The sequence below is a fragment of the Streptomyces sp. MspMP-M5 genome (assembly GCF_000373585.1).
In the GTDB taxonomy this organism is placed as follows: domain Bacteria; phylum Actinomycetota; class Actinomycetes; order Streptomycetales; family Streptomycetaceae; genus Streptomyces.
In genome coordinates this window covers 57,672-172,287 of sequence record NZ_KB891940.1, presented here as the reverse complement: position 1 = coordinate 172,287, position 114,616 = coordinate 57,672, and the positions used below count along the sequence as shown (strand labels likewise).

The following is a 114,616-nucleotide window of genomic DNA, read 5'->3' as shown; positions in this document are numbered from 1 at the left end:
CGGCCCGGGCGAGCGAGGCGCCGACGCAGAAGTGTCGGCCGACGCTGAAGGTCAGTTGCGGTGAGTCCCCGGAGCGGGTGACGTCGAAGTGGGCGGGGCAGCGGAAGGCGGACGGGTCGTGGTTGGCGACCTCCAGCGCGGTGATGATGCTGGAGCCGCGCGGGATGGTGACACCGCCGACCTCGATGTCGTCGGTGACGTACCGCAGCATCGACAGCGAGGTGCCCACCACCTGGCAGCGCAGCAGTTCCTCGACCGCACCGGGCAGCAGTCCCGGGTCCTGTGTGAGCTTGGCGAGCTGGTCGGGGTGGGACGTCAGCATGACCACCGCGCTGCACAGCTGGTTCGCGGTGGTCTCGTACCCGGCCAGCAGCAGCATCGTGGACCACCAGTGCAGCTCGGTGGCGTCCAGGCGGCCGTCCTCCTCGTCGTGGACCTCGATCAGTGCGCTGATCAAGTCGTCGCCCGGGTCGGCGCGTTTACGTGCGATGAGCTCCGTCATGTAGTCCCACGGAGGTGTCTGCTTCAGGGCGAACTGCTCACGCTCGTCCGCCGGCACGCCCAGCAGTTCGCAGATGACCTGGATGCTCAGCGGGAACGCGAAAGCCGTGGCGAAGTCCACGGGCCGGGGCCCAGCCTCCATCGCGTCGAGCAGCTCCTCGGCCAGTTCCTCGATCCGCGGCCGCAGCCCCTCCACCCGGGCCGGTGTGAACGCCTTGGAGATCAGGGACCGCATCCGGGTGTGTGCGGGCGGATCCATGGACACCTGGCTCTGGAATGCCTTGACCTTGCGGGTCGTCATTCTGGCGATGCCGGGCCGGTTCCGGTTCTTGCTGACCCGGGGGTCGGTCAGCAGCGCACGGATGTCCTGGTACCGGGTGACGAGCAGCGCCTCGTCACCGCTCGGCAGCACGACAGTGACGACGGGTTCGTCGTGGAGTCCCGTGAATTCCTTCGGCTGTTCGGAGGGGGACGGCCACGCGAACGGATACGTAAGGGTCCTGCCGGTCACGGGACGTCCTTCCGACGCGGGGATAAGCCGGCTTCACCCTGGGCCGCCGTCCTCGGGAGCCGGTCAAGTGCCGCTCGTACCCCCACCGCCGTACCCAGGGCACCAACTTCGCTGGACCGAGAGTCGACTAACGCACCCAATGGTGGATTGGTCCTCGCCGAGGAACCAGGAAAGGACCGTTGGCATGCCACATCGGACGCTCATCGTCGCCCGGCTGGAGCCCGTGCACCGGCAGCGGGTGGCAGAACTGTTCGCCAGTTCCGACACCACCGACCTCCCCCATGACGTAGGCGTCAGCCGTCGCACGCTCTTCGGCTTCCACGACCTGTACTTCCACCTGATCGAGGCGGACAAAGACATCCGCCCCGGGCTGGAAAGGGCGCGATCGACGAAGCAGTTCCAGGACCTCAACTCCGAACTGGCCCAGCTCGTGGTCCCGTACGACCCGGGCTGGCGCGAGCCGCGTGACGCGATGGCGCAGTCCTTCTACGAGTGGACGGCCGGAGGGGACTCGTGAGGGCCATCTGCCGGGCCGGCCTCGTTCCTTCCCTGCGCGTCCTGTCTCTGGTGCCTCCGGCCCGCCGCGCGGCACTCGGGTACATGGAGACCGATGCCCTCGGCGGGCCTGCGGAGCCCCTGTCCGGGACGGGGTCGTGATGGCCGGACGGAAGGCAGTCATCACCGGCCTCGGGGTCGTCTCGCCGGGTGCCCTGGGCGTCCGGGCCTACTGGGACCTGCTGACGGCGGGCCGCACCGCGACCCGGCCGATTTCCCTGTTCGACGCCTCCGGCTTCCGCTCCCGTGTCGCGGCCGAGTGCGACTTCGACCCAGTCGCCGCGGGGCTGGACGCCGACCGGGCCGCCCGGCTGGACCGGGTGACGCAATTCGCGCTGGTCTCGGCCCGTGAGGCGATGGCCGACAGCGGCCTCGTTCCAGGCGAGCTGCCTCCCGAGAGGGTCGGCGTCGTCGTGGGGAGCGCCGTCGGCTGCAGCACGCGGCTGGAGGAGAACTACCTCCGAGTGAGCGACCAAGGCCGCTCCTGGCAGGTCGACCAGCGCCAGGGCGTACCCGAGCTCTACGACTACCTCGTGCCCAGTTCGATCGCCGCCGAGGTGGCGTGGGAGCATGGCGCCCAGGGCCAGGTCGAGTGCGTGTCCACCGGCTGCACCTCGGGCCTGGACGCGGTGGGGAAAGCCGCACAGCTCATCGAGGACGGCGTCGCGGACGTCGTGATCGCGGGCGCCTCGGAGGCGCCCATCTCGCCGATCACCTCCGCCTGCTTCGACGCCATCAAAGCCACCACCGCCCGCAACGACGATCCGGAGCACGCCTCCCGCCCCTTCGACCGCAGCCGCGACGGGTTCGTGCTGGGGGAGGGCGCGGCCGTGCTGATCCTCGAGGAGGCGGGGGCCGCCCGGCGCCGGAACGCGCACGTGTACGGCAGCGTGCTCGGCTTCGCCCATCGCAGCAACGCGTACCACATGACCGGGCTGCGGCCGGACGGCCGGGAGCTCGGCGAGGCCATCCGCGTGGCGCTCGACCGGGCGCACGTGAACCCGGCCGATGTGGGCTACGTCAACGCCCACGGCTCCGGAACCCGGCAGAACGACCGGCACGAGACGGCGGCCTTCAAGCGCAGCCTGGGCGCACACGCCTACGAGGTGCCGGTGAGCTCCATCAAGTCCATGATCGGGCACTCCCTGGGCGCCATCGGCGCGTTGGAGGCCGCGGCGTGCGCGCTCGTCCTGGAGCACCAGGTGGTGCCGCCCACGGCCAACCTCACGGAGCCGGAGCCCGAGTGCGACCTGGACTACGTGCCGCGCGTGGCACGTGAGCACCGCACCGACGTGGTCCTCAGCGTCGGCAGCGGATTCGGCGGGTTCCAGAGCGCGCTGGTACTGGGCCGCCCCGGAACAGTGGAGGCTGCGTGATGCGACCCTGTGCAGTGACCGGGATCGGCGTGGTCGCGCCCAACGGCATCGGCCACGAGGCGTACTGGGAACAGCTGTTGAACGGAAAGACGGGCGTCGAGCCCGTCCCCGACGGCGTTGCCGGCGTGGTGACCGGCTTCGAAGCGGCGCAGTACATGCCCGCGCGGCTGGTCGTGCAGACCGACCGGTGGACGCAGTTCGGCCTCGCCGCGACCGCCCTGGCCGTGACGGACTCCGGCATCGATCTGGCCGCCGTCCCGGAGTACGAGATCGGAGTGGTCACCGGCAGCTCCTCCGGAGGCAACGAGTTCGGCCAGCGGGAGATCGGGAAGCTGTGGACCGGAGGCCCCGCCAAGGTCAGCGCCTACCAGTCCATCGCGTGGTTCTACGCGGCGACCACCGGTCAGGTGTCGATCCGTCACGGCGCGCGGGGCCCCTGCAGTGTCGTGGTGACCGAACAGGCGGCCGGGCTCGACGCGTTGGCCCAAGCGGAGCGACTGCTTCGGCAAGGCGCCCGGGTGGTGCTCACCGGCGGCACGGAGGCCCCGCTGTCCCCGTACGCCCTGGCCTGCCAGCGGGCCGACGGTCGGATCTCCCCCCACACGGACCCCGATCGGGCGTTCCGCCCCTTCGATCGGCACGCCGACGGGCATGCCCCAGGCGAGGGCGGGGCCATGTTCGTCGTCGAGGACAGCCCCGCACCGGGCCGCCGGCCCTACGGGTACCTCGTGGGCCACGCGGCGACCTTCGACCCCAGGCCCGGCAGCGGCGGCGAGCCGGGACTGCGCCGGGCGATCGAACTGGCCCTTGACCGTGCGGCGTTGACCCCTTCGGACATCGACGTGGTCTTCGCCGACGGTGCCGCCGTACCCGAACTCGACCAACGGGAGGCTGAGGCGATCGAGGCGGTCTTCGGCCCGTACGGCGTCCCCGTCACCGTGCCGAAGACCATGGTCGGCCGGCTGTACGCCGGAGGCGGCGCCCTCGACGTCGCCACCGCGCTGCTGGCTCTGCGCGACTCGGTGATCCCGCCGACGACCGCGGACCCCAACGTACCCGAGCACTACCGCATCGACCTCGTGCTGGACCAGCCGCGCCCCGCCGCCCTGCGGACCGTGCTGGTCCTGGCACGCGGCCGCGGGGGCCACAACTCGGCCGTCGTGCTCAGCCGCGAACCGCGATAAGTGGAGGAAACAATGCCAACGGACAGCGGAACCACCCCAACGACTGGGTTCACCTTCGACGACCTGCGGGGCGTGCTGCGGACAGCCGCGGGCGACCTCGATGCCATCGACGGCGACATCATCGATGTGCCGTTCGCGGAACTGGGCTTCGACTCGCTCGTCATGCTGGAGATCGCCGCGGTGCTCGGCTCCGAGCACCATCTGAGAGACCCCGACAGGGTGATCGAGATGGCGCGCACGCCCCGCGAGGTCATCGCCCTGGCCAACGACGCCTCCAGCGCGGGCCACGTCGACAACAGCGTCGTCATCGCGGCGCCCTACGACCTCGTCTGGGAGATGACCAACGACATACCGTCCTGGCCGGAGCTGTTCAGCGAGTACGCCTCGGCCGAAGTCCTCGGTCGTGACGGCGACACCGTCACCTTCCGGCTGACCAAGGTGCCCGACGAGAACGGCACGTCCTGGAGCTGGATCTCCGAGCGGCACATGGACAAGGAGAACGGCACCGTCCGCGCACACCGCGTGGAACGCGGTCCCTTCGCCTACATGGAGATCTTCTGGGAGTACCACACCACCCCGGAGGGCGTGCGCATGCGGTGGGTGCAGGACTTCCACCTGAACCCGGAGGCCCCGCTCGACGACGCGGCCATGGAAGAGCGGATGAACCGCAACACCGTCATCCAGATGGAGCGGATCAAGGAACTCGTCGAACAGCGTGCCAGGCGGCCCTGATTGAGCACCTTGCTGGCCCCTCTCGCCCTCCTCGCCAACGGCATCGCGGCGGGGATCATGACCGCGACCGTCATCGGCATCGCGCCGATGATGCTGAGTCTGCCCTACGAGCGGTACGTGCAGACGGTGCACTTCCTGCGGCCCCGCTTCGACCCCGTCATGCCGCTGGCCAACGGCCTGACCGTGCTGCTGGACCTGCTGCTCGCGATCACCGCCGGGGACGGCCTCGCCCGGGCGGGGTTCGCCACCGCGGCCGTGCTGCTGCTGTGCGTGATGGGCATCTCCCTCACCAAGAACGTCCCGGTCAACCGGTACGTCATGTCCCTCAGCCCCGCCGTGCAGCCCCCCGACTGGGCCGAGACCGATCCCCGGCGCAGGTGGCGGGCCTGGAACACCACCCGAACCGCACTCGCGCTGTTCGCCTTCGTGACCAACATCGTGGCCACCGTCCGGCTCGGCTGAGCCCCCACTGCTCCCCAGGAGGGGAAGACACACCATGCACATATCCCTGACCGGAAAGCGCGTCCTCGTCACCGGTGGAACGCGTGGCATCGGCGCCGCCATCACCCGCGCGTTCGCGCAGGCCGGAGCCAGCGTACTCACGTGTTCCCGCACCGGCGGCGAGGACGCCGACGCCCTCGCGCGCGAGCTTGCGGCCACGCCCGGCGACCATCACTTCGTGACGGCCGACGTCAGCAGGACCGAAGACGTCCAGCGCCTCGTCGATGCCTGCCGGGAACGCCTCGGAGGACTCGATGTCGTGGTCAACAACGCGGGCCGCATCACCCACGTCCCCATCGAGGACCTCGGCATGGACGGCTGGCGCGAGATCCTCGACACCAACCTCACCGCCGCCTACGACGTCGTCCACCGAGCCGTCGGACTGCTCGGCCCCGGCGCCTCGGTCATCAACGTCGGCTCGGGCTCGGCACTGGCGGGCATCCACCATCGCGCCCACTACACCGCGGCCAAGGCCGGACTGATCGGCCTGACCCGCTCGCTGGCCAAGGAGCTCGGCCCCCGTGGCGTCCGCGTCAACGTCCTGTCCCCGGGTGTGATCCAGACCGAGGCCGAGCTGTCCGAGGAGGTGCGCACCCGGTATCAGAAGATGACCTCTCTGGGGCGGTTGGGCACACCCGAGGAGCTCGCCCACGTGGTGGTATTCCTCGCCAGCGACCTGGCGTCCTACATGACCGGCGCCACCGTCAGTGTCGATGGGGGCATCTGAGATGGCGGAACCGCTCTACCGCGTCACCTTGCGGATGGCCATACAGCCCGGTATGGAGAAGGAGTTCGAGGAGGCATGGCTGGCCGGCGCGGCCCGCATAGCCGACAACCCGGGCAACACCGGCCAGGAACTGTCCCGCGGCGAGGGGGACGGCGCCTACCACATCGTGAGCGACTGGGTCAGCAAGGAGGCCTTTCTCGCCTACGAACGCAGCACCGGCCACCAAGAACACCGCAGATCCCTGGCGCCGTACCGCTCCGCGGGAGAGATGACGACCATGCGGATGCTGTACCGCCTCGCCGGCAAGGGCGGTGCCGAATGAAGGGGAGCGTGCGGGTTCTGCTCCACCTACGGGTCCCTCCCGGGGAGGAGAACCGCGTCGAGGACCTCTACCACCGCGTCAGCCGCGAGCTGGAGGGTACCCCTGGCCTGCTCCGCAACGAGCTGCTCCAGGGCCTCGCCGTGCCGGAGGAGTGGGCCGTGCTGAGCGAGTGGCGGGACACGGACGCCTTCCGTGCGTGGGAGAACGGGCCACACCACCGCGACGCGACGGCGCCGCTGCGGCCGTACCAGAACCGGGCGGCCGGATCGGTGTTCGGCCTGTACGAGGTCCGGGCGGAGTACTGACACCGGCCGACGGCCACAGGAGGTAAACGATGAGCGCTCCGCGCCGCATCGATGTGCACCATCACGCGATCGTGCCGAAGATCGCCGCACTCATGAGGGAGAACGGCGCCCGGTTCGAGCTGCCCTGGTCCCTGGAGAGCACCTTCGAGGTGATGGAGGCCCACGGCATCGAACGGGCCGTGGTGTCCAACCCGATCCCGGGGGACCTGTTCAGCGACGCCCGGCAGGCGGCCTCGTTCACCCGCCGGGCCAACGAGGCCGTCGCCGAACTGGCGGCCGACCACCCCGGCAGGTTCGGATTGCTCGCCGCTTTGCCCATGCCCTTCGTCGACGAGGCCCTCGCCCAGCTCGATTTCGTCTACGACGAACTCGCGGCCGACGGGGTTGTCCTGGTGCCGCACGCGGGATCCCACTACCTGGGCGACGAGCTGTTCGAACCGCTGCTCGCCGAGCTGGACCGCCGCCACGCCGTGGTGCTCGTGCACCCGATGACGCTGCCGGGCGGACCGGTCGAGGCGGCGCCCCCCGTACTGGCCGACTTCCTGCTCGACACCACGCGCGGCGCCATAGGTCTCATCAGGTCCGGCGCATTGGAGCGGTACCCGCACATCTCCTTCGTTCTGGCGCACGGCGGCGGCTTCCTGCCGTACGCGGCCGAGCGGATCGAGGTGCTCGGCGATGCCTTCTACGGCATCGAACCGGCCCGGCTGAGGGCCGCGTTGCGGCGCTTCTACTACGACACCGCCCTGGTGGGCGCCTCAGCGCTGACCTTGCTCCGGGCGGTCGCCGATCCAGAGCGGATCCTGTTCGGGACGGACTGGTGTGCCGCGCCGGCCGGGCCTGTCGCGTCGTGTGCCCAGGCGCTGGACACCCTGCCGGCGGACACCCGCCGGCTGATCGGACGTGACAACGCGCTACGCCTGTTCGGGGCGTCGTAAGGCGCGGACGACGCGGCCGTGCGGAAGGAGCCGACCGCGGGATGATTCGCGCGGACCCGCAGAGGCCCGGCATGCCGACCACAACGGTGTGCCGGGCCTTCGGCATGCGTCGTCCGCGCTCGGTGGGCCGGACGCAGGGGTCGCCAGAGCCACGTGGACTACCACGGCTGGACCGCCCCTCGAGGTGGGCGCCTGACGCTTCTCGTGTCGAGTTACTGCTCCGGGAGGACGGACATGCTGGCAGAAGTATTCGCTCGAAGCGGCAGAGCACTGCTGGAGGGTTTTCCCCCGGACGGCCGGGAGTACTGGGCCGCACGTTTCTGGGACCGCGCCGCAGCCGAGCAGCACGTGCAGTTGCGACCCGAGTTCCTGACCCAGAAGGAGACGATCGCCGACCTGCTGCGTACCCACGGGCAGGACGCCAAGTCCGTCGTCGAAGTCGCTTGCGGCACTGGCGAGTTCACCGATATGGCCGCGAAGCTGACGCCCGCTGCCGAGATCACCGCGATCGACATCTCCGCCGAGGGCCTGGCACGCACGGCACAGCGGGTGAAGCACGACAACCTCAGGCTGGTGGAGGGCGACTTCTGGGCCGACAACGACCTGGAACAGGCGGACCTGGTGCAGTGCCTGGACGCCATCCACCACCTCGGAGACCTCAGGCAGGTGCTGACCCGGCTCCGCTCCATGGTGAAGCCTGGCGGCATCTTCATCGGCAACCTGTGGACCGGCGACCACTTCCACGAGTTCCAGCGGAAGCGGTACGGCGTTGCGGCCCACCTGACGCGCACCGCCTCGTTCCTGGGCACGGCGTTGATCATCCGGGCATCGGCTGGTCGTCTCAAGACCGGCGCCTACCGTACCCAGCTCACCCCCAGCGACGAGGCCGTGGCCGTGCTGCGCTCGGTCTTCGACGAGGTGCTGGAGGTACGCAAGGAGCGGTACTTCATGGGCTTCGCATGCCGGGTCAACGCTGGGCCCCGCCCGTGAAGGTGCTGGTGACCGGAGGAGCCGGGTTCATCGGGCGCCGTGTCGTCGGGGCCTACACCAGGGCGGGACACGAGGTACGAGTCCTGGACGCGCTGCTGAGCGACACGCACCGGCAGCGCGTTCCCCCACCGCTGCCCGACGGCGTGGAGTTCGTCCTGGGGGACGTGCGCGACCGGGAAACCGTCGAGACCGCCTTGCACGGCGTCGACATGGTCAGCCACCACGCGGCCGTGATCGGACGGGGACGGGAGATCCTGGATGCTTCCCACCACGTCAGCTGCAACGACCTGGGAACGGCGAACCTGCTCGTCGCCATGGCCGAGGCCGGGACACGGCGGTTGGTGCTGGCCGGGTCGGTGGCGATCTACGGCGACAGCCGCTACGACTGCGCCGTACACGGCCGGGTGCTGCCACGTCGGCGCAGTCGCGAGGATCTGGACGCGGGGCGGTTTGAGCCGCGCTGCCCGGAATGCGGCACCGAGCTCGTGTCCAGCGCGGTGAGCGAGGACGACCCGCTCGACCCTCCCCGCAACATCTACGCGGTGACGAAACTCGCCCAGGAGTACCTGGTGGGCGTCTGGGCCAACGATACGGGGGGCCAGGCCGTCTCTTTGCGGTACCACAACGTATACGGGCCGGACATCCCCTATCAGAGCCCTTACTCAGGCGTGGCGGCGGTCTTCCGCAGTGCCGTCGCACGTGGAGAGGCACCCGTGGTCTACGAGGACGGCGGGCCGATGCGCGACTTCGTGCACGTCGAAGACGTCGCCGAGGCCAGCCTGGCCGCTGAGCGGTGGACGGGCAGCGGGCACCGGGCGTTCAACGTGGCCAGCGGCACCCCGCACACCATCGGCGACGTCGCCCACGCCCTCGCCAAGGCAGCGGGGGCCCCGATGCCTGTGGTCTCCGGGAGGTACCGGATCGGCGACGTCCGGCACATCGTGGCCTCGCCTGACCGGATCATCCGCGAGCTCGGGTGGCGGCCCCGGATCAGCTTCGAGGAGGGGATGGAGGAGTTCGCGACGGCTCCGATGAGCGGGCTGCCGTCCTGACGCTGTCGTGGCGGCCTCTTGACGGGCGGCCGGGGCGGCGCGGAAGCCGTCGAGTCCGGGAGCCGGGTACTGGCGGCCGGTCTGCGACCAGCCGGAGACGACGTCATGTGGTCTCCGGCTGCAGTACGAGCCAGACTCCCGTGCCCGGGCTCCGGTCCCTTCAGTCTCGGAATTCGGCGTCGAGCCGGCCCCTCCGGGCATCCCGCCGGCCCCGTCACCAGCCAGTGCGTCACACCGGAAGTTCCGCCCGGGCGGTCAGCGGCTCCCACCACTCTCGGTTGTCCCGGTACCAGGCCACCGTGTCGGCCAGCCCCTCGTCGAAGCCGGTCAGCGGCTCGTACCCCAGCTCGTCCCTGATCTTCGAGATGTCCAGGGAGTACCGCAGGTCGTGGCCCTTTCGGTCCGCGACGTGTCGGATTCGGTCCTGGCCCGCCCCGCAGGCCGCCAGCAGCCGCTCGGTCAGCTCCCGGTTGGACAGCTCGGTGCCGCCCCCGATGTGGTAGACCTCGCCCGGCCGGCCGCGGTGCAGCACCAGGTCGATGCCGCGACAGTGGTCGGAGACATGCAGCCAGTCGCGGACGTTGCGGCCGTCCCCGTACAGCGGCACGCTGCGGCCGTCCAGCAGGCGGGTGGCGAAGAGCGGGATCATCTTCTCCGGGAAGTGGTAACGCCCGTAGTTGTTGGAACAGCGCGTCACCGTCACGTCCAGGCCGTGGGTACGGTGGTAGGCCAGCGCCAAGAGGTCCGAGCTGGCCTTGGACGCGGCATACGGGGAGTTGGGCGACAGCGGTACGTCCTCAGTCCACGAGCCCTCGGCGATCGAGCCGTAGACCTCGTCGGTCGAGACATGGACGAACCGGCCCACCTTGTGCCGCAGCGCGGCGTCCAGCAATACCTGCGTGCCCAGCACATTGGTGGTCACGAACGGGGAGGCGTCCACAATCGAGCGGTCCACGTGCGATTCTGCGGCGAAGTGCACCACCGCGTCCTGACCGGCCATCACCTCGTCCACGGCCGCCGGGTCGCGGATGTCGCCGCGCACGAAGTCCAGGCCCTGGTGCTCGGCGACCGGCGCCAGATTCATCTCGTTGCCCGAGTACGTCAGGTTGTCCAGGACCGTGATCCGAGCGCCGGTGCCCGAGGGCAACTCACCGAGCAGAGCTGCCCTTACGAACTGCGACCCTATGAAGCCGGCTCCGCCGGTGACGAGTATCCGCATAAGGACAACATTTTAGGCGACCCAACCGTCGGACGGATACGGCGTCCTCCTGGCCGAATGTCCCACTGCTGTCGAAACACTTCATGGCGCGGCCCCTCCAATCGCACCCCAGCCATCCACGAGCACGGTTGCGGACTGTGGACCGTCGAGGGCCTTGACTTGAGGAGCGGAGGCACACCGATGCGCCAATATCGCGGAAACAGCTCGGCCACGCGGCAGACCTGGGATATTGACGTGCTCCAACGATGGGCGGGACTGGTCGACTCAGGAGTCGACCAGCAGTTCCTGGCCTGGTTCGAAAGCCGGGTGCACGCGACCTCGTGCTCGGTCGACCGAATCCCGCTCGGGCAGATGCGGTCCTGGCACCTGGACGCGTCGACCGGGAACATCGAGCACAGCAGCGGCCGATTCTTCACGATCGAGGGACTGCATACCCGCACGACGCACGGCACCGTTCCCGAGTGGAGCCAGCCGATCATCTGCCAGCCGGAGATCGGTCTCCTCGGACTTCTGGTCCGAAACCACAACGGCGCCCTGCAATGCCTGATACAGGCGAAGATGGAACCCGGCAACGCGAAGATGCTGCAGTTGTCGCCGACTGTTCAGGCAACTCGCAGCAACTACACACGGGCGCACAACGGCAGCGCCACCCGCTATCTCGAGTACTTCGTGGATCCGCAGAACAACACCGTCCTGGTCGATGTTCTGCAGTCCGAACAAGGTTCGTGGTTCCTGCGCAAGCGCAATCGCAACATGGTCGTCCTGGTCGAGGAGGACATCGCAGTCGACGACGGCTACCGATGGATAGACGTCCGCGATCTGCGGCGGCTCCTGAGGGTCGAGCAGCTGGTCAACATGGACACCCGCTCGGTGCTGTCGTGTCTGCCAGGCGAGGATCGCGACGAGCCCGACACCACACGCCTGCTCCGGTGGTTCACCGAGGTCAAGAGCAGGAACGAAGTCGCGACCCGACAGGTTCCCCTGCGAGGCATCGAGGGATGGCGATACGGGCGGGAGCGGATAACACACGATTCGGGGCTGTACTTCGACATCATTGGTGTCTCCGTCAGCGCCGCCGGCCGGGAGGTCCTCGAGTGGGACCAGCCGATGCTCTCTCCCCATGGGCAGGGCGTCGTGGCCTTCGTCGTCAAGAAGTTCGACGGTATCGCCCACCTCGCAGTGCAGGCCCGCTTTCAGGCCGGAGTACTGGATGCTGCGGAACTGGGACCGACCGTGCAGTGCACTCCCGCGAACTTTCCGCATCGCTCGCCGCGTTTCCTGGACTATGTTCTCGGCGCCAGTGCGGACCGCATCCTGTTCGACACCATCCTCACCGAGGAGGGTGGTCGCTTCTACCACTCCGAAAACCGGTACATGCTCGTCGAGGCCGGCGACGACTTTCCGGTGGCACTGCCGCCGGAGTTCTGCTGGGCAAGCGTCCACCAGCTTGAGGCCCTGCTGCGGCACAGCTACTACGTCAATGTCGAAGCCCGCAGCCTGCTGGCCTGCCTGCAGGCCGTAAGGTGCGGTGGATGACCGACGACGCCGAGCAGCCGCCACTACGCTTCGGCGTGCTCGGTTGCGCTGATATCGCCGTGCGCCGAACCATTCCGGCCATCCTCGCCACCCCCACCGCGCGGCTGGTCGCGCTGGCCTCCCGCACACCGGGCAAGGCCGAACACTATGCGGCCCATTTCGGGGAAACGGCTGCCTGTGACTATCACGACTTGCTCCGACGCGATGACATCGATGCCGTCTACGTTCCACTGCCGACCGGCCTGCACGCCGAATGGATCGAGTCTGCACTGGCCGCGGGCAAACACGTGCTGGCAGAAAAGCCGCTGACTACCAGTCACCCGGAAACTCTCGCCCTCACTGCCATGGCGACCCGGCTTGGACTCACCCTGCAGGAGAATCTCACCGCTGCCCGTCACCGGCTGCACGCGACCGTCTCCGAGCTGGTCGCGGCGGGAGAAATCGGTGAGTTGCGCGGTATCGAGGCGTGTTTCGGTATTCCGCCGCGGCCCGCAACAGATGTGCGATACGCCAGCGACCTGGGCGGCGGTGCGCTCTTGGATGTCGGTGTGTACCCGCTGTACGCAGCGACCCGATTCCTCGGCGCCGGGCTGACCGTCGTGGGTGCCTCGCAGAAGACGGATCCGGCGCGAGGTGTGGATGTCGCGGGACACGCTCTGCTCTCTTCACCATCCGGCCTCGCCGCTCACGTCACCTTCGGGTTCGAGCATGCCTATCGGTGCAGCTATCAGTTGTGGGGCAGCGAGGGCGTACTGTCGGTCGACCGCGCGTACACGCCGCCTCCGGCGTTCAGTCCGGTGATTCGGCTGGCGCGTGGGGATCGCGGGCGTGAAGTCGTCGTTCCTGCAGAAGACCAGTTCATGACGACGATCTCGGAATTCGTCGCACAGGCCCGGGGGTCGCAGATCCAGCGGTACGGCGAGACCGACTTTCTGGAACAGGCCCGGCTCGTCGACCACGTTCGTGACAGGGCACGGGTCATGGCGATCGAAGGACGGACGTGAGTATCAGGAGAGCGGTGGCCGTGCTGATGCTGATCGGGCGCCGGCGACCTCGTCGATGGATGTCTCGCTGAGACCGGCCTCAGCTCGACGGCATCGCGCCGACAAAGTCAGTCACTGCCTGCGACGTGCAGAGTCGGCTCGTCCGGGTTGGGCAGTGGCTCGGTGTCCACATGGCCCAGCCTGGGCTCCGGTGCCAGCGGGCTGAGATGGATCACGGCAAGCGCCGACTCGCTGCCGTGGTTGACCAGGCGGTGCCTTGCACCGATCGGCACCATGATCCCCTCGTCAGGGGCGAGATCGATGTCGGCACCGTCCACAGTCACGACCAGTTGCCCCCGGACCACGTAGAGGAACTCTTCGGAATACGGGTGGTAGTGCTCGGAGACATAATCGCCCGGTTCAAGCGTCACCGCTCCCATGAACCCCGACACCGAGCCGACGGTGCTCGGGCTCAGTCCAACTCTGATCTCACCTCCCCTGCGACGATTCGGCGGCACATCGCTGAATCGGACCTTCTCCACCGTGGCACGGTTGGTCTGTGACACCGCAGCTCCTCCCGGTCTCGTCGCACAGTCGACTCATCGTCGGACGACTCGGTCGAACACCGCTGGGAACGCACTGGGGACCTTGCCGACCAGCGGGACACCATCAGTTCCGGAGTCCGGCCGCGGAAGATGCTCGTGGACGGCGGCACAGATGGAGGCAGCAACGATGCGTGCGTTGTTCATCACGTGGCCCTGGGGCTCGCATCTGTATCCGATGACGCCCTTCGGGTGGGCGCTGCGTGCGGCAGGTCACGAGGTGGTCGTCGCCGCGCAGCCTTCATTCGCCTCGACGATCACCCAGGCCGGACTGGTCGCGCTCCCGGTGGGCAAGGACGTCGACGTCAAGGAACAACTCCGCAGAGCACATCGGCACGACTCCCTGGATCCCTCGGCGATCGAGCATCGGGGCGCGGCTGCCGTGCAGGCGGCAACCGACTGTGCGATCGCCATAGCCGAGGACACCTATCGCTTCGCGGCACACTGGCGCCCGGACTTCGTCGTCTACGAGCCGATGGCATACCTCGGTCCCGGTATCGCGCGAGACTTCGCCATCCCTGCGCTGCGCCTGCTCTGGGCGACCGACTTCCTCGCCTCGATCACAGACCCCGAGCGGAGCGAGGAGGACCTCCTCGGCGGGCTGACATCGCGGCGGGAGTTGCAGGAGGCCAACGCATTCGGTGACCTGACGCTGGACCCGTGCCCGCCGCAGCTGCAGGTAGCCGCCGACCTGCCCCGCCAGGGCATGCGGTACGTCCCCTACAACGGACCCGCTCAACTGCCACACCGTCTGCGTAAACCGGCACAGCGACCGCGTATCGTCGTCACCTGGGGCGGCTCGCTGCACCAACTCGGCTGGCAGCGGGCATTTCTGGCACCCCGCATCGTGGCGGCGCTGGCCGGTCGCGACATCGAGGTTGTCGTCGCGGTACTCGACGACCAGCGCGACAGCTTCACTTCCCTGCCCGACAATGTCATTCACGTCGGCCCTGTCGCCCTGCACCTGCTGCTGCCGAGCTGCGCAGCGATCATCCATCAAGGCGGTGCGGGCACCACCATGGCCGCAGTGAGCTACGGCGTCCCGCAACTCATCCTGGCCTGGGCGGCCGATGCCATCGTCAACGCCAGGCAGGTGGAGGCCACCGGGAGTGGACGCCGTTTGTGGCCCGACGACCTGGACGACGCCACCCTGGCCGACACACTCGACGAGTTCCTCGACAATCTGGCCGGGCATCAGGAGTGCGCGGACCGCTTGCACCAGGCCCACCTGGCGCTCCCCACACCGGCTGCGGTCACCACCCAGCTTGCGCACGACCTCCGGAACGCCACCGGCGCATGGACGAACTTCGGGAAGTGAACGGACCTTCTACCTTGATCGTGGACACCTGGATCGTGGGCACCTCGATACTTGGATCTTGAGTCCGGGGAGAGGAGTCCGGGGCGCGGAAAGCAGGCCCTTACGCCGCTCGTAGTCGGCGTCGCCGGGCCTTCGCCAATGCTGTACGCCTCCTCGGACACACTTACCGTGTCAAACGATGAGGAAACGGCAAGCCGCTCCCAGCCCTCTCGCAAGGACGTGCCCGTCACGGGGATCGGGGGATCATCAGGGATCCCTGAGAGGCTCGGGGACGCCTGCACCCGTTGAAATTGAGGGGGCTTCCTCCCCTCCCATGTGCGCATACGGTGCGCACGTGTGCACCGTATGCGCACCCAAAAGCCCCCTGAACCTACGTTTCCGCAGTTCAGAGGGCATTCCACAAGTGGAGCCTAGGGGAGTCGAACCCCTGACATCTGCCATGCAAAGACAGCGCTCTACCAACTGAGCTAAGGCCCCTTCGCCGAACAGGGTACCCGGTGTCGGGCTGCTTTCCCGACCGGGTATCGCCGCGCACCGTCGCTCTCCGTAGGATGCTTCGCGAGATTCGCGGCAGCGAAGCGCGATCGGGGATACAGGGGAGACGGCATGGATGCAGCACAGCAGGAAGCCACCGCGCGGGCCCGGGAGCTCCAGCGCAGTTGGTACGGGGAACCTCTGGGCGCGCTGTTCCGCCGTCTCATCGACGACCTCGGGCTGAACCAGGCCCGGCTGGCAGCGGTGCTCGGCCTGTCGGCGCCGATGCTGTCCCAGCTGATGAGCGGGCAGCGCGCGAAGATAGGCAACCCGGCCGTGGTGCAGCGGGTGCAGGCGCTCCAGGAGCTGGCCGGTCAGGTCGCGGACGGCAGGGTCAGCGCCGCCGAGGCGACCGACCGGATGGAGGAGATCAAGAAGACGGCGGGCGGTTCGGTACTGAACAACACCGCCCAGACCACGTCGTCGACGGGCGCCACCACCGTGCGCCGGGTGGTGCGGGAGATCCAGTCGCTGCTGCGGTCGGTCTCCGACGCCGGCGACATCATCGACGCGGCGAACAGCCTCACCGCCACCCATCCCGAACTGGCCGAGTTCCTCCGGGTCTACGGTGCCGGCCGTACCGCCGACGCGGTCGCCCACTACGAGGCGCACCAGAGCTAGAGCCCGTCGACTGGGCAAGCGCGGGCGGCCGCCGCGGAGTTGGCCGCAGGAGTCGGGATCCAGCAGCGGACGGGGCGCAATGGGTGAGATCTTCGCCGGTCGGTACGAGCTCGTGGACCCGATCGGTCGGGGCGGGGTGGGCGCCGTCTGGCGCGCCTGGGACCAGCGGCGCCGCCGCTATGTGGCGGCCAAGGTGCTCCAGCAGAGCGACGCGCACACCCTGTTGCGCTTCGTCCGGGAACAGGCGCTGCGGATCGACCATCCGCACGTCCTGGCCCCGGCGAGCTGGGCCGCGGACGACGACAAGGTGCTGTTCACCATGGACCTGGTGCACGGCGGTTCGCTGGCCCATCTGATCGGTGACTACGGCCCGTTGCCGCCGCGGATGGTGTGCACGCTGATGGACCAGCTGCTGGCCGGGCTGACCGCGGTGCACGCCGAGGGCGTGGTGCACCGGGACATCAAGCCGGCGAACCTCCTGCTGGAGGCCACCGGCACCGGCCGTCCGCACCTGCGGCTGTCCGACTTCGGCATCGCGATGCGCAAGGGCGAGCCGCGGCTGACCGAGGCCAACTACGTGGTGGGGACGCCGGGTTACTTCGCGCCGGAGCAGATGCTGGGTGCCGAACCGGACTTCCCGGCGGACCTGTTCGCGGCCGGGCTGGTCGCGCTCTGCCTGCTCACCGGCGCCAAGCCGGACACCGAGGCGCTGGTGCGGCGGTTCATGGACAGCGGCGGCATACCGAACGCGCCCGAGGACGTGCCGGAGCCGCTGTGGCAGGTGCTGGCGTCGCTGCTGCACCCGGATCCGGACGCCCGGTTCAGGACTGCGACGGGGGCGCGGAAGGCGCTGCTGGCGGCGGCCGAGCTGCTGCCGGAGGCGACGCTCGAGGACGAGGTCATCGAGGTCTTCGACCACATCGGGCCGCTGCCGGCCGGGTTCGGTCCGGACGGGCCGCTGCGCCCCGCGCCGGGCGCGGACACCACCGGCGGCACCACTGTGACCGACGCCGGGGCCGGGGAGAGCGGCGGCGCGTCCCCGTCGACCACCGGAAGCTTCCACCTCGCGCCGCCGGAGCCGTCCGTCCCGCCACCGCCGAGCACCCCGCCGCCGGCCCCACCGGCCGCCGCGCCGCCGCGGGCCACTCCGCCGCGCGGCACCGTCCCGGCCCCGCCGACCACGCCGCCCCGGACCCCGCCGCCGGCCCCGGCCGCGGCCCCCTCCCCCGCGCCGATGCCGCGCTACGAGCCGACGACGGCGGCCCGCCCGGAGGCGTCCGCGACCCGTCCGTACACCACCGGGCAGCCGCCGCTGACCGGACAGCGCCCGACCGGCGGGGCCGGGGTGCCGGCGGTGCCGCCGGCCGCGGCTGTACGGAGGCCGGGCCCGCCCCCGAAGGTCGCCGTTCCGGTCCTGGTCGTGGCGCTGGTGTGCATCGCGATCGGGGTGTGGGCGCTGCTCGCCGGCTGACCGGGCGTTCCGGGCGGCCGCCCCACCGGGCCGCCCGGCGCGCTCACCCCGCGCCGCTCCCGCCGCCCGCACGGCCCGGCCGCGGCCGCCGCCGGGGCAGGACGTACGCCATGCCCAGCCCGGCCAGCAGCAGAACGCCCAGCACGCCCACGGAGACCCCGGTGACCCGGAGCCCGGACCAGTGTCCGCCGCCCGCCGCACCGGTGGCGCCGGGGCCCGAACCGCCGTCGGACGCCTGGCCCGTGGTCACCGCGGCGCCGGCCTCCGGGCCGTCCTTCGCCCGGCCCAGGACGGCGACCCTCAGCACCACGCCGATCTGCGGCTTCTGCGCGATCTGGGCGGCGCGGGCGCCGAGCGAGACCGCGATGTAGAAGTCGCCGTTGACGTGGACGGGGATGACGTTGGGGTGGGTCTCGTAGCGGTTGGTCCAGGAGACCGGCACCGTTCCCATGCTCAGCTTGGCCGACCGCCCGGTGTAGGGCACCTGGGGGTTGAAGACGCCGGTGCCGCTGCCGACCGGTGCCCGGTACGGCGTGTAGACCTGGGTACTGCCGAACGCGACGGGGGAGGCTCCGTGCGACCGCGGTTCGTCGGCGAACTCCACGTCGTAGCGGAGCTGTTGGCCCCAGCCGACCGGCACCTTGTACCAGAGCGTCTGCGCGGGGAGGATCTGGTCGCGCCAGACGCCCGGGCCCAGCGGGCTGGCGTCGTTGAAGCCGGTGCCGCCGGTGACGGCCTTGGGCGGGGTGCTGGGCAGCGTGGCGTCCTTGCCGCCGGCTCCGTACTGCGGCGACGGCTGCGCGGGGGTGACGCCCTTCGCCAGCGGATGTTCCACGTGAAACGTCAGCTCCACCGGCCAGCGCGCGGCGTCCGAGCCGGTGCCCGCGTGACGCTCGACGACCAGCCAGTACCGGCCCGCCTTGTCGCAGGTCCCGGTGCCGTTCCGGGTCGGGATGCGGCTGACGCCCGAGGTCAGCGGTGTGGCGCCCGCCCGCTGGCCGAACAGCGCGGTGGACGAGGCGCAGCTGCTGTCCGTGCCGTACGCGATCTGGGTGCGCAGGGTGTCGCGGTAGTCGATGGTCGCGCCGGACGGCGGCACCATGGTTGCCGAGAAGTCGCCCACCGACTCCGCGTCGAGGTCGACGGCGTAGAACCGCTTCTCGTTGGGGCCGATGCTGTCGAGGTACTGCCCGGGGACGACGCCCGGGGCGCCCTGGCGGCCTTCGGTGCCGCGGACCGGTGTGCCCCGGAACCGGTAGCCGTCCGCTGCGGGTTGACCGGCGCGCTGCACCTGGCGGGTGAGCGACGCGGCGTCCGGGGCGTCGTCGTACCGGCCGGAGGAGTCGAGGACCGCCACCAGTCCGCTGCCCCCGGTGGCCGGTGCCGTCCGTGGCGCGGCCACGGCCGGGAGTGCCGCGGCGGCCGGGAGCACCGCGGCGGCCAGGACCACCAGCGCCCTTCCCCCTGCTCTCCACGTCGTCCGAGCGGGGCGTTTCCCCTGCGCCACCGTCCCCGTGCGTGGTGGTCGTGCCATGTCTCGTCCCCCTCGCGTCCGCCGGTCACGCCCGGACATCGACGTCACGGCCAGCGACTTTGCCGCTGCAACCCATCAATGTGCGATAGCAAACCAGGGGCCGCGTGCCCGCCCCCGGTACGCACGAAACCCCGGTCGCCCTTGGGGCAACCGGGGTCCATACGAACTGGGCTTGCTGTGCGTGTGGTCTCACACACCCGAACCTGCGGGCACGGAGTCGGTCGCCTCCGTCCACAGATCCTGCTCGGCGCGATCCGCCTGGATCTGGCGGTACACGAGGAGCCCGCCGATGGCGGCCAGTGCGACCAGGAGAAGCTTCTTCACCGCGCGACCTCGTCTTTCGTTGACGTAGGGGACCCTATGTCGGCCGATGATACACACCGGCCGATACCGATCGGTTATCTAGGCCGTACTCGGCAACACCCCGTCCGGAGGTGCCCGAAGGCCCCAACTCCCGCCCCTTCACAACGAATCACGACCGGCGGCGGTTCCCCGTCCGCCGAAAGTCCTCGGGCGGCAAAAGCATCGGCCCGGCCGGAGGATTCTCCGGCCGGGCCGACTGCGCGGTGCGGCTACCAGGACTTGAACCTGGGGCCTCTTCCTTATCAGGGAAGCGCTCTAACCGTCTGAGCTATAGCCGCTCGTTCGCTGCACCGAAAGATTAGCGCACTTCAGAGGCGTTCCCAAAATCGGTTCCCCAGGCCCTGGGAACGCCCTCTGCCGCCGCCCCTCACGGGGCGCTCACTCGTCCTCCGCGAGGGTCAGCTCCACCCCGCCGACGAAGCCCGCCGACAGGTTGTAGATGAAGGAGCCGAGGGTGGCCAGCGCGGTCGCCAGCACCACGTCGATCACCGCGATGACCGAGGTGAACAGCAGCACCCGCGGCAGCGAGAGGAACGACTGGAGATCGAAGCCACCGCCCTCGGCGGAGCCGGTCGCCTCGCTGATGGTCTTGCCGACGGTGGAGAAGACGCCCATCGCGTCCATCACCATCCACAGCACCGCCACCGCCACCACCGTGCAGATGCCCAGCGCGATGGACAGCAGGAAGCTCACCTTCATCACCGACCACGGATCGGTGCGTGCCACCCGGAGCCGGGCCTTGCGCGTCCGCGGGGCCGTGCTCGCGCCCGTACGCGGCTTGCGCACCGCCTGGGCGGCTCCGGCCCCGTCGCCGTCCGTGCGGTACGCCTGGGGCGGCTGGTAGGGCTGCTGTGCGCCGCCCTGCGGCTGGGGCTGGGGTTGCGGCTGTCGGGTGTTGCTCACGGTTCCCCCCTCATGGGCGCCCTCGTCCCGGGTGCCGTCGGACGCGACGGAGCCACGGGCGCTGCGCTCCTTCTCGGTTGCGGGATCCGCCGGGGAGTCCTGACCGACTCCCGCGTCTCCCGTCGCAGCGCCCGTGGCTCCACTCACGACCTACTCCTCGTGCTACTCCGCCGCGGGCTGCTCACCCTCGGCTGCGGTGGCCCCGGACTCCTCGGGCGCGTCGGTCTCCTCGGGCGCGTCCGGCCCGTCGACCTCCTCGGCCTCGCGGCCGGCCTCGGCGTTCCGCGCGATGCCGACGACGGCATCTCGCTTGCCCAGGTTGATCAGTTGGACGCCCATGGTGTCACGGCCGGTCTCCCGGACCTCGTTGACCCGCGTACGGATCACGCCACCGCCGAGCGTGATCGCGAGGATCTCGTCGGTCTCCTCGACGATCAGCGCGCCGACCAGCGAACCCCGGTCCTCGACGATCTTGGCGGCCTTGATGCCGAGGCCGCCGCGGCCCTGGACGCGGTACTCGTCGACCGCGGTGCGCTTGGCGTAGCCGCCGTCGGTCGCGGTGAAGACGTAGGTGTCCGCCCGGACCACGTTCAGCGAGAGGAGTTCGTCGCCCTCGCGGAAGCTCATGCCCTTCACACCGGAGGTGGCCCGGCCCATCGGGCGCAGCGCCTCGTCGGTCGCGGTGAAGCGGATCGACTGCGCCTTCCGGCTGATCAGCAGCAGGTCGTCGGACTCCGAGACCAGCTCGGCGCCGATCAGCTCGTCGTCGGAGCCGTCCTGCTGCTCGCGCAGGTTGATCGCGATCACACCGCCGGAGCGGGGCGAGTCGTAGTCCTTGAGCGGGGTCTTCTTGACCAGGCCGGCCTTGGTGGCGAGGACGAGGTACGGCGCCGCCTCGTAGTCGCGGATCGCCAGGATCTGCGCGATCTGCTCGTCCGGCTGGAAGGCCAGGAGGTTGGCCACGTGCTGGCCGCGGGCATCCCGTCCGGCGTCCGGGAGCTCGTACGCCTTGGCGCGGTAGACCCGGCCCTTGTTGGTGAAGAACAGCAGCCAGTGGTGGGTGGTGGAGACGAAGAAGTGGTCGACGATGTCGTCTTCCTTGAGCTTGGTGCCCCGTACGCCCTTGCCGCCGCGCTTCTGCGAGCGGTAGTCGTCGGTCTTCGTCCGCTTCACATAGCCGCCACGGGTGATGGTGACGACGATGTCCTCTTCGGCGATCAGGTCCTCGATGGACATGTCGCCCTCGAAGGGCACCAGCTTGCTGCGCCGGTCGTCGCCGAACTTCTCGACGATCGCGGCCAGTTCCTCGCTGATGATCTGGCGCTGCCGCTCGGGGGAGGCCAGGATCGCGTTGTACTCGCTGATCTTCCGCTGGAGCTCGTCGTGCTCGGCGGTGATCTTCTGGCGCTCCAGGGCGGCCAGCCGGCGGAGCTGCATCTCCAGGATCGCGTTGGCCTGGATCTCGTCGATCCGCAGCAGGCCCATCAGGCCCTCGCGGGCCACCTCGACCGTGTCGCTGCGCCGGATCAGCGCGATGACCTCGTCGATCGCGTCCAGGGCCTTGAGCAGACCGCGCAGGATGTGGGCGCGCTCCTCGGCCTTGCGCAGCCGGAACTTCGTCCGGCGGACGATGACCTCGACCTGGTGCGTGACCCAGTTGCGGATGAAGGCGTCGAGGGAGAGGGTGCGCGGCACGCCGTCGACCAGCGCGAGCATGTTCGCGCCGAAGTTGGTCTGCAGATCGGTGTGCTTGTAGAGGTTGTTGAGGACGACCTTGGCGACCGCGTCCCGCTTGAGGACGATGACCAGCCGCTGGCCGGTGCGCGAGGAGGTCTCGTCGCGGACGTCCGCGATGCCGCCGATCCTGCCGTCCTTGACGAGGTCGGCGATCTTCTGCGCGAGGTTGTCCGGGTTGACCTGATAGGGGAGTTCGGTGACCACCAGGCACTGGCGGTTCTGGATCTCCTCGACCTCGACGACCGCGCGCATCGTGATGGAGCCGCGGCCGGTGCGGTACGCCTCCTCGATGCCCTTGCGGCCCACCACCAGCGCGCCGGTGGGGAAGTCGGGGCCCTTGATCCGCTCGATCAGCGCGTCCAGCAGCTCCTCGCTGGACGCCTCGGGGTGCGCCAGCGCCCACTGCGCGCCCTCGGCGACCTCGCGGAGGTTGTGCGGCGGGATGTTGGTGGCCATGCCGACCGCGATACCGGCCGAGCCGTTGATCAGCAGGTTGGGGAAGCGGGCCGGCAGGACCGTCGGCTCCTGGTTGCGGCCGTCGTAGTTGTCCTGGAAGTCGACGGTCTCCTCGTCGATGTCCCGGAGCATCTCCATCGACAGCGGCGCCATCTTGCACTCGGTGTACCGCATGGCCGCGGCCGGGTCGTTGCCCGGGGAGCCGAAGTTGCCGTTGGAGTCGACCAGCGGCATCCGCATCGACCACGGCTGGGCCAGGCGGACCAGCGCGTCGTAGATGGAGGTGTCACCGTGCGGGTGGTAGGTGCCCATGACGTCGCCGACGACGCGGGCGCACTTGTAGAAGCCCTTCTCGGGGCGGTAGCCGCCGTCGTACATCGCGTAGAGCACGCGGCGGTGCACCGGCTTGAGGCCGTCGCGGACGTCGGGCAGCGCACGCGAGACGATGACGGACATCGCGTAGTCGAGGTAGGAGCGCTGCATCTCCGTTTCGAGCCCGACGGGCTCGACGCGCATTCCGACGCCTTCGATGGCGGCGGGCGCGCCCTCGGCGGTCACGCCGTCCGGGGTCACAGGGGGGTTCTCGTCGGCCATGGTGGTTCAAAGTCCTTTCGAGCTGCGGCTGTTGTGCGGGCCGACAGGGCTCAGATGTCGAGGAAGCGGACGTCCTTGGCGTTGCGCTGGATGAACGAGCGGCGCGCCTCGACGTCCTCGCCCATGAGGACGGAGAACAGGTCGTCCGCGCGGGCCGCGTCGTCCAGCGAGACCTGGCCGAGCACCCGGTGGTCGGCGTCCATGGTCGTCACGCGCAGCTCCTCGGCGTTCATCTCGCCGAGACCCTTGAACCGCTGGATGGAGTCCTCGCGGATCCGCTTGCCGTTCTGCTTGCCGCGCTCGATCAGCGCATCCCGCTCCGGGTCGGAGTAGGCGTACTCGAAGTCGTCCCGGCCCCACTTGATCTTGTACAGCGGGGGGCGGGAGAGGTAGACGTGGCCGGCCTCGACCAGCGGGCGCATGAAGCGGAAGAGGAAGGTCAGCAGCAGGGTGTTGATGTGCTGGCCGTCGACGTCGGCGTCCGCCATCAAGATGATCTTGTGGTAGCGGAGCTTCTCGATGTCGAAGTCCTCGTGCACGCCGGTGCCGAAGGCCGAGATCAGCGCCTGGACCTCGTTGTTCTGCAGGATCTTGTCGACCCGGGCCTTCTCGACGTTGAGGATCTTGCCGCGGATCGGGAGGATCGCCTGGTACTCCGGGTTGCGGCCGGACTTGGCCGAGCCGCCGGCGGAGTCACCCTCGACGATGAAGATCTCGCACTTGGTGGGGTCGTTGGACTGGCAGTCGCTCAGCTTGCCGGGCAGCGACGCCGTCTCCAGCAGGCCCTTGCGGCGGGTCAGGTCGCGCGCCTTGCGGGCCGCGACCCGGGCGGTGGCCGCCTGGATGCCCTTGCGGACGATGTCCGCGGCCTCGTTGGGGTTGCGGTCCAGCCAGTCGTTGAGGTGCTCGTGGACGACCTTCTGGACGAAGGTCTTGACCTCGGTGTTGCCCAGCTTGGTCTTGGTCTGGCCCTCGAACTGCGGCTCGGAGAGCTTGACCGAGATGATCGCGGTCAGACCCTCGCGGATGTCCTCGCCGGTGAGGTTGTCGTCCTTCTCGCGCAGCAGCTTCTTCTCGCGCGCGTAACGGTTGATCAGGCCCGTCAGCGCGGCGCGGAAGCCCTCCTCGTGGGTGCCGCCCTCGTGCGTGTGGATGATGTTCGCGAAGCTGTAGACACCCTCGCTGTACTGGGTGTTCCACTGCATCGCGAGGTCGAGGGAGAGCAGCCGCTCCTTGTCCTCGGCCTCGACGGAGACGACCGTCGGGTGGACCAGCTCCCCCTTGCGGGAGTTGAGGTACTTCACGAAGTCGACGATGCCGCCCTCGTAGTGGTACCGCACCGAGAGCGGGTTGCCCTCTTCGTCCACGTGGTCCGGGCGCTCGTCCTTGAGCGAGATGGTCAGGCCCTTGTTGAGGAAGGCCATCTCCTGGAAGCGCCGCGACAGCGTCTCGAAGCTGTAGGTGGTGGTCTCGAAGATCTCGCCGTCGGCCCAGAACGTGACCGAGGTGCCGTGCTTGTCGGTCGCCTCGTGCTTGGCCAGCGGGGCGGTGGGCACGCCCTGCTTGTACTCCTGGGTCCAGCGGTAGCCGTCCGTGTGGATCTCGACCGCGACGCGGGTCGACAGGGCGTTCACCACCGACACGCCCACGCCGTGCAGACCACCGGAGACCGCGTAGCCGCCGCCGCCGAACTTGCCGCCGGCGTGCAGGACGGTCAGCACGACCTCGACGGCCGGCTTGTTCTCGGACGGCACGATGCCGACGGGGATACCGCGGCCGTTGTCCACGACCCGGACCCCGCCGTCGGCCAGGATCGTCACGTCGATGGTGTCGGCGTGCCCGGCGAGCGCCTCGTCGACGGAGTTGTCGACGACCTCCTGCACCAGGTGGTGCAGACCGCGCTCGCCCGTGGAGCCGATGTACATACCAGGGCGCTTACGGACCGCGTCCAGGCCCTCGAGGACGGTGATCGCGCTGGCGTCGTACGACTTCTCCACCGAGGAATCGCCCACGGCGCCGGCCGAACCCCCCTCTTCGCTAGAAGCCATGTTGTTCTCGTTGAGGTCGCCGGAGTCGGCCACGAAGCGCCCTTTCTGGCACAGCACGAGCCCTTCCGCACCTGTTGCGATCTCCCCGCGAAAGACAGGTGGGAGCGGCTCGTCGTTCGACTTGTTCCGCGAGTGGGCGGGATTGCTACCAGTCTACCGGTAGCGCCGACACTCATGGGGGTTTGCAGGTGCCTGAGTCGTCATGTGCCGCCCTGAACTGACGTCCGCCGACTCCCCATATGCGAGACGGGGCCTCAGGACGCTCACGCGGGCACTCAGCGCTTCGGGATGTCAACCGGCGGCGACCATGAGCGGAGTCTCATACGTCACACGGGTTTACAGGGCTCGTACAGGAGTGCGCCGTTTCACGTGAAACGGCCCGTGACCGGCCAAGACAGCGCGAGGGGGCGGTGTTTCACGTGAAACACCGCCCCCTCCACAGCGCCGCCCCGCCGCGCGGGAGCGCTCAGCCGTAGGTGTCGCCGGGACCCTTGCTGCCCGGCGCGCGCAGCGGTCCGTACCGGCGGCCGGGGCCGCCCGGCCCCAGCACCTTGATCATTTTGACCGTGCCATGGCCCAGGTCCGCGTTGAGGCGGGCCACCAGCTGCGGGGCCAGCAGCCGCAGCTGCGTCGCCCAGGCCGTCGAGTCGCACTGGACCGTCAGCACACGGGCGTCCTCGTCGTACTTCTGCGGCTCGCAGTGCTGGGCCACCTCGGGCCCCACCATCTGCGGCCAGCGGCCCATCACCCCGCCGACCGCCGCCGGTGTCTCCCAGCCGCGCTCCGTGATCAGACGGTTGATCGCGGCGCCCAGCGGCAGCGGGTCCCGGCCGTCGGCCCGAGCACCCGAGCGCAGCCCTCCGCGCCGGGCCTGCTTCTTCTGCTGCGCGGCGGCGCCCCGGGCACGTGCCTGCTCCTTGGCGGCCACCAGCGCCTGACGGGCCAGGTCCACACCGGACAGCTCCGGGGTCCTCGGCCGCTCCGGCTGCGGTTCGCTCACCGCTCCACCCTTTCCACCGTGCCGCCGGAGACCGCGTACCGCGCTCCGGCCAGAACTCCCGGCACATCGTCGTCCACGGCCGCCGTCACCAGGACCTGCTCGCCCGGCGCCACCAGCTCCGCCAGCCGCTCCCGGCGCCGGGTGTCCAGCTCGGCAAAGACGTCGTCGAGGATCAGCACCGGCTCATTGCCCTCCGCGCGCAACAGCTCGTACGACGCCAGCCGCAGCGCCAGCGCGTACGACCAGGACTCGCCGTGGCTGGCGTAGCCCTTCGCCGGCAGCTGACCGAGCTTCAGCAGCAGATCGTCCCGGTGCGGCCCGACCAGCGTCACCCCGCGCTCGATCTCGTTCCGGCGGGCCTCGCCGAGCGCGGCGAGCAGCACGCCGTACAGCTCCTCGCGGTTGCCGGCGGCCGGCACCTCGCCCGCGGAGCCGCGGTACTCCAGCCCCAACGGCCCGCCGCCGGGCGCCAGTTGCTCGTATGCCTTGTCCGCCAGCGGCCGCAGCGCGGCGATCAGGTCGAACCGCTGGGCGAGGAGTTCGGCGCCGGCGCGGGCCAGGTGCTGGTCCCACACGTCCAGCGTCGACAGGTCGGCCCCCACGCTCGAATCCGCTCGCGCGGGAGGTGCCCCCCTCCGCCCACCGTGCCGCCGGGCCAGCGCCGCCGTCTTCAGCAGGGTGTTGCGCTGCTTGAGGACGCGGTCGTAGTCCGAGCGGACCCCGGCCATCCGGGGCGAGCGGGTGGTGATCAGCTCGTCCAGGAAGCGCCGGCGCTCGCCGGGGTCGCCCTTGACCAGCGCCAGGTCCTCCGGCGCGAACAGCACCGTCCGCACGATCCCCAGCACGTCACGCGGTCTGACCTGCGACGATCTATTGATCCTGGCGCGGTTCGCCTTGCCGGGGTTGAGCTCCAGCTCCACCAGCTGCTGCCGCTCGCCCTGGACGACCGCGGCCCGGACGATCGCGCGGTCCGCGCCCATCCGCACCAGCGGCGCGTCCGAGGAGACCCGGTGGCTGCCGAGCGTGGCGAGATACCCCACCGCCTCGACCAGATTCGTCTTGCCCTGCCCGTTGGGCCCCACGAACGCCGTGACGCCCGGGTCGAGCGGGACCTCGACCCGGGCGTACGAGCGGAAGTCGGCAAGCGACAGATGCGATACGTGCATGGCTACGCGCCGACCTCCCCGGCTGCTCCAGCTGGTTGTGCTTACTTCTTGTTCTCGACCGCGTGGCCGCCGAACTGGTTGCGCAGCGCGGCGATCATCTTCATCTGCGGGGAGTCGTCCTGGCGGGACGCGAAGCGGGCGAAGAGCGACGCCGTGATCGCCGGCAGCGGCACAGCGTTGTCGATCGCGGCCTCGACCGTCCAGCGGCCCTCGCCGGAGTCCTGGGCGTACCCGCGCAGCTTGTCCAGGTGCTCGTCCTCGTCGAGGGCGTTGACCGCGAGGTCCAGCAGCCAGGAACGGATGACCGTGCCCTCCTGCCAGGAGCGGAAGACCTCGCGCACGTCGGTGACCGAGTCGACCTTCTCCAGCAGCTCCCAGCCCTCGGCGTACGCCTGCATCATCGCGTACTCGATGCCGTTGTGGACCATCTTCGCGAAGTGGCCCGCGCCCACCTTGCCGGCGTGCACGGAGCCGAACTCGCCCTCGGGCTTGAGGGCGTCGAAGATCGGCTGCACCTTGGCGACATCGTCCTTGTCGCCGCCGTACATCAGCGCGTAGCCGTTCTCCAGGCCCCAGACGCCGCCGGAGACGCCGCAGTCCACGAAGCCGATGCCCTTGGCGGACAGTTCCGCGGCGTGCTTCTCGTCCTCGGTCCAGCGGGAGTTGCCGCCGTCCACGACGAGGTCACCGGGCGAGAGCAGCTCGGCCAGCTCGTCGATCGTCGACTGGGTGGCGCCGCCGGCCGGGACCATGACCCAGACCACCCGGGGGCCCTGGAGCCTGTCCACAAGCTCCTTGAGGCTGCCCACATCGGCCAGGTCGGGGTTGCGGTCGTATCCGATGACGGTGTGGCCGGCGCGGCGAATGCGCTCGCGCATGTTGCCGCCCATCTTGCCGAGACCGACGAGACCGAGCTCCATCAGAGACCCTCTTTGCACGTAGTCGTTGCTGTTCGTACCCGAGTCCGAGCCTACGCCCGAGGGCCCGTGCACAGCTGTGGGCTCAGCCGCTCATCGGGGCCCGTCAGCCGGTCGCCGCAAGAGCCCCGGCGACGGCCGGGGCCCGGTCGGTACGACAGCCGTCCGCCGGCGTCAGCCCGACAGGCGCACGGGCATGATCAGGTACTTGTAGGCGTCGTCGGCCTCGGCGTCCTTGGCCGGGCGGCCGCTGAGCAGCGCGGGCTTGGTCGAGGTCGTGAACGACAGCTGGGCCACCGGAGAGTCGATCGCCGACAGGCCCTCCAGCAGGAAGCCGGGGTTGAAGGCGATCGAGATGTCGTCGCCGTCCAGATCGGCGTCGACCCTCTCCACAGCCTGTGCATCGTCGCTGGAGCCGGCCTCCAGGATCAGCACGCCCTGCTCGAAGCTCAGCCGCACCGGGGTGTTCCGCTCGGCGACCAGCGCCACACGCTTGACGGCCTCGACGAACGGGGCGGTCTCGATCACGGCGACGGAGTTGAACTCGGTGGGGAAGAGCGTCCGGTACTTCGGCAGGTCGCCCTCGAGCAGACGGGTCGTGGTCCGCCGGCCGGCGCCCTCGAAACCGATCAGGCCCTCGCCCTGGCCGGAGCCGGACAGCGCCAGGGTGACGGTGTCGCCGCCACTCAGGGACTTGGCGGTGTCCAGCAGCGTCTTCGCGGGGACCAGGGCGACCGCGGAGGCGTCCGGGCTCTCCGGCTTCCACAGGAACTCGCGGACCGCGAAGCGGTAACGGTCGGTCGAGGCCAGGGTGACGGTGTCGCCCTCGATCTCGATCCGCACACCGGTGAGCACCGGGAGCGTGTCGTCACGGCCGGCGGCGATGGCCACCTGGGCGGCGGCCGCGGCGAAGACCTCGCCGGAGACGGTGCCGGTGGCGGTGGGCATCGCCGGCAGGGACGGGTACTCCTCCACAGGCAGGGTGTGGAGGGTGAAGCGGGAGGAGCCGCACACCACGGTCACGCGTACACCGTCGGTGGAAATCTCCACCGGGCGGTTGGGGAGGGCCCGGCAGATGTCGGCGAGCAGCCGGCCGGAGACGAGGACGGTGCCCTCTTCTTCCACCTCCGCGTCCACCGAGACCCGCGCGGAGACCTCGTAGTCGAAGCCGGAGAGGCTCAGTGCGCCTTCGTCGGCCTTCAGCAGCAGGCCCGCGAGGACGGGCACCGGCGGACGGGCCGGGAGGCTCTTGGCCGCCCAGGCCACTGCCTCCGCGAGTACATCGCGCTCCACCCGGATCTTCACCGGAAACCGCCTCCTGCTGTTGCTGGCTCTCGCCCTGCTGGCTCTTCGTCGTCGGCTGAGTTGCCGGAGACCAGTCTGACGCACGCCACCGACAGTCGGTGCGGCTCGGGGTCAAGTCGGGCCGACCGGAGCGGCGGGCTCCGGAGCCCGGTTGTGCACAGGGCCCGATTCCGAACGAGTTCCCCGGTAGATATCCGTGGTCGTAGTAGTAGGCCCTGTGGAAACCGTGGACAACTGACTTTGCGCAGGTCAACGCCGATTTTTTGTCCACCGCGCCTGTGGGTGGCAGCCGTGGATAAGCGGGCTCGGCTGTGGACCGGGCGAAGTTCTGCACACCCCATGCACAGGGCGGAGGCACTTCTCCCCAGTGCCGTCCCCAGGTTTACCCACGTTCCCCACAGCCCAACCCACCACCTTGGTGTGACCGCTTTCACTCGGCGCGGTGAGGGGCGGTGTCGCGTTGCCGAACAGTGGACAGCGGTGTGGAGAAGCCGGCGATCACTGGGGACAACGGCCTCCAGCCTGTGGGCGGCCGGTGGACAAGTCGTCGACTCGCCTGTGGATGGATCTTTTGTCCACAGGCTGTGGATTGCGGTTGGCCACAAATCCACACGCGGTTGACCTCGTCCGATGGTCCGTCAGCACACCGGCCTGTGGATCTCACAGGGATAACTTTCCCCTCCCCAGGTTGTGGACGGAAGATTCTTGCCCAATCTGTGGAGAGAGGCCGTGACCTCGCCGGGAATCGAACAGAGCCGACGCTCTCCACAGGTTCGGGACGGCGGTGGACGGCGCCCACGCCCCCGCGACCGGCCGCCGCACCGGCCCGGAAAGCCGCTCCGCCCGGCCTGCGCCGGACCCGTCGACGTGCCGCAGGGCGGTTCCGGGAGCGCTCCGCGGCCGAGAACGACTCAGGGCGCCCCGGGAGCGGGTCCCGGGGCGCCCTGATGGCGACGGCGGCCGGCGGCGGGCCGCCTCAGCCGTTCTTGATGCGGTTGGTCAGCTCGGTGACCTGGTTGTAGATGGAGCGCCGCTCGGCCATCAGCGCGCGGATCTTGCGGTCGGCGTGCATCACCGTCGTGTGGTCGCGGCCACCGAACTGCGCGCCGATCTTCGGCAGCGAGAGATCGGTGAGCTCCCGGCACAGGTACATCGCGATCTGGCGGGCCGTCACCAGCACCCGGCTGCGCGAGGAGCCGCACAGGTCGTCCACGGTCAGCCCGAAGTAGTCGGCGGTCGAGGCCATGATCGCGGTCGCGGTGATCTCCGGCGCGGTGTCCTCACCGCCGGGGATCAGGTCCTTCAGCACGATCTCGGTGAGCCCGAGGTCCACCGGCTGCCGGTTGAGCGAGGCGAACGCGGTGACCCGGATCAGCGCGCCCTCCAGCTCGCGGATGTTGCGCGAGATCCGGGACGCGATGAACTCCAGCACCTCCGGCGGCGCGTTCAGCTGCTCCTGCACCGCCTTCTTGCGGAGGATCGCGATCCGGGTCTCCAGCTCCGGCGGCTGGACGTCCGTGATCAGCCCCCACTCGAAGCGGTTGCGCAGCCGGTCCTCCAGGGTGACCAGCTGCTTGGGCGGCCGGTCGCTGGAGAGCACGATCTGCTTGTTGGCGTTGTGCAGGGTGTTGAAGGTGTGGAAGAACTCCTCCTGCGTCGACTCCTTGCTCGCCAGGAACTGGATGTCGTCGACGAGCAGGATGTCCATGTCCCGATAGCGCTTGCGGAACGCGTCCGCCTTGCCGTCGCGGATGGAGTTGATGAACTCGTTGGTGAACTCCTCCGAGCTCACGTACCGCACCCGGGTGCCGGGATAGAGACTGCGGGCGTAGTGCCCGATGGCATGCAGCAGGTGGGTCTTGCCCAGGCCCGACTCCCCGTAGATGAAGAGGGGGTTGTACGCCTTGGCCGGCGCCTCGGCGACCGCCACCGCCGCGGCGTGCGCGAAGCGGTTGGAGGCACCGATGACGAAGGTGTCGAAGAGGTACTTCGGGTTCAGTCGCGCGGTCGGTTCGCCGGGGCCGGTCGCCGGCGCGGGCTGCGCGGCGAGCGGGCCGGGGGCGCCGCTGGGCGGTGGCGGCGGCGAACCGGGACCGCCCGGACGGCCGCCGGGACCGGGGGGCGGCAGGTCCGGGAGCTCACGGCGCTGCTGCTCATACGGGGAGCGCGGGCCGTCCGAGGGCCGCGGCCCGCTGCGGTCGGGCCCCTGTGCCCGGTAGTCGTTCTGGTGCTGCTGGAGATGCGGGGGCGGCGAGGAGCCGTAGGGCTCGCGCCACTGTTCCGTGGTCGTCTCGCGGTCGGGGTAGCCGCCGAGCTGCTGTTGCTGCCAGCCGCCGTACTCCTCGCGCGGGCCGACCGCGTCGGTGCGGGAGTGCTGCGGCCAGGCGCCGGGCTCGTGGCGCGGTTGCGGGTAGTCGGGGTAGGCGGGGCGGACGCTGGGCAGGTCGTCGCCCTGGTGCCCGTAACCCTGGCGGGAGTCGTGCCGCCCGTCGTAGCCGTCGTACGCGTCGTGCTGCGGCGGCTGGTGCTGCTGGTGCTGGGGGTGCTGCTGCGGGGGTGCGGGCGGCTGGGCCGCGGGCTCCTCGGAGGAGTCGTCGACGGTGATCGCGATCCGGATCGGCCGTCCGCACTCATGGCTGAGCGCCTCCCCGATCAGCGGCGCGAGCCGGCCCTCGAGCACGCCCTTGGCGAACTCGTTGGGGACGGCGAGCAGCGCGGTGTCCGCGACCAGCGCCAGGGGCTGGGTGCGCTTGAGCCAGTCCTGGTCCTTGGGCTTGAGGCCGTCGGCGTCGGCCCGCAAGAGGTGATCGAGTACGCGTGGCCACACTGCGGCAAGATCGGCAGGTACATCAGCCACAGGGCACGCTCTCTCACAGTCCCACGAATGTGTGATTCTCAGGACGGGCGGGAAGGAAATGGAGTTCAGCCACGGTAGTCAGGGCGGGCCTGGGGATTCAAGTTGTTGTCCACAGGCTGTGCATAGTGTGTCCTGGCAGGGGCTCTCCGCACCGTCCGGGAGCTGGTTTGACCGGATGGCGTAGCCCCGCGTACCGTGACCAGGTCGAGTTGTCGATGGCTGCTGCCGCCTGCCTCCGATGGGCAAAGATCGCGCTCTCGTGGTCGTGTAGCGGTGCACTCGGGCGTGGCGAGCTACTCGTGGGCGCACGGTGACAGCCAGTCGACGCCCCACACATCTGTCTTTCCGAGACAGCAAGATTTCTGGAGCCCCCGAGTGAGCAAGCGCACCTTCCAGCCGAACAACCGCCGTCGCGCGAAGACCCACGGCTTCCGTCTGCGCATGCGGACCCGTGCCGGCCGCGCGATTCTCGCGTCGCGCCGCAGCAAGGGTCGCGCCCGCCTGTCGGCCTGAGCAGCCCGACCTAGGTCCATGACGTGCTGCCTACCGAAAATCGGCTGAGGCGGCGCGAGGACTTCGCGACCGCGGTACGCCGGGGACGCAGGGCTGGTCGCCCGCTCCTTGTCGTGCATTGTCGTAGCGGTGCAACGGACCCGCACGCAGCGGGGGAAAGTGTTCCCCCGGCGCGTGCGGGTTTCGTCGTGAGCAAGGCGGTTGGCGCCGCGGTCGTCCGCAACAAGGTCAAGCGGAGACTGCGCCATCTCGTGCGCGATCGGCTGGACCGGCTGCCCGCCGGTAGCCTGGTTGTCGTACGGGCCCTGCCCGGCGCGGGCACGGCGGAGTACGACCAGCTGGCCCGCGACCTGGACGCCGCCTTGGCGCGGCTGCTGGGAGGGGCGCCGAAAGGCTGCAATCCCACCGGGGCGGTGACCGACGGCGGGTGCGCCGCCGGCCCCGGGAAACCCGGACGGGACCCGGGAGGGAGCGCACAGTGAAGTACCCGCTGCTGCTTTTGATCAAGATCTACCAGTGGACCATCAGCCCCTTGCTGGGCCCGGTCTGCAAGTACTACCCGTCGTGTTCGCACTATGGCTACACGGCCATCGACCGGCACGGCGCAGTGAAGGGGACTGCGCTTACCGCCTGGCGCATCCTGCGGTGCAATCCGTGGTCGCTCGGTGGCGTCGACCACGTCCCTCCCCGGAAGCGTCCGGTTTGGCATCAGCGGCTGAGGAGCCGCCTGGGCGGGCCCACCGTCCCTGAGCCTGTCGCCCAGCCCGAGACTCAGCCCAACGCCCAAGGAGCCTGATTCGTGGACACGATCCTCAGTCCCCTTTATTACGCAGTGTCCTGGATCATCGTCCAGTTCCACTCGTTCTACAGCTTGATCTTCGATCCGAACAGTGGCGCGGCGTGGGGCCTGGCCATCGTCTCGCTGGTGGTGCTGATCCGCATCTGCCTGATCCCGCTCTTTGTGAAGCAGATCAAGTCGACGCGGAACATGCAGGCGCTCCAGCCGAAGATGAAGGCGATCCAGGAGCGCTACAAGAGCGACAAGCAGCGCCAGTCCGAAGAGATGATGAAGCTCTACAAGGAGTCGGGCACCAACCCGCTCTCGAGCTGTCTCCCGATCCTGGCGCAGTCCCCGTTCTTCATCTCCCTGTACCAGGTCCTCAGCCACATCGCGCAGAACAAGACCGTCGGCTTCATCGACCCGACGCTGCTGGCGAGCGCGCAGAAGGCGCACATCTTCGGTGCCCCGCTCGCGGCGAAGTTCATGGACACCGCGGCGAAGATCCAGAGCCTGGGCGCCTCGGTGACCGATGTCCGCGTGGTCACGGTCATCATGATCATCCTGATGTCGGCGTCGCAGTTCTACACCCAGCGCCAGCTGATGACGAAGAACGTCGACCTGACGGTGAAGACGCCGTTCATGCAGCAGCAGAAGATGCTGATGTACGTCTTCCCGGTCATGTTCGCCGTCTTCGGCATCAACTTCCCCGTCGGTGTCCTCGTGTACTGGCTGACCACCAACGTGTGGACCATGGGTCAGCAGATGTACGTGATCCGCCGTAACCCCACCCCGGGCAGCAAGGCGTACACCGAGCGTCAGGAGCGGCTGCGCGCCCAGGGCAAGATCGTCGAAAGCCCCGCCGAGGTCGCGGCGAAGAAGGCCGCCGAGGAGGCGCGCCAGAACCGCCAGCAGCCCAAGCGGCAGACGAAGGCCAAGCGACAGTCCGGCGCTCCCGCGCCGGCCGGGGCCGCGCAGAACCGCACCCGGGCGAGTTCATCGGCGTCGAAGAGCACCGACGAGCAGGAAGCCAAGGGCAAGGGTGGTACGCCCGCCAAGGACGGCGACGCCTCAGGATCCCGTAACACCAAGTCCGGGCAGCGCAAGGGCCAGCAGCGCCCCAAGCACCCGTCCAAGAAGTAAGAAGGAGTCCTTACGTGACGGACACGACCCCTGGCACCAAGGGCGCCGACACCCTGTCCCGCCTGGAGCAGGAAGGCGAGATCGCGGCCGACTACCTCGAAGGTCTGCTGGACATCGCGGACCTCGACGGTGACATCGACATGGACGTGGAGGCGGACCGCGCCTCGGTGTCGATCATCGGTGACTCGGACAGCCGTGATCTGCAGAAGCTGGTCGGCCGGGACGGTGAGGTGCTGGAGGCGCTCCAGGAGCTGACGCGACTGGCGGTGCACCGCGAGACCGGTGACCGCAGTCGTCTGATGCTGGACGTCGCCGGCTTCCGGGCGCAGAAGCGCGAGGAGCTTGCGAAGGTCGGCGCGAGCGCGGCGGAGGAAGCCAAGAGCACCGGTCAGCCGGTGAAGCTCGACCCGATGACGCCGTTCGAGCGCAAGGTCGTGCACGACGCGGTGGCCGCGGCCGGGCTCCGGAGCGAGTCCGAGGGCGAGGAGCCGCAGCGCCGCGTGGTGGTCCTCCCGGCCTGACGCTTCGCGCTCGGTTTTTCTTTGGCCCCGTCTGCTCGCAGGCGGGGCCAAAACTTGTCAGCCTTCTGTGTTATCCCCGGTCGTAACGCCGGGTTCCCGGCAGGAAAAGCAGTCCAGAGGAAGGGCGGTTCCCGTGACGGAGGCATCAGCGGAGCTCCCTCCCGCGCCGAAAGCGGCGCAGGAGGTTTTCGGCGAGCGCTTTGCGGAGGCCGTGCGGTACGGCGAACTGCTCGCCGACGTGGGCGTGAAGCGCGGGCTGATCGGGCCGCGCGAGGTGCCGCGGCTGTGGGAGCGGCACCTGCTGAACTGCGCGGTGCTCTCCGAGGTGGTCCCGGAGGGCGTCTCGGTGTGCGACGTGGGGTCGGGCGCTGGGCTGCCCGGCATTCCGCTGGCGCTGGTGCGCCCGGATCTCAAGATCACGCTGCTGGAGCCGCTGCTGCGGCGGACGAACTTCCTCCAGGAGGTCGTCGAGCTGCTCGGGCTGGATCACGTCACGGTCGTGCGGGGGCGTGCGGAAGAGGTCATGGGCAAGCTTCCGCAGGTGCATGTGGTGACCGCGCGGGCCGTCGCGCCGCTCGATCGGCTGGCCGGTTGGGGAGTGCCGCTGCTGCGTCCCTACGGAGAGATGCTGGCGCTCAAGGGAGACACCGCGGAGGAGGAGCTCAAGGCGGCCAGGGCCGCGCTGAGCAAGCTCGGCGTGGTGGACACGTCGGTCCTGCATGTTGGCGAGGGCGTGGTGGATCCGCCGTCGACCGTGGTGCGTGTCGAGGTGGGCGAGAGCCCCGGTGGGGTGCGCTTTGCCGCGAAGCGGGCGAAAGCGGCGCGCACCAGCCGGCCGTCGAGGGGGCGCCGACGCTGACCGCCCTGCGGGAGAATTCCGGCCTGTTTCTCTAGGGCGGGCAAAAAGGTCCGCTGAAGAGCGGATAGGGCGAATTCCGCAGGCGCTACAAAAAGCCACAAGACGGAGTGTCGCGGCTTAATCGGACGCGGCGCTGGCATCGTGTTTCACGTGAAACGTCGTTCTCTGCTGCAAGGGATCATCAGCCGCGGTCGTGCGGCTGCCGAGCCGCACGACAGGAAACCCACACGGGTCACGAAAGTATCCACAGAAGCGGGTTCATCCACAGGAGAACGGACCTCACTGGTTCGCGATGCCGAAAGCATGGCAGGCTCTCACCATTGTGAGCCTGATGTCGAGGAGAGTGAATCCTTGCGGTCCGACGCCAACATCGCGGGACCGATGACCGATCCGGTCCCCGGTCCCCGCAACGAGTCGTTCGGGGACGACGTTTCACGTGAAACGCCCCCCCTGATGGACAACACACCGGTAGGTCGCGCAGCGCAGCTGGCGGTAGGCGCGATGGGCCGCGCAGGCGAGGGGCTGCCCCGTCCTGAGGAGACCCGGGTCATCGTGGTCGCCAATCAGAAGGGCGGGGTCGGTAAGACCACCACCACCGTGAACCTCGCGGCTTCGCTGGCCCTGCACGGAGCCCGGGTGCTGGTGATCGACCTCGACCCGCAGGGCAATGCGTCGACGGCCCTGGGGATCGACCATCACGCCGAAGTGCCGTCCATCTATGACGTGCTGGTCGAGAGCAAGCCACTCGCCGACGTCGTGCAGCCGGTGGTGGAGGTGGAGGGGCTCTTCTGCGCCCCCGCCACCATTGACCTGGCCGGTGCCGAGATCGAGCTGGTCTCGCTGGTGGCACGCGAAAGCCGGCTGGACCGCGCCATCCAGGCGTATGAACAGCCGCTGGACTACATCCTCATCGACTGCCCGCCCTCGCTCGGCCTGCTGACCGTCAATGCGCTGGTCGCCGGCGCCGAAGTGCTGATTCCGATCCAGTGCGAGTACTACGCGCTGGAGGGCCTGGGGCAGTTGCTGCGGAACGTCGAGCTGGTGCGTGGGCATCTCAACACCAAGCTCCATGTCTCGACGATCCTGCTCACCATGTACGACGGACGTACCCGCCTGGCCTCGCAGGTCGCCGATGAGGTGCGCAGCCACTTCGGCAAGGAAGTGCTCCGGACGAGCATCCCCCGCTCGGTACGCATCTCGGAGGCACCCAGCTATGGCCAGACGGTGCTCACCTATGACCCGGGATCCAGTGGCGCGCTCTCGTATCTCGAAGCGGCCAGAGAGATTGCGCTGCGGGGGGTTTCGCAGTCCGGGGAGCAGGGCCTGAGTGTGAACTACCAAGCACAGCACAGCATCTCGGAGGGGACTCAGTGAGTGAACGACGTAGAGGGCTGGGCCGCGGGCTCGGTGCGCTGATCCCCGCGGCACCGCAGGGCACGGATCCGTCCGCGCCGGCGGTGGGAAGGGGGTCGACGTCGCCGTCGTCCGTACCGGTTCTGGCTCCTGACCGAGGAGTGGCGGCCGCCAAGGTGGCTTCGCTGCCGACACCCGGTGTTTCACGTGAAACACCGGGCGAGGCGGAGAGCACGGGTGGTGTCCCGGCAGAGGTGGCCGGTGCGCACTTCGCCGAGGTGCCGCTGGACGCGGTCCGGCCGAACCCGCGGCAGCCGCGAGAGGTCTTCGACGAGGACGCCCTCGCCGAACTGGTCACGTCCATCAAGGAGGTGGGCCTGCTCCAGCCGGTGGTGGTTCGCCAGACGGCACCGGAGCGCTATGAGCTCATCATGGGTGAGCGGCGCTGGCGGGCCTGCCGAGAAGCCGGCCTGGAGAAGATCCCCGCGATTGTGCGGGCCACGGAAGACGAGCGACTGCTGCTCGACGCGCTTCTGGAGAATCTGCACCGGGCGCAGCTGAACCCGCTGGAAGAGGCCGCTGCCTACGACCAGTTGCTGCAGGACTTCAAGTGCACGCACGACGAGCTGGCCGACCGGATCGGGCGTTCGCGTCCCCAGGTCACCAACACACTGCGGCTGCTGAAGCTCTCGCCGTCCGTACAGAAGCGGGTCGCGGCGGGGGTGCTCTCCGCCGGGCATGCCCGGGCGCTGCTCTCTGTGGAAGACCATGAGGAGCAGGACAACCTGGCGCGCCGGATCGTGGCGGAGGGGCTGTCGGTCCGTTCGGTCGAAGAGATCGTGACGCTCATGGGGGCCGGCCCCAAGAGTGCCGGCACGGCGAAGAAGCCCCGGGCGGGCGCTCGGGTCTCCCCCGCGCTCACCGGTCTCGCCTCCCGTCTGTCCGACCGATTCGAAACCCGGGTGAAGGTCGATCTTGGCCAGAAGAAGGGAAAGATCGTCGTCGAGTTCGCCTCGATGGAAGACCTGGAGCGGATTCTGGGAACCCTGGCTCCGGGTGAGGGCCCCGTCCTGGGAAAGAAGCCCGACGAGGACAGCGACGAAGAACGGTGAGCTGACGTTTGCGGCTCGTGGGCGGGGCGTGTTCTGGAACAGATACCGGAACACGCCCCGCCCTTTGCTTTCTGGCAGTACCCGTGCCCGTAACGGGTGGATACGATGCGATCGGGTATGGCACGCATCCACGCGGAGACCTCATATCGAGGAGAGGGCCATGCGATCAGTGAGCCGCACCGGACTGCTGGCAGCAGGCTTCGGGCTTGCAGCCCTCGGAGGATTCGTTGGTGGTCTGCTCAGGGAGCAGGCGGCGCTGAGGGCGCTGCGCGGTGCGGCAGGCGAGGGAAGCGAGGACCTGGTTCCATGGGCCGTCGGCTCGTACCGCTCACACTGGACAACCTTCCAGATCTCCCCAAGCGCTGCCGCTCCTGCGTGTTCTGGGAGCTCGACCCCGTCAGTGGCGAAACCGCGGTAAAAGCGGGGCGTCCCGAGCTGGAGAAGGAAGCCTGGATCTCGGCGGTCCTGCTGGAGTGGGGATCCTGTGGGCGCGTTGTCTATGTCGACGATGTGCCGGCCGGCTTCGTCATGTACGCCCCGCCTGCGTATGTCCCGCGCTCGACGGCTTTTCCCACCAGCCCGGTGTCGCCGGATGCGGTGCAGTTGCTGACGGCGTGGCTGACTCCTGGTTTCCAGGGGCAGGGGCTGGGCCGGGTGATGGTCCAGACAGTGGCGAAGGATCTCATCCAGCGCGGCTTCAAGGCCATCGAGGCGTTCGGCGATGCCCGCTGGACCGAGCCGGCGTGTGTGCTGCCCGCCGAGCACCTTCTGGCGGTGGGCTTCAAGACAGTCCGCCCGCATCCACGTTTTCCGCGGCTGCGCCTTGAACTGCGGACCACGATCTCGTGGAAGGAAGACGTGGAGCTTGCGCTGGACCGTCTGCTGGGAGCCGTTCAGAAGGAGCCCGCGCTCCGGCCGTTGTGAGACGGACCGCCGCCATGTTTCACGTGAAACATGGCCGAGTGTTTCACGTGAAACAGGCCCGCCCCCACGAAGGGAGCGGGCCATGTTTCACGTGAAACGTGACGGCGTGCCTCAGGCGAGGAAGTCCGAGAGGTCCTTCTCGATGCCGGCCTTCGGCTTGGCACCGACGATGGTCTTCACGACCTCGCCGCCCATGTAGACGTTCATGGTCGGGATCGACATGACGCCGTACTTGGCGGTGGTAGCGGGGTTCTCGTCGGTGTTCAGCTTCGCAATGACGATCTCGTCATGCTCGGCGGCAATGGCCTCCAGGGACGGGGCAATCTGACGGCACGGGCCGCACCAGGTGGCCCAGAAGTCCACGAGGACGGGCTTGTCGCTCTTGAGGACGACCTCTTCGAAATTGGCGTCCGTGACGGTCACCGTGGCGCCGGCCATGGCAATCTCCTTATTGGGGTGGGTCAGAGTGGGAAAGCTCGGGTGTGCGGGTCAGGCGGAAGGGGTCTTCTCCGGCTCGGCCGTGGCCTCGCCGTCCGAGAGAGCCGCGAGGAACCGCTCGGCGTCGAGGGCGGCGGAGCAGCCCGTGCCGGCGGCGGTGATCGCCTGACGGTAGGTGTGGTCGACGACGTCGCCGGCGGCGAAGACGCCTGACAGGTTCGTCCGGGTGCTGGGCGCATCGACCTTGAGGTAACCCTCGTCGTCGAGGTTCAGCTGGCCCTTGAACAGCTCGGTCCGCGGGTCGTGGCCGATCGCGATGAAGAGGCCGGTGACCGGAAGCTCGGAGGTCTCGCCCGTCTTGACGTTGCGCAGCGTCAGGCCGGAGAGCTTGTTCTCGCCGTGGATCTCGGCGACCTCGCTGTCCCACACGAACTTGATCTTCGGGTCGGCGAAGGCACGCTCCTGCATCGCCTTGCTGGCGCGCAGGGTGTCGCGGCGGTGGACGATCGTCACGGACTTGGCGAAGCGCGAGAGGAAGGTGGCCTCCTCCATCGCGGTGTCGCCACCGCCGATCACTGCGATGTCCTGGTCCTTGAAGAAGAACCCGTCACAGGTCGCGCACCAGGAGACGCCACGGCCGGACAGTTCGTCCTCGCGCGGGAGGCCGAGCTTGCGGTGCTGGGAGCCGGTGGCGACGATGACCGTCTTGGCGCGGTGCACGGCGCCCGTGGTGTCGGTGACGGTCTTGATCTCCTCGCTGAGGTCGACCGAGAGGATGTCGTCCGGCACCAGCTCGGCGCCGAAGCGCTCGGCCTGGGCGCGCATGTTGTCCATCAGGTCCGGACCCATGATGCCGTCGCGGAAGCCGGGGAAGTTCTCCACATCGGTGGTGTTCATCAGCGCACCGCCGGCGGTGACGGCGCCTTCGAAGACGAGCGGCTTCAGGGACGCGCGGGCGGTGTAGAGCGCTGCGGTGTAGCCCGCGGGCCCGGAGCCGATGATGATCACGTTGCGGACGTCGCTCACGGGTGTCTTCCTTGTCTCTGCCGACGGCTTGCTGGGGTCTCGGAACTCTCACCCCACCCAACGGATCCTAAGGGGCGAGCATTCCCGGAGTGCCACAGCGGACCTGTCGCCGTTCAGTCTCGCGGGTACGAGTGGGTCAGCAGGACCTTCCCGGGAGCCGGCGGAGTAGCCGAGGCACACGAGGCAGTGACGACGTAGGCGGAGACGCTCTTGGGGTCGGACGGGTGCGGCAGCACGACCAGGAATGTGTCCTTGCCCTCATAGGTACGGTGGCTGGAGACCAGCGGCGTCTCGGTGCGGCCGATGCCCTGACGCACACACGACGGGACGGCGTCAGGCTTGCCCCGCAGCGGAGTCTCGGGAGAGCTGCGCGTGCCGATCTCCGGAATGTGGTGCGTCTTCTTTGTGGCCAGCAACTTGTGGACGTCTGCTCCAAGCGTCGCGGCGGTCAGGCGCGAGGAGGTGCCCCCGCTCGCGGCAGGGCCGCTCTCCGGCTTTGTGGCCTGAACGCCACTGGTGCCGGAGTTCTGGAGGAGCAGACCGCCCACTGCGAGCACCGCCGCAGCGGCCGCCGTGCCGAGAAGGACCCGGGGCCACCGTCGTGACCGGGACGGGCGGCCGCCCGGCGCCTGATGGCCCGGTCCGGAAGCGCCACGGGCCCGCCCCGCCGGCGAGGCGGAAGCCGCACGGTGCGGCGGCTGGACTCTGGTTTCACGTGAAACAGAGGTTGGCGCGGTCGATGTTTCACGTGAAACAGCAGCGGGGCTCGGCGATGTGTCACGTGAAACCGAGCCGAGGGAGGGCGATGTTTCACGTGAAACGAGCGGCTCGCCCTCGGCGGCAGTGGAGTCCAGCAGGGCCTCGGCGGCAAGGGCCGCATCGATGCGTTCCGCGACGTCGGCGGGCATCCGCGTCGTGCCGGGGAGCGTACCGAGAAGCCCGCGGATTTCTTCCAGGGACGCACGAACGTCTTCGCACAGCGCGCATCCGGCCAGATGATTCCGCAGATCCGCGATACGTGAGGGGGAGAGCAGCCCGTCCGTGAGATCGGAGATCTCGGAAACCTCCGGGTGCTCGCCTGCGCCGGTCGTCGACGTCACGCTCGCCCACCTCCGCCCTTCACGGCACCTGTGCCCTTCGGTCCTGCCGTCGGTGGGACGGATGTCCCCTGCGCCGGGTTCCTTCCCCCGCTCGTGGGATTGCTACCCCCGCCGTCGCCGCGCAGATGGGTGACCAAGGGCAGGAGGCGAGCTCGTCCGCGTGAGCACCGGCTTTTCACCGTGCCGGTCGGGACGTCGAGGATGTCGGCGGCCTCCGCGACGGAATATCCCTGCATATCGACGAGCACGAGCGCGGCTCGCTGTTCCTCGGGCAAGGTGCGCAGCGCCCTGAGCAGTTCCCGGTGCAGGTCCTCGCGCTCGGCCGGGAGCGCTGCGGACTCCTCGGGATCGAGAAGCTGCTCCAGGCGCTCGGTCTCGGCGACCGGGGAGGTGCGTCGTGAGGCGGCCTTGCGGGCGCGGTCCAGACAGGCATTGACCGTGATGCGGTGCAGCCAGGTCGTCACGGCGGACTGGCCGCGGAAGGAGTGTGCGGCGCGGTAGGCGGAGACCAGTGCGTCCTGCACGGCGTCGGCGGCTTCTTCGCGATCGCCGAGGGTGCGTAAGGCCACCGCCCACAGCCGGTCACGGTGACGACGGACGATCTCCCCGAACGCGTCGGGGTCGCCCTTTACGTGCAGGGCGAGGAGATCAGCGTCGGTTGGTGTCGAAGCCTTGTCGCTGTCGGTGGACACGGGCCCCCCGGCCGTAGCTGCCTGATCTCGGTCCCATTGAAGCCCGCCGGGTGAGGAAAGTAAATGCTGGGAAAGCCACCTCGCGGACCGTGAACGATCTCGGTAGATCAATGGGCGTGGCACGCGTACCGACCGATGGTCGGTCGTCCTCGTGCCACGCCCTCCCGGACGGCAGCGTGCTCAGCTGGTGAAGGAGACCTCCGTTACGCCCTGCTTGTAGCCGGCGCCGCTGTAGGTGTCCGCCGGCGACTCGGGCATCGCAGTGATCCACACGACGACATAGCGTGCCTTCGCCGGTGTCTTCAGCGTGACCTTGGCGGTGCTCCCCGACGTCTTGGCCGTACCGAGCTCACGCATGGAGCTCAGCGGCGCGGACGGGGACATGGAGTCAGCGGCGTAGAGCGTCACCGTCGTGTGGTCGCCTACGTAGTGCAGGCCGATGGAGGCGCTGCTTATCTGCTGCTCCGAACCGAGGTCGTAGACCAGCCCGACGCCCTTCTTGAAGGCCGGGTTCAGGTCGGGGCCCTCGCGGTAGCTCTTGCTGCGCCAGTACGTCGCGGGGTCGCCGTCGTAGGTGGCCCGCGCCTGGTCGGGGTGCTGCGGCTGGCCGTCCGGGTAGTACTCGTCGGCGTTCACGATCTTGAGCGCCTTACCCTCGGACTTCTTGGCGTTGCCACCGGAGGGCTGCGAGTTCTGGGTGCCGTCGTGGTCGTTCTCCCACTTCAGCAGGGTGTCGGCCAGCTGCCAGCTGCCCAGGCCCAGCGCCGCGATCAGCAGCGCGGAGACGGACCACTTCAGCGCCTTGCCGGTGCGGCTCTGGAGCGGGGGCGGCGGCGCGGGGACGGGCTGCGTCGCCTTGACCGACTGGGCGTAGGAGCCCTGCTGGAAGCCCGTCCGCTGATACGGCGGCGGGGTGGAGAAGGCCGTCTCCGGTGGACGGATGCGCGGGATGGCGGCGACCGCCTTGGCCAGTTCCTCCGGCGTGGTGCACGGCGGCTCCTGGCGGGAGGCGGTGGCCCCGTCGTTGACCAGGGCTCGCATGGCGAGCTCGGAGAGGCCACGATGCACGCCCGCGCGGACCTGGTCGGGTGCGATCAGCCCGACGCCCTTGGGTAGGCCGGTGAGGCCGTAGGCGTCGTTCTCGTACGGCCAGCGCTGGGTGAGGGCGGCGTACAGCAGTGCGCCGATCGCCTCGGTGTCCGTGCGCTGCGGGTGGTCGCAGGTGATGCCGCGGAGCGCCGCCATGACCGCGAGGCCGCGGATGCGGTACTGACCGGACTCCGTGCGCAGCACCGAGCTGGGGGTGAGCCGCAGATGGGACAGGCCCTCGCGGTGGGCGGCGGCCATGGCCTGGGAGACCTGGCTGACGAGCTGGTAGGCGTCGTGGGGCTCGAGCGGACCGTTGGCGAGGACCGTGGCCAGCTCGGTGGCGTCCGGCAGCCATTCGTGGACGACGTAGACCAGGTCGTTGTCCTCGACGGCGTCGAGGACCTGGACGAAGCGGGGATCGCCGAGGAGCGCCGAGGCGCGGGCGGCCGAGAGCACCGGGCGGGCACGGGGGTGGTCGGCGGGCAGGACGTGGACGCCGACGGCCCGGCGGAGCTTTTCGTCGACCGCGCGCCAGCTGCTGAATCCGTCCAGACGGGTGACGCACTCCTCAAGTCGGTAACGTCTGGCGAGCTTATGGCCGCTGTGGAGTTCCGGAGGCTTGGGATCGGTTGCCTCGGCACCGTTGCCTTCGGTGCGTGCGGCGTCCTTTTCCTTGCCGGATACCTTCTCGGCCTCCGCACCGTCGTCCGTGGCCCGCCCCGCCTTGGCGGTCAGCGGCTCCTCGCCGCTCGTGTCGGCCACGTCGACGGCAGCCGTGCTCCGTTCCGCCACCGTCGTTCCTGCCTCCCCATCCGTTGCAGGCTCAATGAGCCAAGACAATTGTGCCCACAGTCCGCCACTATGCACGACACACGGTGGCAGTCGATGGTTGTGCCCGATCAGCGTCCCAGCTTGGACCTGACCATGCCGACCAGCGCGTTCAGCTCCTCGATCCGCATCTTTCGGGCGGCGAGGTAGAAGACGGCCAGAAGTGCGGCGGCGCCGCCGATGAGCGCCGCGAGCGAGCCGACGAACCCGGTGCCGAGAGCCCGCATCAGGACGAACACCAGGCCGCCGGAGATGATCGTGGCCGGGATGCTGGCGCCGGCCAGTCGCGCGTAGGTCCGCACCACGTGCGCGGTGTCCAGGTCGCCGCCCATCCGCTTGCTCAGGCGGCGCCAGGCGACGCCGACGCCGATGACGTAGGCGAGGCCGTAGGACGCCGCCATGCCCACCACGGCCCACTGGGCGGGCAGGACGAGGAAGCAGAGGGCGGAGGCCGCGGCGTTGACGCCGGCGACGATCACCGTGTTGTAGAAGGGGGTGCGGGTGTCCTCGTACGCGTAGAAGGCGCGCAGGACGACGTACTGCACCGAGAACGGGATCAGGCCCACGCCGAAGGCCATCAGCATGTAGCCCATGGGGATGCCGGCGCCGGACGAACCGTAGACCAGCGTGCACAGCGGGATGCCGAGGGAGAGGAACCCGAACGAGATCGGGACGATGGCCACGGCCGAGGTGCGCAGGCCCTGGGACATGTCGTCCCGGACGGCACCGGTGTCGCCGTCGTGCGCGGAGCGGGCGAGCCGCGGCAGCAGTGCGGCCATGACCGAGACGGTGATGATCGCCTGCGGCATGTTCCAGATCAGCTGGGCGCTGGCGTAGGAGATGAAACCGGTGCCCGGGTGGCCCTGCCGGTCGGCGGTGTTTCCGGCCCAGGTGGAGAGCTGGGTGACGACCAGGACCCCTGCTTGGTTGGCGAGGACGAACAGCACCGTCCACTTGGCGAGCTTGGCGGCCTTGCCCAGGCCGTGGCCGCGCCAGTCGAACCGGAGCCGCAGCTTGAAGTCGGCGTCGCGCAGATACGGGATCATCGCCAGCGCCTGGACCACCAGGCCCAGGAGGGTGCCGATGCCGAGCAGGCGGATGCCCTCGTCGGGGATCGTGGTGACGCCGATGTGGGAGGTCTTCGCCGTGCCGTAGACCCAGATGAACAGGCCGAAGGTGGAGATCATGACGATGTTGTTGAGGACCGGGGTCCACATCATCGCGCCGAAGCGGCCACGGGCGTTGAGGATCTGGCCCATGACGACATGCAGGCCCATGAAGAAGATCGTGGGCACGCAGTAGCGGGTGAAGGCGACCGCGACCTCGTTGGCCGCCGGATTGCGGGAGATGTCGAACGAGACCAGCTTCACCAGCAGGGGCGCGGCGAACACCGCGAGTATCGTCAGGGCGCCCAGGACGACGATGACGAGGGTGAGCAGCCGGTTGGCGTATGCCTCGCCGCCGTCGTCGTCCTCCTTCATGGCGCGGACGAGCTGCGGGACGAAGACGGAGTTCAGGCCGCCGCCGATGGTCAGGATGAAGATCATCGTCGGCAGCTGGTAGGCCACCTGCCAGGAGTCGCCGAGCACCGCGCCGCCGAGTGCCGCGACGATCAGCGCCGAGCGGACGAAGCCGGTGAGCCGGGAGACCATCGTGCCGGCGGCCATCACCGCGCTGGACTTCAGCAGCCCGGAGGCCCGGCCGCCGGACTGCTTGCCGGCCGCCGCCACGGGCGCGGCCTCCGGCTCGGGCTCCTCGGCGAGCTGCTGCGCCACCGGCGTGGGGCCGGTCGCGGGCGTGGGCGCCGGCCCGCTCGCGGGCTCCGGCTCGGGGTGCGGCGGCTGGTAGGGCTGCTGCTGGTCCCGGTAGAGGTGGGCGAACGCGTCGCGCTCGGGGCGTTCGTCGGCGCCCTGGGCCATCAGCCCGTCGCCGCCGGCGAACTGCACCGTCGCGTCGGGGTCGCCGTACGAAAGATCGTGGGCCGGTGCCTGCGGCTCCGCCGGTGCCGACGCGGGCCACTGCTGGGGGCCGGGCGGCTGCTGGTAGAGCGGGTGCGCGGGCTGGCCCGGGGGAGGTGGGGGCGCGGCACGGTCGTAGCGGGGCTCGGCGGCCGGGCCCTGGGCCGTGGGAGCCGATGCCTGGTGCGGATCGTTGCGGTAGGCGTCCTGGACGTAGGGCTCCTGGTCCGTGGGCGACGGCGGCGTCGGAGGGACCGCCCCCGAGGGATCGCCATGGGCGCCCCGGCCGCGGTCACCGTCATACGGCGCATTCATCGCTGCCCCACCTCATCCGTCGCCGGGCCTCCGGCCCCGTCGTCTATCAACGGTCCACTTTCTCACCCGAGCCGGACGGCCCGGACTTTCCCGATCCGGTGTCCGGCGCGGGGTCACTCGGCTGCTCGGGGCCGTCGCCGGCCGCGCCACCGTCCTCGCCGTCCTTGTCCTCGGCGGCAGAACCGCCGTTGTCCTCGCCGTTTTCCTCGTCCTCGGTGTCCTCGGCGGCCGCCCGCTTGCGCTGGAGGTAGATCCGGACGCCGGCGAGCACGAGCAGCAGGACGCCGCCGGCGATGACGAGCATCACAGTGGCGGTGATCTCGGTGACGTTCACCCGGAACGTCATCGGCTCACCGTAGGGCTTGCCGTCCGAGGTGTAGAGCTGGGCGGTCACCCAGGCGAGACCGTTGGCGTTCGCGGTGGTCTCGAACTTGAACGACTGGCTGTGGCCGCCGTCCACCTTGATCAGCTGCGGTTTGCCCACGTCCAGGCGGTTGGGCTGCGACGAGGTCAGCTTCAGGGTCAGGCCCTTGACGCCCTGCAGAAGGTTGTTCTGGACCGTCACCGGGATCGTGGCGCTGCGGCCGGAGAGCGTCGCCTCCGACTTGGGGATCAGATGGACCTTCTTGGTCAGGTCGTCGAGATAGCCGCGGACCGAGGTGCGGAACGCGGTGGCACCCTTGGCATCGCCCCGCCACGAGGTGGACATCTCGCGCATTATGGCGTTGCCGAACGGGGTGACCACGCGCTCCGGCTGGGCCAGGACCACCTGGAAGTCGTCCAGCGCGGTCTGGGTGTCCTCGATCTTCCGGAAGGCGTCGCCGGGCAGCTCCTGCCGGCGCAGCCACGACGGGTATGCCGAGCGGGCGGGGATCTGGCGGTTGGCGTCCGGGTCGGGCTTGGCCTTGGCGGCGTCGCCGAGTTTCGTCGGCTGGACCCAGCCGGCCGACTCCAGGTTCCGCAGTGCGCCGGCCATCGCCTGGGCCTGGCTCAGCGAGGGCATCCGCTGCGGCGCGACGACGATGCTGCGCTGCTGTTCCGGATTCTCCAGGCCGATCATCTGGGCCTCGGCGAGGAACTCCTGGATCGCCAGGCTGGCGTTCCCGGATTTCGACATGTCGCCTTCGAAGGCCCGGGACAGCTGGGTGTCGGTGACGATGGCGGTGTTGCCGCCGCCGATGGGCCGGGCGGCGGTCGGGGTGTACGGCAGGCTGTTGTCGCGCAGGCTGTCGCTGCGGGTGATGACGTTGTGGGCGCCGGCCGAGGTGGCGACGTCGACGACCGAGGAGTCGATGGCGCCGTTCACCGGCCAGGTGAAGTCGGTGCGCGGCTTCACGCCGAGGATGGTGTCCACCGTCTTCGAGGCGAGTTCGGTGGCCGGGCCGAGGTGGCTGAGCGCGCTGGGCACGCTCTTGCCGTGGTGGGCGAGCGAGGCCAGGTCCGGGTCGCCGAACGGCAGCGCGACGACCTCGTGGCCCTTCACGGCGTTCACGAGATCGTTGAGCCACTGCTTGGCGACGGCTTGGTTCTTGCCCATCGGGCCGTCCGGGTCGTGCACGCGGTACGGCTTGGTCATCGCGTCGACGGTCGCGAGCAGATCGGGGTCGATGACGAAGGTCACCGGGAGGTTCTTGCCGAGCTCGACCATCTTCTGGAGCCGGCCGCCGTCCGCGATCTCCGCGGCGAGGTCGTCGTTGCGGAAGACCGGCGTCTGCTGGGCGTCGGCACCGGTCTCGGCCGTGAGGTGGGTGGTGGAGATCAGCGGCCACAGGTAGGTGAGCTGCGTCTTCTTCGCCGGTGCGGCGCCCTGCCAGGGCAGGAAGGTCCGGTCGATACCGAGGACCTGGTCGTAGGGCGAGCCCGCGGAGTGTCCGGACAGGGTCACCCCGAGCGGGTAGACGCCGTCGTCGCTGAGGCCGAGGTCCTTGACCGGGACATTGACGGTGAAGGGCCGGCTGGCGCCCGGATCCAGCTTGTCGATCTTCTCGGTGTGGTCGTCGATCTCCTTGCCGTCGGCCCCCGGCAGATAACCGGTGCGCTTGGTCACAGCCTCGATGGAGCTGCGGTCGTTGAGCGCGGAGCCGCGGTGCAGTCCGACGTGGGCGTTGGTGATCGCGCTCTTGCTGTCGTTGGTCAGCGTGCCGGAGACGGTGACGGTGTCGTCCTTGCCGGGGGCGGCCGGCGACATCGCGTTGATCGTGACATTGACCGGATGTGCGTCGGTCGGCGCCGCCTTGGCCGCGGGGGCGGGTACGACCTGCAGCGTTCCTACGAGCAGGGGTACCCCGGTGAGCAGCGTCACGGTCCTGCGCCGCCACCGGCCACGCGGCCGTTCAGTCGCCTGGAACCCTGCCGCATCGGCCACGCGCTCGCCCGTCCCTCGTCGTCGTCAGTGGTCGTCGGAATGTGCGTCCACGAATGGTAACGAGGCCCGGCGCGCCGTAGTGCCGGGGACTGCGCCACATGATCACCGCGCAGGGAGGCCATGTACCCCTTGTCCCCTTTATTAACGTGACGCCGGGGTGCTGCGCGGCCACGTACCCTTTTCTGTTGTGCCGAACGCCAACAATGACTTCCCCTCCACGCAGACCGAGCGGACTCCGCAGTCGACGGACGCGCTGAACGACGCGCAGCGACGTGCCGTGAGCGAGCTGCTGCGGGTGTCCCCCGTCGCGGACGATCTGGCCCGCCGTTTCCAGGAGGCCGGGTTCACGCTTGCCCTGGTCGGCGGGTCGGTCCGGGATGCGCTGCTCGGTCGGCTCGGCAACGATCTGGACTTCACCACCGACGCCAGGCCCGAGGACGTGCTGAAGATCGTCCGGCCGTGGGCGGATGCGGTCTGGGAGGTCGGTATCGCCTTCGGCACGGTCGGGTGCAAGAAGGACTCGTTCGACATCGAGATCACGACCTACCGCTCCGAGGCGTACGACCGGACCTCGCGCAAGCCCGAGGTGTCGTACGGCGACTCGATCGAGGACGATCTGATCCGCCGGGACTTCACGGTCAACGCCATGGCGGTGCTGCTTCCGCAGAAGGAGTTCGTCGACCCGCACGACGGGCTGGAGGACCTGGCGGCCCGCGTGCTGCGGACTCCGGGGACGCCGCAGGAGTCGTTCTCCGACGATCCGCTGCGGATGATGCGGGCGGCCCGCTTCGCCGCCCAGCTGGACTTCCAGGTGGCACCCGAGGTCGTCGCGGCGATGACGGAGATGGCCGAGCGCATCGAGATCGTCTCCGCGGAGCGGGTGCGCGACGAACTGAACAAGCTCCTCCTGGCCCCGAACCCGCTCAAGGGCCTGCGGCAGCTGGTCGAATCCGGGATCGCCGACCGGGTGCTGCCGGAGCTGCCCGCGCTGCGTCTGGAAAGCGATGAGCACCACCGCCACAAGGACGTCTACGAGCACTCGCTGACGGTGCTGGAACAGGCCATCGACCTTGAGGACGACGGGCCCGACCTGGTGCTGCGGCTGGCGGCGCTGCTGCACGACATCGGCAAGCCCAAGACGCGGCGCTTCGAGAAGGACGGTCGGGTCTCCTTCCACCACCACGAGGTGGTCGGGGCGAAGATGACCAAGAAGCGCATGACCGCCTTGAAGTACTCCAACGACATGATCAAGGACGTGGCGCGTCTGGTGGAGTTGCATCTGCGCTTCCACGGATACGGCACGGGCGAGTGGACGGACTCCGCGGTCCGTCGCTACGTCCGGGACGCCGGCCCGCTGCTGACGCGTCTGCACAAGCTGACCCGCTCGGACTGCACCACCCGCAACAAGCGCAAGGCGGCCGCCCTGTCGCGCGCCTACGACGGGCTCGAGGAGCGCATCGCGCAGCTTCAGGAGCAGGAGGAGCTGGACGCGATCCGTCCGGACCTGGACGGCAACGCGATCATGGAGATCCTGGGCATCGGTCCTAGCCCGCAGGTCGGCAAGGCGTACAAGCACATGCTGGAGCTGCGGCTGGAGCACGGCCCGATGGAGCACGAGGTCGCGGTGGCCGCTCTCAAGGAATGGTGGGCCGCTCAGAGCTGAGGGCGCGGAAGCCCACACGGCGAGAGCCTGTGCGTCCGTGAAACCGCGATGTTTCACGTGAAACCGGGTTGAGCGCGACGGGGCGGTGTTTCACGTGAAACACGGCGGCACACGACCGGCCGTTTCACGTGAAACACCGCCCCTCTCGCTATCCGAGGCTCTTGCGGGTGCGCTACTTCGTGGGGGTGAGACAGAGCACCATGGCCGTGTCGGCCCGCCGACGGCGATGCACCGTCTTGACGTAGGCGTCCTGTCCAGCGGCGCACACCGACGGGTCGGAGGAACCGTTGTGTACCCCGGCGACCTTGTACTGGGCCTCCGCCGTTCCGCAGTCCACCACGGCCAGACCGTCGTCCAGCGCGCTGCTGGACTTCTTGACGCAGTCACCGGCCTTGGCGCTGTCCGCATCGTCCAGGCTGCTGATCCAGGCGACGGCGATGACGATCAGGCCGATGATGACGCCAACGCCCCGCAGCACCGCCTTGGGTGACCGGCGCGGGTGGGTCGGCTGGGGAGGGGCGGGCGGTCCGCCCTGGACATAGGGCTGCTGTGGTGCCTGCGGAAAGCCGGCGTGCGGTTGCTGGCCGTACGGAGGTTGCGGTTGCTGGGGATAGGCGTATCCGGCCTGGGGTGCCGGTCCGCCCTGCGGCTGCCCGAACGGCGGGGCTCCGTAGGGGGCCTGCGGCGGCTGTGGAGCCTGCGGATAGGGAGCCTGGCCGTACGGCTGCTGCGCGTAAGGGTTCTGGCCGTACGGGCTGTGCCCCGGCGGCGTGGTCATGGGAATCCCCCGATGGTGGTGCGTCCGGAAGTGACGTATCCGAACGTGTGAATGACGCCCGTAAGGTATCCGCTCCGGCGGGGTGGTACCGCAGAGGGCGACCGCGCCGTCCGCGGGGGCCTTCAACGCGCTCTACGACGAGCGAAGCGCGCCAGGGCCGCCGCGACCACGGCGTAGAGCGCGGCGACCGTGATGATCAGTACCGCCGATCGCCCGTCGGGCGGCAGCATCAGGGCGGCCACCGCGGCGGCGCCGACGAAGGCGACGTTGAACAGTACGTCGTAGAGGGCGAAGACGCGGCCGCGGAAGGCGTCGTCGACCGAGGACTGGACCACTGTGTCCGTGGTGATCTTGGTGCCCTGGGTGCCCAGGCCGAGCGCGAACGCGGCCACCAGCATCGGCGCCGGCAGGAAGAACAGTCCGAGTGCGGGGGCCAGGACCGCGCCCGCGGCGGCGCAGCAGGCCATCCAGCCGAAGGCGCCGAGGCGCCCGACCGCCGAGGGCGTGATCACCGCGGCCGCGAAGAACCCGGCTCCCGACACGGCGACGGTCACCCCGAGCAGCGCCAGGCCCTTGGACGTGCTGCTGGACCAGGCGTACCGGCACAGCATCAGGACCATGACCGTCAGCGCGCCGTAGCAGAAACGGACCAGCGTCATCGCGGTGAGCGCACCGGACGGCGTGGGGCGCGCGGCGAGATGGCGCAGGCCCGCCAGCAGTCCCCGCACGGTGCTCAACAGCGCCTCTTTCAGGCGGGGTTGGAGTACCGAGGAGTCGGGCCCGAGCAACTGCGGGGTCATCCGCAGGGCGGTGAGGGCGGAGCTGAGGTACAGCAGCGCGGCGAGCAGCACCACGACGGCGTCCACGTCCGCGCCGGCCAGCCGGATGGCGAAGGCGAGTCCGCCACCGGCGGTCATGGCGAGCGTTCCGGCTGTGGGCGCAAGGGAGTTGGCCATCACGAGCTGCTGTCCGCCGTCTACCACCCGCGGCAGAGCGGCCGAAAGCCCGGCCAGGACGAAGCGGTTCACCGCGGTCACGCACAGCGCGGAGACGTAGAAGAGCCAGTCCGGTACCTGTATCGCGATCAGCACCGCGGTGAGCGCGGCGAGCAGGGTGCGCAGCAGGTTGCCGTAGAGCAGGACCTGCCGCCGGCGCCAGCGGTCCAGCAGGACGCCGGTGAACGGCCCGAGGAGGGAGTACGGCAGCAGCAGGATCGCCATCGCGGAGGCGATCGCCTCGGGCGATGCCTGTTTCTCGGGCGAGAAGATGACGAAGGTGGCGAGCGCTGCCTGGAACACCCCGTCGGCGGCCTGGGAGAGAAGCCGTGCGGTCAGGAGCGAACGGAAGTCGCGCAGGTGGAGTAACACGCGGAGATCGCGCACAGCATGCATGAGGCACAGCCTCACACAGCCCACCGGCCTCCGGGAGGAATACCCGGAGGCCGGCTGAGCGAGGGTGCGGCGAGCGGTCAGCGCTCGACCTCGCCCCGGATGAACTTCTCGACGTTCTCCCGGGCCTCGTCGTCGAAGTACTGCACCGGCGGCGACTTCATGAAGTACGAGGAGGCAGAGAGGATCGGGCCGCCGATGCCGCGGTCCTTGGCGATCTTGGCGGCGCGCAGCGCGTCGATGATGACGCCCGCGGAGTTCGGGGAGTCCCAGACCTCGAGCTTGTACTCGAGGTTCAGCGGGACGTCACCGAAGGCGCGGCCCTCCAGGCGGACGTAGGCCCACTTGCGGTCGTCCAGCCAGGCGACGTAGTCGGACGGGCCGATGTGGACGTTCTTCTCGCCCAGCTCGCGGTCGGGGATCTGGGAGGTGACGGCCTGCGTCTTGGAGATCTTCTTGGACTCCAGGCGCTCGCGCTCGAGCATGTTCTTGAAGTCCATGTTGCCGCCGACGTTCAGCTGCATCGTGCGGTCCAGGATGACGCCCCGGTCCTCGAAGAGCTTGGCCATCACACGGTGCGTGATGGTGGCGCCGACCTGCGACTTGATGTCGTCGCCGACGATCGGCACACCGGCCGCGGTGAACTTGTCGGCCCACTCCTTGGTGCCGGCGATGAAGACCGGGAGGGCGTTGACGAACGCGACCTTGGCGTCGATGGCGCACTGGGCGTAGAACTTCGCCGCGTCCTCGGAGCCGACGGGGAGGTAGCAGACCAGGACGTCGACCTGCTTGTCCTTGAGGACCTGGACGACGTCGACCGGGGCCGCCGGGGACTCCTCGATCGTCTCCCGGTAGTACTTGCCGAGGCCGTCGAGGGTGTGACCGCGCTGGACCTGGACGCCGGTGTTCGGCACGTCGCAGATCTTGATGGTGTTGTTCTCGCTGGCGCCGATGGCGTCGGCAAGGTCCAGGCCGACCTTCTTGGCGTCGACGTCGAACGCGGCCACGAACTCGACGTCGCGGACGTGGTAGTCGCCGAACTGCACGTGCATGAGGCCGGGCACGCGGCTGTCGGGGTCGGCGTCCTTGTAGTACTCGACGCCCTGTACCAGCGAGGCGGCGCAGTTGCCCACGCCGACAATGGCTACGCGAACCGAACCCATTCCGGTTGCTCCCTGTGTTCTCGATGAGGGCCTGTACGGCAGGGCCTCATGTGGTGGTGTCATTCGGACGGATCCGGCCGGGAACCACCCCGGCGCCGGGGCAGGCCGCCCGCATCTCCTGACTGGTTGCTCTCGTCCTGCGCCGCGGGATCCGATGTGCGTTGTTCGCGGCCGGCGCGCTCACTCTCGATGAGCTCGTTCAGCCAACGGACCTCGCGCTCCACGGACTCCATGCCGTGCCGCTGCAGTTCGAGGGTGTAGTCGTCCAGCCGCTCGCGGGTTCTGGCCAGGGAGGTGCGCATTTTCTCCAGGCGCTCCTCCAGCCGGCTGCGGCGGCCTTCCAGCACGCGCATCCGCACGTCCCGCGACGTCTGGCCGAAGAACGCGAAGCGGACTCCGAAGTGTTCGTCCTCCCAGGCGTCCGGCCCGGAGTGGCTGAGCAGCTCCTCGAAGTGCTCCTTGCCCGCCGGGGTCAGCCGGTAGACGATCTTGGCTCGGCGTCCGGTCAGCGCCGTGGCGGGAACGCCGTCCGGGGCGCCGCTCGTTTCCTCCACCAGCCAGCCGTTGGCGACCAGAGCCTTGAGGCAGGGGTAGAGGGTGCCGTAGCTGAACGCGCGGAAGACCCCGAGCGAGGTGTTGAGCCGCTTGCGCAACTCGTAGCCGTGCATCGGGGATTCCCGGAGCAGGCCGAGGACGGCGAATTCGAGGATGCCGGAACGCCTGCTCATCCTCCGCCTCCTGGGCCCTGTGCGGTCTTTATCTCGTGCTGATGTATCGACTCGATACATCCAGACGATAGATCGGCACCCTGGGCGGAACAAGTGGTCGGACGGTGAACGGCGTCACATCACTTATTCGTGCGACGCAACCTGACTGTTTTGGAGTGAATTTCAACACTGGGCAGGTTTTGGCCGTGCGTAGTCTGTGCGGCATGCAGACTGCCGGGAACCGTGGGCCTATACGTGACGTCCCTGACCTCGGTGTAGTGCGGCCCGCGCGTCAGGAACGGGTCGTGCATCGGGGGGACCTGAAGACAACAGCCGCCTTCAGGCGAGAAAGCGCGCCTGCCCGAGGAGTATTCGTTCCATGAGCGAGCACCGTCGCAAACCACCCCAGCCGAATGGTGGCGGGCGTGCCGCTGCCAGACGCGCCGCACCGTCCTCCGGACGCCGTGCCGTGCCGCCGCAGGGCGCTGGTGCCACGCCTCCGCCTCCGCCGCAGCCGCGGCCGGGCGGACGCGCCGAGGCCCGTCGGGCCGCCCAACGCGGCGGACGCCGACGGCAGTCCGATGCCGCGGCAATGGCTTCCGGAGGCGGTGCCGGTCATGGCGGCGGCCGCCGTGGCGGAGGTGGCGGCGAAGGCGGCCGGGGGCGCGGCCGGGGCGGCGGAAAGCCGCCCAGGAAGCGTTTCATCGACTACCCGCGCGCCAACCACACAGGGTGGCGGCGGTGGATGCCGTCCTGGAAACAGGTCGCCGGTATGTCCGTCGCGGTCGCGGGCCTGATCGTGGGGGTGGCCGGCGTCGGCCTCGCGCTGGTGCAGGTGCCCGACGTGAACAAGGCCGCCCAGTCGCAGAACAACGTCTACCTCTGGGCCGACCACAAGGTCATGGCCCGCGACGGTGAGACCAACCGCCAGTTGGTCGACATAAGCGAGATCCCGCTTTCCATGCAGAATGCGGTGATTTCCGCGGAGAACGCCTCCTTCCGGCAAGACCACGGTGTCGACCCGATGGGTATCCTCCGGGCTCTGTTCAACATGGCGCGGGGCGGCGACACCCAGGGCGGCTCGACCATCACTCAGCAGTACGTCAAGAACGCGATGCTGAGCCAGGAACAGACCCTGGACCGGAAGTTCAAGGAACTGTTCATCTCGATCAAGGTCGGCTGGAAGCAGTCGAAGGACCAGATCCTCGCCGGCTACCTCAACACCAGCTACTTCGGCCGGGGGGCCTACGGGATCCAGGCGGCGGCCCAGGCGTACTACGGCAAGAACGCCCCCGAGTTGAACCCGAGCGAGTCCGCCTTCCTGGCCTCCACGCTCAAGGGTGCCAACCTGTACGACCCGGCGGGCGGTATCGGTGCGAACGCCACTCCGGCGATGAACACCCAACGGGCCAAGGAGCGTTGGGCGTGGATCCTCGACCGCATGGTGGCGAACGGCCACTTGAAGTCGGCGGAGGCGGCCAAGTGGAAGGCCAAGGGCTTCCCCATGCCGCAGAAGCCCAAGGCGGGGGCCAGCAAGGGCGGGCAGATCGGCTATCTGATCGACGTCGCCAAGAAGTACGTCCTCAAGCACAGGCCGGACATCAGCGAGGCCCGCTTCGACAAGGGCGGGTACACGGTCCAGACGACCTTCGACGAGAAGAAGACCAAGGAACTCGCCGCCGCAGTGAAGAAGGTCGACGACCACTACATCGATCCGAAGAAGCGGCCGGAAAAGGACAAGTACGTCCAGTTCGGCGGCGCTTCGGTGGTGCCGGGCGACGGCAGGATCGTGGCCCTGTACGGCGGCGACGGCTACGACAAGGGACACTTCAGCAACAACGCCGACACCTACGGAGTGCCGGTCGGCTCGACCTGGAAGCCGTTCGTCCTGGCCGCGGCGATGAAGTACGGGAAGGCCGGCAGCGGCCAGGCGATCTCGCCGGACAGCAAGTACAACGGCGACGACCACCTCAAGGTGAAGAACGCGGACGGCAGCTTTGTCCTCAAGAAGGACAACTCGCCCTTCTACCAGGTGAACGAGAGCAACTACCCCTGGGGCTACATCAGCTTGCGGAAGGCGATGGAGCAGTCGGTCAACACCCCGTTCGTGCAGCTCGGTATGGACGTCGGGATGGACAAGGTGCGGGACATGGCGCGGGCCGCGGGCATCGCGCCGTCCAGTTTCGACAGGAACCTCAACCCGTCCTTCGCGCTGGGCACGTCCACGCCGAGCGCGATCCGGATGGCCGACGCCTACGCCACCTTCTCCGCCTCCGGCACGCAGGCGGAGCCGTACTCGGTGACCAAGGTGATCTCGGAAGGCAAGGAGCTGTCCGGCTTCGACAAGCCGACGCCGCACTCGACGATCGATCCGAACATCGCCAACAACGTCACCGACGTGCTGGAGAACGTGGTCCAGAACGGCACGGGCAAGGCAGCGAAGCAGCTCAACATGCCGGCCGCGGGCAAGACGGGTACCACGGACGAGAACAAGTCGGCCTGGTTCGTCGGCTACACCAAGCAGCTGTCGACGGCCATCACCATGTTCCGCGAGGACGCCCAGAACCCGCGCCAGCTGTCCATGAACGGTGTCGGCGGCTTCGACTCCATTCACGGTGGCGCGCTGCCCACAGAGGTGTGGACGCAGTACATGCTGCAGGCGATGCAGGGCGTTACCCCGGAGGAGTTCCCGCAGGCCCAGCCGATCGGCCAGGTCATCAACGAGCCGGGGATGCCGTCGCCCACGCCGACGCCCGCCCCGACCACCGCGTCGCCGACCCCGTCCGGGTCGCCCAGCAGCTCGGCCAGCCCGTCGCAGAGCGCGAGCCCGACGCCGACGCAGACCTGCTCCCCCTGGGACATCCACTGCAAGAACCACGGTGGGAGCACCGGGGGTACCGGCGGTGGCACCGGCGGCCCGGGTGGTGACACCGGAGGCACACCTCCGGTAACGCCCGACCCGACCAGCGGCGGAAGCACCGGAGGAGGAATCTTCGGCGGGCCCACCGGCGGTGAGAGCCCCTGAGCGTTTCACGTGAAACACGGCGGCACATGACCGGCCGTTTCACGTGAAACATGGCTCCACGAAGCCCCCGACCCGGATTCACCGGGCGGGGGCTTCGTCGCGTTCGTCCCCGTCCCGTACGGCAGGATGGGGCCATGACGAGCCTGCGACAGGACGAGCCCGTACGGCCGACGAAACGGGATGAGGTGGCCGCGGCCGGCAGCGAGCTGATCGGCGGACCGATCGGCCGGCGCGCGCTGCTCGGGGCGTACCGGCTGACGCCGGTGCGGGTCATCGCGCTCGTCGCCATCGGGATGTTCGCGCTCGGCATGGTGCAGAAGCTGCCCTGCTACAACGGCGGCTGGTTCTTCGGCGCCACCAGCCAGTACGTCCATGCCTGCTACTCGGACATCCCCCACCTCTACGCGGGCCGGGGCTTCGCCGACGGGCTGATCCCGTACTTCGACAGGCTGCCCGGCGACATGCAGTATCTGGAGTACCCGGTGCTGACCGGGCTCTTCATGGAGGTCGCCTCCTGGCTGACGCCGCACGGCGGGGCGATCCAGGACCGGGAGCAGATCTACTGGCTGGTCAACGCCGGCCTGCTGATGGTCTGTGCGGCCGTGATCGCGGTCTGCGTGACCCGTACCCACGCGCGGCGCCCCTGGGACGGGCTGCTGGTGGCGCTCGCCCCGGCCTTCGCGCTCACCGCGACCATCAACTGGGACCTGCTGGCGGTCGCGCTGACCGCCGCCGGGATGCTGATGTGGTCGCGCAGCCGCCCGCTGGCGTCCGGTGTCCTGATCGGGCTGGCGACCGCGGCAAAGCTGTACCCGGTGCTGTTGCTGGGCCCGCTGCTGGTGCTGTGCTGGCGGGCGGGCACATGGCGCGCGTACGGCCGGGCGGTGGTCGGCGCGGTGGTGTCGTGGCTGGTGGTGAATCTGCCGGTGATGATCGCCCATGACGCGTCCGGCTTCCACATCCGCGAGGGCTGGGCGAAGTTCTACACCTTCAGCCAGGAGCGGCCCATCGACTTCGGGTCGGTCTGGCTGCTGATCTCGCAGCGCACCGGCAATCCCCTGGAGAACGCCAATCTCTATGCGTCGCTGCTGATGATCCTGGGCTGCGGCGCCCTCGCGCTGCTGACCCTCTACGCACCCCGGCGGCCCCGCTTCGCGCAGCTCGCCTTCCTCGTCGTGGCGCTGTTCATCCTCACCAACAAGGTCTACTCACCGCAGTACGTCCTGTGGCTGATCCCGCTCGCGGCGCTGGCCCGCCCGCGGTGGCGGGACTTCCTCATCTGGCAGGCGTGCGAGGTGATGTACTTCCTGGGCATCTGGTTGTACCTGGCCTACACCGGCAACGGCGACAAGCACCAGGGCCTGCCGCCCGAGGGTTACCAGCTGGCCATCGCGCTGCACCTCCTCGGCACGCTCTATCTGTGCGCCGTGGTCGTCCGGGACATCCTGATGCCGGAGCGCGACGTGGTCCGCAGGGACGGGGACGACGACCCGTCGGGGGGCGTGCTGGACCGGAGCCCCGATGTGTTCGTGCTGGGCCGGGCGCACCACGCGCCACGGCATGCGGTGCACTTCGAGGCGGCGCCACGGGTGCACTGGGGCGTCGCACGGGACTGAGCGGGCGCGCCGAAAAGCGCCGGGGGCCCGGTGCTGCGGACATTCCGCGGCACCGGGCCCCCGGCGTCGGTGCGTGCCGGGCCGGGCGGCTCAGCGCTCCACGAGGCGGTCGTACTGCGTGGTGGTGTGCCGGAGGTGGGCCACCAGCTCCTCGCCCACCTTGGGCTCGGGGGCGTCCGCCGGGACGAAGAGGATCGACACCTGCATGTGCGGGGGCTCGGCGAACCAGCGCTGCTTGCCGGACCAGACGTACGGTGCGAGGTTGCGGTTGACCGTCGCCAGGCCGGCGCGGGCCACACCCTTGGCGCGCGGCATCACGCCGTGCAGCGCCTTGGGCGACTCCAGCCCGACGCCGTGCGAGGTGCCGCCGGCCACCACGACGAGATAGCCGTCGGCGGTCGCCTTCTGCTGGCGGTAGCCGAACCGATCGCCCTTGGCGACGCGGGTGACGTCGAGCACCGAGCCGCGGTACTCGGTGGCCTCGTGGTCGCCGAGCCAGAGCCGCGTGCCGATCCGCGCGCGGAAGCGGGTCTGCGGGAACTGCTGCTGGAGGCGCGTGAACTCGTCGGGCTTGAGGTGGCTGACGAACATGGTGTGCAGCGGGAGGCGGTTGGCGCGCAGCCGGTCCATCCACCCGATGACCTCGTCGACCGAGTCCGAGCCGTCGGTGCGGTCCAGCGGGAGGTGGATGGCGAAACCTTCCAGCCGCACGTCGTCGATGCCCGCGGCCAGCTTCGGCAGGTCCTCCGGCTTGACGCCGTGCCGCTTCATGCTGCTCATGACCTCGATGACGACCCGGGCGCCGACCAGCCCGCCCACACCCTCGACCGAGGAGACCGAGCGGATCGCCCGGTCCGGCAGCGGCACCGGCTCCTCGCCGTGCCGGAACGGCGTCAGGACCAGCAGGTCACCGCTGAAGTAGTCCTTGATCTGGGCGGCTTCGTAGGTCGTGCCGACCGCGAGAATGTCGGAACCGAGCAGAGTGGCCTCCTCGGCGAGGCGTTCGTGGCCGAAGCCGTAGCCGTTGCCCTTGCAGACCGGGACGAGCCCGGGGAACTGCTGGAGAACGCTCTGCTGATGCGCCCGCCAGCGCGCGGTGTTGACGTAGAGGGTGAGCGCCATGGCCGGCCCGGAACCTTTCTCGTGGGGTGTGTCAGAACTGCGGACGGTGCGGTGAAACGGTCAGCGGCGCGACATGTAGAGGTCGAGCGCCTTGTGCAGGAGCTTGTTGAGCGGGAAGTCCCACTCGCCGAGGTACTCCGCAGCCTGCCCGCCGGTGCCGACCTTGAACTGGATCAGACCGAAGAGGTGGTCGTTCTCGTCCAGCGAGTCGCTGATGCCGCGGAGGTCGTAGACCGAGGCGCCGAGCGCGTAGGAGTCCTGCAGCATCTTCCACTGCATCGCGTTGGAGGGCCGGACCTCGCGGCCGATGTTGTCCGAGGCGCCGTACGAGTACCAGACGTGCCCGCCGACGACGAGCATGGTCGCGGCGGAGAGGTTCACGCCGTTGTGGCGGGCGAAGTAGAGCCGCATGCGGTTCGGGTCCTCGGTGTTGAGGGCGGACCACATGCGCTGGAAGTAGCTGAGCGGGCGCGGCCGGAACTGGTCGCGCTTGGCGGTGATCTCGTAGAGCCGCTGCCATTCGGCCAGGTCTTCGTAGCCGCCCGGGACGACCTCGACGCCGGCCTTCTCGGCCTTCTTGATGTTGCGGCGCCACAGCTGGTTGAAGCCCTTGTGGACCTCTTCCAGCGAGCGGTTGGCCAGCGGCACCTGGAAGACGTAGCGGGGCTGGACGTCGCCGAAGCCGGCGCCGCCGTCCTCGCCCTGCTGCCAGCCCATGCGGCGCAGGCGGTCGGCGACCTCGAAGGCACGCGGCTCGATGTGGCTGGCCTCGACGTCCCGCAGCCGCTTGACGTCCGGGCTCTGGATACCGGTCTTGATCGCGGCGGAGTCCCAGCGGCGGATGATGACCGGCGGGCCCATCTTCACGGAGAAGGCGCCCTGCTGCTTGAGATGGGCGAGCATCGGCCGCAGCCAGTCCTCGAGATTCGGCGCGTACCAGTTGATGACCGGGCCCTCGGGGAGGTACGCGAGGTACCGCTTGATCTTGGGCAGCTGGCGGTACAGGACCAGACCGACGCCGACCAGCTCGCCGGACGCGTCGAACCAGCCCAGGTTCTCGGACCGCCACTCGGCCTTGACGTCGGCCCAGGCCGGGACCTGCATGTGGCTCGCCGCGGGCAGGCTCTGGATGTATGCCAGATGCTGCTCTCGACTGATGGTCCTCAGGGTCAGGCTCATGCGGGGCGCTCCTCGGCTGGTGTGTCCCCTTGGTTCGGGGCTCCGGCTCTCGCGCCGAAGCCTACTGTGACCGGGGAGCACCCCGTCTGGGCCGTACGGGGCCGGGCTCCGTACAGGCGCGCCCTAGCCGATGACGCCGCCGAAAAGGCCGCCGTGCGCCAGGCCGATGTAGAAGCCGACGCCCGCCGCGCCGAGTCCGATGATCAAAAGGAAGCGTTCCGCCGTCGTCGAGGAGATGTACTGGCCCCACAGGCCCGTGCCGATTCCGATCAGGCCCACCCACGAGCTGACCAGGTGCAGGCTGGGAGAGAGCGCCGTGAAGGCGGAGATCGCGCCGAGCACCAAGGTCACGACCGCGAGGGTGTTCTCGATGGGATGGGGTTGTCCGTCGCTGTTGAGGATCGCGACCAGATTCCGTTGGGTCCGTGCTGCCTGGGCCATACGGCACCTCCGACTGACAGGGCGGCGCACTGTAACGCCGCTCACACCCGTTGTGTTCCAGATTGGGGGGTCTGACGGGCGGATTTCAACCGGAAGCGCGGAGGCAGGTACTCTGTACGGTCTGCGCACATGTCTGCCCGGATGCACGGGCCGGCGGGCGCGGAAACGCATTACGACCCTCCTGCCACGGAACGACCGTGGCCGCTGAGTCCAAAGGAGGTGGGTTCCACATGCGTCACTACGAGGTGATGGTCATCCTCGACCCCGATCTTGAGGAGCGCGCTGTCGCCCCCCTGATCGAGAACTTCCTCTCCGTCGTCCGCGAGGGCAACGGAAAGGTCGAGAAGGTCGACACCTGGGGCCGTCGTCGTCTCTCGTACGAGATCAACAAGAAGCCCGAGGGCATCTACTCGGTCATCGACCTGCAGGCCGAGCCTGCGGTCGTCAAGGAGCTCGACCGTCAGATGAACCTGAACGAGTCGGTTCTTCGGACCAAGGTCCTCCGTCCCGAGACCCACTGAGCGCGTACGCGTCCAGCGGTAACCGGGTTCGAGTAGCAGCAACACCAGCAGCCAGCAGCACACCCGCCGAGAGGTTCCCCTAATGGCAGGCGAGACCGTCATCACGGTCGTCGGCAATCTTGTCGACGACCCCGAGCTGCGCTTCACCCCGTCCGGTGCGGCGGTCGCGAAGTTCCGCGTCGCGTCCACTCCCCGCACCTTCGACCGCCAGACCAACGAGTGGAAGGACGGCGAGAGCCTGTTCCTGACCTGCTCGGTGTGGCGTCAGGCGGCGGAGAACGTCGCCGAGTCCCTTACGCGGGGCACCCGCGTGATCGTCCAGGGCCGCCTCAAGCAGCGGTCGTACGAGGATCGCGAAGGCGTGAAGCGCACGGTCTACGAGCTCGACGTCGAGGAAGTGGGCGCGAGCCTGCGCAACGCGACGGCGAAGGTCACCAAGACCAGCGGTCGCGGCGGCCAGGGCGGCGGCTTCGGCGGCGGTCAGGGCGGCGGCCAAGGCGGTGGCCAGGGTGGCGGCGGCTGGGGCGGTGGCCCCGGCGGCGGTCAGCAGGGCGGCGGCGCTCCGGCCGACGACCCGTGGGCGACCGGCGGACCTTCTGGCGGCGGCCAGCAGGGTGGCGGCGGTGGCTGGGGCGGCGGCTCCGGCGGTGGCTACTCGGACGAGCCGCCCTTCTAGGCCCGGGGATGCGTTCTCCCGCCGGTGTTTCACGTGAAACGGCGTGTTTCACGTGAAACGTGGTCGGAGAACGGCCTGGTGCCTGAGGGCGTCAGCACACACTTCTTGAACTCACTGGAGAGAGACAATGGCGAAGCCGCCTGCTCGCAAGCCTAAGAAGAAGGTTTGCGTGTTCTGCAAGGAGAAGATCTCCTACGTCGACTACAAGGACACGAACCTGCTGCGGAAGTTCATCTCCGACCGCGGCAAGATCCGTGCCCGCCGAGTCACCGGCAACTGCACCCAGCACCAGCGTGACGTCGCCACGGCCGTGAAGAACAGCCGTGAGATGGCGCTGCTGCCCTACACGTCCACCGCGCGATAAGGGAAGGGTGACCGACAAATGAAGATCATCCTCACCCACGAGGTCTCCGGCCTCGGCACCGCCGGCGACGTCGTCGACGTCAAGGACGGGTACGCCCGCAACTACCTGGTTCCGCGTGGTTTCGCGATCCGCTGGACCAAGGGTGGCGAGAAGGACGTCGAGCAGATCCGCCGCGGTCGCAAGATCCGCGAGATCGCCACGATCGAGCAGGCCAACGAGGTCAAGGCTCGGCTCGAGGGCGTCAACGTGAAGCTGGCCGTGCGTGCCGGCGAAGCGGGCCGCCTGTTCGGCTCCGTCACCCAGGCCGACATCGCCTCGGCGATCAAGGCCGCCGGTGGTCCGGACGTCGACAAGCGCCGCGTCGAGGTCGGTTCGCCGATCAAGACCCTGGGCGCGCACCAGATCTCGGTGCGTCTGCACGCCGAGGTCGTCGCGAAGCTCGGCGTCGAGGTCATCGCCGCCTGAGCGCAGTCCGCACAGCGCTGAAGGGCCGCATCCCCTCGTGGGGTGCGGCCCTTCGCCGTGCGCGGACGGTCCGGCGCGGAGGTCAGTCCTCGTCCTGAGCGCGCTTGTAGAGGGCGGCGATGTCGTCGTCGAAGTACGCGGCGTAGGAGACGTCGTCCTCGTCGCCGCCGCCTTCGTGGCCGCCGAGGACGCCGATGACCGTGCCGGTGTGGCTCTTGGGGTCGTAGTCGGCCAGCCATGGGCTGCCGCTGGTGCCGCCCTCGAAGCCGGTGCACTGGATGCGCAGTTGGGTGTCGCTGAACTTCGTGGTGTGGTTCTGGCAGGAGATCGGGGTGTCCCGGCTGGTGGGGTAGCCGGTGATCTTGACTTCGTTGTCGAAGCCGCGGTCGATGCCGAGGGTGTTGCCGCCGAGGACGTCCTGGATCTCCTTGCCCTGCTTGGCGTCGAGGGTGACGAAGGCGACGTCGAGGTCCTCGTCCTGCGACTTGGCCCAGCGGTCGTCGACCATGACCTTGTTGACCTTCCACAGGCCGGTGGGCTCGTCGCCGTTGCGGTAGTCGGGGGCGAAGACCAGGTCGTCCACCGGCTTTCCGGAGTCGGCGTCGAAGGCGCAGTGGGCCGCGGTGATCAGCATGTTCCGGCCCGGGCTCTGCACCACGCTGGCGGTGCAGAAGTGGGCGCCGCGGTCGTCCTTCTCGAAGACCGCGCCGATCCGGGCGTTCTCCTCGGTGCGGCGCGGGGTGTAGGCGTTGCCGACCGCGGGTGGGGCGCTGGCCGAGGGGTCCTGGTCCTGGGGGCCCTCGCCGGGTTCGCCGGACTTTCCGTAGCCGGTGTGGTCGCCGGCGATTCTCTTCGGGTGCGACTCCTCCGCCGCGTAGCCCACCACTGCGGCTGCCCCGACGATGATCAGCGTCAGGGGCAGGATGGATTTCCTGGCAAGCGAGCGCACAAGGTCATTATCTGCACGGCGGCCGGCTTGGGTAGGTGCTTCAGCGGGAGGCTCCGGTCACAATCCACCGTCCGGAGCGGGTGCGCAGCCACAATGTCAGCATCCGCACGGTCATCATCACGGTCATGGCCCACCACAGCGCCACGAGGCCGCCGCCGAGGGCCGGTACGGCCAGCGCCGCGGGGACGAACGCGGCCAGCGTCACCACCATGGCGCCCGCGAGGTAGGGCCCGTCCCCCGCGCCCATGAGGACCCCGTCGAGGATGAAGACGATGCCCGCGACGGGCTGGGTGACCGCCACGACCAGGAGCGTGGTGAACAGCGGCTGCTGGACGGCGGGGTCGCTGGTGAAGAGGGGGATGAACAGCGGCCGGGCGAGCACCACCAGCGCGCCGAGGACGATGCCGGACGCGATGCCCCACTGGGTCATCCGGCGGCAGGCGGCGCGGGCGCCGTCCCGGTCGCCGGCGCCGAGGTAGCGCCCGATGATGGCCTGGCCGGCGATGGCGATCGCGTCCAGTGCGAAGGACAGCAGGGACCACAGGGAGAGCACGATCTGGTGGGCGGCGACCTCGGCGTCCCCGAGCCGGGCGGCGATCGCGGTGGCGATCATCAGCACCGCGCGCAGCGAGAGCGTCCGGATCAGCAGCGGGACGCCGGCCTGGGCGCAGGCCCGGATTCCGGCGGCGTCCGGGCGGAGCGAGGCACCATGCCGGCGGGCGCCGCGCACGACCACGGTGAGATAGACGGCGGCCATGCCGCACTGGGCGAGGACGGTGCCCCAGGCGGAGCCGGCGATGCCGAGCCCGGCGAGGTAGACCAGTGCGGCGTTGAGGGCCGCGTTGGCGGTGAAGCCGCCGATGGCGACGTACAGCGGGGTTCTGGTGTCCTGGAGGCCGCGGAGCACTCCAGTGGCGGCGAGGACGATCAGCATCGCGGGGATGCCGAGTGCGCTGATGCGCAGATACGTCGTGGCGTACGGGGCGGCGGACGGCGAGGCGCCGAAGACCTCGACGAGCCAGGGGGCGGTGGGCAGGACGACGGCGACGACCGCGGCGCCGAGCAGCAGGGCGAGCCAGATGCCGTCCATGCCCTGGCGTATCGCCGCCGGGAGGTCGCCGGCGCCGACCCGGCGGGCGACCGCGGCGGTGGTGGCGTAGGCGAGGAAGACGAAGACCGAGACGGCGGTTGTGAGGAGGGCGGCGGCGACGCCGAGGCCGGCCAGCTGGCGGGTGCCGAGGTGGCCGATGACGGCGCTGTCGACCATGACGAAGAGCGGTTCCGCGACGAGGGCCCCGAAGGCGGGCAGAGCCAGCGCGATGATCTCGCGGTCATGGCGGCGGAGGGCGCGCCGAGGTATCGCGGGGGCCGATGTCATGAGGCGCAATCTAATCGTCCACAGGTAAGAGATGCAACTGTGTTGTGATCCTTACTTTCCGCTCTGTGCGGGCGTCGCCCGTGTGCCGTAAGCGGCGATCATGAACAGCTTGCCGAAGTTTTTCTCCCCCACAGCCTATGGATGAGAAAAGTGCAGGTCAGATGGGTGGGGGTGGCGTGATTGTGTGCTTGTCCACAGAGGTTTCCCCCAGCCCGTGCACAGGATACGGGGAGTTCTCCACAGCTATGGGGCGGTCATCCACACGGCCTGTGGATAACCAGATTGGCGGACGGTGCGCGCGGGCCTACCGTGGTCCGGCGCCCGCCGCCTGTTCCGGCCGAGAGTTCCCCGCGAACTCGACGCGCCGTAACCGGAGTCGGGCGTCTCGATTGTCAGGGCTGTGCCGTAAGAAGGAACCCGCACAGCAAGGTCCGCGTCGCGGACGGGAGGAGGTGCCGGGGTGAGCATTCCCGAGCCCATGGACGACCCCTGGACGGACTCCGGTCCCAGCGACCTGCTGCCGGCCGCCCGCTCCCGCCGGGGCGACGGCAAGGGCCGGGGCCGCGGCGACCGCCAGGACCGCGACGACGACGGCGGCGGTGGTTCATGGTCCGGCAGCTTCGAGCGGGTCCCGCCGCAGGACCTCGACGCCGAGCAGTCCGTGCTCGGCGGCATGCTGCTGTCCAAGGACGCCATCGCGGACGTCGTCGAGGTCCTCAAGGGCGAGGATTTCTACCGCCCCGCCCATGAGTTGATCTTCCAGGCGATTCTCGACCTGTACGCCAAGGGCGAGCCGGCCGACCCGATCACCATCGCGGCCGAGCTGACCAAGCGCGGCGAGATCGGCCGGGTCGGCGGCGCCTCGTACCTGCACACCCTGGTCCAGTCCGTACCGACGGCCGCCAACGCCGAGTACTACGCCGAGATCGTCCACGAGCGGGCCGTGCTCCGCCGCCTCGTCGAGGCCGGCACCCGGATCACGCAGATGGGATACGCCGCCGACGGCGACGTCGACGAGATCGTCAACAAGGCCCAGGCGGAGATCTACGCCGTCACCGAGCAGCGGACCAGCGAGGACTATCTGCCGCTCAGCGAGATCATGGAGGGCGCGCTCGACGAGATCGAGGCGATCGGCTCGCGGCAGGGCCAGATGACGGGCGTGCCGACGGGATTCACCGATCTCGACGCGCTGACCAACGGCCTGCATCCGGGCCAGATGATCGTGATCGCGGCCCGTCCGGCCATGGGTAAGTCCACGCTCGCGCTGGACTTCGCGCGGGCCTGCTCGATCAAGAACAACCTGCCGAGCGTGATCTTCTCGCTGGAAATGGGGCGCAACGAAATCGCGATGCGTCTGCTGTCCGCCGAGGCCCGGGTCGCGCTGCACCACATGCGTTCCGGCAGCATGACCGACGACGACTGGACGCGGCTGGCGCGCCGGATGCCGGACGTCTCGGCGGCCCCGCTCTACATCGACGATTCGCCGAACCTCTCGATGATGGAGATCCGCGCCAAATGCCGCCGGCTGAAGCAGCGGAACGAACTCAAGCTGGTCGTCATCGACTATCTGCAGCTGATGCAGTCCGGTGGTTCCAAGCGCGCGGAAAGCCGGCAGCAGGAGGTCTCGGACATGTCCCGTAACCTCAAGCTGCTCGCCAAGGAGCTGGAACTCCCGGTCATCGCGCTCTCGCAGCTGAACCGTGGTCCCGAGCAGCGCACGGACAAGAAGCCGATGGTCTCCGACCTGCGTGAATCCGGTTCCATCGAGCAGGATGCCGACATGGTCATCCTGCTGCACCGCGAGGACGCCTACGAAAAGGAGTCGCCACGGGCCGGCGAGGCCGACCTGATCGTGGCCAAGCACCGTAACGGTCCCACGGCGACAATCACCGTGGCGTTCCAGGGTCATTACTCGCGCTTCGTGGACATGGCGCAGACCTGAGCGGGGCTCTGGGCCCCATGGTCCAGGTCCCCGGTTGCGGGATCCAGGGTGTGTCCGTGTGGGGCGTGGGCCTTTTCGTTGTTCTGGACCTGTGAGTCAAGAATGGTGCTACTGTGCCGGACATGGGAAGGCCCAAGCAGTTCGATCCGGACGCCGCCGTCGAGCAGGCCATGCAGGTGTTCTGGCGCAAGGGGTATGCCGCCACGACGCCGCAGGACCTCGTCGACGCGCTCGGCATCGGCAAGGGCAGTCTCTACCACGCCTTCGGCAGCAAGCACGCGCTGTTCGAGCGGGCGCTGGTGCGCTACCGGGACGATCAGGCGCAGGCCCTGATCGCCATGCTGGAGCAGTCCGGCCCGGCGAAGGAGCGGTTGCGCGACGCGCTGCGTCTGCTCGTGGTGATGGATCTCGGCGACCCGGACCGCCGCGGCTGTCTGGCCGTCAATGTCGCGGCGGAGCTCTCGGGGGCGGACGAGACCGCCACCGAGCTGGTCCGGCGGATGTTCGACCGGACCGAGGGGGCGTTCCGGGCGCTCATCGAGGAGGGCCAGCGGGCGGGCGAGATCGCGCCGGACCGTGATGCCCGGGCGATCGGGAGCATGCTGCTCGCCACTGTTGTGGGCCTCCGGCTGCTGGCCCGGGTCGCCGAGGGGCCGGAGCGGCTGACCCGGGTGATCGAGGCGACGCTCGACGTGCTCTGACCTGCGGGTCTTCCACCGATGGCCGTCGATGGCAGGGTCGCTCGCTACCCAGATTTTGTACCTACAGTTCAAGAATTGATGTCACGGATCGGAGTCCCATGAAGCTCGACCTCGCCGACAAGACCGCCGTCGTCACCGGTGCCAGCCGTGGCATCGGGCTGGCCACCGTCCGGGCGCTGCGGGAGGAGGGGGTGCGGGTCGTCGGAGCGGCCCGCACGCTCACCCCGGAGCTCCGGGCGACCGGCGCGTTCGCGGTCTCCGCCGACCTGAGCACCGCGGACGGTGTGGCCGCCCTGATGGACAGTGCCCTCGCGGAGCTGGGGGGCATCGACCTGCTGGTGAACAACGTCGGCGCCGGGGACGCCGTGGAGCCCGTCGGGTTCCTGGACACCGACGACGCGCGGTGGAGCGCCGTCTTCGACCTCAACTTGATGAGCGCGGTCCGCGCCACCCGGGCCGCGCTGCCCAGCCTGATCGAGCGTCGCGGCTCCGTCGTCAACGTCTCCTCCGTCAACTCCCGGCTGCCGGGCGCCGGTCCGGTCGCCTACAGCGCGGCCAAGGCGGCGCTGGCCGCGCTCGGGAAGTCGCTGGCCGAGGAGTTCGGGCCGCAGGGCGTACGTGTCAACACCGTCTCCCCGGGCGTGGTGCGCACGGCCATCTGGGAGGACCCGGACGGCTTCGGCGGGAAGGTGGCCGCGCACGCCGGCGCGGAACACAGCGCGTTCCTGCGGCAGCTCCCGGCGGCGTTCGGCATCACCACCGGGCGGATCACCGAGCCGCGGGAGGTGGCGGCCCTGATCGTCTTCCTGCTCTCCGACGTGGCCGGGAACATCACGGGCGCGGACCACGTCATCGACGGCGGCACGGTCAAGACGCTCTGAGGCGGGGGCGGGGCGGGCAGCCCCGGCCCGCAAGGTGCCGCCGGTCGGCCGGTCGTCAGGGGCAGTCGACGACCTGGCCCGCCCAGGAGAGGCCGCCGCCGAAGCTCATCAGCAGGACGGGCGCGCCGGAGCGGATCTCCCGGCGTTCGACGAGCTTGGCGAGGGCGAGCGGGACGGAGGCCGCGGAGGTGTTGCCGGAGTCGACGACGTCCCGGGCGACGACCGTGCTCGCGGGGAGGTCGAGTTGGCGGATCACGGCCTCGATGATGCGCAGGTTCGCCTGGTGGGTGACGATGCCGGCGAGGTCGGCGGGGGCGAGGCCGGCCCGGCGGCAGGCTTCCCGGATGAGGTCCGGGAGTTCGGAGGTGACCCAGCGGAAGACCGTCTGGCCGTCCTGGGCGAAGTGGGGGTGCCAGTCGTCGAGCAGGCGGACCGCGCTCGCCCGGGTGGGGTCGGAGCCCCAGACCACCGGGCCGATGCCGTGGGAGTCGGCGGCGCTGAGGACCGCCGCGCCGGCGCCGTCGCCGAGCAGCACGCAGGTGCTGCGGTCGGTCCAGTCCGTGACGTCGGACATCTTCTCCGCCCCGATGACCAGGGCGTGCCGCGCGGCGCCGGCCCGTACGGAGTGGTCGGCGGAGGCGAGCGCGGTGCAGAAGCCGGCGCAGCCGTTGTTGAGGTCGTAGGCCACCGCCGAGGGGATGCCGAGGCGGCCGGCGACCTGGGCCGCGATGGAGGGGCAGCGGTCGACGGCGGAGCAGGTCGCGACGGTGATCAGGTCGATGTCGGCGGGGGCGAGGCCGGCCGCGGCGAGTGCCTTGGCCGCGGCGGCGTGGGCCAGGTCGGTCACCGATTCGGCGTCGGCGATGCGGCGGGTGGCGATGCCGGTGCGGCGGCGGATCCACTCGTCGCTGGTGTCGACCATGCTTGCCAGGTCGTCGTTGGTGAGCACGCGCGACGGCTGGTGGTGGCCCAGGGCGGCGATACGGGTTCCCGGCACGGTTCATCTCCTCGGTTCGCGGTGGCGGTGCGATGCACACCCGCTGTGGCCGGGGAATATAGCAACCGAACGATCGGAAGCTAAAACAGGGTGGGCGGCTACCATGACGCCATGAGCCCACGGAAGTCCGTCGCCGAGACCCGCAGAACGCGGGAGCGGATCGTCGAGCGCGGTGTCGCGATCGCCTCGGTGGAGGGGCTGGAGGGGCTGACGATCGGGCGGCTGGCCACCGATCTGGGGATGAGCAAGGCGGGGGTGCTCGGCCACTTCGGCACCAAGCAGGCGCTTCAACTCGCCGCCCTGGAAGAGGCGTCGGCGATCTTCTCCCGTGCGGTGTGGGAGCCGGCCGCGGACGAGGAGCCGGGGGTGGCCCGGCTGCGCGCCATCTGCGAAGCCTGGATCACCTATCTGGAGCGCGAACGCGGCGCCTTTCCGGGCGGTTGCTTCTTCATCACCGCCTCGGTGGAGTTCGACGGGCGCGGCGGGCCGGTGCGCGACACGGTGGCCCGGCTCTTCCTGCTCTGGCGGCGCCGGCTGGTCCAGGAGGTCAGGACCGCCGTCGGCCGGGGCGAACTCCCCGCGGAGACCGACCCCGACCAGATCGGCTTCGAGCTGATCGGCCTCTATCTGGGGCTCAATCAGGCGGTCCAGCTGGCCGCCGACCCCTCGGCGGCCGACCGCACCCGGCGGGCGCTCGACCGGCTGGTGCCGCGGCCGGCGCCGCGACCGGACGGTGCGACGGGGCACGGCTGACCGTGCGCCGCGGCCGGCAGGCGGTTTGACCTTCAGGTTGGTCGAAGCCCGAGAATCGCGGCCATGGACGACGACGGGGAACTCCTGGGCATCGGCGCGTTCGCCCGGCGGGTGGGACTGACGCCGAGCGCGCTGCGCTTCTACGACGACTGCGGGGTGCTGCGACCGGACCGGGTGGACGCCGCCACGGGGTACCGGCGCTACGGGGTCGGGCAGGTGGCGCGGGCGGTTCGGCTGCGGCAACTGCGGTCGGCGGGGCTGCCGTTGGTGGACGTCGAGACGGTGCTCGACGGACCCGAGGGCGCGGCCCGGGACGTGCTCCGGGCCCACCTGGAGCGGACCCGGCGCGCGGCGGACGAGGCGCGGGCCGTGGCGGAGGGCTTGCTGGGGGAGGCGGCAGCGCGGCCGGCGGATCGCGGCGGTGCGGCGCGGGCGCGGGTGGGCGGGCCGGAACTCGCCAGTGCGGTGCGGCAGGTGGGCTCCGCGGCGGCGGTCGGCGCCACGGCTCGGGAGTTCCCGGTGCTGGGGTGCGTACTGCTCGAACTCGCCGAGGGCGAAGTGCGGTTGGTGGCCACCGACCGCTATCGGCTGGCGGTGCGGGTGCTGCGGCCGGAGGTCTTCGAGGGCGGTCCGCGGCGGGCGCTGATCGCGGTGGACACCGCGCGCCGGATGGCCGAGTGGGCGGTGCGCCGGCCGGAGGTCGAGGTCGAATGGGCTGCCGCAGCGGACGCCTCGGAGGCCGCGGGGGTATGGCTGCGGAGCGGGGGCGCATGCTGGGCCGCGGGCGACGTGGCTGCGGGGGTGGCCGAGCCGGGGGAGTTCCCGGACTACCGGCTGATGCTGACCGGGCTTGGCGACACACGGCAGCGGTTGATCGTGGACCGGGCCGCGCTGCGGGACGTGGTGACGGACCGGGGCGGGGCGGTGGCGTCCCTGGTGATCCCGGCGGAAGCGGAGGAGGCCGCGGACGCGGCGCTGGAAGTGTCGGGCGGGGAGGCCGGGCCGGTCCGCCTGCGGGCGGTCCGTACCGGGCCCGGACTGCGGATCGCCTTCGACCCGGCGGTCCTGGTGCCGGCGCTGGAGGCCGGAGTGGGCCCCGATGTGCTGCTGGAGATCGCGGCGCCGGACCAGCCGGTCGTCGTGCGCTCCGCGGACCAGGGGAGTTTCACCACGGTGGTGATGCCGGTGCGGGGCTGCTGAGCGGACGGCGGTGGAGCGCCGGGGATGGGGACAGAGACGGTGATGGCACGGGGCCCGGAAGGCGGGCCCGGCCGGGAGTCGAGGGAGGAAGCGGTCGGATGGATCCGGAGTTGCCGGTGGTGCGGCTGTGTGTGGCGGGCATGCAGGCCGAGGCGGAGGGGCGTGCCGATGAAGCACGGGCACTCTTCCAGGAGGCGTGGGACGGCGCCCGCGACGACTACGAGGCGTGTATCGCCGCGCACTACCTCGCACGGCAGCAGGACTCGCCGGAGGAGACGCTGCGCTGGAACCAGGAGTGCCTGGACCGCGCCGACCTCGTCGGGGACGAACGTGTGCGGGACTTCTATCCCTCGCTGTACGTGAACATGGGGAACGCGTACCGAGAGCTGGGTCAACTCGCCTCCGCCCACCGGTACTTCGTGCTGGCGGCGGAGCGGGCGGCCGATGCGCCGGAGGGGCAGTACGGCGACTGGAACCGGTTCGCGATCGCGGAGGGGCTGCGGGACACCGCGGCCGCGGCGGCTGCCGAAGGGCACGGGCAAGCCGCCGTCCGAGGGGGCGTCGACGAGGGCGTGGAGCGACCGGTCCGGGAGCTGTTCGCGCGGTGGTGCGAGCGAGGCGATCTCAAGGCGCTGGGGCTGACGCTCCCGGCGTATCTGGGCTACCTGGGAACTGACGAGGACCGGCTGCGTCTGCGCAGTGCGCTGCACATGGTGCATGCGGCGCGCTGGCTTTCCGCGGATGAACAGAGCTTGCTGGAGAAGGCGTTGGGGGCGGCGGCCGTGAGGTGACGCCGCGGAGCTTCGGCTGTTTCACGTGAAACGGTGGGTGGACGGCGGGGCGGTCGGTTGGCCGGGGGCCGTGGTTTCACGTGAAACGGTCGCGCCGGTGGCGGTGTCGTCGTTGCACGTTTCACGTGAAACGTGGAGGCGTCGGTGGTGGCGGGCGGGGCAGGATGGCGGCGCGGTGGGCGGTGGCTCGCCGTAGGCTCGGCCGGCCGAGCCGGTTCTGCCCGGTGGGAAGGGTCGTTGAGGAGCGTCATGACGGTGATGGAGTCCGCACAGTCGCAGGAACCCGAGTCGAGCAAGGGCGGGGGAAATGAGGGCGGGGCGCACGAGGTGGTCCCGCGTGGCGGGACGGTGATCGATTCGGCGGAGGCGTATGCGGAGTTGATGCCGCAGACGCGGCGGGCGCTGCTGCGTCGGCTGGCGGTCGCACAGGCCGACGGGCGGGCACCGTCGATGATGGGGGCGGTGGTCCGTGGTGGCCGGGTGGTCTGGACGGGTGCCCGGGGCGGGGTGGACGGCGAGGCGCCGCACGGCGATGTGCAGTACCGGATCGGCTCGCTGACCAAGAACTTCGTGGCCGTGCTGGTGCTGCGACTGCGGGACGAGGGGCTTCTGCGGCTGGACGATCCCATCGGGAAGTATCTGAAGGACGTCCCGGTGCCCGAGGCGACGGTGCACCAACTCCTGGCACACAGCGCCGGGTTGGCGGCGGAGTCCCGGGGGCCGTGGTGGGAGCGGACCGACGGCGCGCTGCGGCCCGAACCGGCCGATCTGTTCGGCGAGCGGCCGCGGCTGCATCCGGCGGGACGGCGGCACCACTACTCCAACCCCGGCTTCGCGGTGCTCGGGGCGCTGGTCGAGCGGCTGCGGGACGGGATGCCGTGGGGCGAGGTGCTGCGGCGCGAGGTGCTGGAGCCGCTGGGGATGGACCGTACGACGCTCCGGCCGGAGAGGCCGCATGCGGAGGGCTGGGCGGTCCATCCCTGGGCCGATGTGGTGCTGCCGGAGCCCGGGCACGACACCGGGCTGATGGGTCCGGCGGGGCAGCTGTGGTCCACGACGGAGGACCTGTGCCGGTGGGCGGTGTTCCTGCTGCGGGGTGACGAGCGGGTGCTCAGCGCGGAGAGCCTGGCCGAGATGCGGACGCCCGCCGTGCCACCGGAGGGCGACGGCTCGGACGCGGGCTACGGCCTGGGCACGCAGCTCCTCTGGCGGAACGGGCGCCGGCTGGCCGGGCACACCGGGTCGATGCCGGGATTCCTGGCAGTACTGTGGGTCGATCCGCAGGAGGACACCGCGGCGCTCGCGCTGGCCAACTGCACCTCGGGCGTCCCGATCGCCACGGTGGGCGCCGACTTCCTGAAGATCGTCGCCGCGCATGAACCGCGGATCCCCGAGCCATGGCGACCACTGCCGGGCGCGGTGGACGACGAACTGCTGGCGCTGACGGGCCCCTGGTACTGGGGCGCGAATCCGTTCGCGCTGCGGCTGACGGGAGCCCGCGGACTGGAGCTGGTCACCCTGTCCGGTGGCGGGCGGACCTCGCGCTTCCGGGCCGAGGCCGACGGCACCTGGACCGGGCTGGACGGCTACTACGCCGGCGAGACACTGTGGGTGGGGCGGGCACCGGACGGCACCGTCACCCACCTCGACCTGGGAACCTTCGTCTTCACCCGGGGGCCGTACGAGCCTTCCGGGCCGGTGCCGGGCGGCGTGGACCCCGAGGGCTGGCGGGGAGTCTGACCGGGGGAGCGGCGCGGGGCCGGAAGCCGCTCCCGCGTCGCGGGGGCGGCCGAGGCCCGTCCGGTAGGGGTTTCCGGCGCGCACGTACAGTCGAGCGAGATGCCAGGAGCCGCCACGGTGCGCGGCTCGCTACCGCTGGAAGGCCACTGTGACTGCCGTGACTGCCAACGCCGACACCCCGGTTCTGCTCGATCTGCCTCCGCTCGACGCCGCCCGTTTCGCCCGGATCGAGGACAAGGTCGCGGCGCTGATGCGCACCCGCTGCGATGTCGTGACGATGCAGGGCGAGGCGCTGCTGCCGCTGGAGGCGTGCATCCGCTCGGCCGTGCGGCCCGGCAGCACGGCCCTCAACATCATCACCGGCCCCTACGGCGAGACGTTCGGCGGCTGGCTGCGCTCCTGTGGCGCCGAGGTGGTCACCATCAGCGCGCCCTTCACCGGCGCCGTCACCCCCGAGCAGGTGGCCGACGCCCTGCGTGAGCACTCCGAGATCGACTTCGTGAGCCTGGTGCACGCCGAGGCGGCGACCGGGAACACCAACCCCGTCGCCGAGATCGGCGCCGTGGTGCGTGAGCATGGGGCGCTCCTGATGCTCGACGCGGTCGCCTCGGTGGGCGCCGAGCCGCTGCTCACCGACGAGTGGGGTGTGGACCTGTGCGTCATCGGCGGCCAGAAGGCGCTGGCCGGCCCGGCCGGGGTCTCCGCCGTGTCGGTCAGCGCCCGCGCCTGGGAGCGGATCGCGGCCAACGAGCAGGCGCCGCGCCGCTCGTACCTCTCGTTGCTGGACTGGAAGGAGCGCTGGATCGACGCCGGGCGCACCGCCCTGCCGCACGCTCCGGCGCAGCTGGAGATGCTGGCGCTGGAGCAGGCCGTGGACCGGATCGAGGCGGAGGGGCTGGATGCCGTCATCGCCCGCCACCGGGCGGCCGCCGCGTCGGTCCGGGCGGGCGTCGCGGCGCTCGGCGGGCCGGTGCCGTATGTCGTCCGGGACGAGCATGCGGCGCCGGCCGCGACCACGCTGCGTGCGCCGGCGGAGGTGGACGCCCGTGAGGTGGTGTCCGCCGCGCTCGCCGCGGACGGGGCTGTCCCGGTGCAGGCCGCGGCCGGTGCGCTGGCCGCGGAGATGATCCGGGTGAACCACTACGGGCGGGCCGCGGACCGTGCGGTGGTGCTGGCCTCGCTGGTGGCGCTGGCGGCCGGTCTGCGGGCGCTGGGCGTGGAGGTCGACGAGGACGCGGCTGCCGGGGCGGCCGGTGCGGCCTGGGACGAGGCTGTCGCGGCCTGAATCAGGCGGCTCCGCTGACCCGGCGGACGCCTCCACGGCTCTTGGACGCCCCCTCGACGCGAGGGCCAGAGGTGTGGTCTGTTTCACGTGAAACGGACCACACCTTTTTGTGGCCCGCGGCCTTTCTGCGGCCCGCGCCGAGCGAGCCGCCCCGCCTGCCTCTCGCCCTCGCCTCTCGCCCCGGCCTCCAGGCCGCGTATGAACAGCTCCACCTCGTCCGCCTCGCCCCGTCCGCTTCCGCCTCCGCCTCCGCGTGGCGATCCGTACGCATGTATGAACGCCCTCGTAGAATCGGAACGCTCGACCCGGTTTTTTCCCGGGTGTGGAACGCGGAGGAGCAAGGTGGTCTCAGGGAGCGTGCGGAGGGCGGACGGCCGGTTGGTGGTCGCTCGCGCGGATGCGCGGCGGAATCGTGCACTGGTGCTCCAGGCGGCCCGATCCGCCTTCGAGGAACGGGGGTTGGGGGCTTCGCTCGATGAGATCGCCCGGCGCGCAGGCGTCGGTGCGGGGACCGTCTACCGTCATTTCCCGTCCAAGGAAGCCTTGTTCAAGGAGGCGGTTCGGGAGCGGTTGCGGCTGTTGGCCGATGCGGCAGGGGACTTGGCCGAGGTCGAGGATCCCGGTGGGGTGTTCTTCCGCTTCCTGGCGTCGGTGGTGCGGCTGGCCGCCCCGAACCGGGGGCTGTGCGAGGCGCTGGAGGCGGCCGGGGAGAGCGGCCGGGCACCGGCGGACGGTGAGCAGGCAGGCCCTGACCTGGAGTTTCTGGTGGCCCTCGGGGTCCTGCTGGGCAGGGCCCAACAGGCGGGCGCGGTAAGGGAAGACGTCGATCTGGACGACGTCCGCACCCTGCTGACCGGGTGCCTGGCGATGGAGCGCCGGCGGTCGGCAGGCCGGGGTTCCGCAGCGGCGGACGCCGGGCCCGGAGCGGTAGCGGTGGGCCGGATGACGATGCTGATGCTCGACGGGCTCCGTGCCGACCGGGCCGTGACGAAACTGCCGGTCGCGGCGCCGGTTCGTAACGAAACCCGGTGCCGGGTGTGCGGTGCGGCGCTCGCGGCGGCGCGCACCGGGCGGCCCGCGCGGTACTGCGGCGGGGCCTGCCGGCAGAAGGCCCACCGGGCGCGCAGTACCGCTCCCCCGGACCGCCGCTGACCGCGCCACAGCGGCCGTCGCGGCGGCCGCGGCCGCCGCGGCCGGCCCGTCAGAGCTGGCGCTTGAAGCCCAGGTGGGACGCCTCGAAGCCGAGGCGCTCGTAGAAGCGGTGTGCCTCGACGCGGGTGGCGTCGGAGGTGAGCTGGACGAGCCGGCAGCCGAGCCGCCGGGACTCGGCGATGGCCCACTCGATCAGCTCGGTGCCCAGGCCGGCGCCGCGCTCGTCGGCATGGACCCGTACCGCTTCGATGAGCGAGCGGGTGGCGCCGCGCCGGGAGAGGCCGGGGATCACGGTGAGCTGGAGCGTGCCGACCACGCGGCCGTCCCGTGCGGCGACGGTCAGGTGCTGGTGGGGGTCGGCGTCCAGGACGGCGAACGCGGCGCGATAGGGCGTCAGGTCGTCGAGGGACTCGCGGGTGGCGCCCAGGGGGTCGTCGGCCAGCATCGCGACGATGGCGGGAAGGTCGGTCTCGGTGGCGCGCCGTATCTCAAGATCGCTCATGGGCGGGACCCTATGCCGGGTTTCCTGGCCGGCCCAGGGGGACCGGGCGGTCGGCCCGGCCGCCCGTGGGGATTGCGACGGTCCGTCCCGTTACGCGGTCCGTCCCCGTTACGCGGAGGCGCCCAGCGTCTCGACCGCCGTCACCAGCGGCGCCAGCTCGGGTCGCTGCGCGGCGTCCTGGAGGGCCTCGCGCAGCGCGGAGTCGTGGGTGGGCCGGGCCTCTTCGAGGAGGCGCAGGCCGTCGGGCGTGACGTTGGTGTAGATGCCGCGCCGGTCGTCGGGGCACAGGTACCGGGCGAGCAGCCCGCGGTCCTCCAGCCGGGTCACCAGACGGGTGGTGGCGCTCTGGCTGAGCACGACCGAGTCGGCGACCTGGTGCATCCGGAGGTGGCCGCCCGGCCCGTCGTGCTGCTCGCTGAGCACGTTGATGACGGAGAACTCCCGGACGCTGAGGCCGTGCCGGGCCTGGAGGGCGCGCTCGATGTGCGACTCGATGCGGCCGTGCAGCGCGGAGAGGGCGCACCAGCCCTGGGCGAGGCCGCCGGGGGCCGCTTCCCGCGTCGTAGCCGTCTCCCGCGTGCGCTGCGTCATCGCAGACCTCCTCATGCGTCGTGGAACCAGGATAGGGCACATCCGAAATAGCCCGCGCTTGCAAGTAAAGAGCGTCTGCAATTATTGTTGGCGCCGATTGAGGACGGATGCAAGAAATCTATGGGAAGGATCCGCCATGCCTCTCGCTCTCCTGGCGCTCGCCATCGGGGCCTTCGGAATCGGGACGACCGAGTTCGCGGTCATGGGCCTGCTGCCCGACATGGCGGCCGACTTCGGCGTCTCCATTCCGCTCGCCGGCTACGCCACCACCGTCTACGCCCTCGGCGTGGTGGTCGGCGCGCCCCTGATGACCGTGCTCGGCACCCGCTTCACCCGGAAGCAGATGCTGATGCTGCTGATGGGCCTGTTCATCGTGGGCAACCTGCTCACCGCTCTGGCGCCCACCTTCGGGCTGGTGCTCGCCGGCCGGGTGGTCGCGGCGTTCACACACGGCGCGTTCTTCGGCATCGGCTCGCTGGTGGCCGCCGACCTCGTCGCCCCGGAGAAGCGGGCCAGCGCGATCTCGCTGATGTTCAGCGGCCTGACCGTGGCCACCGTCCTGGGCGTACCGGGCGGCACCCTGCTCAGCCAGCAGTTCGGCTGGCGTACCACCTTCTACGCGATCGTCGCGCTCGGCGTGCTGGGGCTGCTCGGCGTCGTCAAGCTCGTCCCGGCGCAGCGGGCCAAGGCGGCCGCCCGGATCGGCAGCGAGCTGGCGGTGTTCCGCAACCCGCAGGTCGGTCTGGCGATGCTGATGACCGTCCTCGGCTTCGGCGGGGTCTTCGCGGCCGTCACCTACCTCGCCTCGATGATGACCGAGGTCACCGGCTTCGCGCCGTCCTCCGTCATCTGGCTGACCGCGGTCTTCGGCCTCGGGATGGTCGGCGGGAACTTCTTCTCCGGCCGGTTCACCGACCGCGCCATGATGCCGATGCTGTACGCGTCCCTCACCGGGCTTGCGGTGGTGCTGGCGGCCTTCACCTACACCGCGCACCACAAGACCGCCGCGATCGTCACCATCGGGCTGATCGGCTTCTTCGGATTCGCGACCGTACCGCCGCTGCAGAAGCGGGTGCTCGACCATGCGGCCGCCGCGCCCACGCTGGCCTCGGCCGGCAACATCGCGGCCTTCAATTTCGGCAACGCGCTGGCCTCATGGCTCGGCGGCCTGGTGATCTCGGCCGGGATGGGACTGACCGCCCCCAACTGGGTGGGTGCGCTGATGACCGTGGTGGCATTGGGAGTTGCGGTGCTGGCCTCCTTCCTGGAGCGCCGGCAGCCGGACCGTGGCCAGGTGGTGGCCGCGGGGGGTCCTGCCGTGGCGACCGAAGCGCACGTTCCGGCGGCGCGGAGCTGAGCGTTCCGGATGCCTGCCCCTGGTGGGCCGCATGTCGGCGGCCCGCCAACGGGACCCCTCAGGACGGGATGCCCGTCCGTTCCCGATTTCCGGCCGGCCGTGCCCCGCGCGGTCGGCCGCCGCGTCGGGTCCGTCCCCAGGGCTTGAGGACCGAGATCGCGGTGAGGAAGAGGTACCGCGCGGAGGAGACCGCCGGTGTGGCGAGGAGGCCGGGATCGGATGCCGGGCGGCCGGCGACGGCTGCCGCGGCGAGTCCGGCGGTGCCGGGACGGAGCGCGCACACGGTCAGCCCGACGGCCGCGAGCGTCAGCCGGAACTTGGTGACGATCCAACGGTGACGGGCCAGCCCCCAGTGGGTACCGAGGGAGAGCACGACACCGCCGGCCAGGGAGGCCAGCGCCACCGGGAGCACCAGGAAGTCCGTGAGGATCCGCATCGCCCGGTAGACGCCCGCGGCGGCCGCCGCCGAACCGGCCGTGGAGCCGGTGATCCCCAGGGCGAGAAGCCCGGCACTGAGCCTCAGCCAGCCGACGGACACGGCGACATGGACGACGAGGAGGGCCCGGCGTAGGGGCCGGCTGAGCGGCATCTCTCCACGGTGGCGGGCGGAGCGCCGCGCGCTATCTGACGACGGGAGTATTCGCGCGTACGCGACGGCGAGTACGACCCACCGACCCGGCCCACCGATCCGGCCCACCGATCCGGCCCACCCGTCCACCGGGCACGACCTAGGCTCCCCCCATGAGCAAGCTGCATCTGTTCGACATGGACGGAACCCTGCTCCACGGCTCCGCGGCCGCCGTCGAGATCTCCCGGCAGCTGGGGCTGGACCGGGAGATCGCGGAGCTGGAGCGGGCGTTCGCGGCCGGGGCGCTGACCCCGGCGGGCTTCGCACAGCGGGCCTGTGCGCTGTGGGCCGCGGAGCTGACCGAGGTTCAGGTGGCGGCGGCCTTCGAGGACGCGCCCTGGCTGGCCGGTATCCGGGACGTATGGGCCGATATACGGGCCCGCGGCGAACGGTGCGCCGTGATTTCCCTTTCGCCGGGATTCTTCGTCGAACGGCTGCTGGCGTGGGGCGTCGACACCGCGCACGGCTCCCGCTGGCCCGCGGTGCCCATCCGGGAGCCGCTGGAACCGGCCGGCATCCTCTCGTCGTCGGCGAAGGTGCGGATCACGGACGAGCTCTGTGCGCGGTACGGGCTGACCCGGGACGACTGCGTGGCGTACGGCGACTCGATGTCGGACTCCGAACTCTTCGCGGTGGTACCGGAGTCGGTGGCGGTGAATGCGGATCACCATGTCAGCGGCCTGGCCACATACGCGTATACGGGGCGTGATCTGCGCGAGGCATACGAACTGGTGCGTACCGGCGAGTAATTCGGTGACCAGCTGTTTTTCCACGGTGGATTCGTCCGCTGTGCACCCGGAATTCGTGGTCTGTGGGAAGGATCACGGTTATTGGCGGGCGCGCGCCGAGTGTTCCGGGATCGGGGCTTGTGGTTTCAACTACTCCCGGTAAGGTCGACTCCGGCTTGGCGGAGAGCGGGTCTCCGCGGGCGCGTGGACGGTTGGGGCAAAGCTCGGCAGCCTAGCGGGAAGCGGCCCCGGGCGCCCATACTTCCGGCATTTTGTCCGGTGCGGTGAGGCGGGTGGCATGCTGACGGAACGGCATCTGCGTCATCTGCCATAAGGAAGTGAGATGTGTCCGCTTTAAGGGATGTTGCCGGGATCGCTTGCGTCGATTAAGAATCCCGGGCAGGGCGGGGGAATTCCGGGCAGTTCCGGTCAGCGGAACGCCGAAGGCAACCGAAAGACGTTCGAGGCGAGGCAGACCATGGACGCTCCGACCACCACGTCGGCCGATAGCGGCTCTTCTGGCGGCAGCAGTGGCGAGTGGGGTTGGTTCACTCCGTCCGCGAAGAAATCCTCCGGAGACCAGCCGGACCGGAACGACGGCCAGGACGGCCAGGACCGGCAGCGGGCGCCGCAGGGCGACCATGACGAACCGGGCGGGCACGCCGAAACGGACCGGATACCCAGCCGCCCCGTCAACCCGATACGCCCGGTGGGCACCGCCGCCGAACGGGGGCGCGAGCAGGAGCCGCAACGGGTGCCGCGGCAGGGCCCGCAGCCGGGGCAGGAGGCACTCGGCCGGTCCGGCGCCGGCCCCGCCGAGCGGCCCGCGCCCGCCGCCCCGCAGGCCGCCGCCCCCCAGGCCGGCACCGAGCCGGAACCGGTCCACGAGCCGGCCGCGCGGACCCCGTTCGACGCCTTCGGCCTCGTCGGCCCGGTCACCCCGCCCGCCGACTCCGCCCCGTCCGCTCCCCCCGCCCCGTCCGCTCCTTCTGGCCCAGCGGCCCACGAGGGAGCGTCGGCTCCGGCCCGTCCCTTCGTCCCCGCGGCCTCACCCGCACCACGTACACAGCCCGCACAAGCCGCACCGTCCGCACCGCCGGCCCCTCCGCCAGCCACAGCACCGCCCGCCCCTCCAGCAGCCACAGCCACAGCCACGCCGGCCCCGCCCGCCCCGGCGGCCTCGCTCGCCGCACTGGCAGCATCCGGCCCGCCCGAGGCGGCGGCCTCTCCCGACGCGGTGCTCATCCGCCGCACCATGGCCGAGGTCGAGCCGGTGGCGGACCGGGTCACCTCGTACTTCTACGCGCTGCTGTTCGTCCAGCATCCCGAGCTGCGGGCGCTGTTCCCCGCCTCGATGGACGCCCAGCGCGACCGGCTCTTCAAGGCGCTGCTCACCGCCGCCCAGCACGTCGACAACTCCGAGGTGCTCGGCCAGTACCTCTCCCAACTCGGCCGCGGACACCGCAAGTACGGCACCCAGCCCGACCACTACCCGGCGGTCGGCGAGTGCCTGATGAGCGCGCTGGCCCGTTATGCCACGTCCAGCTGGGGCCGGGAAACCGAGGACGCGTGGGTGCGCGCGTACACCCGGATCTCGCAGATCATGATCGACGCGGCGGCGGAGAACGAGGCCGTCGCCCCGGCCTGGTGGCAGGCCGAGGTCGTCTCGCACGAGCTGCGCACCTCCGACACCGCGGTGGTGACGGTCCGCCCCGACCAGCCGTACCCGTTCCGCGCCGGCCAGTACACCAGCCTGGAGACCCCGTGGTGGCCGCGGGTCTGGCGGCACTACTCCTTCGCTGCCGCCCCCCGTTCCGACGGCCTGCTCTCCTTCCACGTGAAGGCGGTCCCGGCCGGCTGGGTCTCCAACGCGCTGGTGCACCGCGCCCGGCCCGGCGACGTGCTGCGGCTCGGCGCGCCGACCGGGTCGATGACCGTCGACCACTCCGCCGGCAACGGCCTGCTGTGCGTCGGCGGCGGCACCGGCATCGCGCCGATCAAGGCGCTGGTCGAGGACATCGCGGGCCACGGCGCCCAGCGTCCGGTGGACGTCTTCTACGGGGCCCGCAGCGACCACGACCTGTACGACATCGACACCATGCTGCGGCTGGAGCAGACCCATCCCTGGCTCACCGTCCGCCCGGTCGTCGCCGTCGGGCCGGGCGATCGGGGCGGGCCCGGCACGGTGACCGGTCAACTCCCCGACGCGGTCCGGAAGTACGGCCCGTACCGCGAGTACGACGCGTATCTGTCGGGTCCGCCGGGTCTGATCCGCAGCGGTGTGGAGGCCCTGATGGGAGTCGGTGTCCCGGCCGAGCGGATACGGCACGACTCCATCGAAGAGCTGGTATCGACGGGAGACTGAAGTCTTGGCAGCAGAAGGCGAATACGGCCTGACGAGGGAGGGACGGGGCCTGCGTCTGCCGGCGGAGCGGCCCGGGAGCGACGGTGAGCACCTGGTGCAGCAGAGACTCGGGACGACCGGGCGCGCCGACCGCTTCTACGCGGACCAGGTCCTGGACCACCTCAATGTGCGGATGCAGGAGTTCGTCGCCCGGCAGGAGATGTTCTTCCTGGCCACGGCGGACCGGCACGGCGAGTGCGACGCCACCTTCCGCGCCGGGCCGACCGGGTTCGTGCAGGTGCTGGGCGACCGGCTGCTGGCGTACCCGGAGTACCGCGGCAACGGCGTCATGGCGTCCGTCGGCAACCTCTCCGAGAACCCCCGGCTGGGCATCCTCATGATCGACTTCACCCGCGACCGGATCGGGCTGCACATCAACGGTCGGGCCCGGGTGGTGCTGGACGAGGAGATGCGGGCCTACTACCCGGGCCTTCCGGTGGACCCGGTGCCCGGGCGGCGGGCCCAGCTGTGGGTGGCGGTCGAGGTCGAGGAGGCGTACATCCACTGCTCCAAGCACATCCCGCATCTGCAGAAGGTGCCGGCGGACGAGCGCGGCGCCCGGGCCTGGGGCAGCGACGACTTCAAGCGCAAGGGCGGCGACTTCTTCGGGGCGGCCGCCGAGGCGGCGCAGCGGCAGCCCTTCCGGCGCCCCCGGCACACCGACGAGCATCTGCGCGGCGGGCTGCACGAGGACGCGCCGGAGCACCGGTACGGGGCCGAACCGGCGCAGGTGCCCGGTCCGCGGCGGCATGCGCGGGACACCGTGGCGGCGGAGCTCAACGGGGAGTTCCTCGACCGGGTCGAGCAGGTGCTGGCACGTGCCCGGCCGCGCCGCGCCGCCGAGGACGCCCCGGAGTTCCGCGGCTGGTTCGATCGGCGCGACGGCTGACGCCGGGGCTTCAGCCCAGGTCGGGGGCGTGCATCGCGCGCACGCCCTCGATGTTGCCGTCGAGGTAGTGCCGCAGGGACAGCGGGACGACCTCGACCGAGGCGATCCCGACCCGGGTGAAGGGCACCCGCACGATCTCGTACTCGCCGCACGGCTCCTCGACCTCGGGGCCGTGCCGGCGGGAGGGATCCATCGAGTCCAGCCGGCAGACGAAGAAGTGCTGCACCTTGACGCCGTCCACCCCGCCGTCGGTGATGTGCTCGACGGTGTCGACGAAGACCGGCACCACATCGGTGACCTTGGCGCCCAGCTCCTCGTCCAACTCGCGGTGCAGGGCCTCGATGACCGTGGCGTCCCCCGGCTCCACGCCGCCGCCCGGAGTGATCCAGTACGGGGCCCGGCCCGGCTTGGTGCGCTTGATCAGGATGAGATCCGCTCCGTCGAGCAGAATCGCGCGGGCGGTGCGTTTGACGACTGGCCGTACGGTCATAGGGGACAGATGCCGCGGTCACGGCCTGGTGAAACCCCTGGCCCAGGGCTTGCGTCACCAGCCCGCCGCGGTGCGCAGCAGCCACTCATGGGCCCGCGCGATGTGCGGCAGCCCCAGCGTCCCGGTGCGTACGGCCAGGAAGTAGGTGCGCAGCGGGGGCACCGGGGGGTCGAGCAGGGCGACCACCGTGCCGCACTCCAGCGCCCCGGCGCACAGGTAGCGGGGCAGCACGGCCAGTCCCGCGCCGGCCGTGACGCAGGACAGCACGGCCCGCAGATCGCCGGTGACGACCGTGGCCGGGGCAGTGGGCTTGGCGTCGAAGACGGCGGACCAGTAGCGGGCGATCAACGGCAGGCTCTCGTGGACCTCGACCAGCGGGACCGGGTCGAGTACCCGGACGCCGCGGGCCTGGAGGGCGCCGGGACCGCCCAGGCGGGCCAGCCAGTGGGGCGCGGCGACCAGTACGTGTTCCTCGTCGCAGAGCGGGGTGGCGGTGAGCAGTCCGCCGCGCGGCTGGGTGGTGGTGACGGTCAGATCGTGGTGGCCGGCGGCCAGGCCGTCCAGCAGCTCGTCGGCGTCGCCGAAGGCAGTGCGTATGGACAGGCCCTGGGTGATCAGCGGGCTCAGCGCGGGTAAGGCGCGTTCGGCGGTGAACTCCGGGGGGCCGCCGAGATGGAGCGTGCGGGTCGGGGAGTCCTGGTCCAGGCCGGCCTCGGTGATCTCGGTGAGGGCGTCGAGATGGGGCGCGACCTTGTGGGCGAGCTCGTCGCCGAAGGTGGTGGCGGTGACCCCGCGGGCGCAGCGGACGAAGAGAGGGCGGCCCAACCGGCGTTCCAGCGTGCGTATTTGGCTGGTCACCGCGGGCTGGGAGAGCCCGAGCAGCGCCGCGGCCCGGGTGAAGGAGCCGGCTCGGTGGACCGTGACGAAGGTACGCAGCAGTGCCAGATCCATCGCGTACCTCCTGCGGCCCCTCGGAAGCCTGGTCGCGGGCCAACTATAAATTTGTCGATAGGACTGTGTCGCTAGCGTGATTGGACACTGACGCTGAGTCAACTAGCCTTGATGAAGCGGTTCGTTTCACGTGAAACATCGGTCTGTGAAACGTCCGGACCGGACTCACGGGAACCGCCGGCCGGCAGGGTGACGAGGGGGGATACCCTGCCGGCCGTTTCCGCGCCGCGGAGGTGCGGCGCGCGGCCAGGATCTACGGCTTCGCCGTGTCCAGTGCGCGCAGGACATCGGCGATCAGATCCGCCGGCTCCTCGACGCCGACGGAGAAACGGATGAAGCCCTCCGGCACGTCGTCGCCGCCCCAGCGGGCGCGCCGCTCGGCCGTGGACCGTACGCCGCCGAAGCTGGTCGCGTCGTCCACCAGCGTCAGCGCGGCCAGGAACCGCTCCGCATACGCCTTGTCCGGGAGGACGAAGGACACCACACAGCCGAAGCGGCCGGGGCGCATCTGCCGGACGGCGAGCGGATGCGACGGGTCCGACGGCAGGCCGGGGTGGCGCAGCCCGGTCACCTCGGGGCGCTCGGCCAGCGCGGTGGCCAGCGCCAGCGCCCCCTCCGCCTGCTGGCGGACGCGCAGCGCCAGGGTGGCCAGCGAACGGTGGGCGAGCCAGCTCTCCATGGGGCCGGGGATCGCGCCGACCGTCTTGCGCCACAGGCGGACGCCGTCGGCCAGCGCCCCGTCCCGGGTGGCGGCGTAGCCGAGCAGGACATCGCCGTGACCGGTCAGCGCCTTGGTGCCGCTGGCGACCGAGAAGTCCGCGCCCAGGTCCAGCGGGCGCTGGCCGAGCGGGGTCGCGAGGGTGTTGTCCACGGCGACCAGCGCACCGCGGGCGTGTGCCGCGTCGGCCAGCCGCCGGATGTCGCAGACGTCGAGGCCCGGGTTGGCGGGGGTCTCGATCCACAGCATCCGGGCGCCGTCGAGGACGCCCAGCTGGGCGTCGCCGGCGGTGGGCGCCGAGCGGACCTCGATGTCGTAGCTCTCCAGCCGGGTGCGGACGGCGGGCAGGAGCTGATAGCCGTCGTCCGGCAGCACCACCGCGTCGCCGGCGCGCAGTTGGGAGAAGAGCACGGCGGTGACGGCCGCCATTCCGGAGGCGAAGGTGACGGTGTGCGCGGGCTCGTCCGGTGACTCCAGCTCGCTGATGGCGGCTTCCAGCCGGCTCCAGGTGGGGTTGGTGTCGCGGCCGTAGGTGTACGGGCCGGTGGCCTCGCCGGGGAGGTGGTAGTGGGCGGCGAAGACCGGTCCGGGGAGGGCCGGTTCATGGGCTTCCGGTTCCGGCAGCCCGGCCCGCACCACACGGGTGCCGTCGCCGGTCATGCGCTCTCCTTGTGGTGGGGGCGGTGCAGGCCCGGCCGGGGCTCGGCGGGGCCGGGCGCGTCGGAGGTGACCTCGGCGCGGACCGCCTCCAGGAGGCCGTCGCAGGCCGCCTCGATCATCTCCAGACACTCCTCGAAACCGGCGAAGCCGCCGTAGTACGGGTCCGGCACATCGAGCTCGGCGGGGTCAGCGGCCGGTCCGGTGCCGCAGTTGTACGTGCGCAGCAGCCGGACCTTGGCGGCGTCCTCGGGCGTCGGGGCCAGCCGGCGGAGTTCGCGCAGATGGCCCGCGTCCAGCGCGATGACCAGGTCGCGGCGGGCGAACCATGAGGCGCGGAACTGGCGGGCGGTGTGCGCGGTCGGGTAGCCGCCGGCGCGCAGGACGGCGACGGTGCGGGGGTCGGCTCCGTCGCCCTCGTGCCAGCCGCCGGTGCCGGCGCTGTCGATCTCGACCAGGGCGTCGAGTCCGTCCTCGGTGATCCGGGCGCGGAAGACGGACTCGGCCATCGGCGAGCGGCATATGTTGCCGGTGCAGACGAAGCAGACGCGGTAGCGGGTGGTCAAGCGTCAGTCCTTGTCGGGAAGGACGATGTGCATCGCCCACGAGACGATGGAGATGATCACGCCGCCGACCACTGCCGTCCAGAAGCCGTCCACGTGGAAGGCGAGGTCGGCCTTGCCGGCGAGCCAGGAGGTCAGCAGCAGCATCAGCGCGTTCACGACCAGCGTGATCAGGCCGAGGGTGAGCAGGAACAGGGGGAAGGAGAGCACCTTGACCACGGGCTTGACCAGGAAGTTCACCAGCCCGAAGATCAGCGCGACCAGGATCAGGGTGAGCACCTTGCGGCCGGTGTTCTCACCGGTGAGCGTGATGCCGTTCAGGAGCCAGATGGCCACGGCCAGGGCCGCGGCATTGGCGAGCGTCTTGACCAGGAAATGCTTCATGGTGAGATCGTCGCAGACGACTGGTGACCGGTGAGAGGTGCGAACGGGATGAAGGCTTTCCGACTGGATGATCTGGAAGCGGAACGGGTCGCGAACGACGGCGCGTATCTGCAGTTCCTCCGGGAACGCACCATGTCGGTGGGGCTGTACGGGCTGGACGCCGGGAGCGTCGACCCGCAGCAGCCGCACCAGCAGGACGAGGTGTATCTGGTGGTGAGCGGCCGCGGGGCGATCACGGTGGGCACGGAGACGGAGTCGGTGGCCCGCGGCAGCGTGGTCTACGTGCCCGCCGGTGTGCCCCACAAGTTCCACCACATCAGCGAGGACCTCCGGGTCGTGGTGGTGTTCTCTCCGCCTGAGAGCTGAGCCCCGACCCCCGGAACCCGTAGGGGTCGGCTCAGGGGCGAGCCCGGGCTGTCGGGCCCCCGCGGCGGCCTTCGGCGCCCTAGCATCGTTGGTGTACAGGGGGACCGGAGACGCGGCGCGACGGACGCGATACGCGGACGGTGCCACCGGAGCGGCAGAGACCGACAAGAGCGCGACAGACAGAAAGCAGGGCAGAGCAGTGGCTGGTAAGGGGATACTCGCAGGGCTTCCGTGGTGGGTCGTCTGGGTCGTGGTGCCCGTCATCCTCCTCGTCGTCTTCGGCGGACTGATCGCCAGCGCGGTCGGCTTCCTGATCAGCCTGCTCTTCAAGCTGCTGATCGCGGCGGCCCTGATCGCCGGTGTCATCTATCTCGTGCGGAGGTTCACCGGTTCCGGCTCCTCGTCCTCGTCGAAGAGCGACTGGTAGGCCGAGCTCCGACCGACCGGCACTGTCCGATCCGCACCGTCCGAAGACGCCCTGCCCCCACCCGGGAGCAGGGCGTCCGGCGTTCCGCGCCCCGCCGACACTCCCGTCGCGGGGAGTCGAACGGGGATCGGAAAGCGGCCCCGCCCGGGGTTTTGGCCCCGCCGGCGGCCAGGGCGTTCCGCTCGCTCACCACGAGTGTGTACCTTGCTCCGTAGCGTCATCGGGCGCGGGTAAGCGCCAAAGTGCCGATGGGCTCCCGGACTTAGGGCCTCCGTTCCGGGCCACCCGGGTTGCAGTGCCGACGCAGGCGTCTTCCGGATGTTGACGTTCCGGAAAACACCGGTGATCGGGCCGGGCGTCGGGTGGGACGTTCTGGGAGGCGCGCGGTCGCGGGAGCGGGGCCCGTGGCCGGAGCCGCCGGAGCATGGTGCTTGGACCTGGGGGTTGCGTTGGCGATCGGCAACGGCGAATCCGGCTCGCACCCCACCCTGATCGGTTCCGTACAACGGGCCCTGCGGCTCCTGGAGGCGGTGGCCGCGCATATCGACGGGGCGCCCGCCAAGCAACTGGCCCGGGAAGCCCAGCTTCCGCTTCCCGCCACCTACCACCTGCTGCGCACGCTGACCCACGAGGGCTATCTGCGCCGGGAGAGCGGCGTCTTCGTGATCGGGGAGGGGGCCGAGTCGATCGGCCGGGCCGGGGCCCGGCAGCGGCAGCGCCGTCAGCTGGCCGACGTACTGGCCGTGGCGGGCCGCGAAGTGGGCGCGGCCGTCTACTTCGCCGTCTACCGCGAGGGCGAGGTGGAGGTGGTCGCGATGACCGACGACCCGGCTCGGCCGCCCGTCGAGGAGTGGGCCGACTTCCGTTCCACCGCGCATGCCCACGCCATTGGCCAGTGCCTTCTGGCGCAGCTCGACGAGGTCACCCGCAAGGAACATCTCGCCCGTTATCCGGTGCAGTCCATGACGCCTTTTTCGGTGCGCTCCGAGGGTGACCTGCTCCATCGGCTGGCTACGGTGCGTCGCGGTCAGGTCGCCTTCGATCGTCAGGAATATGCCCTTGGCACGGTCTGCTCGGCGATCCCCCTCCGCGTCGGGTCGGCCGCCGCCACGCTGGCGGTGTCTCTGCCCGCTGAGGAAGTGCATCGATTGCAGGCAGTTACGGCTCGACTACGGAAAATGGCGGAGGCGGCACTAACGACACTCGCCTTCTCTATCAGTATCTGAAAACTCACTCCTTGTGATCTGCCTGCCTGTGACCGACGATGGCGTGAACAGGGCTTCCGGGGATGATTCCCGGCCATCTCCGATCAAGTGCGGGGCAGTGGTTGATGAACGACACGGTTCAGGCAGAAGTGATCATGAGCTTCCTCGTCTCGGAGGAGCTCGCCTTCCGGATTCCGGTGGAGCTGGACTTCGACAGCGCCGACCCCTACGCCGTCCGGCTCACCTTCGACCTTCCCGGCGACGCGCCCGTGACCTGGGTGTTCGGCCGTGAGCTGCTGCTGGACGGGCTGAGCGGGCCGGCCGGCGAGGGCGACGTCCGGGTCGAGCCGGCCTCCCCCGACCACCTCAGCGATGTCTACATCAGCCTCCAGGTCGGTGCCGAGCGGGCTCTGTTCCGCGCCAGTGCACCACCGCTGATCGCCTTCCTGGACCGCACCGACCGGATCGTTCCGCTCGGCAAGGAGGAGGTCTGCGACACCCTGGAGGCCGCGCTGGACCGGATCCTGACGGAGGCCCCGGCCGGCTGACCCCACGGGCCACCGAGCACAGGCCACCGACCCCCGGTCACCGGACGACGGCCCAGTTCACCCCCCACCCGCTCCACCCGCGCCGCCGGCCGCCCCTGTCCTGCTGCCCCAACGCCCGCTGCCCACCTGCCACTTCAGTCGCCCGCAGTTTCCCCGCCCCGGCCCGGTCCGCCGTTCCTCCGCGCTGCCCGCGGGCGCGCTCAGCGCTTACGGCGCCGTCCGTGCGCCGCGCGCCGACCTCCTCGTCCACTGGTGGCGGGCGCCCGCCCCGCCGCACCCGGCACCGGGCGGTCCGCCGAGACCACCAGCGCAGCCAGCAGCGTGGTCACCGGCACCGAGGCGACCAGCCCGATGCTGCCCACGAGGGTGCGGACGATCTCTTCCGCGACCACCTCGCTGCCGGCCACCGTGGCGACGCTGCTCTGCGCGATCGAGAACAGCAGAAGCAGCGGCAGCGCGGCGCCCGCGTAGGCCATGACGAGGGTGTTCACCACGGACGCGATGTGGTCCCGCCCGATCCGCATCGCCGCGCCGTACAGCTTCCGCCAACCCGCCGTCGGATCGGCCTCCTTCAGCTCCCAGACCGCGGCTGTCTGGGTCACCGTCACATCGTCGAGCACCCCCAGCGAGCCGATGATGATCCCCGCCAGCAGCAGCCCGCGGATCTCGATGTCCGGGTACAGCCCGTGCACCAGACCGGTGGTGTCGTCCGTGTTGCCGGTCAGCAGTGCCCAGCCGGTGAACACCGAGCCCAGCAGCCCGATGAGCAGCAGCGAGGCGAGGGTGCCGAGCACGGCTACGGACGTACGGGCCGTCAGCCCGTGGCACATGTAGAGCGCGATCAGCATGATCGCGCTGCCGCCGACCACCGCGACCAGCAGCGGATCGGAGCCCTGGAGGATCGCCGGAAGGATGAACAGCGTCAGCACCCCGAAGCTGGCCACCAGCGCCACCAGCGCCAGCACCCCGCGCAGCCGCCCGACGATCACCACCGCAAAGGCGAAGATCGCAGCCAGCACCCACATCGGCACCGTGCGGTCGACGTCCGTGACCGCGTACTGCAGGTCCTTGGGCGCTTTGGGGGCGTAGGACACGACCACGCTCTGCCCGGTCGTGTACTGCCGCAGGGAGTCCGGCGTCACCACCGTCCGGAAGGTGCGGCCCGCGTTCTTCCCCGTGGTGACCTCGACCGTCGCCTGCTGGCAGGGCTTGCCCCGGGCCGCTCCCCCGGTCGGCGGCCCGCCTCCGGGCCCGGCGGGCTGCGGCTGCTTCTCGGCGTGCACCGCTGCGCAGTCCACCTCCTCGACCTTGACGATCCGGGCCTGCTCCGTGGGCTGGTCGAAGCCCACACCGGACGGCTTGTGCGGTGGCGCGCCGCCGGGCCACAGCACGATCAGGCCGACCGCCACCGCGGCCGCGAACGGGATCAGGACGGCGGCGATGACCTTGCGCAGATGCCGGGAGACGGGCGCGGCCGGCCCATGGCTGTGCGCATGCGAGTGCGTGGGAGCGGCAGAAGGCGCGGCGTCGGGAGAGCTCACCGCCCGATCATCGCAAGAAGCGCTAGAAGCGGTGGGCCCCCTGTTCACACCGCGACCCCGGCCGCTACCGTGGTGCCACCTTTGCAATCGCGGGAGCTCGGAGCACCGGGCTGAGAGGGCGCTGACCTCCGTCCCGGCGGTGTTTCACGTGAAACACCGCACGACGGAAGCCGCTGCGTCGACCGCCGAACCTGTTACCGGGTAATGCCGGCGTAGGGAGTTGAGTCTTTATGACTCTGCAGGATGCACGCACGCCTGAAAACGGCTCGGCCGACGGCGAACGGCCGCAGGTCGGCTGGCACAAGGGCTATGTCTCCGGATCGCGCCCGGACCTCCGGGTCCCGGTCCGGCGGGTGCACCTCACCAATGGCAAGGACGTGACGCTCTACGACACGTCAGGGCCGTACACCGACCCTCAGATCGAAACCGACGTCCGCCGCGGTCTGGCACCGCTGCGGGAGAACTGGATCATCGCCCGGGGCGACACCGAGGAGTACGCGGGCCGCCCGATGCGCCCCGAGGACGACGGGATCAAGCACACCTCACCGCGCGGTGGCCTCCGGAACCTCGACGCGGTCTTCCCCGGCCGCCCCCGCCAGCCGCGCCGCGGCCGGGGCGGTGCCGCGGTCACCCAGCTCGCCTACGCCCAGCGCGGCGAGATCACCGCGGAGATGGAGTACGTCGCCGTCCGCGAGAACGTCTCCCCCGAGTTCGTGCGGGACGAGATCGCAGCCGGCCGTGCGGTGCTGCCGGCCAACATCAACCACCCGGAGATCGAGCCGATGATCATCGGCAAGAACTTCCTGGTGAAGGTGAACGCCAACATCGGCAATTCCGCGGTCACTTCCTCGATCGAGGAGGAGGTGGAGAAGATGACCTGGGCGACCCGCTGGGGTGCCGACACGGTCATGGACCTCTCCACCGGCCGCAACATCCACACCACCCGCGAGTGGGTGCTGCGCAACTCCCCCGTCCCGATCGGCACCGTCCCCCTCTACCAGGCACTGGAGAAGGTCGACGGCAAGGCCGAGGAGCTGACCTGGGAGATCTACAAGGACACCGTCATCGAGCAGGCCGAACAGGGCGTCGACTACATGACGGTGCACGCCGGCGTGCTGCTCCGCTACGTCCCGCTCACCGCCAACCGCAAGACCGGCATCGTCTCCCGCGGCGGCTCGATCATGGCGGCCTGGTGCCTGGCGCACCATCAGGAGTCCTTCCTCTACGAGAACTTCGAGGAACTCTGCGACATCCTCGCCAGTTACGACGTCACCTTCTCGCTCGGTGACGGGCTGCGTCCCGGCTCCATCGCGGATGCCAACGACGAGGCGCAGTTCGCCGAGTTGCGGACCCTCGGCGAACTGAACACCATCGCCAAGCGGCACGGTGTGCAGACCATGATCGAGGGCCCGGGGCATGTCCCGATGCACAAGATCAAGGAGAACATCGACCTCCAGCAGGAGATCTGCGAGGAGGCCCCGTTCTACACGCTCGGCCCGCTCACCACGGATATCGCCCCCGCCTACGACCACATCACCTCCGGCATCGGCGCCGCGATGATCGCCTGGTGGGGCACCGCGATGCTCTGCTACGTCACGCCCAAGGAGCACCTGGGCCTCCCGGACCGCGACGACGTCAAGACCGGCGTCATCACGTACAAGATCGCGGCCCATGCGGCGGACCTCGCCAAGGGACACCCGGGCGCCCAGGAATGGGACGACGCGCTCTCCGACGCCCGCTTCGAGTTCCGCTGGGAGGACCAGTTCAACCTGGCCCTCGACCCGGACACCGCGCGTGCTTTCCACGACGAGACGCTGCCCGCCGAGCCGGCCAAGACGGCCCACTTCTGCTCGATGTGCGGGCCGAAGTTCTGCTCGATGAAGATCAGCCGAAGCATCAACGAGCAGTTCGGCGGCGCGGAGGGCGCGACTCCCGAGGAGGTTCGCGCCGGCATGCTGGAGAAGTCCAAGGAGTTCGCGGCCGCGGGGAACAGGGTCTACCTGCCGCTCGCCGACTCCTGACGCCGGCCGAGGACGTACAAGCGCCGCCCGGGGCATGCGCTCCCCGGAGCGGCGCTTGCCGTGCGCGTAGGCGACCACCGTGACGTGGCACAACTGCGCGCCATGGACGTCGACTTGAAGGATCTAGACCGCCCCGAGGCGGAAGACGTCGCCGACGACGGGGAGGGGCGGGAGGTGGTTGGGGAGCTGGTAGTTGTGGTCGTCTGCCCGGGCGGGGGCGGCGGGGACGATGAACCCAAGGGTGAGCAGCGCGCTGGCTGCTGCGATGGTCGCGATATGGCGCAGACGCGTCACGGGGTGCCTCTCCTTAGCGGAACTTGTCGCCGACCGGCTTCACTGGCCCGTCGGTCGCTGGGTGCCATGAATGGAGAGAGATTCCCTGATCATCGGATTAACTAATCGATCGTCAGGTGTGGTCACCCTTATGGCACTCCCGGAGCCCGGAGACGCGCGGTCGGCGCGCCTCCGGGCTCCGGGTGCCGCGTCCCTGCCCCGGCCGGTCTCCCCTACTCCGGCCGGTCCTCCGAGCTCCCGTAGTCCGGGCTGGAGTAGCGCGGACGGTAGGGGGAGGTGCCGGTGTCGGGGCTGGAGAACCGGGGGCGGGTGTAGCCGAGGGTGGGGGTGCGGCGCTCGGGCGCCGGCACGGGGCGGGGGACGTACCGCACCGGATCGTCCGCGGGGTCGGCCGACGGATCGGCCAGCGCCTCCCGGAGAAAGGGCAGCAGCCCGCGGTCCAGGAGTGCCTGCCGCCAGGCTTCGTGGGCGGTGGCCAGCGCGGCGGCCCGTTCCTCGGGCGCGGTGTCCCGGGAGACGCCGTTGCGCAGTGCGGTGACGACCACGCAGCCCATCCCGACCAGCGCGCCCGCGGCGGCCAGCGCCGCGAAGACCCAGCCGACACTGATCAGCGGCCGGGAGACGGCCGGATCCGGGTCGACGGCGCGCAGTACATAGCCGATGACGAGGAAGAGGATGGCCGCGATCCCGGCGAGCACCGGGATGAGGACGGTGGCCATCGCGGCAAGGCCGAAGCCGGCCGCTCCGGCGTCCGGGTCGGCGTCCACGGTGGCCGGTCCGAGCCGCTCGTCAGAGGTCTGGTCCGCTGACGGACCGCCCCTGCCGGTGCCCGTCCCGGTGGGCGCCGGGGCGCGCAGGGCAGCGCGCAGCTCTATGTAGCGCTGGTATTCGGCCGTCGCGCAGGCGGCGATCGCGCTGGTCGCGCTGAGCGCCATCGTGCGCAACTGCTCGGTGCTGAGCCGGTTTTCGGTGCCGGCAGAGAGGTCGTCCGGTTCGTGGGCGGCGGTACGCAGCGCCTCATCGAGGATGCGCGCGAAGTCCGCGCGGTCCTCGTTCAGCAGGTGCGGAGCGCTGTTCATGTGGATCCCCCGATGCTCCGTAGGGCCGTACGGGCCGGCCAGAGCCGGGCGCCGGGCGGAAACGGAGGAGAGCCTGCTACGGATAGACCGATGGTAGAGCGCCTGCGGCGCGGGGTGACAGAGAGTTTGCGGAATTTGCGAGAGTCCGCGACCGGATTCCGTCCTGTCAGATCACCCGACTGGGCGGATCCCGTACGTCCGACGAAGTGTCACCCCACGAGGGGGAGTTGGCAGACCAGCAGCTTTCCGGCCATCGTGATACCGCCGTCCATCGCGATCGCCAGGCCGTCCGCGTAGACGTGCGGCCCGTCCACCGCGATCCCCTCGCCCTCGCCGTCCTCCGCGCCGACCTCGCCCAGCAGATACGGGATCGGGCTGTGGCCGTGTACGACGCGGTGGCCGCCGTAGGCGTCGAGCAGTTCGCGGACCGCCTGCGCACCGGCGGTCTCGTCACGGAAGGCGAACCGCTTGGTGAACTTCCGGAAGAGGTCCCAGACTTCGTCGGCTTCGCTGCGCGTCAGCACCTCGTGGACGGTGTCGTTGACCGCCTCGATGGAGTCGCCGTATTCGAGGTAGGCGGTGGTGTCGGAGTGCACGAGCAGATGCCCGTCCTCCTCCATGACGGCGTCCAGGCGGGCCATCCACTGGAGGTGGTGGTCCTGCAGCCGGTCCATGTCGGTCTTCTGCCCGCCGTTGAGGAGCCAGGCCGCCTGGAAGGAGGCGGTGCCCGCGCCGGACTGTACGGGGGTGTCGCCGAACCGCTTGGCACCCAGGAGCAGCAGCTCGTGGTTGCCCATCAGGGCCTTGCAGTAGCCGCCGGCCGCCGCGGCCTCGGCGGAGAGCTGCATGACCAGGTCGATGACGCCGATGCCGTCCGGGCCGCGGTCGGTGAAGTCGCCGAGGAACCAGAGCCGGGCGTTGCCCGCCGCCCAGGTGCCGTCGGCGTCGATCAGTCCCTCGGCCTCCAGCGCGGCGCGCAGTTCGTCGTAGTAGCCGTGGACGTCGCCGACGACGTACAGCGGGCCCAGGCCGTCGGGGGCGGGGCCCGGCTCCGGGACCGGCACCACGGACGGGTGGTCGACGAGGGTGTCCGTACGGCCGATGACCGGCAGGTCGCGGGCGGTCGGGGTGTACTCCTCCGGCAGCTGCACCGGGGGTGCGGCCGGGGGCGGGACCGGCGGTGCGGCCGGCGCGTCGAGCGGCTGCCCGACCGGCGGGCCGGCGGGCGCTCCGGGCGGCGGAACGGACGCCGGAGGTTGTGTCGCCATGGTCCACACCATGGGTCCCTGACTGGCCCCCTGAGTCATCGACCCCTCCACCGTTGCGCCGCCGTGCACCTGTCGGACCTTTGCCTGGTCGACGGCGGTCCGCGGTGTCGTGCGCCCATCATAGGAACGCCGCTCTCGGGTTGTGACGCACCCGGGGGTGATCAATCCCGCGAAGCTCGGCGTTCACGATGGTTTTCTCCCGGGATCGCCCTGTTTTTTCCACGGCGGAGTGGGCGCCCGGAGCGTGCGGGTACGCCCGGCCCGCCGTGCCGGCGGCACGGTCAGTCGCCGGCCGGGCCACGCGGCGGGCTGACGGTCGTCCGCGGGGAGCGGCGCTGGGAGGAGGTGCGCACGATCAGGTCGGTCGGTATCACCTGCTCGACGGGGCAGCTGCCGTCGAGCCCCTCGATCGCGTCGATCAGGATCTGCACCACGGCGGTGCCGATCCGCCGGGGCTTGAGCGAGAGCGTGGTGATCGGCGGATCGGTGGTGGCGTAGACGGTGGACTCGCTGCAGCAGACCAGCAGCAGGTCGTCCGGCACGCGCAGGCCGTAGCGCCGGGCGGCGGCGAGCAGGTCGGTGCCGTTGGGGTCGAAGAGGCCGTAGACCGCGTCGGGCCGGTCCGGGCGGGCCAGCAGTCGGTCCGCGGCCACCGCGCCGGCGCGCGGGTCGTAGGCGGGATAGGACTCGTAGACCGGCGTCTGGCCCACCCGCTCGCACCAGTTGAGGTACGCGGTGGTCGACAACCGGGTGTAGGTGTCGGTGGTGGTGCCGGTGAGCAGTCCGATGCGGCGGGCACCGGCCTCGGCGAGGTGGTCGAGCAGCCCGAGGACGGCCGCTTCGTGGTCGTTGTCGACCCAGCCGGTGACGGGCAGGGAGCCGCCGGGGCGGCCGTCGGAGACGACGGGGATGCCGTGCCGGACCAGCTCGGTGACGACGGGGTCGCCGTCGGCCGGGTCGATGACCACGGTGCCGTCGAGGGCGACGTTGGACCAGACGTCGTGGCGGGAGGTCGCGGGCAGGATGACCAGCGCGTATCCGCGGGCGAGCGCGGCGGAGGTGGCGGCTCTGGCCATCTCGCCGAAGTACGCGAACTCGGTGAAGGTGAAAGGTTCATCCCCGTAGGTGGTCACGGTCAGACCGATGAGGCCCGACTTGCCGGTACGGAGTGTGCGGGCGGCGGCGGACGGGCGGTAGCCCAGCCGATCGGCCACCTCGCGGACGTGGCTACGGGTGGCATCCGGAAGCCGGCCCTTGCCGTTGAGCGCGTCGGAGACGGTCGTGATCGATACACCGGCTGCGGCGGCCACGTCCCGGATACCCGCGCGTCCCAGTCGGCGACCGGTCGACCGGCCCACCTAGTGCTTCCCTGCTGCTGTCATGGCGAGCCGATAGTAGGGCTCGGTACAGCCATTCGCGGGGGAGCGACGACGGGCGCAAGAAGACACGTTTCTGCATGGTGATGACCCCTCAATTTCCTTGAAATGTAAGGAACTTCGCCGCTTTATTGATCATTCTGCGGGAGGGAGTGGTGCCTCGCCTGGTGATCCGCCCAGGTCTCGAAGAGGTCTCAAGTCACCTTGACGAGGGATGCGCGCCACGGAGCGAGCCACCGGCGCATGGTGCGTCGGACAGCGCGCCCCCGGGATGCGCGCCCGGCGCCCGCGACGGCGGATGCCGCGCGAAGGCGTCCTCTCGGGGCCTGCCGCTGGGCGGGGCAATCCTCATAAGGTGTGCAGTATTGGAGTCGAGAGGGATGGTTGAGGAGGACCTGCGGTGAGCGAGAAGACCCCGAGGCTGCGTGCTGCGCTGGACGGCATCCCCACCTACAAGCCGGGCCGGCCGGCGGCGGCCGACGGCCCGGTCGCCTACAAGCTGTCCTCCAACGAGAACCCCTATCCGCCGCTGCCGGGCGTCCTGGAGAGCGCGGTGGCGGCCGCCGGCTCGTTCAACCGCTACCCCGACATGGCGTGTACGGGACTGATGGCGGAGCTGGCCGACCGGTTCTCGGTGCCGGTGGAGCACCTGGCGACCGGCACCGGGTCGGTCGGGGTGGCCCAGCAGCTGGTCCAGTCGACGGCCGGCCCCGGGGACGAAGTGATCTACGCCTGGCGGTCGTTCGAGGCGTACCCGATCGTCACCCAGGTCTCCGGCGCGGCGTCCGTGCAGGTGCCGCTCACCTCCGGTGAGGTGCACGACCTTGAGGCGATGCTGGCCGCGATCACCGACCGGACCCGGCTGATCTTCGTCTGCAACCCCAACAACCCCACCGGCACCGTGGTGCGCCGTGCGGAGCTGGAGTCCTTCTTGGACCGGGTGCCGGACGATGTGCTGGTGGTGCTGGACGAGGCGTACCGCGAGTTCATCCGTGACGCCGATGTGCCGGACGGGATCGAGCTCTACCGCGACCGTCCCAACGTGTGCGTGCTGCGCACCTTCTCCAAGGCGTACGGACTGGCCGGGCTGCGGGTCGGCTTCGCGGTGGCGCACCCGGAGGTGGCCGCCGCGCTGCGCAAGACGGCGGTGCCGTTCGGCGTGAGCCAGCTCGCCCAGGAGGCCGCGGTGGCGTCGCTGCGCAGCGAGCCGGCGCTGCTGGAGCGGGTGGACGCGCTGGTCGCCGAGCGGACGCGGGTGTTCGACGCGCTGGTGGCGCAGGGCTGGACCGTCCCGGCGTCGGAGGCGAACTTCGTCTGGCTGCGGCTGGGGGACCGGACCACCGAGTTCGCCGAGGCGTGCGAGCGGGCCGGGGTGGTCGTGCGGCCGTTCGCGGGCGAGGGGGTGCGGGTGACGATCGGGGAGAAGCCGGCGATGGACCTGTTCCTGCAGGCCGCGGAGGAGTTCCGCAAGGCGCGGTAGCCGGTTTCCGGTCCGCCGGGGATGTGGTGTCCCCGTGCGGTGGTGTGCTCCGAGGCCGCGGGTCCCCACGGATCCGCGGCCTCGGCCGTTCGCGGCCTCAGGCCGGCTGTACGTGGACGGCGTCGCCGGCGCGGACGGTGGCCAGGGCCCGCGGGTCGCCGTCGATGCGGCCCAGGACGTTGCAGGGCGAGGCGAGCCGGGACTCGGCGCCGCGGGATATCGGGGTGGGGCCGTAGGGGAGTGCGAGGGCGTTGCCCTCGGTCCAGAAGGCGACCGTGCCCGGTTCGACGTCCTGGCGGGCGTCGGCCTCCAGGGCGGGGGTGAGCCCGGTGTCGAAGTAGACCTCCTCGCCCCAGGTGTGGGCGGTGGCCTGGAGCGGCAGGGCGGCGAGGAGTGCGGTGGCGGTCGGGGGTCCAGTGTGGCGGTGAGGTGCCCGGCGGGCCAGGAGATGCGGATCTTCATGGCGCCGACTTCAACAATATGTTGAAGTCACTGGGAAGGGTGCGCACATAACCTCGACATAAAGGGTGCGCGGGCCATGGATTCGAGCGTGACGGCAGTCACGTACCCCCCTTTCCCTAAGGCGTGAGGCCATGGGAGATAATGCTTGTGAATGTGAACGCGTTCACAAGCTCGCGTCCTGGTGTGTGCCGTTTTGCGTCGCACAAAAGGGACATGTGGGCTCCGTGAGCGGCGACGCAAGGACGTAAGGAGGCCGCGACGTGGAACTGGCGTTGGCGCCGGAGACTATGGCGCGATGGCAATTCGGCATCACGACCGTCTACCACTTCCTGTTCGTTCCCTTGACGATCTCCCTGGCCGCTCTGGTGGCCGGACTGGAGACCGCATGGGTGCGCACGGGTAAGCACAGGTATCTCAAGGCCACCAAGTTCTGGGGCAAGCTGTTCCTGATCAATATCGCGATGGGTGTCGTCACCGGCATCGTCCAGGAATTCCAGTTCGGTATGAACTGGTCGGACTACTCGCGGTTCGTCGGGGACATCTTCGGTGCGCCGCTCGCCTTCGAGGCCCTGATCGCGTTCTTCTTCGAGTCGACCTTCATCGGGCTGTGGATCTTCGGCTGGGACAAGCTGCCGAAGAAGCTCCACTGCTTCTGCATGTGGATGGTCTCGATCGGCACCGTGCTCTCCGCGTACTTCATCCTCGCGGCCAACTCCTGGATGCAGCACCCGGTCGGCTACAAGATCAACCACGCCACCGGGCGGGCCGAACTGACCGACTTCTGGAAGGTGTTGACCCAGGACACCACCCTGGTCGTCGTCTTCCACACCCTCACCGCGGCCTTCCTGACCGGTGCCGCGTTCATGGTCGGCGTCTCCGCGTACCACCTGATGCGCAAGAAGCACATCAAGGTCATGCGGACGTCGCTGCGGCTCGGGCTGGTCACGCTGGTGGTCGCGGGGCTGCTCACCGCGGTCAGCGGCGACTCGCTCGGCAAGGTCATGTTCAAGCAGCAGCCGATGAAGATGGCCTCGGCCGAGGCGCTGTGGGACAAGGCCGCGCCGGCGCCGTTCTCGGTCTTCTCGTACGGCGACGTCGCCAAGGGGCACAACAAGGTCGCCATCGAGATACCGGGTCTGCTCTCCTTCCTCGCGCACAACGACTTCTCCTCGCCGGTCCCCGGCATCAACGACGTCAACAAGTCCGAGCAGCAGAAGTTCGGGCCCGGCGACTACCGGCCGAACATCCCGGTCACCTACTGGGGCTTCCGCTGGATGATCGGCTTCGGGATGACGTCGTTCGTCATCGGTCTGGCCGGACTGTGGCTCACCCGCAAGAAGTTCTGGCTGGCGCCCCGGCTGCGGACCGGTGACGACGAGGCGCCGCACCTCGCGCTCACCAAGAACAGGACGCTGAGCGACCGGCTGAGCAAGTGGTACTGGCGGCTGGCGTTCGTCACCCTCGGCTTCCCGCTGATCGCCAACTCGTGGGGCTGGATCTTCACCGAGATGGGCCGCCAGCCCTGGGTCGTCTACGGCGTGCTGCGCACCCGGGACGCGGTCTCGCCGGGAGTCTCGCAGGGCGAGGTGATCACGTCGCTGGTCGTCTTCACCATGCTCTACGCGATCCTCGCCGTCATCGAGGTGAGGCTGCTGGCCAAGTACATCAAGGCCGGACCCCAGGAACTCTCCGACTCCGACCTCAACCCACCCACCAAGATCGGTGGCGACTCCACCGACGCCGACCGGCCGATGGCCTTCTCGTACTAGGAGGCGACCATGCAACTCCATGACGTCTGGTTCGTCATCATCGCCTTCCTGTGGACCGGGTACTTCTTCCTGGAAGGCTTCGACTTCGGGATCGGCGTGCTCACCAAGCTGCTCGCCCGGGACCGGAACGAGAAGCGGGTGCTGATCAACACCATCGGGCCGGTCTGGGACGGCAACGAGGTCTGGCTGCTCAGCGCGGGCGGCGCGACCTTCGCCGCCTTCCCGGAGTGGTACGCCACCCTCTTCTCCGGCTTCTATCTGCCGCTGCTGCTGATCCTGGTCTGCCTGATCGTCCGCGGTGTCGCGTTCGAGTACCGCGTGAAGCGGCCCGAGGAGCGCTGGCAGCGCAACTGGGAGCACGCGATCTTCTGGACCTCGCTGCTGCCCGCGGTGCTGTGGGGCGTGGCCTTCGGCAACATCGTCCGCGGCGTGCAGATCGATGCGCACAAGGAGTACGTCGGCGGCCTGCTCGACCTGTTCAACCCGTACGCCCTCCTCGGCGGCCTGGTCACGCTGTCGCTCTTCACCTTCCATGGCGCGGTGTTCGCGTCGCTGAAGACCGTGGGCGACATCCGGGAACGGGCGCGCCGGACGGCGGGCTTCCTCGGGCTGATCACCGCCGTGCTCGCGGTCGGGTTCCTGGGCTGGACCCAGGCCGACAAGGGGGACGGCACCAGCCTGGTCGCCATGATCGTCGCGGTGCTGGCGCTGGTCGCCGCGCTCGGGGCCAACAAACTCGGGCGGGAGGGCTGGGCCTTCGCCTTCTCCGGGATCACCATCGTGGCGGCGGTCGCCATGCTGTTCCTGACGCTCTTCCCGAACGTCATGCCGTCCACGCTGAACGAGAGCTGGAGCCTCACGGTCAGCAACGCCTCGTCCAGCCCCTACACCCTGAAGATCATGACGTGGTGCGCCGGGATCGCCGCGCCCATCGTGATGCTCTACCAAGGGTGGACCTACTGGGTGTTCCGCAAGCGGATCGGCACCCAGCACCTCGCCGAAAGCCACTAGCCGAGACCCGTCCCGCCAGGGCGGGGCTCGGGAGAACGGAAGGTTTCACGTGAAACCGGTCGACCCGCGCCTGCTCCGATACGCCCGTGCCACCCGCGGATTCCTCGTCGCGGTGGTGGTGCTCGGGCTTGCCGGAGCGGGCCTGGTCGTCGGCCAGGCCATGCTGATCGCGGAGATCGTGGTCGGCGCCTTCCAACACGGCCGCCCCCTCGGGGCGTTGGCGACCCCGGTGGTGCTGCTCGCCGCGGTCTCAGCCGGCCGGGGACTGGTCTCCTGGCTCACCGAACTGGCCGCCCACCGTGCCGGTGCGGCGGTCAAGTCCGAACTGCGGATGCGGCTGATCGAACGGGCGGCGGCGCTGGGGCCCGGGACGGAGATCCGCCGCGCGGAGGGCGCCGGGGACGCCGGCACCCTGGAATTGCGGACCGGGGAGCTGACGACCCTGGCCACCCGCGGCATCGACGCGCTGGACGACTACTTCGCCCGCTATCTGCCGCAGTTGGGGCTGGCGGTCGTGGTGCCGGTCGCGGTGCTGGCGCGGATCGTCACCGGGGACTGGATCTCCGCGCTGACGATCGTCGTCACCCTGCCGCTGATCCCGCTGTTCATGGTCCTCATCGGCTGGGCCACCCAGGCGCGGATGGACCGCCAGTGGCGGCTGCTCGCCCGGCTGTCCGGGCACTTCCTCGACGTCGTCGAGGGGCTGCCGACGCTGAAGGTCTTCGGCCGGGCCAAGGCCCAGGCCGCGTCCATCCGCGCGATCACCAGCGAGTACCGCCGGGCCACCCTGCGCACCCTGCGGATCGCCTTCCTCTCCTCCTTCGCGCTCGAACTGCTCGCCACCATCTCCGTGGCGCTGGTCGCGGTCGGCATCGGCATGCGCCTGGTGAACGGCGAACTCGACCTCTACACCGGCCTGATGGTGCTGGTGCTGGCCCCCGAGGCGTATCTGCCACTGCGGCAGGTGGGGGCGCAGTACCACGCCGCGGCCGAGGGACTCTCGGCCGCGGAGGAGGTCTTCGCCGTCCTGGAGACCCGGCCGCGCACGCCCGGCACCGCGCCCGCGCCGGACGGCACCGGGCTGACCGTCGACGGCCTGGTCGTCCGCCACCCCGGGCGCACCGCCGACTCGCTGCCGGCCACCTCGTTCGAGGTCCGGCCCGGCGAGACCGTCGCACTGGTCGGCCCGTCCGGCGCCGGCAAGTCCACGCTGCTGAGTGTGGTGCTCGGCTTCACCGCACCCTCCGAGGGGCGGGTCCTCGTCGACGGGCGGGATCTCGACGACCTCTCCCCCGACAGCTGGCGGAGCCGGATCGCGTGGGTGCCGCAGCATCCGCACCTCTTCGCCGGGTCCATCGCCGAGAACGTCCGGCTGGTGCGGCCGGACGCCGATGACGCGGCGGTCCGTGCCGCGCTGCGCGAAGCCGGGGCGCTGGACTTCGTCGACGCGCTGCCGGAGGGTGCGGCGACCCGGCTCGGGGAGTCCGGCGCCGGGCTCTCCGCCGGCCAGCGGCAGCGCATCGCGCTCGCCCGCGCGTTCCTCGCCGACCGGCCGATCGTGCTGCTGGACGAGCCCACCGCCAATCTGGACGGGGAGACCGAGCAGGCGCTGGTCGAGGCCGTGGGCCGGCTCGCGGCCGGGCGCACGGTCCTGCTGGTCGTCCACCGTCCGGCGCTGCTGGCGGTGGCCGACCGGACGGTGCGACTGGCGGGGCCGGAGGCCGGTGCCGCGGCCGGTGAACCGGCGGACGGGGCGGACGGTGCGGCCGCGGTGCCGACGGGGGCGGTCGCCGGGCGGGTCTCCGCCTCCGAGCCGGGCCGGGCGGCCGACGCCGGGCCGGTGCCAGGCGGCGAGGACGTTCCCGGTCCCGGGCCGCGCTCCGCGCTGGGGCGGCTGCGCGGGCTGGCCCGTGCCCGGCGTGCGCGCCTGGGGCTCGCGCTGCTGCTCGGCAGCCTCGCGCTGGGCAGCGCGGTGGGGCTGATGGCGACCTCCGGCTGGCTGATCTCGCGGGCCTCGCAGGAGCCGCCGGTGCTGTATCTGATGGTGGCGGTGACCGCGACCCGGGCGTTCGGCATCGGGCGCGCGGTGTTCCGCTACGCCGAGCGGCTGGTGGCGCACGACGCGGTCTTCCGGATGCTCGCCGACGTCCGGGTGGCCGTCTTCCGGCGGCTGGAGCGGCTGGCCCCGGCCGGGCTCAAGGAGCGCCGCCGCGGCGATCTGCTGTCGCGGCTGGTGGCGGACGTCGACGCGGTGCAGGACTACTTCCTGCGCTGGCTGCTGCCCGTCGGGGCGGCCCTGCTGGTCGGCGCGGGCACCGTCGCGTTCACCGGCTGGCTGCTGCCGGAGGCCGGGGCGATCCTCGTGGTGGGGTTGCTGCTCGCCGGGGCCGGGGTGCCGGCGCTGTCGGCCGCGGCGGCGTGGCGTGCGGAGCGCCGGCTGGCGCCGGCCCGCGGGGTGCTCGCCACCCGTGTCGTCGATCTCCTCACCGGCACCGCCGAGTTGACGGTCGCCGGGGCCCTCGGTGCCCGGACCGAGGCGGTGCGCCGCGCGGACCGGGACCTGACCCGGATCGCCTCCCGCTCGGCCGCGGCGGCCGGTGCCGGGGCCGGTCTCTCGGCGCTGCTGTGCGGGCTGACCGTGGCGGCGGCAGCGGTGGTGGGCATCCAGGCGGTGCACACCGGCCGGCTCGCGGGTGTGGAGCTGGCCGTCATCGTGCTCACCCCGCTCGCCGCGTTCGAGGCGGTGGCCGGGCTGCCGCTGGCCGCGCAGTACCGGCGGCGCACCCGGCACGCCGCCGAGCGGGTCTTCGAGGTGCTGGACGCCCCGGCGCCGGTCCGCGAACCGGAAGCCCCCGCGGACGCGCCGGACGGGCCGTTCCCGCTCGTCGTAAGCGAGTTGACCGCGCGTCACCCGGGCCAGGAGCGGCCGGCGCTGGACGGCGTCGGCTTCACCCTGGCACCGGGCCGCCGGCTCGCCGTCGTCGGGCCGTCGGGGTCCGGCAAGACCACGCTCGCGCAGGTGCTGCTGCGCTTCCTGGACCGGGAGTCGGGGACGTACACGCTGGCCGGGACGGACGCCCAGGACCTGGCCGGTGACGCGGTGCGGCGGCTGGTCGGGCTGTGCGCACAGGACGCGCACCTCTTCGACAGCTCGCTGCGGGAGAACCTCCGGCTCGCCCGGCGGGACCGTGGCGGCCCGGGGTGCGCCGACGACCGCGACCTCTGGGACGCGCTCGGCCGGGCGCGGCTGGCCGACTGGGTGCGCGGGCTGCCGGACGGCCTGGACACCATGGTCGGCGAGCACGGCGCCCGGCTGTCCGGCGGCCAGCGGCAGCGGCTGGCCCTTGCCCGTGCGCTGCTCGCGGACTTCCCGGTACTGGTGCTGGACGAGCCCGCCGAACACCTCGACCTGGCCACCGCGGACCCGCTGACCGCCGATCTGCTGGCCGCCACCGAGGGCCGGACGACGGTATTGATCACCCACCGGCTCGCCGGCCTGGACGCGGTCGACGAGGTGCTGGTCCTGGACCGTGGCCGGGTGGTGCAGCGCGGTGGTTACGCGGAGCTGGCCGCGGACGACGGTCCGTTCCGGCGGATGCTGGAGCGCGAACGGGAGGTGGACGCCGCCTGCCTGCGGACGGCCCCGCCCGTCGGGGCCGGGAGCGTGACGTAGCGAGCCTGCCGGGGCTCGGCGCCGGACAACTGAACTTTTCCCGGAAATGCACCCTTATTAGGCTCGGGGGCATGGCAGCCACGGCAGGACCGTCCCCCGACCCCGCGGACACCGGGAGCGCCGGCGGACGCCCGGACCCCATGGACGCCGCCACCGAGGCCACCCGCAGCCTCCAGGGACTGTCGTCCGAGCTGACCGCCCGGGTGCCGCAGCTGCTGGAGGCGATGCGCACCGTCGGCGCGGGGCTGGACCTGCACATCACGCTGGACCGGATCGTGGAGACCGCCGCCGAACTCGCCGACGCGCGCTATGCGGCGATCGGGATCATCGACGACGCCCGGGAAGGGCTGTCGGACTTCGTGACCTACGGCGTGACCGGGGCGCAGCACGAGCGCATCGGCGCGCTGCCCGACGGGCACAAGGGCCTGCTCGGCGCCCTGATCCACGATCCGAAGCCGGTGCGGCTGGCCGACCTCACCAAGGACCCCCGCTCGGCGGGGTTCCCGCCGGGGCACCCGCCGATGCGCTCGTTCCTGGGCGTGCCGATCCGCGTCCAGGGCGAGATCTTCGGCAACCTCTATCTGACCGAGAAGCGCGGCGGGGAGTTCAGCCAGGAGGACCTGCACATGGTGCGGGTGCTGGCCACCGAGGCCGGGATCGCGATCGGCAACGCCCGGCTGTACGCGGCGACCCGGCAGCGCGAGCGCTGGATCGACGGGTCGGTGGCGGTGACCACCGAACTCCTCGCCGGCAGCGACGTCGACGACGCGCTCGCGGTGGTCGCGGAACAGGCCAGGAAGCTCGCGGATTCGGCCGCCGGCATCGTGCTGCTGCCGGACGAGGAGGGCGGGCTGGAGATCGTCGCGGTGTCGGCCGACGACCCGACCGGCATCCTGGGGACCCAGATTCCGCCCGACAGCCCGGTCGCCGAGCAACTCCTCGCCGGCGAACCGGTGTTCGTCCGTGACTCGGCGAGTGATCCGCGGATGGTCACCCACCTCGCACCGCGTTACGGGCCGAGCATGATGCTGCCGCTCAAGAGCGGTGGCCGGGTGCTCGGCACCCTCGCCACGCCGCGGGGGCGCGGCGGCCGTCCGTTCAGCGCCGCCGAGCGGACCCTGGCCACCCAGTTCGCCGCGCAGGCCGCGCTGGCGCTGGTGCTGGCCGACGCGCAGCGCGACCGGGAGCGGCTGGCGGTCTACGAGGACCGTGACCGGATCGCCCGTGACCTGCACGACCTGGTGATCCAGCGGCTGTTCGCGACGGGGATGGTGCTGGAGAGCGCACAGCGCAAGACCCTGGTGCCGGAGGTGGGCCGGCGGGTCGGCAAGGCCATCGACGAACTCGACGTCACCATCCAGGAGATCCGGACCGCGATCTTCGCGCTCCAGCAGAGCCCGGCCGAGGCGCCTTCGGGGCTCCGGACCCGGGTGCTGCGGGAGATCGGCACCGCCGCCGTGCCGCTGGGCTTCCAGCCGTCGGCGCAGTTCGTCGGTCAGGTCGACTCCCGGGTCGGGGAGCTGGCCGGCAAGAACCTGATCGCCGCGCTGCGCGAGGCGCTGTCCAACGCCTTCCGGCACGCCGATGCGTCCCGGATCGAGATCGTGGTGGACGCGACGGTCACTTTGCCGGACGGCACCCCGGGCGTCCGGCTGACCGTCGCCGACGACGGGGTGGGCATCGCCCGGGGCGGTCGCCGCAGCGGGCTGAAGAACCTCGCCAAGCGCGCGGAGTCGCTGGGCGGCTCCAGCACCTACGGCCCGGGGCTGGGCGGCGCGGGGACGAGGGTGACGTGGGAGGCGCCGCTGTGAGGGGAGCGGGCGGTGGGCACGTCCCTACGCCGCTCCTTCGGGCTTCCGCGCCAGCACCGTGGCGATCGACCGGTGCGCGTCCTCGGCGGGCTCCTGTGCCAGGCGGCCGGTGACGACGAGCCCGGCCCGGCCCAGCAGCGCGGCGATCCGTTCCGCCGGGATCAGGTGGGACTCGTAGGACACCGGATGGTCGCCGTAGGCCCGCGCCGGACGCAGCCGCACGTTGTCGCCCACGTGGCCGGCCACCATCAGCCGGCCGCCGGGTGCGAGGGTGCGATGGAACTCGGCGAAGACGCGGGGCAGCACCTCCGGGGGCGTGTGGTGGGTGGAGTAGTAGGCCAGGATGCCGCCGAGCACATCGGCCCGGACGCCCAGCGCGGTCATGGAGCCCACGACGAAGTCGAGGCGCGGGTAGGCCCGTTGGGCGAGCCCGATCATCTTCGGGGAGAGATCGAGGCCGAATGCGGGTACTCCCAGGTCGGCCAGATGCGCGGTGACCTTGCCGGGACCGCATCCCAGATCCGCGACCGGCCCGCGGGCGGCTGCCCGCACATCGCCGGCGAAGGTCGCCAGTATCGCCCGGGACATCGGGTCCAACTCCGCGGCGCTCTTGACCCGTTCGGCATAGGAGGCCGCGACGGTGTCGTACGACTCGCGGACGGCGGCAAGGTAGGACGGCTCGCTCACCCCGGCGACCCTAGGGGAGTGCGCGGCCGCATGTTTCACGTGAAACAGGCTTCCTCGTCCGTGAGTTGACGTGTTTCACGTGAAACATGCGGGCCTACCGCGGTATCAACGCCCCTGAAGAATCCGCTCGATCACCACCGCCACACCGTCGTCGTTGTTGGATTCCGTACGGTGCCCGGTGGCCGCCAGCACGTCGGGGTGGGCATTGGCCATGGCGTACGCGGTGCCGGCCCAGGTGAGCATCTCGATGTCGTTCGGCATATCGCCGAAGGCGACGACCTCCTCCGGGGAGATTCCGCGCTCCGCGCAGCAGCGGGCGAGGGTGCCGGCCTTGCTGACGCCCAGGCCGCTGATCTCCAGGAGGGCGGTGGGGCTGGACCGGGTGAAGGACGCGAGGTGGCCGGCGGTCACCCGGGCCAGCGTGAGAAAGGCGTCGGGGTCGAGATCGGGGTGGTGCGCGAGCAGCTTGAGCACGGGCTGGTCGGGGGCGAGGGCGTCGCTGCCGGTGAGGGTGGCGCCCGCGGCGTCCGGGGCGGTCGGGGTGAAACCGGCCGCGTACGGGCCGTCGGTGCCGCCGGCGGACGGCTCGGGGGCCACCTGAGGGGCGAAGCCGTCGGCGAGCAGCTTCTCGGCCGGCGCGATCACCGCGGCCGGGTCGAGGAGGAAGGGCGGGTACTGCGGCTCGTAGTGGATGCCGCCGGTGCGCTCGACGGCGAAGCTGGTGCCGGGGGCCGCGCCGCGCAGGGCATGGACGACGTCGAGCGCCACCATGTGGTCGAGCGGGCTGACCTCGACGATGCGGTTGCCCCGGTGCAGATCGACGACGGCCGCGCCGTTCGCGCAGATCGCCAGGCCGTGGCCGTGCACATGGTCGCTGACCACACCCATCCAGCGGGCCGGGCGGCCGGTGACGAAGAACACCTCGATGCCCGCGTCCTCCGCGGCGGCGAGTGCGGCGATCGTCCGGTCGGAGACCGTCTTGTCGTCGTGCAGCAGCGTGCCGTCGAGGTCGGTGGCGATCAGCCGGGTGGGCCGGCGCGGCATGGCGGGGGCATCAGTCACGGGGCCATCTTCGCGTATCGGCACGTACAGACGTGCGGTGGGTGGCGCACATGAGCCCGGCGGGGAGACCGGCCCCGCGGGCTTTCCCGGCAGTGCCCGTACGCTCGGGGATATGCGACTGAGCACTGTGATCCTGCCCGTCCGCCGGTGGTCCGAAGGCGGTAAGGAGGTGTGGCGACGCGCCGAGGAGCTGGGTTTCCACGCCGCGTACACCTATGACCACCTCTCGTGGCGGAGCTTCCGCGACCAGGCGTGGTTCGGTGCTCTCCCGACGCTGACCGCGGCCGCCGCCGCGACCTCCCGGATGCGCCTGGGCACCCTCGTCACCTCGCCGAACTTCCGGCATCCGGTCACCCTCGCCAAGGAACTGATCTCGCTCGACGACATCAGTGACGGCCGCGTCACGCTGGGCATCGGCGCCGGCGGCAACGGCTTCGACGCCACGGCACTGGGCCAGGAGCCCTGGTCGCCGCGCGAACGGGCGGACCGCTTCGCCGAGTTCACCGCGCTGCTGGACCGGCTGCTGACCGAGGACGTCGTCTCCAGCGACGGCACCCACTACTCCGCGGACGAGGTGCGCAACATCCCCGGCTGTGTGCAGCGGCCGCGACTGCCGTTCGCGGTGGCGGCCACCGGCCCGCGCGGACTGAAGCTGGCCGCCCGCTACGGCCAGGCATGGGTGACGACCGGCGACCCCAAGGTGTCGAACGCGGGCGGGACGCCGGCCGAGTCGCGGGAGGCCGTCCGCCGGCAGACCGAGGGGCTGGCGAAGGCGTGCGCCGACCAGGGCCGGGACTACGACGAGCTCCAGAAGATCATGCTGACCGGATTCACCCCGGACCGGCCGCTGGACTCGCTGGACGCCTTTGTCGACTTCGCCGGCCGCCATGCCGAGCTGGGGATCGAGGAGCTGGTCATCCACTGGCCGATCGCGGACTCGGTCTTCGCGGCTGACCCGGCGGTCTTCGAGCGGATCGCCACCGAGGGGCTGGCGCAGCTCGGCGCATAGCGGTACAACCACCAGGTCAGGCCATGCGCCCGGTTTGCCCTGGTATCCCGGCCGGGGCTTTACCCGGTATATAGCCGTCAAGGGGGAGAATTGGGACAGCGGCGCAGTGTGCAGGCCCGGCGCGCGGGTGGAGACCGGCGCGCGACCGGGCCGTCGCACTGCGCGAGAAGCGGTGTGTTGCGGAGGAGCCATGGCACAGACCCGATTCGCCCCCGACCGCGGGCTGACCTCGCGCATGGTCATGACGATGTTCTTCATCGGACTGCTGTACGTCGTGGTCGTCGGTGCGCTGGTGGTGCTGCTCAAGGGCGCCTGGGTGGTGGTGCTGCTGATCTCGGGCGCGATGTTCGTCGCACAGTTCTGGTTCAGCGACCGGATCGCGGCCTTCAGTATGGGCGCGCGCGAGGTAACACCGGAGCAGGCACCCGAGCTGCACGGCGCCGTGGACCGGCTCTGCGCCCTGGCCGACATGCCCAAGCCGAGGGTCGCGATCGCCGAGTCGGATGTGCCGAACGCCTTCGCCACCGGCCGCAATCAGCAGAACTCCATGGTCTGTGCCACGACCGGGCTGCTCAGGCGGCTGGAGCCGGAGGAGCTGGAGGGCGTGCTGGCCCATGAGCTCTCGCATGTCGCCCACCGCGATGTCGCGGTGATGACCATCGCCTCGTTCCTCGGGGTGCTGGCCGGCATCATCACCCGCGCCGCCCTGTGGAGCGGCGTCGGACGCAACAACCGCGATCAGAACGCCGCCATCGCCGTCCTGATCGTCACCGCCGTCAGCGTCGTCGTCTACGCCATCAGCTTCCTGCTCACCAGGCTGCTCTCCCGCTACCGCGAGCTGTCCGCGGACCGGGCCGCCGCCCTGCTGACCGGGCGCCCCTCGGCGCTGGCCTCCGCGCTGACCAAGGTCACCGGACAGATCGCGCGGATCCCGACCGAGGACCTCCGCAAGGCGCAGCCCTTCAACGCGTTCTACTTCGCGCCGGCGTTCAACAAGGAGAGCTTCAACCAGCTGCTGTCCTCGCACCCCACGCTGGAACAGCGGCTCGATCAGCTGGGGCGGATAGCGGCACAGCTGGGGCGGCCCTGAACGGCGGCCTCCGGCGGCACGGCAGTGACCGACGCACGGCATGTTTCCCGTGAAACATGCCACCGCGTCATCGGAGCAAGGGATCAAGGAGCAAGCCGCGTATGGGACTTCTGGACGCCATCCTCGGCCGCAGCAAGCCGGTGCGGCCCGATCTGGACCAGCTCTTCGCGCTGCCGTCCGCCGCGGTCACCCTGCAGGCCGCGGCCGGCTTCACCCCCACCGGGCTGGGGTCGGTGTGCTTCGCAAGCGTCGAGGGCGGCGCGTTCGCGCGGATCCAGGAGGAGGCGCGTGCGCTCCTGGACGGCTCGGTGGAGTTCACGCAGGACGCGTACGGCTATTCATGGCTGCTGGTGCGGCACGCCCCGGAAGACGTCGCGGGCCTGGTCAACGACCTGCACGCGGTCAACACCTCCCTGGAGGAGGCGGGTTTCGGCCCGCAGCTGCTGTGCTCGCTGCTCGGGTTCCGCGATGAGCGCGAGCGGTCGCTGGCGCTCGTCTACCTCTACAAGCGCGGCACGTTCTACCCCTTCGCGCCGCGGCCCGGCGATGCCGAGAAGCGCGACAACCCGCTCGAACTCCAGGTGCGGGCGATGCTCGGGGACGATCTGACGATCGAGAAGGATCTTTCCCGGTGGTTCCCGGTCTGGGGAGCCCCCGGCCTCTGACCTGCTGCTTTCCCTTGCTTTCCCGGTGTACGGCCGATGCGGGTCAGCCGGGGAAGCGGAGGAACTCCGGCGGTACATGCGCGGTCAGCCAGACGCCGTTGGCGCTGCGGTGGAAGACATGGCCCGCCCGGTGCATCGCTCCCGCGTCCACCGTCAGCACC

103 protein-coding genes, 2 tRNA genes, 3 pseudogenes and 1 riboswitch (2 of these 109 only partly in view) are annotated in these 114,616 nt (G+C 70.3%); of the genes and pseudogenes, 59 read left to right on the top strand and 49 right to left on the bottom strand.

The features are described from left to right. A protein-coding gene (locus B073_RS0134930) for a cytochrome P450 (protein ID WP_018542712.1) crosses the window boundary here: on the bottom strand, positions 1-1,012 show its 5' portion. 131 nt of this gene lie to the left of the window's left edge; only the first 1,012 of its 1,143 coding nucleotides appear in the window; its start codon is at positions 1,010-1,012; the stop codon falls past the left edge of the window. Between the two features lie 184 nt (positions 1,013-1,196). Here B073_RS0134930 and B073_RS0134925 point away from each other — a divergent pair, with 184 nt between their 5' ends. From B073_RS0134925 to B073_RS0134870, 12 genes and pseudogenes are all read left to right on the top strand, one after another. After that, positions 1,197-1,529, top strand: coding sequence for a TcmI family type II polyketide cyclase (locus B073_RS0134925; RefSeq protein ID WP_018542711.1), 333 nt, complete (start codon positions 1,197-1,199; stop codon positions 1,527-1,529). A gap of 139 nt (positions 1,530-1,668) precedes the next feature. After that, entirely contained in the window at positions 1,669-2,943 is a 1,275-nt protein-coding gene (locus B073_RS0134915; RefSeq protein ID WP_018542709.1) for a beta-ketoacyl-[acyl-carrier-protein] synthase family protein, read from the top strand. Then, positions 2,943-4,127 (top strand): ketosynthase chain-length factor, encoded by a 1,185-nt coding sequence (locus tag B073_RS0134910; protein ID WP_037813717.1) that lies wholly within the window; start codon positions 2,943-2,945, stop codon positions 4,125-4,127. The genes B073_RS0134915 and B073_RS0134910 overlap by 1 nt, the downstream gene beginning before the upstream one ends. 12 nt (positions 4,128-4,139) lie before the next feature. Next, positions 4,140-4,376: pseudogene (locus B073_RS48505) on the top strand (acyl carrier protein); the annotation flags it as partial. Beyond that, positions 4,356-4,859 (top strand): SRPBCC family protein, encoded by a 504-nt coding sequence (locus B073_RS42135; RefSeq protein WP_051094359.1) that lies wholly within the window; start codon positions 4,356-4,358, stop codon positions 4,857-4,859. The pseudogene B073_RS48505 and the gene B073_RS42135, both read left to right, overlap by 21 nt. After that, complete coding sequence (locus B073_RS0134900; protein ID WP_018542706.1) at positions 4,860-5,321, top strand: DUF1772 domain-containing protein; 462 nt, start codon at positions 4,860-4,862, stop codon at positions 5,319-5,321. Between the two features lie 34 nt (positions 5,322-5,355). Further along, a complete protein-coding gene (locus B073_RS0134895) occupies positions 5,356-6,087 on the top strand; it encodes an SDR family NAD(P)-dependent oxidoreductase (RefSeq protein ID WP_018542705.1) in 732 nt (243 codons plus the stop codon). A gap of 1 nt (position 6,088) precedes the next feature. After that, complete coding sequence (locus B073_RS0134890) at positions 6,089-6,409, top strand: antibiotic biosynthesis monooxygenase family protein (protein ID WP_018542704.1); 321 nt, start codon at positions 6,089-6,091, stop codon at positions 6,407-6,409. 8 nt (positions 6,410-6,417) lie between these two features. Further along, complete coding sequence (locus tag B073_RS0134885) at positions 6,418-6,714, top strand: antibiotic biosynthesis monooxygenase family protein (protein WP_018542703.1); 297 nt, start codon at positions 6,418-6,420, stop codon at positions 6,712-6,714. 29 nt (positions 6,715-6,743) lie between these two features. Next, positions 6,744-7,652, top strand: coding sequence for an amidohydrolase family protein (locus B073_RS0134880; RefSeq protein WP_018542702.1), 909 nt, complete (start codon positions 6,744-6,746; stop codon positions 7,650-7,652). 234 nt (positions 7,653-7,886) lie between these two features. After that, positions 7,887-8,642, top strand: coding sequence for a class I SAM-dependent methyltransferase (locus tag B073_RS0134875; protein ID WP_018542701.1), 756 nt, complete (start codon positions 7,887-7,889; stop codon positions 8,640-8,642). Then, entirely contained in the window at positions 8,639-9,694 is a 1,056-nt protein-coding gene (locus B073_RS0134870; RefSeq protein ID WP_026248014.1) for an NAD-dependent epimerase/dehydratase family protein, read from the top strand. Before B073_RS0134875 ends, B073_RS0134870 begins: the two co-directional genes overlap by 4 nt. A 229-nt stretch (positions 9,695-9,923) precedes the next feature. On the opposite strand, the gene rfbB is transcribed toward B073_RS0134870, so the two are convergent. Beyond that, positions 9,924-10,913 (bottom strand): dTDP-glucose 4,6-dehydratase, encoded by a 990-nt coding sequence (gene rfbB, locus B073_RS0134865; RefSeq protein ID WP_018542699.1) that lies wholly within the window; start codon positions 10,911-10,913, stop codon positions 9,924-9,926. A 180-nt stretch (positions 10,914-11,093) separates the two neighbouring features. Between rfbB and B073_RS0134860 the strand changes: the two genes are divergently transcribed. Further along, entirely contained in the window at positions 11,094-12,449 is a 1,356-nt protein-coding gene (locus B073_RS0134860) for an NDP-hexose 2,3-dehydratase family protein (RefSeq protein WP_018542698.1), read from the top strand. Next, positions 12,446-13,453: a Gfo/Idh/MocA family protein gene (locus B073_RS0134855; protein WP_018542697.1), complete on the top strand. Its 1,008-nt coding sequence runs from the start codon at positions 12,446-12,448 to the stop codon at positions 13,451-13,453. The genes B073_RS0134860 and B073_RS0134855 overlap by 4 nt, the downstream gene beginning before the upstream one ends. Positions 13,454-13,560: 107 nt before the next feature. Here the strand turns inward: B073_RS0134855 and B073_RS0134850 are convergent, their stop codons facing one another. Next, complete coding sequence (locus tag B073_RS0134850) at positions 13,561-13,998, bottom strand: cupin domain-containing protein (protein ID WP_234025241.1); 438 nt, start codon at positions 13,996-13,998, stop codon at positions 13,561-13,563. A gap of 166 nt (positions 13,999-14,164) precedes the next feature. On the opposite strand from B073_RS0134850, the gene B073_RS48500 reads away from it, so the two are divergent. Further along, entirely contained in the window at positions 14,165-15,352 is a 1,188-nt protein-coding gene (locus B073_RS48500) for a nucleotide disphospho-sugar-binding domain-containing protein (RefSeq protein WP_018542695.1), read from the top strand. A 404-nt stretch (positions 15,353-15,756) separates the two neighbouring features. On the opposite strand, the gene B073_RS0134840 is transcribed toward B073_RS48500, so the two are convergent. Further along, positions 15,757-15,829, bottom strand: a tRNA-Ala gene (locus B073_RS0134840). A gap of 129 nt (positions 15,830-15,958) precedes the next feature. On the opposite strand from B073_RS0134840, the gene B073_RS0134835 reads away from it, so the two are divergent. Beyond that, positions 15,959-16,507 carry a helix-turn-helix domain-containing protein gene (locus B073_RS0134835; protein ID WP_018542694.1) on the top strand — a complete coding sequence of 183 codons (549 nt, stop codon included), beginning with the start codon at positions 15,959-15,961 and terminating at the stop codon, positions 16,505-16,507. A 79-nt stretch (positions 16,508-16,586) separates the two neighbouring features. Further along, positions 16,587-17,978 (top strand): serine/threonine-protein kinase, encoded by a 1,392-nt coding sequence (locus tag B073_RS0134830; protein WP_018542693.1) that lies wholly within the window; start codon positions 16,587-16,589, stop codon positions 17,976-17,978. Between the two features lie 43 nt (positions 17,979-18,021). On the opposite strand, the gene B073_RS42130 is transcribed toward B073_RS0134830, so the two are convergent. The 11 genes from B073_RS42130 to dnaA form a co-directional block, all read right to left on the bottom strand. After that, positions 18,022-19,512 (bottom strand): hypothetical protein, encoded by a 1,491-nt coding sequence (locus B073_RS42130; protein ID WP_199788229.1) that lies wholly within the window; start codon positions 19,510-19,512, stop codon positions 18,022-18,024. A gap of 189 nt (positions 19,513-19,701) precedes the next feature. Beyond that, positions 19,702-19,836, bottom strand: a complete 135-nt coding sequence (locus B073_RS48495; protein ID WP_003958712.1) for a DLW-39 family protein — start codon at positions 19,834-19,836, stop codon at positions 19,702-19,704. Positions 19,837-20,079: 243 nt separating this feature from the next. Continuing rightward, a tRNA-Ile gene (locus B073_RS0134815) sits at positions 20,080-20,153 on the bottom strand. A gap of 100 nt (positions 20,154-20,253) precedes the next feature. Further along, a complete protein-coding gene (locus tag B073_RS0134810; protein ID WP_018542691.1) occupies positions 20,254-20,925 on the bottom strand; it encodes a DUF3566 domain-containing protein in 672 nt (223 codons plus the stop codon). 15 nt (positions 20,926-20,940) lie between these two features. Further along, entirely contained in the window at positions 20,941-23,565 is a 2,625-nt protein-coding gene (gyrA, locus tag B073_RS0134805) for a DNA gyrase subunit A (RefSeq protein WP_018542690.1), read from the bottom strand. Between the two features lie 50 nt (positions 23,566-23,615). Continuing rightward, positions 23,616-25,670, bottom strand: a complete 2,055-nt coding sequence (gyrB, locus tag B073_RS0134800) for a DNA topoisomerase (ATP-hydrolyzing) subunit B (RefSeq protein WP_018542689.1) — start codon at positions 25,668-25,670, stop codon at positions 23,616-23,618. Between the two features lie 409 nt (positions 25,671-26,079). Further along, the gene (locus B073_RS0134795; protein WP_018542688.1) at positions 26,080-26,613 is read right to left on the bottom strand and encodes a DUF721 domain-containing protein; all 534 of its coding nucleotides are present in this window, start codon (positions 26,611-26,613) and stop codon (positions 26,080-26,082) included. Then, the gene (gene recF, locus B073_RS0134790) at positions 26,610-27,779 is read right to left on the bottom strand and encodes a DNA replication/repair protein RecF (protein ID WP_018542687.1); all 1,170 of its coding nucleotides are present in this window, start codon (positions 27,777-27,779) and stop codon (positions 26,610-26,612) included. Before recF ends, B073_RS0134795 begins: the two co-directional genes overlap by 4 nt. A gap of 41 nt (positions 27,780-27,820) precedes the next feature. After that, on the bottom strand, positions 27,821-28,699 hold the full coding sequence (gene gnd / locus B073_RS0134785) for a phosphogluconate dehydrogenase (NAD(+)-dependent, decarboxylating) (protein WP_026248012.1): 879 nt from the start codon (positions 28,697-28,699) through the stop codon (positions 27,821-27,823). Positions 28,700-28,870: 171 nt separating this feature from the next. Continuing rightward, on the bottom strand, positions 28,871-30,001 hold the full coding sequence (dnaN, locus tag B073_RS0134780; protein WP_018542685.1) for a DNA polymerase III subunit beta: 1,131 nt from the start codon (positions 29,999-30,001) through the stop codon (positions 28,871-28,873). Positions 30,002-30,977: 976 nt separating this feature from the next. Further along, a complete protein-coding gene (dnaA, locus tag B073_RS0134775) occupies positions 30,978-32,858 on the bottom strand; it encodes a chromosomal replication initiator protein DnaA (RefSeq protein ID WP_078508322.1) in 1,881 nt (626 codons plus the stop codon). A gap of 375 nt (positions 32,859-33,233) precedes the next feature. Between dnaA and rpmH the strand changes: the two genes are divergently transcribed. From rpmH to B073_RS0134730, 9 genes and pseudogenes are all read left to right on the top strand, one after another. Further along, entirely contained in the window at positions 33,234-33,371 is a 138-nt protein-coding gene (gene rpmH, locus B073_RS0134770; RefSeq protein WP_003956500.1) for a 50S ribosomal protein L34, read from the top strand. Positions 33,372-33,394: 23 nt separating this feature from the next. Then, positions 33,395-33,763 (top strand): annotated as a pseudogene (gene rnpA / locus B073_RS0134765) (ribonuclease P protein component); the annotation flags it as partial. Between the two features lie 86 nt (positions 33,764-33,849). Further along, the gene (gene yidD, locus B073_RS0134760) at positions 33,850-34,167 is read left to right on the top strand and encodes a membrane protein insertion efficiency factor YidD (protein ID WP_006604423.1); all 318 of its coding nucleotides are present in this window, start codon (positions 33,850-33,852) and stop codon (positions 34,165-34,167) included. Between the two features lie 3 nt (positions 34,168-34,170). After that, a complete protein-coding gene (gene yidC / locus B073_RS0134755) occupies positions 34,171-35,292 on the top strand; it encodes a membrane protein insertase YidC (RefSeq protein ID WP_018542682.1) in 1,122 nt (373 codons plus the stop codon). Positions 35,293-35,306: 14 nt separating this feature from the next. Next, a complete protein-coding gene (locus B073_RS0134750) occupies positions 35,307-35,813 on the top strand; it encodes a protein jag (protein WP_018542681.1) in 507 nt (168 codons plus the stop codon). A gap of 133 nt (positions 35,814-35,946) precedes the next feature. Next, positions 35,947-36,672 carry a 16S rRNA (guanine(527)-N(7))-methyltransferase RsmG gene (gene rsmG, locus B073_RS0134745; protein WP_026248009.1) on the top strand — a complete coding sequence of 242 codons (726 nt, stop codon included), beginning with the start codon at positions 35,947-35,949 and terminating at the stop codon, positions 36,670-36,672. 303 nt (positions 36,673-36,975) lie between these two features. Next, positions 36,976-38,046: a ParA family protein gene (locus B073_RS0134740; protein ID WP_078508319.1), complete on the top strand. Its 1,071-nt coding sequence runs from the start codon at positions 36,976-36,978 to the stop codon at positions 38,044-38,046. Further along, complete coding sequence (locus B073_RS0134735) at positions 38,043-39,137, top strand: ParB/RepB/Spo0J family partition protein (protein ID WP_078508317.1); 1,095 nt, start codon at positions 38,043-38,045, stop codon at positions 39,135-39,137. Before B073_RS0134740 ends, B073_RS0134735 begins: the two co-directional genes overlap by 4 nt. Before the next feature lie 306 nt (positions 39,138-39,443). After that, on the top strand, positions 39,444-40,061 hold the full coding sequence (locus B073_RS0134730; RefSeq protein ID WP_018542677.1) for a GNAT family N-acetyltransferase: 618 nt from the start codon (positions 39,444-39,446) through the stop codon (positions 40,059-40,061). Between the two features lie 111 nt (positions 40,062-40,172). Here the strand turns inward: B073_RS0134730 and trxA are convergent, their stop codons facing one another. The 7 genes from trxA to B073_RS0134695 all read right to left on the bottom strand — a co-directional run bounded on the left by trxA (position 40,173) and on the right by B073_RS0134695 (position 49,809). Next, positions 40,173-40,499 (bottom strand): thioredoxin, encoded by a 327-nt coding sequence (gene trxA / locus B073_RS0134725; protein ID WP_018542676.1) that lies wholly within the window; start codon positions 40,497-40,499, stop codon positions 40,173-40,175. Positions 40,500-40,550: 51 nt separating this feature from the next. Continuing rightward, a complete protein-coding gene (trxB, locus tag B073_RS0134720) occupies positions 40,551-41,525 on the bottom strand; it encodes a thioredoxin-disulfide reductase (protein WP_018542675.1) in 975 nt (324 codons plus the stop codon). Positions 41,526-41,638: 113 nt separating this feature from the next. Beyond that, the gene (locus B073_RS0134715) at positions 41,639-42,625 is read right to left on the bottom strand and encodes a zf-HC2 domain-containing protein (RefSeq protein WP_026248006.1); all 987 of its coding nucleotides are present in this window, start codon (positions 42,623-42,625) and stop codon (positions 41,639-41,641) included. Then, entirely contained in the window at positions 42,622-43,317 is a 696-nt protein-coding gene (sigM, locus tag B073_RS0134710) for an RNA polymerase sigma factor SigM (RefSeq protein ID WP_018542673.1), read from the bottom strand. Before sigM ends, B073_RS0134715 begins: the two co-directional genes overlap by 4 nt. Positions 43,318-43,497: 180 nt before the next feature. After that, the gene (locus B073_RS0134705; protein WP_018542672.1) at positions 43,498-45,198 is read right to left on the bottom strand and encodes a protein kinase family protein; all 1,701 of its coding nucleotides are present in this window, start codon (positions 45,196-45,198) and stop codon (positions 43,498-43,500) included. A 107-nt stretch (positions 45,199-45,305) separates the two neighbouring features. Beyond that, the gene (gene murJ / locus B073_RS0134700; RefSeq protein ID WP_018542671.1) at positions 45,306-47,507 is read right to left on the bottom strand and encodes a murein biosynthesis integral membrane protein MurJ; all 2,202 of its coding nucleotides are present in this window, start codon (positions 47,505-47,507) and stop codon (positions 45,306-45,308) included. A gap of 46 nt (positions 47,508-47,553) precedes the next feature. Then, complete coding sequence (locus B073_RS0134695; protein WP_018542670.1) at positions 47,554-49,809, bottom strand: DUF6049 family protein; 2,256 nt, start codon at positions 49,807-49,809, stop codon at positions 47,554-47,556. Between the two features lie 250 nt (positions 49,810-50,059). Between B073_RS0134695 and B073_RS0134690 the strand changes: the two genes are divergently transcribed. After that, positions 50,060-51,535, top strand: coding sequence for a CCA tRNA nucleotidyltransferase (locus tag B073_RS0134690; protein ID WP_018542669.1), 1,476 nt, complete (start codon positions 50,060-50,062; stop codon positions 51,533-51,535). Between the two features lie 172 nt (positions 51,536-51,707). Here the strand turns inward: B073_RS0134690 and B073_RS47370 are convergent, their stop codons facing one another. The 4 genes from B073_RS47370 to B073_RS0134670 form a co-directional block, all read right to left on the bottom strand. Continuing rightward, positions 51,708-52,313: an LppU/SCO3897 family protein gene (locus B073_RS47370; RefSeq protein WP_199788228.1), complete on the bottom strand. Its 606-nt coding sequence runs from the start codon at positions 52,311-52,313 to the stop codon at positions 51,708-51,710. Between the two features lie 122 nt (positions 52,314-52,435). After that, complete coding sequence (locus B073_RS0134680) at positions 52,436-53,704, bottom strand: MFS transporter (RefSeq protein WP_018542667.1); 1,269 nt, start codon at positions 53,702-53,704, stop codon at positions 52,436-52,438. Positions 53,705-53,781: 77 nt separating this feature from the next. Beyond that, entirely contained in the window at positions 53,782-54,864 is a 1,083-nt protein-coding gene (locus tag B073_RS0134675; RefSeq protein WP_026248005.1) for an inositol-3-phosphate synthase, read from the bottom strand. 59 nt (positions 54,865-54,923) lie between these two features. Then, positions 54,924-55,592, bottom strand: a complete 669-nt coding sequence (locus tag B073_RS0134670) for a PadR family transcriptional regulator (RefSeq protein WP_018542665.1) — start codon at positions 55,590-55,592, stop codon at positions 54,924-54,926. 358 nt (positions 55,593-55,950) lie between these two features. Here B073_RS0134670 and B073_RS0134665 point away from each other — a divergent pair, with 358 nt between their 5' ends. Both B073_RS0134665 and B073_RS0134660 read left to right on the top strand, forming a co-directional pair. Beyond that, the gene (locus tag B073_RS0134665) at positions 55,951-58,596 is read left to right on the top strand and encodes a transglycosylase domain-containing protein (RefSeq protein ID WP_078508315.1); all 2,646 of its coding nucleotides are present in this window, start codon (positions 55,951-55,953) and stop codon (positions 58,594-58,596) included. A 134-nt stretch (positions 58,597-58,730) separates the two neighbouring features. Next, positions 58,731-60,212 (top strand): glycosyltransferase family 87 protein, encoded by a 1,482-nt coding sequence (locus B073_RS0134660; protein WP_018542663.1) that lies wholly within the window; start codon positions 58,731-58,733, stop codon positions 60,210-60,212. 90 nt (positions 60,213-60,302) lie between these two features. On the opposite strand, the gene B073_RS0134655 is transcribed toward B073_RS0134660, so the two are convergent. The 3 genes from B073_RS0134655 to B073_RS0134645 all read right to left on the bottom strand — a co-directional run bounded on the left by B073_RS0134655 (position 60,303) and on the right by B073_RS0134645 (position 62,954). Beyond that, a complete protein-coding gene (locus B073_RS0134655; RefSeq protein WP_018542662.1) occupies positions 60,303-61,334 on the bottom strand; it encodes an alanine racemase in 1,032 nt (343 codons plus the stop codon). Positions 61,335-61,394: 60 nt separating this feature from the next. Further along, a complete protein-coding gene (locus B073_RS0134650) occupies positions 61,395-62,513 on the bottom strand; it encodes a lipid II:glycine glycyltransferase FemX (protein WP_018542661.1) in 1,119 nt (372 codons plus the stop codon). A gap of 123 nt (positions 62,514-62,636) precedes the next feature. Next, positions 62,637-62,954, bottom strand: coding sequence for a hypothetical protein (locus tag B073_RS0134645; protein ID WP_018542660.1), 318 nt, complete (start codon positions 62,952-62,954; stop codon positions 62,637-62,639). 230 nt (positions 62,955-63,184) lie between these two features. Here B073_RS0134645 and rpsF point away from each other — a divergent pair, with 230 nt between their 5' ends. The 4 genes from rpsF to rplI all read left to right on the top strand — a co-directional run bounded on the left by rpsF (position 63,185) and on the right by rplI (position 64,980). Next, positions 63,185-63,475 (top strand): 30S ribosomal protein S6, encoded by a 291-nt coding sequence (rpsF, locus tag B073_RS0134640; protein WP_018542659.1) that lies wholly within the window; start codon positions 63,185-63,187, stop codon positions 63,473-63,475. A gap of 82 nt (positions 63,476-63,557) precedes the next feature. Then, positions 63,558-64,151 carry a single-stranded DNA-binding protein gene (locus B073_RS0134635; RefSeq protein WP_018542658.1) on the top strand — a complete coding sequence of 198 codons (594 nt, stop codon included), beginning with the start codon at positions 63,558-63,560 and terminating at the stop codon, positions 64,149-64,151. A 127-nt stretch (positions 64,152-64,278) separates the two neighbouring features. After that, the gene (gene rpsR / locus B073_RS0134630; protein WP_003978893.1) at positions 64,279-64,515 is read left to right on the top strand and encodes a 30S ribosomal protein S18; all 237 of its coding nucleotides are present in this window, start codon (positions 64,279-64,281) and stop codon (positions 64,513-64,515) included. An 18-nt stretch (positions 64,516-64,533) separates the two neighbouring features. Next, positions 64,534-64,980 carry a 50S ribosomal protein L9 gene (gene rplI, locus B073_RS0134625; protein WP_018542657.1) on the top strand — a complete coding sequence of 149 codons (447 nt, stop codon included), beginning with the start codon at positions 64,534-64,536 and terminating at the stop codon, positions 64,978-64,980. 82 nt (positions 64,981-65,062) lie between these two features. On the opposite strand, the gene B073_RS0134620 is transcribed toward rplI, so the two are convergent. Both B073_RS0134620 and B073_RS0134615 read right to left on the bottom strand, forming a co-directional pair. Then, complete coding sequence (locus B073_RS0134620; RefSeq protein ID WP_018542656.1) at positions 65,063-65,929, bottom strand: trypsin-like serine peptidase; 867 nt, start codon at positions 65,927-65,929, stop codon at positions 65,063-65,065. A gap of 40 nt (positions 65,930-65,969) precedes the next feature. Further along, complete coding sequence (locus tag B073_RS0134615; RefSeq protein ID WP_018542655.1) at positions 65,970-67,307, bottom strand: MATE family efflux transporter; 1,338 nt, start codon at positions 67,305-67,307, stop codon at positions 65,970-65,972. A 460-nt stretch (positions 67,308-67,767) separates the two neighbouring features. Here B073_RS0134615 and dnaB point away from each other — a divergent pair, with 460 nt between their 5' ends. From dnaB to B073_RS0134600, 3 genes are all read left to right on the top strand, one after another. Next, positions 67,768-69,249: a replicative DNA helicase gene (gene dnaB / locus B073_RS0134610; RefSeq protein WP_026248003.1), complete on the top strand. Its 1,482-nt coding sequence runs from the start codon at positions 67,768-67,770 to the stop codon at positions 69,247-69,249. Positions 69,250-69,371: 122 nt separating this feature from the next. Further along, entirely contained in the window at positions 69,372-69,950 is a 579-nt protein-coding gene (locus B073_RS0134605) for a TetR/AcrR family transcriptional regulator (protein ID WP_026248002.1), read from the top strand. A 98-nt stretch (positions 69,951-70,048) separates the two neighbouring features. Further along, positions 70,049-70,831: an oxidoreductase gene (locus B073_RS0134600; protein WP_018542652.1), complete on the top strand. Its 783-nt coding sequence runs from the start codon at positions 70,049-70,051 to the stop codon at positions 70,829-70,831. Positions 70,832-70,886: 55 nt separating this feature from the next. On the opposite strand, the gene B073_RS0134595 is transcribed toward B073_RS0134600, so the two are convergent. Then, positions 70,887-71,828, bottom strand: coding sequence for a beta-ketoacyl-ACP synthase III (locus tag B073_RS0134595; RefSeq protein ID WP_018542651.1), 942 nt, complete (start codon positions 71,826-71,828; stop codon positions 70,887-70,889). Positions 71,829-71,939: 111 nt separating this feature from the next. Between B073_RS0134595 and B073_RS0134590 the strand changes: the two genes are divergently transcribed. The 6 genes from B073_RS0134590 (at position 71,940) to B073_RS0134565 (ending at position 78,749) form a co-directional block, all read left to right on the top strand. After that, positions 71,940-72,581: a TetR/AcrR family transcriptional regulator gene (locus tag B073_RS0134590; protein ID WP_037813763.1), complete on the top strand. Its 642-nt coding sequence runs from the start codon at positions 71,940-71,942 to the stop codon at positions 72,579-72,581. 63 nt (positions 72,582-72,644) lie between these two features. Continuing rightward, entirely contained in the window at positions 72,645-73,781 is a 1,137-nt protein-coding gene (locus B073_RS0134585; RefSeq protein WP_018542649.1) for a MerR family transcriptional regulator, read from the top strand. Between the two features lie 98 nt (positions 73,782-73,879). Then, entirely contained in the window at positions 73,880-74,572 is a 693-nt protein-coding gene (locus B073_RS0134580; protein WP_018542648.1) for a hypothetical protein, read from the top strand. A 381-nt stretch (positions 74,573-74,953) separates the two neighbouring features. Next, positions 74,954-76,312: a serine hydrolase domain-containing protein gene (locus B073_RS0134575; protein ID WP_199788234.1), complete on the top strand. Its 1,359-nt coding sequence runs from the start codon at positions 74,954-74,956 to the stop codon at positions 76,310-76,312. Between the two features lie 148 nt (positions 76,313-76,460). After that, the gene (locus B073_RS0134570; RefSeq protein WP_018542646.1) at positions 76,461-77,597 is read left to right on the top strand and encodes a pyridoxal-phosphate-dependent aminotransferase family protein; all 1,137 of its coding nucleotides are present in this window, start codon (positions 76,461-76,463) and stop codon (positions 77,595-77,597) included. Between the two features lie 342 nt (positions 77,598-77,939). Then, entirely contained in the window at positions 77,940-78,749 is an 810-nt protein-coding gene (locus B073_RS0134565; protein ID WP_324608813.1) for a helix-turn-helix domain-containing protein, read from the top strand. 49 nt (positions 78,750-78,798) lie between these two features. On the opposite strand, the gene B073_RS0134560 is transcribed toward B073_RS0134565, so the two are convergent. Both B073_RS0134560 and B073_RS0134555 read right to left on the bottom strand, forming a co-directional pair. Further along, the gene (locus tag B073_RS0134560; RefSeq protein WP_018542644.1) at positions 78,799-79,251 is read right to left on the bottom strand and encodes a GNAT family N-acetyltransferase; all 453 of its coding nucleotides are present in this window, start codon (positions 79,249-79,251) and stop codon (positions 78,799-78,801) included. Positions 79,252-79,359: 108 nt separating this feature from the next. Further along, positions 79,360-79,842 carry a MarR family winged helix-turn-helix transcriptional regulator gene (locus B073_RS0134555; RefSeq protein WP_018542643.1) on the bottom strand — a complete coding sequence of 161 codons (483 nt, stop codon included), beginning with the start codon at positions 79,840-79,842 and terminating at the stop codon, positions 79,360-79,362. Positions 79,843-79,978: 136 nt separating this feature from the next. On the opposite strand from B073_RS0134555, the gene B073_RS0134550 reads away from it, so the two are divergent. Beyond that, a complete protein-coding gene (locus B073_RS0134550; RefSeq protein ID WP_018542642.1) occupies positions 79,979-81,199 on the top strand; it encodes an MFS transporter in 1,221 nt (406 codons plus the stop codon). Positions 81,200-81,257: 58 nt separating this feature from the next. Here B073_RS0134550 and B073_RS0134545 read toward each other — a convergent pair whose 3' ends face one another. Next, positions 81,258-81,788, bottom strand: coding sequence for a hypothetical protein (locus B073_RS0134545; protein WP_018542641.1), 531 nt, complete (start codon positions 81,786-81,788; stop codon positions 81,258-81,260). A 152-nt stretch (positions 81,789-81,940) separates the two neighbouring features. On the opposite strand from B073_RS0134545, the gene B073_RS0134540 reads away from it, so the two are divergent. The 3 genes from B073_RS0134540 (at position 81,941) to B073_RS0134530 (ending at position 85,848) form a co-directional block, all read left to right on the top strand. Beyond that, a complete protein-coding gene (locus B073_RS0134540; protein ID WP_018542640.1) occupies positions 81,941-82,576 on the top strand; it encodes an HAD family hydrolase in 636 nt (211 codons plus the stop codon). A gap of 457 nt (positions 82,577-83,033) precedes the next feature. Further along, complete coding sequence (locus B073_RS0134535; RefSeq protein WP_018542639.1) at positions 83,034-84,920, top strand: globin domain-containing protein; 1,887 nt, start codon at positions 83,034-83,036, stop codon at positions 84,918-84,920. A 94-nt stretch (positions 84,921-85,014) separates the two neighbouring features. Further along, positions 85,015-85,848, top strand: coding sequence for a pyridoxamine 5'-phosphate oxidase family protein (locus tag B073_RS0134530; RefSeq protein ID WP_018542638.1), 834 nt, complete (start codon positions 85,015-85,017; stop codon positions 85,846-85,848). A 10-nt stretch (positions 85,849-85,858) separates the two neighbouring features. On the opposite strand, the gene B073_RS0134525 is transcribed toward B073_RS0134530, so the two are convergent. From B073_RS0134525 to B073_RS0134505, 5 genes are all read right to left on the bottom strand, one after another. Continuing rightward, entirely contained in the window at positions 85,859-86,338 is a 480-nt protein-coding gene (locus B073_RS0134525; protein WP_018542637.1) for an NUDIX domain-containing protein, read from the bottom strand. Between the two features lie 54 nt (positions 86,339-86,392). Then, positions 86,393-87,289 carry a LysR family transcriptional regulator gene (locus B073_RS0134520; protein WP_018542636.1) on the bottom strand — a complete coding sequence of 299 codons (897 nt, stop codon included), beginning with the start codon at positions 87,287-87,289 and terminating at the stop codon, positions 86,393-86,395. Between the two features lie 253 nt (positions 87,290-87,542). Then, positions 87,543-88,667: a cystathionine gamma-lyase gene (locus B073_RS0134515; RefSeq protein ID WP_018542635.1), complete on the bottom strand. Its 1,125-nt coding sequence runs from the start codon at positions 88,665-88,667 to the stop codon at positions 87,543-87,545. Beyond that, the gene (locus B073_RS0134510; RefSeq protein WP_018542634.1) at positions 88,664-89,230 is read right to left on the bottom strand and encodes a low molecular weight protein-tyrosine-phosphatase; all 567 of its coding nucleotides are present in this window, start codon (positions 89,228-89,230) and stop codon (positions 88,664-88,666) included. Before B073_RS0134510 ends, B073_RS0134515 begins: the two co-directional genes overlap by 4 nt. Positions 89,231-89,233: 3 nt before the next feature. Further along, positions 89,234-89,611: a phage holin family protein gene (locus B073_RS0134505; protein WP_018542633.1), complete on the bottom strand. Its 378-nt coding sequence runs from the start codon at positions 89,609-89,611 to the stop codon at positions 89,234-89,236. Between the two features lie 48 nt (positions 89,612-89,659). On the opposite strand from B073_RS0134505, the gene B073_RS0134500 reads away from it, so the two are divergent. The 4 genes from B073_RS0134500 to B073_RS0134485 all read left to right on the top strand — a co-directional run bounded on the left by B073_RS0134500 (position 89,660) and on the right by B073_RS0134485 (position 92,157). Next, positions 89,660-89,977, top strand: a complete 318-nt coding sequence (locus B073_RS0134500) for a cupin domain-containing protein (protein ID WP_018542632.1) — start codon at positions 89,660-89,662, stop codon at positions 89,975-89,977. A 199-nt stretch (positions 89,978-90,176) separates the two neighbouring features. Beyond that, complete coding sequence (locus tag B073_RS46925; RefSeq protein ID WP_026247999.1) at positions 90,177-90,404, top strand: DUF5326 family protein; 228 nt, start codon at positions 90,177-90,179, stop codon at positions 90,402-90,404. Positions 90,405-90,853: 449 nt separating this feature from the next. Continuing rightward, entirely contained in the window at positions 90,854-91,630 is a 777-nt protein-coding gene (locus B073_RS0134490) for an IclR family transcriptional regulator (protein ID WP_026247998.1), read from the top strand. A gap of 104 nt (positions 91,631-91,734) precedes the next feature. After that, the gene (locus tag B073_RS0134485; protein ID WP_078508335.1) at positions 91,735-92,157 is read left to right on the top strand and encodes an SsgA family sporulation/cell division regulator; all 423 of its coding nucleotides are present in this window, start codon (positions 91,735-91,737) and stop codon (positions 92,155-92,157) included. Positions 92,158-92,357: 200 nt separating this feature from the next. On the opposite strand, the gene B073_RS0134480 is transcribed toward B073_RS0134485, so the two are convergent. Next, positions 92,358-93,698 carry a YibE/F family protein gene (locus B073_RS0134480; protein WP_018542628.1) on the bottom strand — a complete coding sequence of 447 codons (1,341 nt, stop codon included), beginning with the start codon at positions 93,696-93,698 and terminating at the stop codon, positions 92,358-92,360. Between the two features lie 79 nt (positions 93,699-93,777). Continuing rightward, positions 93,778-93,934, top strand: a riboswitch (TPP riboswitch). Between B073_RS0134480 and thiC the strand changes: the two genes are divergently transcribed. Then, complete coding sequence (gene thiC, locus B073_RS0134475) at positions 93,929-95,719, top strand: phosphomethylpyrimidine synthase ThiC (RefSeq protein ID WP_018542627.1); 1,791 nt, start codon at positions 93,929-93,931, stop codon at positions 95,717-95,719. Its footprint overlaps the riboswitch before it by 6 nt. A gap of 123 nt (positions 95,720-95,842) precedes the next feature. Here the strand turns inward: thiC and B073_RS46920 are convergent, their stop codons facing one another. The 4 genes from B073_RS46920 to B073_RS0134455 form a co-directional block, all read right to left on the bottom strand. Continuing rightward, positions 95,843-96,013: a hypothetical protein gene (locus tag B073_RS46920; protein WP_018542626.1), complete on the bottom strand. Its 171-nt coding sequence runs from the start codon at positions 96,011-96,013 to the stop codon at positions 95,843-95,845. 212 nt (positions 96,014-96,225) lie between these two features. Next, complete coding sequence (locus tag B073_RS0134465; protein ID WP_018542625.1) at positions 96,226-97,092, bottom strand: hypothetical protein; 867 nt, start codon at positions 97,090-97,092, stop codon at positions 96,226-96,228. A gap of 209 nt (positions 97,093-97,301) precedes the next feature. After that, positions 97,302-98,372, bottom strand: a complete 1,071-nt coding sequence (locus B073_RS0134460) for a metallophosphoesterase (RefSeq protein ID WP_018542624.1) — start codon at positions 98,370-98,372, stop codon at positions 97,302-97,304. 269 nt (positions 98,373-98,641) lie between these two features. After that, positions 98,642-99,718, bottom strand: coding sequence for a LacI family DNA-binding transcriptional regulator (locus tag B073_RS0134455; RefSeq protein WP_018542623.1), 1,077 nt, complete (start codon positions 99,716-99,718; stop codon positions 98,642-98,644). A 418-nt stretch (positions 99,719-100,136) separates the two neighbouring features. Between B073_RS0134455 and hisC the strand changes: the two genes are divergently transcribed. Further along, positions 100,137-101,216 carry a histidinol-phosphate transaminase gene (hisC, locus tag B073_RS0134450; protein WP_018542622.1) on the top strand — a complete coding sequence of 360 codons (1,080 nt, stop codon included), beginning with the start codon at positions 100,137-100,139 and terminating at the stop codon, positions 101,214-101,216. 97 nt (positions 101,217-101,313) lie between these two features. Here hisC and B073_RS44845 read toward each other — a convergent pair. Continuing rightward, positions 101,314-101,678: pseudogene (locus tag B073_RS44845) on the bottom strand (cyclophilin-like fold protein). 260 nt (positions 101,679-101,938) lie between these two features. Here B073_RS44845 and B073_RS0134445 point away from each other — a divergent pair. The 4 genes from B073_RS0134445 (at position 101,939) to B073_RS0134430 (ending at position 109,942) form a co-directional block, all read left to right on the top strand. Next, positions 101,939-103,447, top strand: coding sequence for a cytochrome ubiquinol oxidase subunit I (locus B073_RS0134445; protein ID WP_018542621.1), 1,509 nt, complete (start codon positions 101,939-101,941; stop codon positions 103,445-103,447). Positions 103,448-103,456: 9 nt separating this feature from the next. Continuing rightward, complete coding sequence (gene cydB, locus B073_RS0134440) at positions 103,457-104,458, top strand: cytochrome d ubiquinol oxidase subunit II (RefSeq protein WP_018542620.1); 1,002 nt, start codon at positions 103,457-103,459, stop codon at positions 104,456-104,458. A 49-nt stretch (positions 104,459-104,507) separates the two neighbouring features. After that, positions 104,508-108,131, top strand: a complete 3,624-nt coding sequence (gene cydD, locus B073_RS0134435) for a thiol reductant ABC exporter subunit CydD (protein ID WP_018542619.1) — start codon at positions 104,508-104,510, stop codon at positions 108,129-108,131. Between the two features lie 140 nt (positions 108,132-108,271). After that, entirely contained in the window at positions 108,272-109,942 is a 1,671-nt protein-coding gene (locus B073_RS0134430) for a GAF domain-containing protein (RefSeq protein ID WP_018542618.1), read from the top strand. A 24-nt stretch (positions 109,943-109,966) separates the two neighbouring features. Here B073_RS0134430 and B073_RS0134425 read toward each other — a convergent pair whose 3' ends face one another. Both B073_RS0134425 and B073_RS0134420 read right to left on the bottom strand, forming a co-directional pair. Beyond that, positions 109,967-110,629 (bottom strand): class I SAM-dependent methyltransferase, encoded by a 663-nt coding sequence (locus tag B073_RS0134425; protein ID WP_018542617.1) that lies wholly within the window; start codon positions 110,627-110,629, stop codon positions 109,967-109,969. Positions 110,630-110,734: 105 nt separating this feature from the next. Beyond that, a complete protein-coding gene (locus B073_RS0134420; protein WP_018542616.1) occupies positions 110,735-111,673 on the bottom strand; it encodes an HAD hydrolase family protein in 939 nt (312 codons plus the stop codon). 130 nt (positions 111,674-111,803) lie between these two features. Here B073_RS0134420 and B073_RS0134415 point away from each other — a divergent pair, with 130 nt between their 5' ends. From B073_RS0134415 to pspAB, 3 genes are all read left to right on the top strand, one after another. Beyond that, complete coding sequence (locus B073_RS0134415; RefSeq protein WP_026247995.1) at positions 111,804-112,700, top strand: LLM class flavin-dependent oxidoreductase; 897 nt, start codon at positions 111,804-111,806, stop codon at positions 112,698-112,700. 190 nt (positions 112,701-112,890) lie between these two features. Next, positions 112,891-113,790 carry a zinc metalloprotease HtpX gene (gene htpX / locus B073_RS0134410; protein WP_018542614.1) on the top strand — a complete coding sequence of 300 codons (900 nt, stop codon included), beginning with the start codon at positions 112,891-112,893 and terminating at the stop codon, positions 113,788-113,790. Positions 113,791-113,891: 101 nt separating this feature from the next. After that, a complete protein-coding gene (pspAB, locus tag B073_RS0134405; protein ID WP_018542613.1) occupies positions 113,892-114,455 on the top strand; it encodes a PspA-associated protein PspAB in 564 nt (187 codons plus the stop codon). Between the two features lie 43 nt (positions 114,456-114,498). On the opposite strand, the gene B073_RS0134400 is transcribed toward pspAB, so the two are convergent. Continuing rightward, positions 114,499-114,616, bottom strand: the end of a protein-coding gene (locus B073_RS0134400; RefSeq protein ID WP_018542612.1) for an RNA 2'-phosphotransferase. 425 nt of this gene lie beyond the right edge of the window; only the last 118 of its 543 coding nucleotides appear in the window; its start codon lies off the right edge, out of view — the gene reads right to left on this strand; it ends in the stop codon at positions 114,499-114,501.

Bases quoted from the DNA above. Each gene is read 5' to 3' on its own strand.
- B073_RS0134925 (WP_018542711.1), top strand. From the start codon at position 1,197: ATGCCACATCGGACGCTCATCGTCGCCCGGCTGGAGCCCGTGCACCGG.
- B073_RS0134915 (WP_018542709.1), top strand. From the start codon at position 1,669: ATGGCCGGACGGAAGGCAGTCATCACCGGCCTCGGGGTCGTCTCGCCG.
- B073_RS0134910 (WP_037813717.1), top strand. From the start codon at position 2,943: ATGCGACCCTGTGCAGTGACCGGGATCGGCGTGGTCGCGCCCAACGGC.
- B073_RS42135 (WP_051094359.1), top strand. From the start codon at position 4,356: ATGGCGCGCACGCCCCGCGAGGTCATCGCCCTGGCCAACGACGCCTCC.
- B073_RS0134895 (WP_018542705.1), top strand. From the start codon at position 5,356: ATGCACATATCCCTGACCGGAAAGCGCGTCCTCGTCACCGGTGGAACG.
- B073_RS0134890 (WP_018542704.1), top strand. From the start codon at position 6,089: ATGGCGGAACCGCTCTACCGCGTCACCTTGCGGATGGCCATACAGCCC.
- B073_RS0134880 (WP_018542702.1), top strand. From the start codon at position 6,744: ATGAGCGCTCCGCGCCGCATCGATGTGCACCATCACGCGATCGTGCCG.
- B073_RS0134875 (WP_018542701.1), top strand. From the start codon at position 7,887: ATGCTGGCAGAAGTATTCGCTCGAAGCGGCAGAGCACTGCTGGAGGGT.
- rfbB (WP_018542699.1), bottom strand. From the start codon at position 10,913: ATGCGGATACTCGTCACCGGCGGAGCCGGCTTCATAGGGTCGCAGTTC.
- B073_RS0134860 (WP_018542698.1), top strand. From the start codon at position 11,094: ATGCGCCAATATCGCGGAAACAGCTCGGCCACGCGGCAGACCTGGGAT.
- B073_RS0134855 (WP_018542697.1), top strand. From the start codon at position 12,446: ATGACCGACGACGCCGAGCAGCCGCCACTACGCTTCGGCGTGCTCGGT.
- B073_RS48500 (WP_018542695.1), top strand. From the start codon at position 14,165: ATGCGTGCGTTGTTCATCACGTGGCCCTGGGGCTCGCATCTGTATCCG.
- B073_RS0134835 (WP_018542694.1), top strand. From the start codon at position 15,959: ATGGATGCAGCACAGCAGGAAGCCACCGCGCGGGCCCGGGAGCTCCAG.
- B073_RS0134830 (WP_018542693.1), top strand. From the start codon at position 16,587: ATGGGTGAGATCTTCGCCGGTCGGTACGAGCTCGTGGACCCGATCGGT.
- B073_RS42130 (WP_199788229.1), bottom strand. From the start codon at position 19,512: ATGGCACGACCACCACGCACGGGGACGGTGGCGCAGGGGAAACGCCCC.
- gyrA (WP_018542690.1), bottom strand. From the start codon at position 23,565: ATGGCCGACGAGAACCCCCCTGTGACCCCGGACGGCGTGACCGCCGAG.
- recF (WP_018542687.1), bottom strand. From the start codon at position 27,779: ATGCACGTATCGCATCTGTCGCTTGCCGACTTCCGCTCGTACGCCCGG.
- gnd (WP_026248012.1), bottom strand. From the start codon at position 28,699: ATGGAGCTCGGTCTCGTCGGTCTCGGCAAGATGGGCGGCAACATGCGC.
- B073_RS0134740 (WP_078508319.1), top strand. From the start codon at position 36,976: ATGGCAGGCTCTCACCATTGTGAGCCTGATGTCGAGGAGAGTGAATCC.
- B073_RS0134730 (WP_018542677.1), top strand. From the start codon at position 39,444: ATGGGCCGTCGGCTCGTACCGCTCACACTGGACAACCTTCCAGATCTC.
- trxA (WP_018542676.1), bottom strand. From the start codon at position 40,499: ATGGCCGGCGCCACGGTGACCGTCACGGACGCCAATTTCGAAGAGGTC.
- murJ (WP_018542671.1), bottom strand. From the start codon at position 47,507: ATGAATGCGCCGTATGACGGTGACCGCGGCCGGGGCGCCCATGGCGAT.
- B073_RS47370 (WP_199788228.1), bottom strand. From the start codon at position 52,313: ATGACCACGCCGCCGGGGCACAGCCCGTACGGCCAGAACCCTTACGCG.
- B073_RS0134680 (WP_018542667.1), bottom strand. From the start codon at position 53,704: ATGCATGCTGTGCGCGATCTCCGCGTGTTACTCCACCTGCGCGACTTC.
- B073_RS0134675 (WP_026248005.1), bottom strand. From the start codon at position 54,864: ATGGGTTCGGTTCGCGTAGCCATTGTCGGCGTGGGCAACTGCGCCGCC.
- B073_RS0134670 (WP_018542665.1), bottom strand. From the start codon at position 55,592: ATGAGCAGGCGTTCCGGCATCCTCGAATTCGCCGTCCTCGGCCTGCTC.
- B073_RS0134665 (WP_078508315.1), top strand. From the start codon at position 55,951: ATGAGCGAGCACCGTCGCAAACCACCCCAGCCGAATGGTGGCGGGCGT.
- B073_RS0134660 (WP_018542663.1), top strand. From the start codon at position 58,731: ATGACGAGCCTGCGACAGGACGAGCCCGTACGGCCGACGAAACGGGAT.
- B073_RS0134655 (WP_018542662.1), bottom strand. From the start codon at position 61,334: ATGGCGCTCACCCTCTACGTCAACACCGCGCGCTGGCGGGCGCATCAG.
- B073_RS0134650 (WP_018542661.1), bottom strand. From the start codon at position 62,513: ATGAGCCTGACCCTGAGGACCATCAGTCGAGAGCAGCATCTGGCATAC.
- B073_RS0134645 (WP_018542660.1), bottom strand. From the start codon at position 62,954: ATGGCCCAGGCAGCACGGACCCAACGGAATCTGGTCGCGATCCTCAAC.
- rpsF (WP_018542659.1), top strand. From the start codon at position 63,185: ATGCGTCACTACGAGGTGATGGTCATCCTCGACCCCGATCTTGAGGAG.
- B073_RS0134635 (WP_018542658.1), top strand. From the start codon at position 63,558: ATGGCAGGCGAGACCGTCATCACGGTCGTCGGCAATCTTGTCGACGAC.
- rpsR (WP_003978893.1), top strand. From the start codon at position 64,279: ATGGCGAAGCCGCCTGCTCGCAAGCCTAAGAAGAAGGTTTGCGTGTTC.
- rplI (WP_018542657.1), top strand. From the start codon at position 64,534: ATGAAGATCATCCTCACCCACGAGGTCTCCGGCCTCGGCACCGCCGGC.
- B073_RS0134615 (WP_018542655.1), bottom strand. From the start codon at position 67,307: ATGACATCGGCCCCCGCGATACCTCGGCGCGCCCTCCGCCGCCATGAC.
- B073_RS0134605 (WP_026248002.1), top strand. From the start codon at position 69,372: ATGGGAAGGCCCAAGCAGTTCGATCCGGACGCCGCCGTCGAGCAGGCC.
- B073_RS0134600 (WP_018542652.1), top strand. From the start codon at position 70,049: ATGAAGCTCGACCTCGCCGACAAGACCGCCGTCGTCACCGGTGCCAGC.
- B073_RS0134590 (WP_037813763.1), top strand. From the start codon at position 71,940: ATGAGCCCACGGAAGTCCGTCGCCGAGACCCGCAGAACGCGGGAGCGG.
- B073_RS0134585 (WP_018542649.1), top strand. From the start codon at position 72,645: ATGGACGACGACGGGGAACTCCTGGGCATCGGCGCGTTCGCCCGGCGG.
- B073_RS0134580 (WP_018542648.1), top strand. From the start codon at position 73,880: ATGGATCCGGAGTTGCCGGTGGTGCGGCTGTGTGTGGCGGGCATGCAG.
- B073_RS0134575 (WP_199788234.1), top strand. From the start codon at position 74,954: ATGCCGCAGACGCGGCGGGCGCTGCTGCGTCGGCTGGCGGTCGCACAG.
- B073_RS0134560 (WP_018542644.1), bottom strand. From the start codon at position 79,251: ATGAGCGATCTTGAGATACGGCGCGCCACCGAGACCGACCTTCCCGCC.
- B073_RS0134555 (WP_018542643.1), bottom strand. From the start codon at position 79,842: ATGACGCAGCGCACGCGGGAGACGGCTACGACGCGGGAAGCGGCCCCC.
- B073_RS0134550 (WP_018542642.1), top strand. From the start codon at position 79,979: ATGCCTCTCGCTCTCCTGGCGCTCGCCATCGGGGCCTTCGGAATCGGG.
- B073_RS0134545 (WP_018542641.1), bottom strand. From the start codon at position 81,788: ATGCCGCTCAGCCGGCCCCTACGCCGGGCCCTCCTCGTCGTCCATGTC.
- B073_RS0134540 (WP_018542640.1), top strand. From the start codon at position 81,941: ATGAGCAAGCTGCATCTGTTCGACATGGACGGAACCCTGCTCCACGGC.
- B073_RS0134535 (WP_018542639.1), top strand. From the start codon at position 83,034: ATGGACGCTCCGACCACCACGTCGGCCGATAGCGGCTCTTCTGGCGGC.
- B073_RS0134525 (WP_018542637.1), bottom strand. From the start codon at position 86,338: ATGACCGTACGGCCAGTCGTCAAACGCACCGCCCGCGCGATTCTGCTC.
- B073_RS0134520 (WP_018542636.1), bottom strand. From the start codon at position 87,289: ATGGATCTGGCACTGCTGCGTACCTTCGTCACGGTCCACCGAGCCGGC.
- B073_RS0134515 (WP_018542635.1), bottom strand. From the start codon at position 88,667: ATGACCGGCGACGGCACCCGTGTGGTGCGGGCCGGGCTGCCGGAACCG.
- B073_RS0134505 (WP_018542633.1), bottom strand. From the start codon at position 89,611: ATGAAGCATTTCCTGGTCAAGACGCTCGCCAATGCCGCGGCCCTGGCC.
- B073_RS0134500 (WP_018542632.1), top strand. From the start codon at position 89,660: ATGAAGGCTTTCCGACTGGATGATCTGGAAGCGGAACGGGTCGCGAAC.
- B073_RS0134485 (WP_078508335.1), top strand. From the start codon at position 91,735: ATGAACGACACGGTTCAGGCAGAAGTGATCATGAGCTTCCTCGTCTCG.
- thiC (WP_018542627.1), top strand. From the start codon at position 93,929: ATGACTCTGCAGGATGCACGCACGCCTGAAAACGGCTCGGCCGACGGC.
- B073_RS0134465 (WP_018542625.1), bottom strand. From the start codon at position 97,092: ATGAACAGCGCTCCGCACCTGCTGAACGAGGACCGCGCGGACTTCGCG.
- B073_RS0134460 (WP_018542624.1), bottom strand. From the start codon at position 98,372: ATGGTGTGGACCATGGCGACACAACCTCCGGCGTCCGTTCCGCCGCCC.
- cydB (WP_018542620.1), top strand. From the start codon at position 103,457: ATGCAACTCCATGACGTCTGGTTCGTCATCATCGCCTTCCTGTGGACC.
- B073_RS0134430 (WP_018542618.1), top strand. From the start codon at position 108,272: ATGGACGCCGCCACCGAGGCCACCCGCAGCCTCCAGGGACTGTCGTCC.
- B073_RS0134420 (WP_018542616.1), bottom strand. From the start codon at position 111,673: ATGCCGCGCCGGCCCACCCGGCTGATCGCCACCGACCTCGACGGCACG.
- B073_RS0134415 (WP_026247995.1), top strand. From the start codon at position 111,804: ATGCGACTGAGCACTGTGATCCTGCCCGTCCGCCGGTGGTCCGAAGGC.
- htpX (WP_018542614.1), top strand. From the start codon at position 112,891: ATGGCACAGACCCGATTCGCCCCCGACCGCGGGCTGACCTCGCGCATG.
- pspAB (WP_018542613.1), top strand. From the start codon at position 113,892: ATGGGACTTCTGGACGCCATCCTCGGCCGCAGCAAGCCGGTGCGGCCC.